Here is a 94,737-nt window from a genome sequence, read left to right on the forward strand (position 1 = left end):
GGAACCTCGTCCCAGCTGATGCTGGAGACGGGGTATCAACATATCTGGCGTTGACTTTTGGCACGCTGTTGAGTTCTCAAGGAACGGACGCTTCCTTTGGTCCCGTTTCACCGGGCCCTCCGGGCGCTTCCCTTCGGTGTTTCACACTCTATCAGGCCTTTCCGGCCTTCCGAACCGCGCTCTTTTCCGTAGCCATTGCACGCATTGCTAGGCAATGCAGGCATACAGAATTGACCGAGATTCTCGGATCAGAACTTCTGATGGGGTGCTGTCCCGGTCTCGGGCCGCAGTGACTGCGTCCTCGTTTCCGGGGCAGGTGTAAGACAGTACAGGTGGGGTTGGGGCGAGGCAAATCGGGGGAAGGGCAGCGTCCAGCGGTACCCCGTCAGACGCGTGATCGCGCCTCGCGTCTGTCGTGCGGAGTGTCCACTTCTTATGACTTACGCTCTGACCGGTGCGCCGTCCGGGACAGGTAGTGACGGCGACCTGATAGATCTCCACCCCTGGGAGGCTTCCCATGACCACCGTGACGTCCCCGCTCGCCGGACGCGCCATCGGGCTCAGTGCAGTTCCTGACCCCGTCTTCTCCGGCGCGATGGTGGGGCCCGGTACCGCGATCGACCCGGAGCGTGAGCCTTCCGTGGCGCTCGCGCCCGTGGATGGTGTCGTCGTATCTCTGCATCCGCACGCGTTCGTCGTCGTCGACGGCGACGGGCACGGAGTGCTGACGCACCTCGGTATCGACACCGTTCAGCTCAATGGCGAGGGCTTCGAGCTGCTCGTCAACAAGGGGGACACCGTGACGCGCGGCCAAGGCGTCGTCCGCTGGGACCCCGCCGCCGTCGAGGAGGCCGGCAAGTCGCCGGTCTGCCCCGTCGTCGCCCTGGAGGCCACCGCCGACGCGCTCGGTGACGTGCGCGAGGACGGCGACGTAAAAGCCGGAGACCAGCTCTTCAGCTGGCAGTGATGCGCGGCGCCGTTCCGTAGGGCACGCGCGCGTGGCGCGCGCGGACGGCAGCGTGTACCGAGCGGTCCCACCGGACCGCACGTACGACAGTTCAACGCGACGGCAATGACCGTCGCATCACACGGAGACGGGTGCAATGGAGACAACGCTGCGAGGCGTCGGCGTGAGCCACGGTGTCGCCATAGGCGAGGTGCGGCACATGGGGACGGCGGTGCTGGAACCGCCGGCCAAGCAGATCCCCGCCGAGGAAGCGGAGCGCGAGCAGGGGCGCGCCCGCCAGGCCGTGGAAGCCGTGGCCGCCGACCTGATCGCCCGCGGCAACCTCGCGGGCGGTGAGGCGCAGGCGGTCCTGGAGGCCCAGGCCATGATGGCCCAGGACCCCGAGCTGATGGCCGACGTCGACCGCCGGATCGCGGTGGGCAGCACGGCCGAGCGTGGTGTGTACGACGCGTTCGCCGCCTACCGGGCGCTGCTGGCCGGTGCCGGCGAGTACCTGGCGGGCCGGGTCGCGGACCTGGACGACGTGCGGAACCGCATCGTCGCGCGGCTGCTGGGCGTGCCGATGCCGGGTGTGCCGGACAGCGACGAGCCGTACGTGCTGATCGCGCGGGACCTCGCGCCGGCCGACACGGCGCTGCTGGACCCTTCGCTGGTGCTCGGCTTCGTGACCGAGGAGGGCGGGCCGACCAGCCACAGCGCGATTCTTGCGCGGGCACTGGGCGTGCCGGCCGTGGTCGCGCTTCCGGGTGCGCACGAGCTGGTCGAGGGCACGGTGGTGGCCGTGGACGGCTCCACCGGGGAGATCTTCGTGAACCCGAGCGACGAGAAGCGCGCCGAGATGGAGCGGGCGGCCGCGGAGCGGAAGGCCGCGCTGGCCGCCGCCACCGGTCCTGGCGCGACGTCCGACGGGCACAAGGTGCCGCTGCTGGCGAACGTCGGCGGTCCTGCGGACGTGCCGGCGGCGGTGGAGGCCGGTGCCGAGGGCGTCGGGCTGTTCCGTACGGAGTTCCTGTTCCTCGACGACAGCAAGAACGCGCCGTCGGAGGAGAAGCAGGTCGAGGCGTACCGCCAGGTGCTGGAGGCGTTCCCCGAGGGCCGGGTCGTCGTGCGCGTGCTGGACGCGGGCGCGGACAAGCCGCTGGACTTCCTGACGCCTTCGGACGAGCCGAACCCGGCGCTGGGCGTGCGGGGTCTGCGTACCCTGCTCGACCACCCCGACGTGCTGCGGACCCAGCTCACCGCGCTGGCCAAGGCCGCGGAGGGGCTGCCGGTCTACCTCGAGGTCATGGCGCCGATGGTGGCGGACCGTACGGACGCCAAGGCGTTCGCCGACGCGTGCCGTGAGGCGGGGCTGCAGGCGAAGTTCGGCGCGATGGTGGAGATTCCCTCCGCTGCTCTGCGGGCGCGTTCGATCCTGCAGGAGGTGGAGTTCCTGTCGCTGGGCACCAATGACCTGGCGCAGTACACCTTTGCCGCCGACCGTCAGGTCGGTGCGGTGTCCCGGCTGCAGGACCCGTGGCAGCCCGCGCTGCTCGACCTGGTGGCGATCTCCGCGGAGGCGGCCAAGGCCGAGGGCAAGAGCTGTGGTGTGTGCGGCGAGGCGGCTTCCGACCCGCTGCTCGCGTGTGTGCTGACGGGACTGGGCGTCACCAGCCTTTCCATGGGTGCGGCGTCGCTTCCTTACGTGCGCGCGACGCTGGCGAAGCACACGCTGGCGCAGTGCGAGCGTGCCGCGTCGGCGGCGCGTGCGGCGGACACCGCCGAGGAGGCCCGTCTGGCGGCGCAGGCGGTGCTCTCCGGGGAGTGACCGCAGGTTCTCCTCGACGGCGCAGTGCCGTGTGGTGATGCCGAGTTCCGATGGCCGTCCCGCCCTTGTGGCGGGGCGGCCATCGGCGTTTCGGGCGGGCTGCCCGCCGGCCTGTTACGTGTCCCCGCAGTGCTGGTGGGGGTATGCGGGCGGCGGCACGGCGATGCCGGGGAGGTAGTCGACGCCCGGCTCGGGTGAGACGGGGTCGCCGGTCCTGGCGTCGGTGCAGTACGCGGAGAAGACCTCGGCGGCGGTGAGGGCGCGCAGCCAGGTGCCGTGCAGGGACCAGCCGCGTACTTCGTCGCCGTGCTCGTCGTCGAGGGTGCGGGCGACGACGCCGCCCGGGCGGCGCAGGGCGATGCCGGCGGCGAGCACCGTGCAGAAGATCAGTGCTTCGGCTTCGGCCAGGTGGAGGCGGCCGTCGGGGTGCGCCGTGGCGTGCAGCGCCGCGAGCAGCGGGCTGCCGTCGCCGGCGGGGACGCTGCAGACGAGGTGGTGTCTGCCGGGTCCCAGGGCGTCGAGGAGCCGGAGCATGGCCTGGGAGGCGTTTTCGAAGGCGTCGTGGGCGGTGTCGCCGTCGCAGGTGGGACAGCGGCCTGCGGTGGCGAGGAGGGTACCGGCGCGGTCCCAGGTGTCCTGGCGGTCGGCCTCGTCGAGGAGCGCGGGCAGGGTGTCGGTGAGCCGTCGTCCGGTGTACGGGACGGTGGCGCCGGCGGCGGCCAGCTCGGTGGTGTAGCGGGCGCGGCTTTCGGGGCGGTCGGGGTGCAGTCCGTTGTCGGTGCAGTAGGCGGCGTATTCGGCGGGGTCGAAGAGGGTGAGGGTGGTGTGCCGGCCCTGCGCTGCGAGGGTGCGGAGCAGGCCGTCGAGCCGGCGGAGGTAGCCGGGGTGGTCCTGGCCGGTGAAGGGGAAGGTGCGGTAGCGGCTCATGGCCGCGAGGTCGTTCGGTGTCGGCAGGACGGCGAGGGTGCCGGGGATTTCGCGGCCGATCCGGCGCCGGGCGGCAGCGGTTCGGCGGCGGGCGTGGCCTGCGGGTCCGCGGGCGCGGCGGGTGGTGCGGTGGTGTCCGGCGGCGGGCTCGGTGGCGGGCCGGGCGCGGCGTGCGGTGCTGGTCATGGTTTCCCCCTTGGTGTTGCCGGCGAGCGGGCTCGGGCCGGCCGGCCCGAGTCCGTGAGTCGTCATCGTTGGCGACTCATTGCTCACCGAGCGTAAGCGAGGGGTCTGACAATGGCGTGCGTGAGCCGCCGGAACCGCCCATGACCAGGCATGTCCGGCGGCTCTTGATCACTTTGCGCGGTCGGCGGCGATCCGCTCGTAGAACCGGAGGAGTTCGAGGTTGTCGACGGAGCCGGGGTTGACGGCCTTTTCCAGCGGGGTGCCCTGGAGGAGGCGCTTGACCGGGACTTCGATGCGCTTGCCGGTGAGGGTGTGCGGTACGCCGGGGGCTTCGATGATGTCGTCGGGGACGTGGCGCGGCGAGAGCTGGGTGCGGATGGTCTGCTTGATGCGGCCGCGCAGGTCGTCGTCGAGGGCGGCGCCTTCGGCGAGGTGGACGAAGAGGGGCATCCAGTAGCCGCCGTCGGGGAGTTCGAGGCCGATGACGAGGGATTCGCGGATTTCGGGGAGGCGTTCGACGGCTTCGTAGATGTCGGCGGAGCCCATGCGGACGCCCTGGCGGTTGAGGGTGGAGTCGGAGCGGCCGTGGATGACGACGGTGCCGCGTGCGGTGCGGGTGATCCAGTCGCCGTGCCGCCAGACGCCGGGGTACATCTCGAAGTAGCTGTCCCGGTAGCGGCTGCCGTGGGGGTCGTTCCAGAAGCGGATCGGCATGGAGGGCAGCGGGTTGGTGACGACGAGTTCGCCGACCTCGTCGGTGAGGGGCTTGCCCTGGGGGTCCCATGCCCGGACGTCGGTGCCGAGGCAGGGGGCCTGGAGTTCGCCGATGTAGACCGGGAGGGTGGGGACGGCGCCGGCGAAGCAGCTGCAGACGTCGGTGCCGCCGCTGACGGAGGCGATCCAGAGGTCTTCGGCGACTTCGTCGTGCAGCCAGCGGAAGCCGTCGGGGGGCAGTGGGGAGCCGGTGGTGGCGACGCACTTGACGCGGGAGAGGTCGTAGTCGCGTCCGGGGTGGACGCCGGCCTTGGCGCAGGCCATGACGTAGGCGGCGGAGGTGCCGAAGAGGGTGGCGCCCGTGCGTTCGGCGATGGCCCACTGGGCGCCGGTGTCGGGGAAGCCGGGGCTGCCGTCGTACAGGACGATCGTGGAGCCCACGAGGAGGCCGGCGGCGAGGAAGTTCCACATCATCCAGCCGGTGGAGGTGTACCAGAAGAAGCGGTCCTCGGGGCCGAGGTCGCAGTGGAGGCCGGCCTGCTTGAGGTGTTCGAGGAGGATGCCGCCCTGGGACTGGACGATGGCCTTGGGGAGGCCGGTGGTGCCGGAGGAGTACAGGACCCACAGGGGGTGGTCGAACGGCACCTGTTCGAAGACGGGCTCTTCGTCCCGGGAGACGATGTCGTCCCAGTGGAGTGCGCCTTCGGGTGCTTCGGTACCGAGGAGCGGGATGTGCACGACGGCGGTGAGGCTGGGGAGTTCGGCGCGCAGCTCGGCCACTGTGGCGCGGCGGTCGTGTTCCTTGCCGCCGTAGCGGTAGCCGTCGACGGTGAACAGGACGACCGGTTCGACCTGCTGGAAGCGGTCGAGGACGCTGCGGGCGCCGAAGTCGGGGGCGCAGGAGGTCCAGACGGCGCCGACGGCGGCGGAGGCCAGGAGGGCGACGACGGCCTGCGGGATGTTGGGTACGTAGCCGCTGACGCGGTCGCCGGGACGGACGCCGAGGCGGCGGAGTTCGGCGGCCAGCGAGCCGACCTGGGCGCGGAGTTCGGCCCAGGTGACGGGGGTGGGTTCGTGGCTCTCGTCGACGTGCAGGAGGGCGGGGTCGGCGGCCCTGGCGGGGTCCTCGCCGGCGCGCAGGGCGTGCTCGGCGTAGTTGAGGGTGGCGCCGGGGAACCAGCGGGCGCCGGGCATCGTGGCGTCGGCGAGCACGGTGTCGTACGGGGTGCTGAAGCGGACGTCGAACCATTCGGCGGTGGCGCGCCAGAAGGTGCTCAGCTCGTCGACGGACCAACGGTGCAGTGCGGCGTAGCTCGCGGCGGGGTCACCGGGGGTGGCGGCGGGCGCGCCATGGTGGGCGGCGGCCCACTCCTGGAAGCGGGTGACCTGTGCTCCGGCGATACGGTCCGCGCCGGGCTGCCACAGGGGCTCCGGGTGGGGTGCGGGCTGCGGTGCGGTGGTCATCATGCGGCTCCCGGGCTGTACACGGTTGGTGTGCCGGTCCGTGCGCTGCGGTGGGCGGTGCCGCCGGCCGTCCCGGTCCGGCGGTGCCCGACGCGTCCGTAGGGGTGCGCAGGACACGACTGGTCAGGACGATGCCACGTGATCGACTCCTGCACCAGGGTGGGCACCCCACATTCGGGCGGAGGAGTGTGTGGCGCGACCACGGTGTGAAGGGCGTGTCCGGAGGCGGGCCGCTGCTCCCGGAGCGGGGTGTCTCTTTTACGGACACAGCAGGTCAACGCAGGTGAACGGAAGCTGAACGATGCCGTCATCGACGTATGTCGGTGGCAGGCTGACGGTATGGACGGGCGGGATCTGGTGCGGTCGGCACGGACGGTCAGGGCAGTGGGCGCCGCACAGGGGTGGTTGTCGGTGCGGTCGGCGCTGCGCCGGAGGCGGGCGGACGCGGCCGGGCTGCCACCACGGGGTGCGGAGCGGGCACGAGTACCGGGTACGGCGGTGGGGGCGGAGCCGCAGCCGGGTGGCGGGGTGGTGCGGTTCGCGCGGTCCTCGCTGCGCATCCGGGTGACGGCGGGCGGCGCGGTGTTCTGCGGCTGGGACGGGGCGGTGCCGGAGCCGTCGTACGCGTTGGTGGGGACGGGCCCTGAGGCGGACGGCCGGGCGGAGCTGGAGCCGGACACCGAGGGCGGCTGGCGTGTGGTCTCGGAGCGGGTGACGGTCGCGGTGTCGCGGTACGGCGCGGTGGAGATCCGTACGCCGGGCGGGGTGGTGCTGCGTCGGGAGCTGCCGCCACGGTGGTGGGACCTGGTGCCGGAGGGCGCATCGGGGCGCGATGCTGTGCCCGGGGGCGGCCCGGACGAGGCGGCTGCGCCCGAAGAAGGCGCGCGGGTCGGGATGTACGGGGAGTCGCGGTGGGTGCAGCGCTCCGAGGTGGCGGCGGACGCGCGGTTCTTCGGGCTGGGCGGCCGCGCCGGCGGGCCACGGCTCCGGGGCGGCACGTACCGGTTGTGGAACACCGACCCCGGGGGCGCGTTCGGTCCGGGCGACGATCCGCTGTCGCTGACCATGCCGGTGCAGTTGGTCGTCGCGGACGCGGGTACGCACCTGGTCTTCCACGACAACTCCTGGGACGGGCGGGTCACGCTGCACGAGGGCGAGGAGGGCCGGGGCTCGGGGCACGACCGGGCCGGTTCCTGCGAGCTGCGGATGGACGGCGGTCCGCTGCGGTACTGGGTGCTGACGGGGACGCCGGCCCGGGTGCTGCACGGGTGGGCGTCGCTCACGGGTGCGCCCGCGCTGCCGCCGCGCTGGGCTCTCGGACACCAGCACGCCCGGTTCGGTTTCGGTGATGCCGCGGAGGTGCGGCGGGTGGCCGCCGGTTACCGTGCGCGCGGTGTGCCGCTGACGGCGCTCCACCTGGACATCGACCACTTTGACGGCCACCGGGTGTTCACGGTGGACCGCACGCGCTTCCCCGACCTGCCGGGGCTCGCCTCGGAGCTGCGCCAGGAAGGGGTGCGGCTGGTGTCGATCGTCGACCCCGGGGTGAAGGCGGAGCCGGGGAACGCGGTGTACGAGAGCGGGGCGGCGGCCGACGCGTTCGTACGGGAGGCGCGCGGGCGCGAGGTACGGGGCGCGGTCTGGCCGGGCGAGGCGGTCTTCCCCGACTTCACGGACGCCCGGGTGCGCAAGTGGTGGGGCGGGCTGTACGCGGAGCGGCTGGCACAGGGGTTCGCGGGCGTGTGGCACGACATGAACGAGCCGTCGTCCTTCGCGGCGTTCGGGGACCCGACGCTCCCCCGGTCCGCGCGGCACGCCCTGGAGGGCCGGGGCGGGGACCACCGGGAGGCGCACAACGTCTACGGGCTGGCGATGGCTCGCGCCGGCTATGAGGGGCTGTGTGAACTGCGCCCCGAGGAGCGGCCGTTCCTCTTCTCGCGCTCCGGATGGGCTGGGTTGCAGCGCTACGGGGGCACGTGGTCGGGGGACGTGGCGTCCGGATGGCCGGGACTCCGGGCCTCCTTGTCGCTGGTGCTGGGCCTGGGGCTGTGCGGCATTCCGTACAGCGGCCCGGACATCGGGGGCTATGCGGGGGTGCCGTCGGGCGAGCTGTACCTGCGGTGGTTCCAGCTCGGCGCTTACCTTCCGCTGTTCCGTACGCACTGTGCGCACGACGCGGGGCGCCGGGAGCCGTGGGAGTTCGGGGAGGAGGTCTTGGAGCACGCGCGCGCGGCGGCGCTCGAACGCGAGCGGCTGCTCCCCTACGTGTACACGCTGGGGCACCTGGCCCGGCTGACCGGTGCTCCGTATGTGCGCCCGCTGTGGTGGGGCGCGCCGCGCGACCGGGGGCTGCGCGACTGCGAGGACGCGTTCCTGCTGGGTGACGCGCTGCTGGTGGCGCCGGTACTGGAGGAAGGGACGCGGCGGCGGGCCGTGCGGCTGCCGCGCGGGCGGTGGTACGACACGGCGACCGGCGAGGCGTACGACGGGCCGGGGCAGGTGGTGGTCGAGGCGCCGCTCGCGCGGATTCCGGTGCTGGCGCGGGCGGGTGCGGTGCTGCCGGTGACGGGCGCGGACGGCGGTATCGAGCTGGAGGTCTGGGCGCCGGCTCCGGGGCGCAAGGGCGGCGGAATTGTGGTGCCGGATTCCGGGGACGGTTGGGAGCGCCCATGCGTTGAACGGATGGAGTCACGGTGGGAAGCGGGACGTGTGGTGGTGAGCCGGGCGGACGGGGAGCCCGTGGAGTACGGGGTGCGGATCCGCGGAGACGGGGACGGGGCGGAGCTCTGACGAGGCGGGGCTGGAGGTGAGCAGGGTCCATCCGGCGGGGCCTCTGGCGGTGGTGGAGCTGACGGCACGCTGACGCGGTGCTCGGGCGGGACGCGACACCTTCGTCCGCGCGTGGTGGTCTTCCGCCGGTAGGGCCGGTCCTGGTAGACGATGGGCATGCCAAGACTTGCTGCCGCGCTGCGCGGCCTCGCCGTCACCGCCGCCACCCTGGTCTCCGTCGCCGCCCTGCCCTCGGGGGCCGAGGCCCAGCAGCCGCACGGAACGCTGTCCTCCGCGCCGGCCGTACCGGCGAAGGGCGCCAAGGACCCCAAGGCGCCCAAGGAGTTCGTGGCGCTGCGGGATGTGGATCCGACGATCCGGCAGGAGATCCGGTACTACACGCCGCACAACTTCATGGGCGTACCGGTCACCGGTTACGAGAAGCCGATGTGCCTCCTGACGCGGGACGCGGCGGAGGCGCTGCACCGTGCGCAGATGTCCTTCCTCAAGGAGGGCTACACGCTGAAGGTGTACGACTGCTATCGGCCGCAGCGGGCGGTGAACCACTTCGTGGAGTGGGCCAAGGACCTGGACGACCAGCGCATGAAGGGCGAGTTCTATCCACAGGTCGACAAGTCGACGCTCTTCGAGGACGGGTACATCGCGGAGAAGTCCGGGCACAGCCGGGGCAGCACGGTGGACCTGACCCTGGCGAAGCTGCCGGCGCTGCCTACCCGCCCGTACGTGCCCGGTGAGCCGCTGCTTCCCTGCTACGGCCCGCAGGACGAGCGGTTCCCCGACAACTCGCTCGACATGGGGACCGGTTTCGACTGCTTCGACACCTTGGCGCACACCCTCGACCCGCGCATCAAGGGAGAGCAGCGGAAGAACCGGCTGCTTCTGAAGGACGGGCTGGAGAAGACCGGTTTTGTGAACTACGAGAACGAATGGTGGCACTACACCTTCCAGCCGGAGACGTTCCCCGACACCTACTTCGACTTCCCCGTCGCGCGGAAGTCGCTCGCCGGACGCCACTGACAGCCGCCGCGCGCCGGCGCTACCGTGCGCCCATGACGACACGGGAATTCGCCACCTACGAGGACTTCTGGCCGTACTACGTCGCGATGCACTCCAAGGCCGCGACCCGGTGGGTGCACCTGACGGGCACGCTCACGGGGCTCGCGGTCTCGGCGTACGGGCTGATACGGCGGCGCCGGAAGCTGCTGCTCGGGCTGCCGCTGATCGGTTACGGGACGGCCTGGCCCGCGCACTTCCTCATCGAGGGCAACAACCCGGCCACCTTCGGGCACCCGGCCTGGTCGCTGCGCGGTGACGCGCAGATGATCCGCATGATGCTGGCGGGCCGGGACGCCGAGCTGGACGAGATCGCCCGCAAGTGGCTCGCGGAGAACGCCCAGTAGGCCCCCTCCCCGCCCTCCTACTGGGTTCAGAGCCGCCCGCCGGCCGAGTCCGACGACAGTCGCTGGGCCACGTACACCGGGATCACCGACAGGGCGATGAGCAGGGCGGCGACGACGTTGATGACGGGGGCCTGGTTCGGGCGGGCCAGGTTCTCGTAGATCCAGATGGGCAGCGTCTTCGTGCCCGGTCCCGCGGTGAACGTGGTGACCACGATCTCGTCGAAGGAGAGCGCGAAAGCGAGCAGGGCGCCCGCGAAGAGGGCCGAGCGCAGCGCGGGCAGCGTGACATAGCGGAAGGTCTGGGCGGGGCGGGCGCCCAGGTCGGCGGATGCCTCAGCGAGCGAGGGCGCGATACGGCGCAGCCGGGCGGCGACGTTGTTGAAGACGATGACGACGCAGAAGGTCGTGTGGCCGACGATCACGGTGAACAGGCCGAAGCCGATGCCGAGCGGGTCCAGGACGGTGCGGAAGGCCGCGTTGAGCGCGATGCCGGTGACGATGCCCGGCAGCGCGATGGGCAGCACGACCAGGAACGAGACCGTCTGCCGGCCGAAGAAGCGGTGCCGGTGAACGGCGAAGGCGGCCAGTACGCCGAGGACGAGCGCGATGGCGGTGGCGGCGAGGCCGGCCTGCAGGGAGGTCCACAGGGCGTCCCGCACGCCCTGGCTGTGTGCGGCACGCACCCACCATTCGCCGGTCAGCCCGCTGGGCGGCCAGGCGAAGGAGCGGTCGGCGTTGAAGGAGTTGAGGACGACCAGGAGCAGGGGCACGTGGACGACCGCCAACCCGGCGGCCATGAGCACGCCGAGCACGACGCGGGCGGTGCGGGTCAGATGCACCTCAAATTCCTCCTCCGAGGCGGGAACCGGGGCGTCCGGCGGCCCGTTGTCACTGTGAGTACAAGGTCACCACGCTGAGTACGGGACATGCTGAGCACGGGACCGCAGCACTGAGTACGGGGGTCACAGTGAATCCAGCGCACCCGCGCGCCGAACGGCCGCCAGGTAGCAGACGATCAGTACGACCGGTACGGCCGAGAGCGCGGCGGCCAGCGGGAGATCGAGGGTCACCTGTGACGCGATCACGTTGCCGAGCAATTGGGTGCGGCCGCCGACGATCTGGACGGTGAGGTAGTCACCGAGGCTGAGGGAGAAGGTGAAGACGGAGCCGGCGAGCAGGGCGGGACGCACGGCGGGCAGGACGACGAGGCGCAAGGTACGCCAGGCGCCGGCACCGAGGTCCGCGGATGCCTCCAGGTGCGGGGTGGGCAGCCGCTCGAGAGCGGCGAAGACGGGGAGGATCATGTACGGGAGCCAGAGGTAGGCGAGGACGAGGACGGCGGCGGGCAGGCCGTAGCCGGGGCCGGTCAGGCCGAGCGGGGCGAGTACCGCGTTGACCAGGCCGTGTTCGCCGAGCATGACGCGCCAGGCGTACGCCTTGACGAGGTAACCGGCCCACAGGGGCATGAGCACGGCCACGAGCAGGGCGCGCCGCCACCACTCCGACGCCACCCGTGCCATGAAGAAGGCCATGGGCAGGGCGAGGAGGGCGTCGATCAGGGTGACGGCGACGGCGACGCCGAGGGTGCGCAGCGTGATGGTGCCGTAGACGGGATCGGTGAAGAGGGTGCGGAAGTTGTCGGTGTTCCAGATATGGACGACGTCGGAGGTGAAGCTGTCGGTGGTCCAGAAGGCGGACAGGAGCAGCACGGCGAGCGAGCCGAGGTAGGCGAGGCCCAGCCACAGCAGGGGCGGCGTGAGCAGCGCCGCCAGCCTCAGCCGCGCTCCCGTGCGGGAGGTGCCGGAAGGCACCGAAGTCCCTGACGGCATCGAAGCAGCAGTCTCCGCAGTCGAAGCATCCGAAGTATCCGAAGGCGAAGGCACCGAGGTCACCGGCTCGCTCTCAGCCCTTGATCTCCGTCCAGGCGCGTGTCCACTGGGCGTAGTCGGTGCACTGCACGTTTGTCCTGCCGTCCAGGCACTGCTTCACTGGGGTGGTCCAGAAATGCACGCGCTTGTAGTAGCTCTCGTCATCTGCGTGGTAAGTGGCGCAGTGCTGGGGGTCGGCGGTCTCCTTGCACGCCTCGGCGTTCGCGGGGGCCTCGCCGAAGTACTCGGCGACCTGGGCGTTCACCTTCGGCGAGACGATCCAGTCGAGCCATTTGTAGGCGCAGTTAGGGTGCTGGGCCTTGGCGGCGACCATCCAGGTGTCCGACCAGCCGGTGGCGCCCTCCTTGGGCAGGACGGCCTTGACCGGGGCCTTCTCGGCCTCGGTGAGGTTGGCGATGACCTGCCAGGTGGTGCCGATGACGCTGTCGCCGCCCTTGAAGGCCGTGACTTCCTTCTGGTAGTCGCTCCAGTACTCGCCGATGCTGCCGTGCTGCTTCTTCAGAAGCGCGACGGCGGCGTCCAGTTGCTTCTGGTCCAGCGCGTAGGGGTTCTTGATGCCCAGTTGCGGCTCGGTCTTCATCAGGTACAGCGCGGCGTCGGCGATGTAGATGGGCGAGTCGTAGGCGGTGACCTTCCCGGCGTGCTTCGGGGCGTCCTCGAAGACGGCCCGCCAGGAGTCGGGGGCCGGCTTGACCTTGTCGGTGCGGTACATGAGGAGGTTGGCGCCGCGGCCGTGCGGGATGCCGTACATCTGCCCGTCGACGGAGTTGAACGGCTGCTTCTTGAGGCCCGCGAAGATGTCCTTGTAGTTCGGGACGAGCTCGGTGTTGACGGGTGCCGCGTCGCCGGAGGCGATCAGGCGGAGGGTGGCGTCGCCGGAGGCGGAGACCGTGTCGTACTGACCGGTCTTCATCAGCGAGACCATCTCGTCGGAGGTCCCTGCGATCTTGGTGTTGACCTTGCAGCCGGTCTGCTTCTCGAAGGGGTGGACCCAGTCGGTCTTGGGGTCGTTGGAGCCGTCCTCGGCGTAGCCGGCCCAGGCGATGACGTTGACCTCGCCCTCGCCCTTGCCGAGCGTCTTCTTCATGGGGACGTCCGGTGCGCGGAAGCCGCCGCCCCGGTCGTCGCCGCCTCCGCTGTTTCCCCCGGAGCCGCACCCTACGGCCAGCAGCAGGACCGTGGCCGCCGCGGCGGCCTTCCACACGTTCGTGTTGCGCATCCGGTTCTCTCCCGTCGCACACGGCGTCAGACACAGGCTCCGAGCGGAGCCAGTATCCGGATCAAGGCGGCGCTCCACCAGTGCGCGTCGGGACACGATCGGGTCAAGTCGCCACGCGGCGCTCGCACTTCAGGCCCGTGCGCCGGCCAGGATGGGCGGCGCGGGCCCTCAGCCCGGTACGGGATACGCGTCGGCGGCGTCCCAGGCGAGGCGTACGGGGGTGTCGGTGCGGGCCGGCAGGGCGGGCCCGGAGGTGTTCAGGCGGAGTACGGTCAGCCGGTCGCCGCCCTCGTCGAGGCGGACGCGGAAGCGGGTGTGCGGGCCGGCGTGGGCGATATCGGTGATCCGGCCGGTCACCGACCGCTCCCCCGGGCCCGCCGTCTCCAGGCCGTCGTCGAGTGGCGTGATCCGTATGCGTTCGGGGCGGATGCTGTACGTGCCCGGGCGGCCGGTCAGTCGCTGTGCTGCCGCGCCGCGGACCAGGTTCGTCACCCCCACGAATCCGGCGACGAAGGCGGTGGCCGGGCGGTCGTAGATCTCCAGGGGCGGGCCGGTCTGCGCGATGCGGCCGCCGTCGAGCACGGCGACCCGGTCGCTCATCGTCAGCGCCTCCTCCTGGTCGTGGGTGACCAGCAGGAAGGTGATGCCGGTGGTGCGCTGGATCTGTTTGAGCTCGGTCTGCATTTCCTGGCGGAGCTTGAGGTCCAGGGCGCCGAGCGGCTCGTCCAGGAGGAGCAGTCCGGGGCGGTCGACGAGGGCGCGGGCGAGGGCGACGCGCTGCCGCTGGCCGCCGGAGAGCTGTGCCGGGCGCCGGTCGCCGTAGTCCTCGAGCCGTACGGTGGCGAGCGCCTCGCGGGCCCGGGCCCGGCGTTCGTCCTTGCGGACGCCGGCGACGCGCAGCGCATAGCCGACGTTCTGCTCGACGGTCATGTGCGGGAAGAGGGCGTAGTCCTGGAAGACGGTATGCACGTCGCGGCGGTGCGGGGGCAGGGCGGTGACGTCGCGGCCGGCCAGTTCGACGCGGCCGGAGGTGGGGCTTTCGAAGCCGGCGATGAGCCGGAGGAGGGTCGACTTGCCCGAGCCCGAGGGGCCGAGGAGGGAGAAGAACTCGCCTTCCTGGATGACGAGTTCGGCGTGGTCGACGGCGCGTACGGTGCCGAAATCCTTGGTGAGGTCGGTCAGGCGGACCGCCGTTGCGGGCGGTGCGGGCCTCGTGTCCGGCACGTTGTCCTCGGCCATGCGGTCTCCTCCCCGGTGGGCGGCTTGATCGCGCCGGGTGACTGTACCGGGGCGGTACGGCCCGCGTCACGGGCGCGGGGCGCCCCTCGGGCGGAGCCCGCCGCCGGTACCGGCCCGCCGGCCGCACAGCCCGCCGCGACCCCGTGCCGTCGCCCGCCGGGCGGCGCATTCTCCCGATGCCGTCGAAGGGTGCGTGAACACCGCGTGAACCCTGCTGCGCAAGGGGCTGGAGGGGGGCATGCTGTCCGCGTGCCTGCCTGGACGGACCAGCTCCGATTCGCCTACCAGCCCGTCGTGAACCTCACGACCGGTTCCGTCGCCGCCCTGGAGATACTCGCCCGCCCCGAGCACGGGGACGTGCTCACCCAGGCCCGCCGCTCCCCCGGCATCGACGTCGAGCTGGCCGCGCTCGCGGTGCGGCACGCCACGCAGCGCGAGACGCTGCTGCCGCTGCAGGTGAACCTCTTCGCGACCACCGCGGCGGAGGTGCCGGAGCTGACCGCACTGCGCGCCGCGGTGCGTGCGGTGGGGCGGCGGCCGTGCGAGATCACCCTGGATCTGACCGGGCCGTACACGCATGTACCGGCCCGCGCGCTGCTGGAGGCGGTGGCGGGCCTGCGCGCCGACGGCTTCCGGATCTGCGTGGACGGGGTGGGCGACGGGGACATCCCCCTGCGGCTGTTGGGTGACCTGGCGCCGGACGTGATCAAGCTGGATGCCTCGCTCTGCACGGACCTGGACGCCCGGCCGGGGCGCGCGGCGGTGGTGCGGACGGTGCGGCAGCTCTGCGACGAGCTGGGCGGGCTGCTGGCGGTGGAGGGGGTGGAGACCGAGCGGAGTTACGCGGCGGTGCTGCGGGCCGGCGCGCAGCTCGCCCAGGGGCACCTCTTCGCGCCGCCCGCGCGCCGGCCGACGGCCGAGGTCTTCGTGCCGGCGCAGGTGCGGTCGGCGAGCCCGGTCCAGGGCCCGCCCCCGTCCGCGCCCGGGCCGAGCCCAGCCCAGAACCAGGCCCCGCCCCCCTCCTCCGCCATGCCCACCGGAGCCCAGGACGGTCCGCCCGTCCGGCAGTTTCTGCAGCCGGCCGCGTTGTTGCCGGTGACCGCTTCGGCGGAGGAGGTGCGGCGGCGGCTCACGGGGCTGCCGGACGTCTCCGGGGTGCTGTTGGTGGACGCGAACGGCGTTCCCGTACGGGCGGTGGACCGGGACCGGTTCCTGCTGTCGCTGTCCGGGCGGTACGGGCACGCGCTGTACGCGGACCGGCCGGCGCTGCGGCTGGGCGACCGGCCGCGTACGGTCGGCGCGGGCGCGGGCGCGTGGGAGGTGCTGGACGTCATCGCGGACGGCGATCGGGACCGTACGGGTGACGACGTGGCGGTGGTGGACGATCGGGGGCGGTGCATCGGGGTGGTGCATCTGGCGGACATCCTGCGGGCGCTGGCGGAGAGCCGGGTGGAGGAGGCCGCGCGGCTCAACCCACTGACCCGGCTGCCGGGTTCCGACGCCGTCAACAGCGAGGTGGACCGGCGGCTCGGGCAGGGCCGCGCCGTGGCCCTGAGCTGGCTGGACGTGGACGGGTTCAAGCAGGTCAACGACGGTGCCGGGTTCGCGGCGGGGGACGAGCTGATCCGTGCGGTGGGCGCGGCGCTGGCCCGGGCGGCGCGCGGCGACGCGGCCTGCCGGGTGGGGCACATCGGGGGCGACGACTTCCTGGTGCTGACCGATCCGGAGGGGCTGGAGGCGATCGCCGCGGCCGTACTGGACGTGCCGTGGTCGGCGGGCGGGCGTCCCGTAACGCTGTCGCTGGCGACGGTGGTGTGCCCGGCCGGCGCGGTCGCCGGGCACGCCGAAGCGGCCGCCTCGCTCGCCCCGCTCAAGAAGGCGGCGAAGGGGCTGGCCGGCGCGAGCTGGGTGCTGCGCCGGTACGGTACGCATCACCACGAGGTGCGCCGAGGCCGGATGCCCAACCCGATACCCGACCCGGCGCCCAGCCGGATGCCCAACCCGATTCCCGACCCGGCGCCCAGCCGGACACCCAGCCCGTCACCCGGCTCAGCGTCCGGCCCAACATCCAGCCCGGCGCCCGGCCCGGTGCCCAGGGCGTATGCCGGCGGCCTCGACGCCCAGGCCGTCGAGCCTCAGGCGTCCGGAGGCTCTCGCCATCGAGCCCCAGGGATCCGCCGGTGACCTCACCGGCGAGCAAAGGGGCAGGAGGGACGCGTGGTGGGTGTAGTGCGCTGAGTGGTGTCAGTCGTTGCCGTCCATGTCCTTGACGCTCCATCACGGCCGGTGAACACTTCCGGGTGTCAGTCGGCGTGCCGTACGCAGGCTTCCCCCGACCGCGTGGTGACGCCGCGCGTTCCTGTGCCCCACCGGCGCCCTGCCGTACTGACACGCTCGTCGCGGAGGCCGGGCGGGATGCGGGACAACACGGCCGTCCGCTCCGCCCTGTACGACTGCCGTGGCGCGTCCGGAAATCTGTGGCCGGGCCGTGGGAGAAGTACGCACCCTGCACGGAGGACCGGGGTCCGTTCCCCGGGCAAGGGCCCAAGGAGCCGCAGATGTATTCCAATGGGGACATATTCGTCGGTGAAGTCATCGGCACCGCGATCCTGATTCTCTTCGGCGCGGGCGTCTGCGCCGCCGTCACGCTGCACTACTCCAAAGCGAAGGCGGCCGGCTGGGTGGCCATCGCGTTCGGCTGGGGCCTCGGCGTGCTCGCCGGGGCCTACACCTCGGCGCCGCTGTCCGGCGGCCACCTCAACCCGGCCGTCACCCTCGGCTCCGCCGTCGCGGGCGGCACGCCGTGGTCGAAGGTGCCGCTGTACATCGCGGCGCAGCTCATCGGGGCGCTCATCGGCGCGGCGCTGACATGGGGCGTGTACTACGCGCAGTTCGCGGCCAACGCGCAGGAGGACAAGGCCCAGCCGACGCTGGGGATCTTCTCCACCGGGCCGGAGATCCGCAAGCCGGTGGCGAACCTCGTCACCGAGATCATCGCGACCGTCGGCCTGGTGCTGCCCATCCTGTTCTTCGGTGAGAACAAGGGCATCGGCATCGGCCCGGTCCCCGGCACCGACGGCGGGGTCTACGGTTCGGGCATCAACGTCCTGCTCGTCGCGCTGCTGGTGGTCGGCATCGGTCTCTCCCTCGGTGGCCCCACCGGGTACGCGATCAACCCGGCCCGTGACCTCGGCCCGCGGATCGCACACGCGCTGCTGCCCATCCCGAACAAGGGCACGTCCGACTGGAGTTACGCATGGGTGCCGGTCGTGGGCCCGCTGATCGGCGCGGTGCTCGCCGCCCTGGTGTACAACGCGGCCTTCTGACCCCTCACGCGGTGGTTCATGAACCCCCTCGCGCGCGTGGTTCACGACTCCCCTCGATGACTCCCCTCGCGCCCATCGTTCATGACTGCCCTTGTGCGCGGGCTTCCGACCGCGCCGTTCCGCCCGCAGCCTTGCGCTGCGGGCACCACCGCTCGCCGACTGCGGTCATCCGACTGAGGAGACGTCATGACGGACAGCACGGACAGCACGCAGAAGTACGTCGCCGCGATCGACCAGGGCACCACCTCCAGCCGCTGCATCGTCTTCGACCAGGACGGCGCGATCGTCGCCGTTGACCAGCGTGAGCACCGGCAGATCTTCCCCAAGCCCGGCTGGGTGGAGCACGACGCGACCGAGATCTGGTCCAAGGTGCAGGCCGTCGTGGCGGGCGCGCTCGCGGGCGCCGGGCTGCGCGCCGACCAGCTCAGCGCGCTCGGCATCACCAACCAGCGGGAGACCACGGTCCTGTGGGACCGCAGGACGGGCAAGCCCGTGCACAACGCGATCGTCTGGCAGGACACCAGGACGGCGGCGCTCTGCAACGAACTGGGCGGCGCGGACGGCCAGGACCGGTTCCGTGAGGCCACGGGCCTGCCGCTGGCCAGCTACTTCTCCGGGCCGAAGGCGGCCTGGCTGCTGGACAACGTGCCCGGGCTGCGGTCGCGCGCGGAGGCCGGCGAGATCGCGTTCGGCACCATCGACTCCTGGCTGATCTGGAACCTCACCGGTGGCACGGACGGCGGGGTGCACGTCACGGACGTGACCAACGCGGGCCGGACGATGCTGATGAACCTGAACACCCTCCAGTGGGACCCCGCGATCCTCTCGGCGATGGGTGTCCCCGAGGCGGTACTGCCGGAGATCAGGTCCTCGGCCGAGGTGTACGGCACGGCCGTGGGCCAGTTGGCGGGCGTGCCGGTGGCGTCGGCGCTGGGCGACCAGCAGGCAGCGGTGTTCGGCCAGACCTGCTACGGCGTCGGCGAGGCCAAGAACACCTACGGCACCGGATCGTTCCTGCTGCTCAACACCGGGAACCGGCCCGTGCCCTCCAAGAGCGGGCTGCTGACCACGATGGGGTACCAGCTCGGCGGCGAGGCGCCGGTGTACTGCCTGGAGGGCTCCATCGCGATCACCGGCGCGCTGGTGCAGTGGTTCCGCGACCAGTTGGGCATCATCAGCTCCGCCGACGAGATCGAAACGCTGGCGGCGAGCGTGGACGACAACGGCGGCGCGTACATCGTGCCGGCGTTCTCCGGACTGTACGCGCCGTACTGGCGCTCCGACGCGCGCGGTGTGGTCACCGGCCTGACCCGCTACGTCACCAAGGCGCACCTGGCGCGTGCCGTGCTGGAGGCGACGAGCTGGCAGACGCGCGAGGTCGTGGACGCGATGTACCAGGACTCCGGCGTGCAGATCACGACGCTGAAGGTGGACGGCGGGATGACCGCCAACAACCTGCTGATGCAGCACCAGGCGGACGTGCTGGGCGTGCCGGTGATCCGGCCGGTGGTCGCGGAGACCACCTGCCTGGGCGCGGCGTACGCGGCGGGCCTGGCCACCGGCGTGTGGCAGGACCTGGACGAGCTGAAGGCGCACTGGAAGCGGGACGCGGAGTGGTCGCCGCGGATGCCGGGCGAGGTCCGGGAGCGGGAGTACGCGCAGTGGCGGAAGGCGGTGGAGCGCAGCTTCGGCTGGCTGGACGAGAACGGCGAGTAGGCCAGCGAGCGGGAAGGCGCGCAGGATGTCCTGCGGGGGCCATGAACACGCGGTACAGGCCCGTGCGCAGGGTCGTCGCGGCCCGTACTCCGGACGGCGGGGTACGGGCCGCGGCGTGTCCGGAAAGCCGGCACGGCGCGCCGGGCGGGTCAGGACAGCGCCGGCTCGCGCTGCTCCTCGCTCATGCGCAGCGCGTGCTGCACGACCTCGACGAGGACGTCGCGCGCCGAGCCCTTCTCGCGGGCGTCGCAGTACACGACGCTGACGTCCGGGTCCAGGTCCAGCGCGTCGCGGACGGTCTCGGCGGGGTAGCGCTCGGCGCCCTCGAAGCAGTTGACCGCGACGGTGAAGGGGATGCCGCGGCGCTCGAAGTAGTCGATCGCGGCGAAGGAGTCCTCCAGGCGGCGGGTGTCGGCGAGTACCACCGCGCCCAGCGCGCCGGTGGACAGCTCGTCCCACAGGAACCAGAAGCGGTCCTGGCCCGGCGTGCCGAAGAGGTAGAGCACCAGGTCCTCGCGGAGGGTGATCCGCCCGAAGTCCATGGCGACGGTGGTGGTGTGCTTGCCCTCGACGCCCGCGGTGTCGTCGACGGGCCGGCCCGCCTCGCTCAACTGCTCTTCCGTGCGCAGCGGCTTGATCTCGCTCACCGCGCCGACCAGCGTCGTCTTGCCGACGCCGAAGCCGCCCGCGACCAGGATCTTGAGCGTGACCGGCTCGACGGCTTTCTTGCGGCGTCGCTCAGCGCGCCCGAAGACCATTGACCGCTTCCTCCGTTTTCGGTGCTGCCGCGTCAGCGACGGACCGGCGCACCGTGGCTGATGACGAGTGGGGGGAGTACGACAACTCCCGGGTAGGAGTGGATCGTTCCGCACCGACTGTACCGACGGCAAGACCCGGGTCCGGCACCGCCCCTGTCTGATGTGCTCATGATCACTGAACGTACGGGGCGCCGCGTACGGACGCGTCTGCCCGGCGGAATGGCCCGGCATTCCCCTCAAACCTGCTGGTCAGTCGTTTACGCAGGTCAGCGTGGGTGGCGTAACTCTGGCGTAACGGCCGACGAGTACCGTCGACGGCGCACGGGGCGGCGCGGAAGGGAGTCAGTCATGCGGGAGACGGGACCACCGGGGGCGGAGGGCGGGGACGACGGGCCCTGGGTGTCCTCCCGGCCCCGCGCCGAGCGCGCCCGGCAGCTTGCCGACGTGCTCCGGCAGCGGATCACCAGCGGCGCGTACGAGGACGGCGTGCTGCCCGGCGAACGCGAGTTGGGCGCGCACCTCGGGGCGTCGCGCAACGCCGTACGCGAGGCGCTGGCGCTGCTGCGCAACGAGGGGCTGATCTCCCGTAAGCAAGGCGTGGGCACGACGGTCGTGATGCCCAAGTACGGCCACGGGCTGGACCGGCTGGCGGGCCTGGCGGAGACGCTGACCGGGCACGGCGCGGTCACCAACGAGGTACGGGCCGCTCGCCCCGTCCCGGCTCCCCCGGCGGCCATCGCGGAACGGCTGGGCCTGGCTCCCGGCGAGGGCGCGGTGTACGTCGAGCGGCTGCGCCGGCTGGGCGGCCTCCCGCTGTCCCTGGACACCACCTACCTCACCGCCGACATCGGGACGCCGCTGCTCCGCTGCGACCTCGCGCACCGCGACCTGTTCGCGCTCATCGAGGAGACCTCCGGGCAACGCCTGGGCCGGGCCGAGGTGTCGGTGCACGCGGTCAACGCGGGGCCGGACACCGCCGCGCTGCTGGGCGTGGAGGCGGGCGCCGCGGTCTTCGCCATCGAACGGCTCACGCATCTCGCCGACGGCCGCCCCGTGGACGCCGAGTCACTGCACATCAGGGCCGACCGGCTGGCCCTGTATGCCACGCTGCACCGCGGCCCGGCCCCGAAGGAGGCGTGATGACCGGCCTGGGCCTCGACACCACGACGCCGGCCCTGCTGGCGCTGTTCGGGCTGGCGGCCGGGGTCGGCATCACGGCCGTGGGCCCGGGAGGAGTACTGGCGACCGTCGGCCTGTTCGTCCTCACGGACCTCTCCCCCGCCCAGGTCGCGGGCACCGCCATCGTCACGCACGTCGCCACGGGCCTGCTGGGCACGGCCGCGTACGTGCGCTCCGGTGAGCTGCGGGAGCCGCGCACGCGGCGCACGGCATGGGTACTGGCGGGTGCCGCGGTGCTCGGCACCCCGCTCGGCGTACTGGCCAACACCCTGTTCTCCGGGCGCGCCTTCGGGCTGCTGCTGGGCGCCTTCGTGGCGCTCGTCGGGGCACTGGTGTGGTACCGCGCGCGGCGCGCCGCGCCTACGGACGCGGTGTACCCCTCGGCCTGGGTGACGGCGCTGCTCGGGTTCGGTGTCGCGGTGGCGAGCGGGGTGTTCGGGGTCGGCGGGCCGATGCTGACCGTGCCGCTGCTGGTCGCGCTGCGGATGCCGGTACTGGCCGCGCTGGCCGTCGCGCAGGTCCAGTCGGTGGTGATCGCCACCGCGGGGACGCTCGGCTATGTGGCGCACGGCGCGGTGGACTGGCCGCTGGCGGCGCTCGTCGGCGTACCGGAGCTTGCGGGCGTGCTGATCGGCTGGCGCATCGCCCGCGCGCTCCCCTCACGCACCCTCAAGACCGGCCTCGTACTGGCCCTGTTCGCGCTGGCGCCGTACTTGGCGCTGTACGGGGGCTGAGACCGCGGGCCCTGTAGGCGCCGCGTGCCTCTACGGGGGCTGAGGGCGCGGGCTCTGTAGGAGCGGCGCCCCTTTACGGGAGCTGCGAACACTGCTCCCGTATGGCGGCGCAGGCTCTACAGAGCGCGCAGGCCGTTGATGACCTCGCGCAGGATGTCCTCGTCCGGGAGTTCGGCGGGCGGCACCGGACGGGTGACCCGGACCAGCTCCGCGTCGAGCAGGTCGCCGATGAACACCCGGACCACGCCCACCGGCAGGTCCAGTTCGGCGGCCAGTTCGGCCACGGAGAGCGGGGCCTCCCGGGTGAGGTCGACGATGTCGAGGTGTTCGGGCGACAGGGACTGATCGGTGACCGGTTCGTCGGCGCGGCTCTCCGCGATCACCTGCGCGATCAGGTCGAGCCTGGCGACGGCGGCGCTGGCGGTGCGGCCGCGGGTCATGGCGTACGGACGGACGACCGGGCCCGCCTCGTCGTCGAACCACCGGGCCGGGCCCGCTGCGGACCCGGCCTGATCTTTTCGGTTCATGCGGTCACCGTCGTCATCCTCAACTGGGCCCACCGGTCCTGGGCGCCGTACCCAGGTGCGTACCCACACGCTTGACCAGCAGCGTCATCTCGTACGCGATCAGGCCGACATCGGAGTCGGCGTCGGCGAGCACGGCCAGGCAGCTGCCGTCGCCGGCGGCGCTCACGAAGAGGAACGCCTCGTCCAGCTCGACCATGGTCTGCCGCACCTGGCCCGCGTCGAAGTGCCGGCCGACGCCCTTGGCCAGGCTGTGGAACCCGGAGGCGACCGCGGCCAGGTGCTCGGCGTCCTCCCGGGGCAGGTCGGCGGAGGCGCCGGTGGCCAGGCCGTCGCTGGAGAGGATGAGCGCCTCGCGGATGGAGCCCACCCGGCCGACCAGCTCGTCGAGCAGCCAGCCCAGTTCGCCCGAGCCCTTTCCTGCGGTCCCGGCTGCTGTTGCCTTCGGTGCGGTCATCGACCGTCCCCTCCCATGTTCTTTCTCGGTGCAGTGGCGCTGCCGTCTTCGCCGGATTCACGCCGGCCGCGCTGCCAGCCGCGCTGGAGCGATGCCATGCGGGACCGTACGTCCTCGGCGTCGCGGTCGGCCGCGGGGCCCGCGGCCTCGGTCGCCGCGCCGGACGGCCGGCCGGACGACGTCTTGAGCTGGGGGGCGAGGCTGGCCTGCCGCACCCGCCGGGGCAGACCGGGCGCGGTGCGCGCGGGCTGCGCCTCCTGGGCGGACGGGGCCTCCGCAGCGGGCGGCGCCTTCGCGGCGTGCGCCCCCTTCTCGGCGGACCGGGCCTCTTCGGAGGACGGGGCCGCTTCTCCGGGTTCCGCGCGCTCTGCGGGCCGCACGTCGCCACGTGCCGCCGGCCGTTCGGCGCCCTCCACCGGGCGGCCGTGGTCCCTGACCAGGACCGGCGACCGGCGGCGGCGCGGCAGCGGCGCGGGGCCGCCGCCCGGCGGCGGCTCGCCGGCCGGCTGGTGCTCCACGCGCTCGGCGGGCACCGGACCGGTCGGCAGCGCGGGGCGGCCTTCCTCGGTACGGCGCTGCCTACGGGGCCCGCGGAAGACGCTCTCGTCCTCCTCGTCGGCCCGCTCCGACGCGGCGTCCGGTGCGCCGCGCTCCGGCAGCGCCACCGGCACTTGGGCGAGCGCGGCCAGCGCCCCGCCGCGTGCCGACTCGGCCGCCGCGCGACGCAGCATCGAGCCGGTGTCCTCGCCGCGGCCGCCCTCCGGTCGCCCGTCGGCGCTCTCGGTCAGCAGCGTGCCGGGGATGAAGACGACCGCGGTGGTCCCGCCGAACGGAGAGGGCTGCAGCGAGACGCGTACGCCCTGCCGCTGGGCCAGCCGGCTGACCACGAACAGGCCGAGCCGGTCGGTGTCGGACAGCTCGAACTCGGGGGTCTCGGCGAGCCGGAGGTTGGCGTCCAGGAGCGCGTCGGCCGCCATACCCAGGCCGCGGTCGTGGATCTCCAGGGTGAAGCCGTTGGCGACCCGCTCGCCGACCACCTGCACGGCGGTGTGCGGCGGCGAGAAGACGGTGGCGTTCTCCAGGAGTTCGGCGATGAGGTGGGTGAGGTCGGAGACGGCCGGGCCCTCCACCGCGAGCCGCGGCAGCCGGCGCACCTCGATGCGCTCGTAGTCCTCGACCTCGGAGACGGCGGCCCGGACGACGTCCATGAGCTGGATGGGCTTGCGCCACTGCCGGGACGGCGCGGCACCGGAGAGGATGACCAGGCCCTCGGCGTGCCGCCGCATGCGGGTGGTGAGGTGGTCCAGGCGGAAGAGGTCGGCCAGCTCGTCGGTGTCCTCCGTACGGCGCTCCATGGCGTCCAGCAGGGTGAGCTGACGGTGCAGCAGAACCTGGCTGCGGCGGGCGAGGTTCACAAAGACCTCGGAGACGCCGCGGCGCATGTCGGCCTGCTTGACGGCGGCCTCGACCGCGGCCCGCTGGAGGGTGTGGAGGGCCTGGGCGACCTGGCCCATCTCGTCCTGGGTGAACTCCAGCCGCGGCGCCTCGGTCTCCACGTCGACCGGTTCGCCCGCGGCGAGGCGGCGCATGACGCTGGGCAGCCGGACGCCGGACACCTCGTGCGCGTCCTTGCGGAGCCGGCCGAGGTCCTTCACGTGCCGGCGGCCGAGCCGGAACGAGACGATGATCGAGGCGAGCAGAGCGACGAAGCCGAGGACGCCGGCGAACGCGGCCTTGGCGAGTACGGTCATCGCGGCGGGCTGGACCCGGTCCTGGAAGCGGTCGCCCGCGGCCTTGCCGATCCTGTCCAGATCGCCGAGGACCTGTCGCGCGGTGGCGTGCCAGCGTTCGGCGTTGATGGCCTCGGTGGCGCCGGACGGTCCCGCGGCGATCACCGCGTCCTCGAAGGATTCCAGTTCGCGCGGCTTAGCGTCGTTCCAGTAGTCCTCGAACACGGCACGTTCGGCGGCGGGCAGCGCGCTGAGGCTGGTCTCGTAGAGAACCTTGCGCTCGGCCACCCGGTCGGAGAAGTCCCGCAGTTCGCGCGCGGACATCGAGCCGGACACCAGCGCGGCGCTGAGCACCGCGTCCTCGCGCGAGAGCGCCTCGCGCCCGCGGGTGAGCGCCACCAGTGCGCCGCCCTGCTTGGAGATGTCCGGGTCGGGCAGGAAGTGCATGCTGCCCAGGAAGTCGTAGCAGGGGTCGACCAGGGCGTTGTACCGCTCGAACGCCTCGCGGCGGGTGAGGGTGTTGTTCTCCACCTGGTCGCGCACCTCGTCCAGGTGCGCGAACGCCTTGACGGCGGTCTGCAGTCGCAAGCCCGCGCCCCCGAGGAGGTCCTCGCGCACGTCGGAGCCCTTGGCGTTGGCGCGCAGCCGGGCCACGGCCCGGTCGGTGGCGAGGGTCTGCCGGCGCAGGTCGGTCAGCGAGCCGGCGATCCGCGGGTCGGCGAGGTAGACCAGGGTGGCGCGACGTTCCTTCTGCAGGGCCTGTACCGCGTCCTCTGCCGGGTAACCGACCTTGTCGACGACGACCGCGACCTTCAGCAACTGGCGGGCCTCGGTGCCGGTGACGTACGTGGCGAAGGCCCACATGGCGGTCAGGGACACCAGAGGTACGAGCAGCAACGCCACGATCTTCCGGCGGATGGACTTCCCGCGAAAGCGCATGGCCTCCCCTACGTCAACCCCGGCTCGCGGGGGTGGTGTTCCGTCAACAAACGGCGCGAGCCTACTACTGTCGGGGGGTCAACTCGAAGAGCTGTCCGACGGACCGGTCCGCAGGTCAGGACCGGATGGCCGCCCTTGTCCGGCGATTCCCGGACAACCCGCCCGCCCGTGTGGTCTCCACCACCTCACTCGCACCCTCTTCCGGGCCACGACTGTTGGCCGGAAAGAACCGGCCCCCGCCGTCCGCACGGCATCGGCGGTGAGCGACCATGACTCCCGGGTGACGGCGCACGGCGGCATGTACCGGAGGAAATCCGGGCAGTCACCGAACAGCCGGGCAGGCGGGGAAAGTACGGGGAGAGTGACGGCTTCATGGACCTCGGCAGAGGCGGCACGCTGTGGCAGGACGAGCCGTTGACCCGGCCCCGGATGCCCGATCCGGTGCGTACCGCCGCGGTGCGGGCCGTCATCATCGTGGCGGTGACGCTCGTCCAGGCCATGGTGGCCTTCCTCAGTACGCTCGCCGGGTCCTGGCTCGCCTTTCCCGCGGTGCTCAGCACGGTCGCCTCCACCGTGGTCGCGACCTGGGGCGTACTGGATGTCTGGGTGACCCGGCAGGTGTGGATCCAGCGGCACGGCGTGGAGTCGCGTCCGAGCAGCACGGCCAGGGCGCTGCGCCGGGAGCGGCGGCGCGCGCGCCGGCAGGAACGGCGCTCGGCCGCCGCCTGACCCGGTTCCCCGAGGTCGCGCCGATGCCTCTTCCGGAGGCCCTGACTCCGAAAAGTTGTGGCCGGCATCTGGTTCCTGTCACACCGATCGGTATGATGGCGTTGCCTATCACGCATCGCACCGCGCGATGCGCAACAACAGGACGCGCAACAGACCGAGATCCGGGAGCGGATCACGACGGGCTCCCGACGACTGGCCCCAGGGCCAACGGGCGGTGACGCACAGACCCATGCCGAAGACGACCGATACGAGCGCCAACGAGACCATCGAGGACACCGGCGACAGCACACGCGGCGGTGCCGGCTCCGTCCAGTCCGTGGACCGGGCGGTGAGCGTGCTGGAGATCCTGGCCCGGCTGGGCGAGGCCAAGGTGACCGAGCTGGCCGAGGAGCTGGGCGTCCACAAGTCCACCGCCTTCCGCATCCTCGGCGTCCTGGAGAACCGCGGACTGGTGGAACAGGAGGGCGAGCGCGGCAAGTACTTCCTGGGTGCCGGCGTACTCCGGCTGGCGGGCGCCGCCGCGATCCGGCTGGACATCTCCCAGGAGGGCGCCCCCGTATGCCGCGCGCTGGCCGAGGACACCGGCGAGACCGCCAACATCGCGGTACTGGACGGCGACGCGGCGGTCAACATCATGCAGGCGCGCGGCGGGGCCGCGGTCACCGCGTACAACTGGCTGGGCCGGCGCACCCCGCTGCACGCCACCGCGAGCGGCAAGGTGCTGCTCGCGCACCTGCCGCGGGAGCGCCGTGACGGCCTGCTGACCCGCTCGCTGCCCCGCTTCACCGAACACACCCTCACTGCCGCGCCCCTGCGCGCACAGCTCACCGAGGCACTGGAGCTCGGTTACGCCTGCACGGCCGAGGAGTTGGAGATCGGACTGAACGCCGTGGCCGCGCCGGTGCGGGCGCACGACGGGGCGGTGATCGGCGCGATCGGCGTGTCCGGCCCGGCGTACCGCATGGAGCGCGAGCTGCTGCCGGAGCTCGCCGAGCGGGCAGCGAAGGCGGCGGCCGACCTCTCCCGCGCCATGGGCTTCGCAGCCTGAGAAACGTGCCGGGAAACGGGCTGAGCAGCGGACGGAGAAACGAACGGAAAATCGGGCTGCACGCGGGCGTCGAACCCTCTTGACGGATCGCGGTCCAAATCCCAGCATGTCTCCTATGGTGCAACAGGCCGCACGATAGGCAACAAGGTCCGGCACCTGCCCTCCGCCGCCCGCAGGCGCTGTCGAGGAGTGACGACATGCCGCACGAAGCCCGCGCCGTCATCGCCGTGAAGAAGGGGGCGCCGGTCGAGGTCCTGCCGGTCCTGGTGCCCGACCCGGGCCCGGGGGAAGTGCTCGTACAGATCCAGGCGTGCGGCGTGTGCCCCACCGACCTGCGCCACCGGGACGGCGCCGCCGGGGAGGACTTCCCCTATCTGCTCGGCCACGAGGCCGCCGGCATCGTCGAGGCGACCGGCCCCGGCTGCGGCGAACTCGCCCCCGGCGACTACGTGGTGCTCGCCTGGCGGGCCCCCTGCGGCACATGCCGCTCCTGCCGCCGCGGCCGCCCCTGGTACTGCTTCGACTCCCGCACCGCGCAGGGCACGCCGACCCTGCTCGACGGCACCCCGCTCACCCCCGCCCTCGGCATCGGCGCCTTCGCCGAAAAGGCACTGGTCCACGCGCGCCAGGCGGTGAAGGTCGACCCGTCGGCCCGCCCCGAGGCCGCCGGGCTGATCGGCTGCGGAGTGATGGCCGGATACGGTGCGGCGGTGTACACCGGCCGGGTGGGCAACGGCGACACCGTGGCCGTCATCGGCTGCGGCGGGGTGGGCAACGCCGCGATCGCCGGCGCCGCGCTGGCCGGCGCCCGCCGGGTGATCGCGGTGGACGTGGACTCCCGCAAGCTGGACGCCGCCGAACGCTTCGGCGCCACCGACACCGTCAACTCCCGCTGGACCGACGCCGTCGCGGCGGTCCGCACGCTGACCGGCGGCCACGGCACGGACGTCACGATCGACGCGGTCGGCACCCCGGAGACCTTCCGCCAGGCCCTCGACATGCGCGACCTGGCCGGCGTCCTGGTCCAGGCCGGCATCCCCGACCGCGACCAGCACGTCGACCTCCCACTGCACGACCTCTTCTCCCGCGGCGGCGCCCTCAAGACCTCCTGGTACGGCGACTGCCTCCCCACCCGCGACTTCCCCGTCCTGATCGACCTCCACCTCCGCGGCAAACTCGACCTGGAAGCCTTCGTCTCGGAGACGATCCTCCTGGACGACGTGGAAGACGCCTTCGGGCGGCTGCAACGGGGGGATGTGCTGCGGTCGGTGGCGGTGTTGTGAGTCCCCGCTCCGGAGCGAGGGTCCGGTGTCAACCCTGACGATCGTCGTACTCAGCGCCGCGACCAGTACCGTCACCACGGGGCGCGTCCTGCCGGGCCGGCTCCCCGTCAGAAACGCACAGGCCGCGGCCGGCAGGGCCCACCAGAGGCTCGCGACGCCCAGGCCGGCCGCTGCCGCCGCACCCGCGAGCAGCAGATGCGCCGGCTCGGGGTCCACCGGCCACCCGCGCTCCCTGTCACTTCCGTCGTCACGGCCCCACCCCAGTGATCGCTCGGCTCGGAGCACCACCATACGAAGGGCCGCGGCGCGCTACTCCTCCGTCTCGCCCGCGTCCAGCGCCGCGGGTTCCTTCTTCGGGGCCCGGTCTGCCTGCGGCACGCGTGGGGTTTCCTGTTCCTCCGGCCGCTTGAACATCCGGGTCGCCGTGATCTCGCCGTGGATCGTCTCCGAGTCCGGGCGCTGCTGCGGGAGGCCGGGGCGCAGGTGTTCCTCGACGCTGATGTACTTCAGGCCCGCGCGCAGGTCCGCGTCGTTGCGCAGGCGGATGACCAGCGGGAACTCGGCGAGGGCCGTGGTGTCGAACAGGCCGGTGGTGTAGAGGAGCTGGACGCCGAGCGCGTCGGCGACGGCCCGCTGGAGCTCCAGCAGGTACGTGGCGTTGGCGCGGCCGATGGGGTTGTCCAGGAACAGCGTGCCGGCGTGCCGCTGCTTGTCGCGGCCGCGGTCGTTGCTGCGCAGCGCCGCCATCGTGCAGTACAGCGCGATGGCGGCCGTGAGGAGCTGGCCGCCGGAGAAGACGTCGCCCATCTGCCCGACGGGGACGCGCTCGGCGCGCAGTACCGCGTCCGGCTTGAGGATCTCCACGGCGACGCCGCGCGGCTGGAGCCCCGCCGCGACGCCGCGCAGCAGCAGGGACATGCCGTCCCGGCGCAGGTCGCTGTTGCGCTTGACGGCCGCGCGGGTCGCCTCGTCGATGACCTCGCCGAGCCGCTCGGTGAGCGTGGCCTGGTCCGGGTCGTCGAAGCGGATGCGCAGGAACTCCTGGCCCGACCACTCCCCCAGCCCCTCGGGCAGCCGGGAGAGCCGCTGTGCCGAACGCAGCGTGGCCAGCGAGGACTCGACCAGGCCGCGCAGCCGGTCGACGATGCTGTCGCGGTTGCGCTCGAGCTGCGTCAGCTCGTCGGTGAGCACCCGCAGCCGGGGGGCGAAGGCTTCCGCCCACTTCGCGGCGTGGTCGGGCAGCGCGGACGCGGGCAGCTCGCGGATCTGCTGCCGCGCCGGGGTCTTCACCGCTTCGTACTTGGTGGAGTTGGCGTGCCGTACGAGGATGTCGCTCGCCTCGCGGACGGCCGAATCGGCCGCCGACAGATCGCTCGCGCAGCCGCGCAGTGAGCGGCGGGCCTCGGCGGCGGCCTGCCGGGCCTCCTCCAGGCGGCCGCGGTACGGCTCGGGCGCCTCCTGGTCCTCCTCCGGGCCGTTGTCACGGAGGATGTCGCGCAGCATCGCGGCGGTCTCGTCGAAGCCGCCGGCCGCGTCCTCGGCGGCGCGGTGGCCGCGCAGCAGCTCGGCGTGGGTGGCGCGGGCGGTCTCCAGCGCGTCGGTGGCGGTGGCCAGTTCGGTGTTGGCGCTGCGGAGCAGCTCCTTGGCGCGCTCGGCGTCGGCCGGGACCAGCTCCTCGGGGAGCTCGGTGTGGGCCTCGACGCCTTCGGGCGGCGCCAGCCGCTCCGTCTCACCGCGCAGCCGGCCCAACTGCTCACTGGCCGCGGAGGCGCGCGACTCCAGCATCGCGACCAGTTCTTCGGCACGTGCCGCCGCGGCCTGCCGGGACGGGCCGTCGGCCGCGTCCGGGCTCTGCAGCAACTGCTCGGCACGGGAGCGCACCTTGTTGGTCAGCCGGTCCAGCTCGGCGCGGGCCGCGGACTCGTCGCCCTCGGCGCGCGCCTGCTCGGCCCGCAGGTCGGCGCCGACGCCGACCTTCTCGTAGAGCTGGGAGGCCGCACGGTACGCCTCGCGCAGGGTGGGCAGCGAGGACTCCGGCGGGGCCTCCTCCTCGCCCAGGTCGTCCGGTACGCCGGCGATCTCGGCGCGCTCGGCGCGCAGCGCGCGGGCCGTGCGGCGGGCGTCGTCGGCGGCACGCTGAGCGGCGCGACGGTCCTCGTCGGCGGCGCGGGCCCGGTCGACGCACTCCTCGGCGCGCGCCTCGTACTCCGCGCCCTCATCGGCCAGTTCACGCAGCTTGCTCTGCCAGGCGGCGCGCTCGCGGAGCCGGTAGGCGAGTCCGGCCAGCGCGTCGGCGACCCGGCGGGCGCGCTGCGCGGCCTCGCTCCGCTCCTCCCGGACGCGCGCGGCCTCGGCCGCCGCCTCGTCCGCCTCGGCCCGTACCGTACGGGACTCCGCCAGCTCCTCGGCGGCGGCGTCGGCCGTCGTCCGCGTCTCCTCGGCCGCGGCCGCCAGCTCGGCGAGCCGACCGGCCGGGCAGCCGGTACGCCAGGAGGACAGCCGGGCGGCGAGCGCGCGATCGGCGGAGACCCGGGCCGCGAGCTGCCGGATCTCCTCGTCGCGGGCCGCGGCACGGGCTCGCAGCGCCTGCCGCTCCTCGTCGGCGGCCGATTCGTCGTGCATCGCCGGGTTCGGCGGGACGAGGAAGACGCCGGTGTCCTGGGCGTCCGGCGAGGGGGTGGGCGCGAGCAGGGCCGCTGCCGTGCCGACGGCGACGGCGGAGCGCGGCAGCAGGGCTGCCTGTGCCAGCACGTCGCGGGCGCGCGCGTGGGTGTCGGGATCGGTGATGATCACGCCGTCGACCAGCTCGGGCCGGGCGGCGAGCACACGGGCGTGGTCGACGGGGTCGACGGCCTGGGCGAGGTAGCGCCAGCCGGGCAGGGCCGGGACGCCGTGCTCACCCAAGTACTCGACGGCCGCCAGGACATCGGGGCCGGGCGGCAGCAGGCCGCCGTCACCGAGCGCGCCGAGGATGCGCGAGTCGTCGGCGGCGGCGGTCCGCATCTCGAAGAGCTGCCGCTCGGAGGAGCTGACGCTGTCGTCGAGCAGTTCCTGCAGCGCGTCGGCGTTCCGGTCCACCTCTTCGGCGGAGAGGGGTCCGGAGCCCGTGGAGCGTGGGGGAAGGGCGGGTCCGCCGCGTGTGTCGGCCGGGGCGTCGGCTTCGTCTTCGTCTTCTGCTTCGTCTTCGGGGCAGGCTTCGTCTTCGGGGGCGGCGGCGTCTTCGGAGGCGGCCTCGGGGGCGGCGTCGGCTTCGGGGGCCGGCGCGGCGGCATCCGGGGTGCCGGCATCCGGCGTCCCGTCGGCCGCCTCGGCCCGCTCGCCCTCGGAGGCGTCCGCCGCGGCGTCACCGTCCGCAGCGTCGGAGTCGATCCGCGCCGAGACCTCGTCCCGGGAGCCGGAGTCCGCGGCGTAGGTGCCGCGTCCGCCCGCGGGGGCAGACCGTACGTCGGTCGCGAGGGACTCCTCCCCCGGGAACTCCTCGTCGGCCGAGTCATTGGCCAAGTCGTCGGCCGACGTCCCGAGCCCCACGACTCCCGATGCCCAGGAGCCGCCCCGTACGGCCATCGCGTCCCCCGTGCCGGCGGTGGCCTCTTCAGGGGCAGCGGGACGCGCCTCTACGGGCGCGCCGGCGCCCATGACGGGACCCGCGAAGTACCCGTCGTCCGGCTCGGCGTCGTCCGCGAGCGCCGCCTCTTCGTCGTCCAGCCGGACCGTCACCCGCAGCGGCGGCCGGGCCTCAGCGGCGAGCGGGCGGCCACCGCCGCGCTGCCCCGGCAGGCCCGCAACGGCCGCGCTCGGCGCGGACTCCATGCCCAGCAGCTCCGCGAGCCGCGGTTCCGCGCCGATGGACTCGGCGGCGCGGCGCTCCGCGTCGTACGCCCGCTCGGCGGCGAGGGCGGCGTCCTCCGCGCGCGCCGCGGCCAGTTCGGCACGGGACTGGCGGGCCGCGGCCTCCTTGGCGCGGTCGGCGGTCTGCCGGGCCGCCTCGCGGGCGGTGTCCCAGGACTCGACCGCGGCCTTCTCGGCGTCCGTAGCGGCGAGCGCGGCCCGCGCCGGGTCGGCGTCCGGCTCCGAGTCGTCCAGCCAGCCCGCCCGTACCGCCTCCGCCGTCTCCTGCTCGACCTCGGCCAGCCGCTGCTTGAGGTGCTCGGTCTCGCTGCGGGCGCGCTGGGCGGCGGTCGCGGCGGCGGTGGCGTCGCGGTGCGCCGACTCGCCCGTCTCCTGAAGCGCTGCGGACCGCTCCTCCTCCTGGTTGGCCCAGGTCTCGGCCTCCGTAGCGGCGGCGTGCAGCGCCCGTACGAGGTCGGCGGCGGCCTTGCTGCGGGCGGCGAGCGCGGGCGCGGCGTCCCGCTCGGCCTCCTGGATCGCGGCGGCGACGCGCGCCGAGCGGTCGGCGGCCGCGCGGTGCCTCAGTACGGTCTCGGCGGCCTGCCAGGCGGAGTGCAGCGTACGGGCGTCGTTCAGCTCGCGGCGCTGGGCCGCGGCGCCCTTCTCGGCGGCGGCCAGCGCGAGGGAGGCGTGCCGGTAGGCGATCTCGGCGGAGATGAGCGAACGTCGCTCGCGGGCGGACTCGGCCTCGGTGACGGCGTGGGAGGCGGCGGCGACCTGCTCGGCCAACTCGGCGGCGCGGCCGCGCTCCTCAGTGGCGCGGGCGTGCAGCCGCTCCGCGAGGTGGCGCGTGCGGCGCTCGGCACCGGCGTGCACCTCCCGTGCGCGCTCTCGGAGTTCGGCGTTCTCGGCGATCTTCGAGAGGAGGTCGAGGGAGCCGGCGGTGAAGTCGCGCTCGGCGGTCAGCTCGGCGCGGCGGCCGAGCTTGTGCGCGAAGCCGTGCACGAGGTCGGCGAGGCCGTCGGTGTCGCGGGTGTCCGTGACCGCGCGCAGCAGCAGGTCGGTGAAGTCGGAGTCGTTCTTGACCGCGAAGAGGCCGGCCGCCTCGCCCTCGTCGGCGTTCATCTCGCGCTGGTACCGGAAGAGTTCGGGGTCCAGGCCCAGCTCGCCCAGGTGTTCGTTCCAGCGCTCGTGGATCTCGACCCAGGCCACGTCGAGGTTGGGGTAGTTCTTGCCGGCCTCGGTGAGGGCGTCGCGGAAGCCCTTCATCGTGCGGCGACGGCCCTGCGCACCGGACGCGCCCTCGACGATCGGGCGGACGGCGGTGGACTCGGCCACGGGGAGCGAGTCCAGGCTCATCCCGGGACCCGGGCGGAAGCTGTACCACGCCTCGGCGAACTTCCGCGGGTCGTTGGAGACCTGGCGGCCGCGCCACTCGCTGACCTTGCCGACCACGACGGTCTCGCCGGTGAGCGTGTGCTGCCACTCCAGCGCGACATGGCCGCAGTCGTCGGCGAGCAGAAACTTGCGCAGCACACCGGAGCTGGCGCCGCCGAGGGTGTTGCGGTGGCCGGGCAGCATGACCGAGAAGATCAGCTTGAGCAGTACGGACTTACCGCCGCCGTTCTCCAGGAAGAGCACGCCGGCGGGGGCCGGGCGGCGCGGCGGGCCGACCGGCTCCTCCTCGAAGAAGTCCGCCTGCGCCGGGGCCGGCCGGGGCACCGGCTCACCGACTCCGCGCAGGTCCAGGACGGTGTCGGCGTAGCGCGCACCGGCGGGCCCGATGGAGTAGAGGCGAACCCGGGACAGCTCGTACATAGCGGCGGACTCTCGTTGTGGTGACGGTGATCGGTGGTGGCCGGCCGGCGGGCCGGCCGTGGATTCAGGTGTACGGGGGCGGGTCAGCCCGAGTGAAAGGGCAGTCCCGCGTCGGCGACCAGGTCCAGGTCGTCGGTGTCCTCGGCGGGCAGCAGCGAGGCGCTGCCGTCCGCTATCGGGACCACGCCCAGCTCCAGCAGCTCGGCCATGGCGGCCGTACCCGCCATGTCGCGCACCTGGAGCTGATACCGGGCGGTGGTGCGGTACGCGCCTCCGGAGTCGTCCCCCGTGCGCTGCAGGAAGCCGGAGTCGACGAGGAAGGAGACGGCCTTGGCGATGATGCCCGTGGTCGAACCCGCCAGCCGCCGCGCGTCCTTCGTGGCGCCCGTCGAGCTGCGCCGGGCGTAGACCCGCCAGGACGCCTCCAGGCCGGGCGCGCCGCTGGTGGGGTCGGTGTTCTCACCCGCCTCGGCGGCGCGCTCCTCCAGGCGGCGGCACGCCTGGCGGACGAAGGCGTCCACGCCGTTGACGGTGATGCGGCCGATGTAGCCGTCGTCGGCGAGGTCCTCGGGGCGCGGGAAGGCCATCGCGGCGACGGCCAGATGCGCGAGGCCGTGCAGGAAACGGTCGCCCGCGTCCGTGGAGGCGCGGCGGGCGTAGTCGCCCATGCGGACCGCGAAGACGGAGTCCTCGGCTGCGGTGACGGCCATTCCGGCGCGGGTGGAGACCTCCAGGACGACCAGGCCGAGCCCGGAGGCGACGGCGTCGGTGAGCCGCGCGAAGGCGGGCTCGTCCCGGTAGCGCCGCAGCAGCTCGCCGTACTCGACGTCGCGGGCCGGCAGCAGCTTGGGCTGGAGGCCGAAGGAGACCAGGCGGGCGGCGTCCGCCGCGTCGGCGGGGGTGACCGGCGCGGGGCCCTTGGCGGGCGGCTCCGCCTCGGGTGCGGGCACACCCCAGCCGTCGCCCGCGGCGGCCGTCGGGTCCGGCCGCGCGGCGTCGTCGGCGTCGTACTCGGTCACGAATCTGGCTCCTTGCGGCTCACGGTCTCAACTCTGGTGCGCCCCTGCGCGGGCCCCGCTGCTGCGGGCCCTTCGGGGCGGGCGGCGTCCACGGCTCCCGGCATCACGCCACCTCCGACCGCTCGGCCGCCATGCCGGCCGCGTCCAGCAGGGCGGTACCCACGATCAGGTCGGCGCCGCCGAACTCCGGGTCGACCAGCTCCGTACCGTCGTCCACGGCGAACAGCAGGTGCTCCTCGCCCTGGCGGTAGGCCGTGCCGACCGGCGGGCTGGCGGCGTGCACGGCCATCAGCGCGACCAGGTACGGCAGTTCGGGGTCCTGGCGGCGCGCTTCGGCGAGCAGTCCGGAGAGCCGGCGCGGCGCGTCCGCGGGCAGCGTGAGCAGCGCGGTCGCGGCGTCGAGCTGCTCCTCGCTGAACCGGCTGTCGTCGGGCGTGGCGATCAGGTCGGGCTCGGGCATCTCGGCGCCCAGGTGCGCGCGCTCCTGGGGCGGGGTGAGCAGCATCTCGACCAGGTCGCCGACCCGGACGGCGGTGGGCGTGCGCAGGCCGGTGCCCTTGGCGAAGAAGGCGTCGGTGACCCGGGTGGACTGCTCGACGGGGAGCGGCAGTACGGGGGCGACGAGCTGGCCGTACAGGTCGAGTCCGGCGTGCGCGGCGGGCGGCGCGAACGCCTGCCGGTCCTGCTCGGCGCGGAAGAGCGGGCCCGCTTCCAGGAGGCGGGACTGGAGCTGGGTGTGGCGGCGGATGCAGTCCTTGACGATGTCGACGAGCTCGGCGGCGCGGCGCTTGTGCTCGGGTCCCTCGGCCTCGTCGCGGGCACGGCGGATGTTGGTCAGGATGGCGTTCTCGTGGCGGTACCGGTCCGCGACGTGGTCGAGCGCCTCGGTGATCATGTCGGGGACGGCGCGCAGCCAGTCGACCGCGCGGACGTTGCGCCGGGTGGCGTCGAGGGTCTTGCGGAGCGTTTCGGCGTACTGCACCGTGCGGTACCGCGCCTGCTCGGCGGCGAGCTGGGCGTCGGCGAGGCGGCCGCGGCTGATGAGGACCTCGAGCTTGACCTCGGCGGCGATCTGGGCGCTGGTGACGTCCGTGTCCAGCGCGCCCACCAGGACGTTGACCGCTTCGTCGGTGGTACGGAGGTAGACCGTGCCTCCGGGGCCCGGGACCTCCTCGATGAGCTTGAAGTCGTAGTCCCTGCGGATGTAGTCGCCCTCGGCGGAGAACGTGCCGTAGACCGCGCGGAAGCCGCGGTCCACGCTGCCGACGTTGATCAGATTCTCCAGGACCCAGCGGGCGACGCGCTCGTGCTCCGCCGCGGGGCGGCGCGGGGCCTGGGCCGCGATGCGGGGCTGCAGCCTGGCCACTATCTGTTCGTGGTCGGCGCCCGTGTCGAAGTCCATGTGGAGCGTGACGAGATCGATGGCGGCGAGGGCGACCTCGGCCATGGCGTAGACGCCGTACTCCCCCGCGAGGTTGGCCTTGCGCGCGTCGAGGTCGTGCAGCGGGGCCGTGCACGCGAGCGCGCGCAGCCGCCGGGCCAGGCCCTCGTCGGCCGCCGGGCCCGGCGCGGGCCGCGTCACCCCGCTGAACTGGGACGCAGCGCTCTGGGGGGATGGAGAAGTCACGGTGAACAGATTAGGCCGTCGCACTGACAACGGACGAAACGGCACGGCCTCGCAGGTCAGTGTGTGGCGCCGCCCACAGCCTTGATGTCCTCGCTGCGCCCCGCCGCCGTGATCATGATCACGCGCAGCGCCTCGGCGACGGAGGTGACCGGGAGTGACGGCTTGCCCTGGTCGGTGACCTGCCCGGGAGCGTACGGCACGTGCACGAAGCCGCCGCGCACGGCGGGCCGTTCGGTGGCGACGAGGTGCATCAGCCCGTAGAAGACGTGGTTGCAGACGAAGGTGCCGGCGGTCTGCGAGACCGAGGCGGGCAGCCCGGCCTCCCGCACGGCGGCGACGCACGCCTTGACCGGGAGCGTGGCGAAGTACGCGGCGGGGCCGTCCTCGACGATCGGCACGTCAATGGGCTGCGCACCCGAATTGTCGTGAATGCGCGCGTCATCGATGTTGATGGCCACCCGCTCGACGGTGACGTCCGGGCGGCCGCCGGCCTGGCCGACGCAGAGCACGACCTCGGGGTCGGCGTCCGCGACGGCCTTACGGAGCGCGTCGCTCGCCGCACCGAAGACGCAGGGCAGTTCGGCGGTCGCGATCTCGTAGCCGGGCGGCGGGTCGGCCGCGACGGCCTGGACGGCCTGCCAGGAGGGGTTGACGCGCTCCCCGTCGAAGGGGGCGAATCCGGTCAGAAGTACCCGGGTCATGGAGTGTTACTCGGTTTCGGCAGGGTCCGCGTCGGAACGCGAGGACGGACGTTCAGAACGCGAAGGCGGACATGATGACGATGTTGCAGCCCAGCAGCGCGAACGCGGTGGGCAGCTGGGCCTTGATCGGACCGTACTGGTCCTTCAGCTCCAGCAGCGCGGCGGGCACCACGTTGAAGTTGGCGGCCATCGGCGTGACGAGCGTGCCGCAGAAGCCGCAGAGCATGCCGATCGCGAGGATCGCCGGGGCGTTGCCGTGCGCCTGCTCGATGAGGACGGGCCAGCCGACGGCGGCGGTCATGACGGGGAAGGCCGCGAAGCCGTTGCCCATGACCACCGTGAACAGGAACATCCCGACGCAGTAGACGACGACCGCGGTGACCACCGAGCCGTGCGGCAGCACCGCCTTGGTGAGGATGCCCACCTGCTTGCCGACACCGGAGACGGCGAAGATCGTGCCCAGCGTGGCGAGGAGCTGCGGCAGCAGCATCGCCCAGCCCATGGACTCCAGCATCGAGCGGCCCGCGTGCAGGGGCGCCGCGGCCTGCTTCTCGCGCAGCATGACCATGGCGAGGGCGAGCGCCACGATGGCACCGATGCCGAGCCCGAGGATGGTCTCGCTGCCCTCCTGGAGGAGCGGCGTGCCCCCGAAGGAGAGCTCGGGGACGAGGACGGCGCAGACCAGGGCGACGGCGGGGATGGTCAGGGCGGGGATGAACAGCTTGCTGCCGTGCTTACGGGCGCTCGCCCGCCGCTCCTCCGTGGTGGTCGTCCGGGGCTTGCCGCGGCCGGTGAACCCGAAGGCGGCCAGGCAGATCATCACGAGGACCGCGACACCGAGGGGCTCGGCGGGGGCCGATTTGTCGACGACCCAGGAGCTGTAGACGAAGCCGGCGCCGAGCAGGCCCCAGAAGGCTGCCGTACCGAAGCGCTTCGGGTTGCTGCGGTCGGCGGCCATCTGCGCGGCCATCACCAGGAAGAGCCCACCGACCAGCCAGTAGAACCACTCCGCCTTGATCACTTCGTGGCCTCCTGAGTGGCGAGTTCGACGCGGGCGCCGAGCAGTTCGCGCTCCAGCGTGCGGTCCATGCGCAGCAGCCGGCCGCCGTGGATGAGCAGCGCGCACAGGCCGGTCGGGATGGCCCAGAGGGCGAGCTGCAACGGTTCGAGGTGGGTCTGGTACGTCGAGTTGGCGAAGCCGGTGATCAGCAGGATCGAGCCGACGGCGAGGAAGACGTCCTCACCGAAGAAGAGCCCGACGTTGTCCGCGCTGGCGGTGAAGGACCGGATCTTCTCGCGGGTTCTGTCCGGCAGCGCTCCGTAGCGGCGTTCGGCCGCGCCCTCGGCCATCGGGGCGGCGAGCGGGCGCACCGTCTGCGCGGGCCCGAAGAGGTCCTTCAGGCCGAGCGCGGCGAAGCACTGCCGCAGCACCAGGTAGAGCGTGAGGAAGCGTCCGGTGGTCAGCTTCGCGAAGCGTGCGATGAGGTTGCGGGCCTGCTCCTGGAGGCCGTGGCGCTCCAGGAGGCCGATCACCGGCAGCGTGATGACGAAGATCGTCACTGCCCGGCTGGAGGCGAAGCCGTCACCGAAGGCCGCGAGGACCTTCTGCGGCGACAGGCCGCCGAGGAATCCGGTGGCGATGCCCGCCACCCCCACCACCAGCAAGGGATTGCGGCGCGTGGCGAATCCAATGATCACCACGAGAACGCCGAGAAGAACGATCACGGGACCGCCTTTCGCACGCAGAAACCCACGGGTGTCGTGGGGATGTGCCAGGACGGTAGAGGATCGTTCTACGATCCGACAATAGGTGGGTGATTCTCATTACCTGCCGGAAACTTGTCCGGCGACCTGCTGGGCGTACGCGCTGGAGAGCTGAGCCCGGGAATCCTCCAGGTAGGACGCCAGCAGCCGCTCCGCCTGGACCACGTCGCCGCCCTGCAGCGCTTCGAGGATCTGGCGGTTCCGCGTGAGGTACGGCTCGTGGAAGCGGCGCGGGTCGTCCATGACGTGGAACACCAGCCGCAGCTCCGCGAGGACGCCGCGCATCAGCTCGTCGGTGCGGGGGCTGCCGGCCAGCGCGACCAGCGCCTGGTGGAAGCGGATATTGGCCGTCGACAGGTCCTGCCAGGACCGTTCCAGCGCGGCCCGCTCCCCCGCCACCACGGCCGCCTCGACCTGGTCCAGCGTGTACGGCGGCTCGCCCAGGCCGCGGATCACGGCGCATTCGATCATGCCGCGCACCCGGTAGATGTCCGCGAGGTCGTCCACCGCGACCACCCGCACGAAGACGCCCCGGTTCAGCTCGTGCACCAGCAGCCGCTCGTGCGTGAGCAGCCGGAACGCCTCCCGCAACGTGTTCCGCGACACGCCCAGCGCCCCGCCGATGGAGTCCTCCGACAGCCGTGCCCCGGGCGGGAAGAAGCCCTCCGCGATGCGGTCGCGCAGTATGTCCGCGACCCGCTCGGCGGTGCTCGTCCGCCCCAGCAGCGCCCGGTCCATCGCCAGCCCGCCCGGCTCCTCGATCCGCCGGTCCATCCCCTTCGCCACCTCGCGCCTCACTTTCGTCCCCCTGGTCACCGTGACCGCGTACGGCGGCCGCGCGGCCGCCCGCAAGGGCACGCAGTCAATCCCAGAACGACGAACAAGACAACAACCCTCTTGTCCTATCGTTCAACAATCCTCTAGCTTGATGCGGTAACCGGTCGGCCCGAGCGCCCCAGGAGGACAGCCGCTACGGAAACGGGCCGACCGGCTCTGCCTTTCCCTGCCCCTGTCCGGCCCCGCCGGCCTTGTTGGAACGGATGCACATGACGGACCCGGTGATCGACCTCAACGCCGACCTCGGTGAGGGGTTCGGACGGTGGCAGCTCACCGACGACGACAGTCTGCTCTCCGTCGTCACCAGCGCCAACGTCGCGTGCGGCTTCCACGCGGGCGACCCGTCGACGATGCGCAGGGTCTGCGAGACGGCCGCCGAGCGCGGTGTCCGCATCGGCGCCCAGGTGTCCTACCGCGACCTCGCCGGCTTCGGGCGCCGCGCCATGGACGTGCCCCCGGACGAACTCGCCGACGAGATCGCCTACCAGATCGGCGCCCTGGAGGTCTTCGCGCGCGCCGCCGGCTCCCGCGTCGCCTACGTGAAGCCGCACGGCGCGCTGTACAACCGTGCCGTCCACGACACCGAGCAGGCCGGCGCGATCGTGGCCGGCATCCGGCGCGCGGCCGGTCCGCTGCCCGTACTCGGGCTCCCCGGCTCGCAGTTGCACGCCGCGGCGCAGGCCGCCGGGCTGCCCGCCGTCACCGAGGCGTTCGCCGACCGCGCCTACACGGCCGCCGGCACCCTGGTCCCCCGCCGGGAGCCCGGCGCGGTCGTCCACGACCCGGACGCCGTCGTCAAGCGCTCCCTCGGCCTCGCCCGCGACCACGCCGTCACCTCCCTCGACGGCGAGCGCGTGGAGGTCGACGTGCAGTCGCTGTGCCTGCACGGTGACACCCCGGGCGCCGCGGCCCTCGCACGGCGCGTACGCGACGAACTGACGGCGGCCGGCGTCCGCGTGGCGGCGTTCGCATGACCGCACTCCCGGCCGCCGGCCCTCGTACGCGGCCCGCCGAGTCCCCCGGCCTCCGTATGCGCACCCTGCCCGTGGGCGACCACGGCCTGCTCGTCGAGCTCGACAGCGGCGCGGCCGTCGAAGCGCTCCACGCCGAACTGCTCCGCCGCGCCGCGGCCGGCCTGCTGCCCGCCACCCGCGAGATCGTCCCCGCGGCGCGCACCGTACTGATCGACGGGCTCGCCGAACCGGAGCGGTTCGCGGCCGAGCTGACCGGCTGGGACATCCCCCCGGCCACCCGCTCCGGGGCGCAGACCCTCGAAGTGCCCGTCCGCTACGACGGTCCCGACCTCGCCGACGTCGCCGAGCTGTGGGGCGTCACCCCGGAGGAGGTCGTACGGATCCACTCCGGTACCGAATTCCGCGTCGCCTTCTGCGGTTTCGCGCCCGGCTTCGGATACCTCACGGGCCTGCCCGAGCGTTACCACGTGCCGCGCCGCGCCACCCCGAGGACCCGCCTCCCGGTCGGCTCGGTCGCCCTCGCGGGCCCGTACACGGGCGTGTACCCCCGCTCCTCCCCCGGTGGCTGGCAGCTTCTGGGCACCACGGACGCCGTGCTCTGGGACGCGTCCCGGGAGCCGGCGGCGCTGTTCGCACCGGGCACCCTCGTCCGCTTCGTCCCGCAACCGTTCGACCCGCACCCGGAGGCGGCCCAGTGACCGACCGCGCATTCGCCGTCGTACGCGCCGGAGCACTGACCACCGTCCAGGACCTCGGCCGCGCCGGCCACGCCCACCTGGGCGTCCCGCGCTCCGGCGCGCTCGACGCCGACGCCCACCGCCTGGCCAACCGCCTCGTCGGCAACGGCCCCGAGGCGGCCACCCTGGAAACCACCGTCACCGGATGCGCGGTACGGATGCGCAGCGCCGGCACCGTGGCCGTCACGGGCGCGCCCTGCCCGGTGACCGTCGACGGCCGCCCCGCCCCCTGGGGCGCCCCGGTGCACGTACCGGCCGACGCCGTCCTGGAGGTGGGCACCGCCGCCTACGGGCTGCGCAGTTACCTGGCCTTCGCGGGCGGCATCGAGGCCGAGCCGGTGCTCGGCAGCCGCGCCACCGACCTCCTCTCGGGGCTCGGCCCCGACCCGCTCAGCGACGGCGCCGTGCTGCCGCTCGGCACACCGGGCGCGCCGGTGCCCGCGGCCGACGCGGTCCCGCACGCCGGCCCGGCACGCGAACTGGTCCTGCCCGTCCGCCTCGGGCCGCGCGACGACTGGTTCACGGTGGCGGGGCTGCGTACCCTCCTGACCGGCGTCTGGCGGGTGTCGTCCGCGAGCAACCGCATCGGGCTGCGCACCGAGGGCCCGTCCCTGGAGCGCGCGCGGGACGGCGAACTCCCCAGTGAGGGCATGGCACTGGGCGCCGTCCAGGTCCCCCCGAACGGCCTCCCGGTGCTCTTCCTCGCCGATCACCCGACGACCGGCGGCTATCCGGTCATCGGCGTCGTGCGGGAGTCCGCGCTGTCCGCCGCCGCCCAGGCCGCACCCGGGACCCCTGTGCGCTTCGTACGGGCACACAGCGGCTTCTGAGGGCCTTTCTCCGGCCGGTCGCGCTACGCCTCGGCCGTGCGCGCGCTGCGGGCCAGGACGACCAGCGAGCAGACCAGCGACACCACGACGAGCGCCATCTGGTAGACCGCGACCGGCACGATGGAGCCGCCACTGGAGGTGAACAGCCACTCCCCCACCAGCGGGGCCGTGCCGCCGATCAGCGCGGAACACAGTTGGTACGACAGCGAGATGCCGGTGTACCGGACGCGGGCGGGGAACGCCTGGGCGAGCAGGCCCGCCAGGATCGCGTAATTCATCGCGCCGGTCACCCCGAGCAGCGAGATGCCGAACCCGGCGGCGACCGCGTTCTCCGTGGCGACCAGGGCGTACATGACCGGCACCAGGAGGAAGTTGAGCGTCAGCAGGGTGCCGACCGTACGAGCGGTGCCGAACCGTTCCGCCAGGATCACGCCCAGCGGCTGTGCCAGGAACTGCACGACGCTGTAGACCAGCAGCACGTTCAGCATGGTGGAGCGGTCGAAGCCGAGATCACCGGTGGCCCAGGAGAGGATGAACGTGGTGATGAAGTAGGTCGCCGCGATCCCGATGGAGCTCGCCAGCACGCCCAGTACCAGCGTGCCCGGGTGACGCCGCAGCACCTCGCCGAGCGGTACGCGGGCCACCTCCCGCTTCGTGCGCAGCCGGGTGAACTCCGGGGACTCCGCCACCCGCAGCCGGATCACCAGCCCGACGATCACCAGCAGCGCCGAGAAGACGAACGGGAGCCGCCAGCCCCACGCGTCGAACGACGCGTCCGGTAGCTGGGTGAGCAGCGCGAAGCTCAGCGTGGCCAGGATGGAGCCGGCCGGCGAGCCCTGCTGGGCGAACGCCCCGAAGGACAGCCCGCGGCCCTTGGGGGCGTGTTCGGACGCGATGAGCACCGCGCCGCCCCACTCCCCACCGACAGCCACGCCCTGCACCATGCGCAGCACGATGAGCAGTACGGGGGCCAGCATTCCGACGCTGCCGTACGTGGGCAGCAGTCCGATGAGGGTGGTGGCGACGCCCATCATGAGGAGCGTGGTCACGAGGGTCTTCTTGCGGCCGATGCGGTCCCCGAGGTGCCCGAAGACGATGCCCCCGATGGGACGCGCCAGGAAGCCCAGCCACAGCGTCCCGAAGGAGGCCAGCATCCCGGTGCCCGAGGAGGTCGCCGGGAAGAACAGCTTCCCCAGGACCAGCGCGGACGCGGTGCTGTAGATGTAGAAGTCGCACCACTCGATGGTGGTGCCGATGAACGAGGCGAGCCCCGCGCGGCGCGCGGTACGGCTGTCGCCCTCGTGGACGACGGATCTGGCGGACTGCGAAGTGGTGGCGTCCATGTCAGCGTCCCGAGATGCGGTCGGCGATCTTCGCGATCGGTGCGGTGGTGGTGCGGCGCGCGGCCTCGCTGCGGTCCGCCGCCCGGTAGGCGGCGTACATGCCGTGCACGCCGAGCCAGCGGGCCGGCTCCGGCTCCCAGCCGCGCGTCCGGTGGCCCGTCCACGGCAGCCGGGTCAGCTCGGTGTCCCGTTCCAGTACGAGGTCCCGCAGGGTGCGGCCGGCCAGGTTGGTCGCCGCGACGCCGTGCCCGACGTAGCCGCCGGCCCAGCCCAGCCCCGTACGCCGGTCGAAGGACACCGACGCGCACCAGTCGCGCGGCACGGCCAGCACGCCCGACCAGGCGTGGTCGATCCGCGCGCCGGCGGTCGCGGGCAGCAGCCGGGCCAGGGTGTCGCGCAGCGCCCGTACCGTCTTCGGGCTGGTCCGGCCGTCCCGGTCCACGCGGGACCCGAAGCGGTATGGGACGCCGCGTCCGCCGATCGCGATGCGGCCGTCGGCGGTGCGCTGCGCATACGTGTAGGCGTGCGTGAGATCGCTGAGCAGTTCGTGCCCGTCCCAGCCGATGGCCTTCCACGCCTCTTCGGGCAGCGGCTCGGTGACCACCATGGAGGAGTTCATCGGCAACCAGGTGCGGCGCTCTCCGTACAGGTCGCTGGTGAATCCCTCGGTGGCCCGGAGGACGCGGCGCGCCCGCACCGTCCCGAAGGGCGTCTCGGCGCGCCCCGGTGCGATGCGGGTGACAGGCGTGGACTCGTGGATCGTCACCCCGAGGGCCGCGACCGCCCGGGCGAGGCCCTGTACCAGCTTGGCCGGGTGGACACGGGCGCAGTGCGGGTTGTGCACGCCACTCAGTGCGCCGGCCACATCGATACGGTCGCGCACCTCGCGCCCCGAGAGCAGGACTTCGTCCGCGTTGCCCCAGTGCACGGACTTCTCGTGTGCGGCGCGCAGGCGCGGCAACTGGGCGGGCCGGTGGGCCACGGTCAGGTAGCCGCTCTTGACGATGTCGGCTTCGATGCCCTCGGCCCCGGCGACCGCGATGACCTCGTCCACCGTGGCATTCATGGCCCGCTGCAGCTCCCGTACGGACTGCGGCCCGCGCTCCCGTGCGTACACCGCGGGGGAACCGGCGATCTTGCCGCTGAGCCAGCCGGCGTTGCGCCCCGAGGCCCCGAAGCCCGCGAACTCCCGCTCCAGGACGACGATGCGCAGGCCCGGGTCGGCCTTCTTGAGGTAGTACGCGGTCCACAGTCCGGTGAAGCCGGCGCCGACGATGCACACGTCGGCGTCGGCCGGGCCGTCCAGGGGGTCACGCCGGCGGGGAACGCCGGTCTGGCGGTACCAGAAGGAGATGTTGCCGTTCAACGTCATCGCGACCTCCGTCGCTCAGTAGCTGGGCGGGCTGATCACCCACAGGACTCTGGCGCCGTTGCCTCCGGTCTCCACGAGCTTGTGGGGGACGGCACTGCTGTGCCGGATGCTGTCGCCGGGCCCGAGGGCGAAGTGCTCGCCCTCCAGGTGCAGTTCGACCTCGCCCTCCAGCACGTAGAGGAACTCCTCGGAGTCGCCGTGCGTGTAGGGCCGGTCGCCGGTCGACCCGCCGGGCTCGAACTCGCCGAGGAACGCCTCCAGGTGGTGCTGCGGGCCCGGGGTGAGCCGGAACTTGCGCCCCAGCACCCCGAAGGTCAGGCTCGGCGCCGCGGCCGCCTTCAGGACGCGCGGCCCGGTCGTGTAGTCCGCGGCGAAGAGGTCGCCCATCTTCAGGCCGAGCGCGGCGGCGATCTGCTGGAGCGTGGCGATGCTCGGGTTGGCGATGCCGCGTTCTACCTGGCTGAGGTACCCCTCGCTGATCCCGGCGGCGCCGGCGACGGCCCGCAGGGTGCGCCGCCGGGCGCGCCTCAGGGCGCGGAGCCGGTGGCCTACGGGAACGTCGTCGGGCTCGTGCCGCTCGTCGGCGGTCTCGTGTGCCATGCCCGGGAACCTAAGACCCACCGGCCCCCGGGACAAGACTTCTTGCACAGCAACTCAGAAAACTTAACTGCCGTGCTGCGCGGGCTTACGAGCGCCGCAGCGGCCCGTATCCGCCCCCGCCCGGTGTGCGGAGCACCAGCACGTCACCCGCGCCCACTTCGGCCACGTCGCAGCCCTCCAGCCGCTCCGTGCCGCCCTCCGCGCGCTCCACGCGGTTCTCGCCCGGTGCGCCCGGTCCGCCGCCCGCCATGCCGTACGGCGGCACCCTGCGGTGCCCGGTCAGCAACGCCACCGTCATCGGCTCCAGGAAGCGGATGCGGCGGATGACCCCGCAGCCGCCGTGCCACCGTCCGCGGCCGCCGCTGCCCTCCCGTACGGAGAAGTCCTCCACCCGTACCGGATAGCGCCACTCCAGCACTTCGGGGTCGGTGAGGCGGGAGTTGGTCATGTGGGTCTGCACGGCGTCGGCACCATGGAAGCCGTCGCCCGCACCCGAGCCACTGGCGACCGTCTCGTAGTACTGCACACGGTCGTTCCCGAAGGTGACGTTGTTCATCGTGCCCGAGCCCTCGGCCTGGACGCCCAGCGCCCCGTAGAGCGCGCCGGTGACCGCCTGGGAGGTCTCCACGTTCCCGGCGACCGTGGCGGCCGGGAAGACCGGCGCGAGCATCGAGCCCTCCGGGATGCGCACCTCGATGGGCTTGAGGCAGCCGCTGTTGAGCGGGATGTCCTCGGCGACCAGGGTGCGGAAGACGTACAGGACGGCGGCCATCACCACGGAGCTGGGCGCGTTGGCGTTGCCGGGCTGCTGGGGCGAGGTACCGGCGAAGTCGAGCACCGCGCTGCGCGCCTCCCGGTCCACGGTCAGCGCGACCCGGATCTCCGCGCCGCTGTCGGTCTCGTACCGGAAGGAGCCGTCGGCGAGCCCGGCGATGATCCGGCGCACCGACTCCTCGGCGTTGTCCTGCACGTGGCCCATGTAGGCACGCACCACCTCGAGGCCGAACTGCCCGATCATCTTGTGCAGTTCCCTGATGCCCTTCTCGTTGGCGGCGATCTGCGCCCGGAGGTCGGCGATGTTGGCATCCGGGGAGCGCGAGGGGTACGGCCCCTCGGTGAGCAGCCGCCGCGTCTCCTCCTCGCGCAGCCTGCCGTCCCGTACGAGCAGCCAGTTGTCGAAGAGGACGCCCTCCTCCTGGATCGTGCGGCTGAAGGCGGGCATGGAGCCCGGCGTGATGCCGCCGATCTCGGCATGGTGGCCGCGGGAGGCCACCAGGAAGAGCAGCTCTTCGTCCCGCTCGTCGAACACGGGGGTGACGACCGTGACATCGGGGAGGTGCGTTCCTCCGTGGTACGGATCGTTGATCGCGTACACGTCTCCGGGGCGCATGTCGTCCCGGCGCCGCCGCAGCACCTCCTTGATGGACTCCCCCATCGAGCCCAGGTGGACGGGGATGTGCGGTGCGTTGGCGATCAGATTGCCGGCGGCGTCGAAGAGCGCGCAGGAGAAGTCGAGCCGCTCCTTGATGTTCACGGAGTGCGCGGTGTGTTCGAGCCGGACGCCCATCTGCTCGGCGATGGCCATGAAGAGGCTGTTGAAGACCTCCAGCATGACCGGGTCGGCGGCGGTACCGACGGCCGTGCGCTCCGGACGCGCCTCGACCCGGGTGAGCAGCAGGTGCCCGTGGTCGCCCGCGGCCGCCTGCCAGCCGGGGTCCACCACAGTCGTCGCGTCGTCCTCGACGACGATCGCGGGCCCGGTCACGGCGTCACCGGGCCGCAGGTCCGCCCGGCGGTACAGCCGGGTCTCCCGGCGCCGCCCCTCGACGAACATCCGCACCGTGTCCAGCGGCCGCAGCTCGCCCTCCCGGTCCGCTGCGAGGCTGCGGTGCCCCGCGGTGCCGCCGGCCGCGCCCACGGCCTCCACGGAGGCCGCCTCGGCGATCAGCGGCTTGTCCATGGTGAAGGCGTACCGGGCCCGGTGGACGCGCGCGAACTCGGCCGCCATGTCGTCGGCGTCGGCCAGCGGCACGGGGATGCCCGCGTCGGTGCCCGCGTACCGGAGGACGACGCGGGCCCGGGTGGTGATGCTCTCCTCGGGCACGCCGTCGGCGCGGAGCTCCTCACGGGTACGCGCCGCGAGGTCGTCACAGGTGGCACGGACGCCGTCCATGGCGCCGGCCGTCAGCTCGGCCTCGATGGACTGCTCGCGCATCGCGGTGGCGTCGGCGACGCCGATCCCGTACGCGGAGAGCACGCCGGCCAACGGCGGGACGATCACCGTGCCGATGCCGAGCGCGTCGGCGACCGCGCAGGCGTGCTGGCCGCCCGCGCCGCCGAAGCTGGTGAGCGCGTACCGGGTGACGTCGTGGCCGCGCTGCACGGAGATCTTCTTGACCGCGTTGGCCATGTTCAGCACGGCGATGTCCAGGAACCCGGCGGCGACCTCCTCCGGACCGCGCCGGTCGCCCACCGCCCGCTCCGCCTCCCGCGCGAGCACTTCGAAGCGCTCGCGCACCTCCTCCGGGTCCAGCGGCTGGTCGCCGTGCGGCCCGAACACCGCGGGGAAGTGCGCGGGCTGGATACGGCCGAGCATGACGTTGGCGTCGGTGACGGTGAGCGGGCCACCGCGGCGGTAACAGGCGGGCCCGGGGACGGCGCCCGCCGAGTCGGGCCCCACCCGGTATCGACGGCCGTCGAAGTGCAGGACGGAGCCGCCGCCGGCCGCGACCGTGTGGATGTTCATCATGGGTGCGCGCATCCGGACGCCCGCGACCTCGCTGCCGAAGACCCGCTCGAACTCGCCCGCGTAGTGCGACACATCGGTGGACGTGCCGCCCATGTCGAAGCCGATCACCTTGTCGTGCCCGGCCTCGGCGGCGGACCGGACCATGCCCACGACACCGCCGGCCGGCCCGGAGAGCACCGCGTCCTTCCCCCTGAAGTGCTCCGCCTGCCGCAGCCCCCCATTGGACTGCATGAACATCAGCCGGATACCGGGGAGTTGTGCGGCGACCTCCTCCACGTAGCGCCGCAGGATGGGCGACAGATAGGCGTCCACCACGGTGGTGTCGCCGCGCGGTACGAGCTTCATCAGCGGGCTCACCTCGTGCGAGCAGCTCACCTGCGTGAACCCCGCCTCCGTGGCCAGCTCGGCGAGCTGCTTCTCATGGGCGGGGTGGCGGTAGCCGTGCAGCAGCACGACGGCGGCGCTGCGGAAGCCCGCTTCGTACGCTGCGGCCAGCGCTTCCCGGGCCGCGTCCGCGTCGAGGGGCGTGACCGTCTCCCCGTGCGCGTCCACGCGCTCCGGTACCTCGATCATCCGGTCGTAGAGCGCGTCCGGCAGCACGATGTGCCGGTCGAACAGCCGGGGCCGGTTCTGGTACGCGATGCGCAGCGCGTCCTTGAAACCGCGCGTGGTGACGAGCACGGTGGGCTCGCCCTTGCGCTCCAGGAGGGCGTTGGTGGCCACGGTGGTGCCCATCTTGACGACGGCCACCCGCTCGGCAGGCACCGGCTCCCCGGGGCCCAGCCCCAGCACCTCACGGACTCCGGCGACGGCCGCGTCGTCGTACCGCTCGGGGTGGTGCGAGAGCAGCTTCCGGGTGACCAGCGCGCCGTCCGGCCGTCGTGCCACCACATCGGTGAAGGTCCCGCCACGGTCGATCCAGAACTCCCAGCGTCCCGTCATGCGGCCATTGTGACAACGGACCGGCGCGCGCGGCGGGACCCTCGGTGCGCGCGGCTCCCGGGTGAGCCCGCCGCGCCGCAACGCCGATCAGCCGTCAGCCCAGCGCGCCCTGTGCCAGCGGAACGGCGAGCGGGGCCGCGTCGTGGGCCGTGAGGAAGGCGTTGACCGCGGTGTGCCACCCGAAGTGCTCGGCGCGGCGGCGAGCCGTGGTGCGGCGCGGCCCTTCGGGGCGGGCCAGGACGCGCCGTACGGCGGCGGCGATGCTGTCGCCGTCGTCGAGCGCGGTCTCGCCCGCGGGGCCGATCAGCCCGGCGAGGGCGGAGCCCGCGTTGGCCACGACCGGTGTGCCGCAGGCCAGTGCCTCCAGGGCGGCGAGGCCGAAGGTCTCGGCGGGGCCCGGTGCCAGGAGGACGTCGGCACTGGCCTGGAGCGCGGCGAGCGCGCCGGGGCCGGCGACGTGGCCGAGGAAGGCCACCGGCAGACGCTCGGCGCGGGCCCGGGTCTCCAGGCGGGCGCGCAGCGGGCCGTCACCGGCCACGATCAGGGCAGCGTCCACCCCGTCAGCGCGGAGCCGCGAGAGGGCCTCCAGGGCCCTTCCCGGGCGCTTCTCGACCGACAGCCGGGAGCACAGCAGGAGCACGGCGGACGCGCCGCCGCCGATCCGCCGGCGCAGCTCCTGGCTGCGGCAGCCGGGGTGGGCACGGGCCAGGTCGACGCCGAGCGGCGCGGTGACGACGTTGCGCGCGCCGGTCCGGGTGAACTCGGCGGCCGCCCACTCGGTCGTGCAAATGACGCGGCTGTAGGCGTGGGCCGTACGGGAGTTGAGCCGGTCACCGACCCAACGGGCGGCGCGGCGGGGCACGCCCCAGGTGTGCAGCACGCCGTCGACGCTCTCGTGGGAGACCATCACCGCCGGCACCCGGGCCCGCCGGGCCCACTCGCCGGTCCAGCGGAGGGTGGTGCGGTCGGAGACCTCCAGGCGGTCCGGCGCGAGGGTGTGCAGCAGGCGTTCCAGGCGCGCCCGGCCGGTGAGGACGCGGTAGCCGCCGGTGCCGGGCAGCGTCGGGCCCGGGAGGGTGATCACCCGCCCCTGTGCGGTGTGTTCGTCGCTCGCGGCCGGGCCCGGGACGACGAGGACCGGGTCGTGGCCGGCCGCCCGGTAGCCCTCGCCCAGTTCGCGCAGCGCCGTGCGCAGCCCGCCCGACGACGGGGTGACGAAGTTGGCGAGGCGGACGATCCGGAGGCCCTCGCGGCCCGTGCCCCCATGGCCCGTGTCCCCGTGGTGCCCCGTTCCCGCGTACGCCGTACCGCGCTCCGTACCGCTGTCCTCCGTACCGTCGCGCCTCGTGCTGCTCATGCCGCCACCGCCTCCCGTTGTCCCAGTACGTCCTCGTAGTGCGCCAGCAGCCGGTCGCCGACCGCCTCCCAGGTGCGGTCCGCGACCGCTGCCCGGGCCGCCGCCCCGTAGGCGGCGCGCAGCTCCGGATTGCCGGCGAGCACCTGCACCGCGTCGCGGACCGCGGTGGCGTCGCCGGGCGGTACGAGCAGCCCGGTGCGCCCGTGGGTCACCAAGTCCAGCGGGCCGCCCGCCGCGGGCGCCACCACCGGCACCCCGCTGGCCATCGCCTCCTGCACGGTCTGCCCGAAGGTCTCGTACGGCCCGGTGTGCACGAAGACGTCGAGGCTGGCGAAGAGCCGGGCCAGTTCGTCCCCGGTGCGGCGGCCGAGGAAGCGCGTCTCGGGAAGCGCCGCGCGCAGCCCCGGGGCGCTCGGCCCGTCTCCGATCACGACGGTCCGCACCCCGGGAAGCCACGCCGCCTCCCGGAGCAGCCCGACCTCCTTCTCCGGGGCGAGCCGCCCGATGTACCCGACGAGCACCTCGCGCCCGGCGGCCAGCGAACTGCGCAGCACCTCGTCGCGGCGGGCCGGGTGGAAGCGCATGGAGTCCACCCCGCGCGGCCACAGGCGCACCCGGGGCACACCGTGCTCGGCCAGCTCCCGGGCGGCGGCGGTGGAGGGGGCGAGGGTGCGGTCCGCCGCGGTGTGCACGGCGCGCAGCCGCCGCCAGGCCGCCCCGGTGCCGGCGCCGAGGTACGTGCGGGCGTAGCGCCCCAGGTCGGTCTGGTACACGGCGACGGCCGGCACGCCCAGCCGGGACGCGGCCGCCATGCCGCGCACGCCGAGCACGAAGGGGCTCGCGAGGTGGACCAGGTCGGGCCGGTGCGCAACGAGCGCGGCGGCCAGCCGGCGGCCCGGCAGCGCCACCCGTACCTGCGGGTATCCGGGCAGCGGCAGCGAGGGCACCCGGACGACCGGGCACGGCGGGGTCCGCCCGGCCGCCGGGTCCTGGGCCGCTGCCGGGGCGACGACCAGCGGTTCGTGGCCGCGCCGCACCAGGTGCCGGGCGGTTTCCAGGGTGCAGTGTGCGACGCCGTTGACGTCGGGCGGGAAGGATTCGGTGACGATGGCGACACGCATACCCGTGTTGTCGGCGGGCCGGGCGTGGACCGGGCCACGGGGATCTTTCCTACGGGGGAACGTCCCATGAGCGTTCCGTCGTCGGGCCCCTCGAGGGCCTCGGTGTCAGGCCGACGCCCCCGGTGTGCGCAGGACCCGCGCTGCTGTGGCGTGCCCGGCCGCGCACGCCGCACGGATGCCGGCGCCTGTCAGGCGGGCGGTGAGGTAGCCCGCGGCGAACGCGTCACCGGCGCCGGTGAGGTCACGGACGCCGTCGACCGGCGGCACGGCGATCCGCAAGGGCGGGTGGCCAGGGGCAAACACTGTGGTCGGGCGGGCACCGTCCTTGACGATCACGGTGGTGCGGGGCAGCCTGCCCGCCAGGGCACGCAGGTCGGCGCCGTCCGAGCCCGCCCCGCCGCCCCCGCGCGCCAGCGCCTCCGCTTCGGCGCGGTTGGCGAAGAGGACATGCGGCGCCAGAGTGCCGAGCAGTCGCAGGAACCGCCGCTCCCCGTAGGCGCGCAGCATCCCGGTCGACGACGCGTCGACGGAGACCGTCCCGCCGCGCGCGGCCGTACGGCGCAGCGCGTCGGCCGCCGCCGTCCCGGCCGGCTCACCGGTGAACGCGTACGCCGGTACGTGCAGGTGCGCGAGGCCGTCGGTCCACTCCGGGGCGACCGGCTCCAGGAGCGTGGCCGCGCCCCGGTACGGCAGCATCGTGCGTTCGCCGGCCGGGTCGATCAGTACCACGACGCTGCCGGTCCGCCCGGCGCGCTGGACGCGGACGTCGACGCCGTGCGCCGCCAGTTCCGCCACGAGCCGGTCGCCCTCGGGGTCGGCGCCCACGCAGCCGATGAACCGGGTGGGGTGCCGCTCCCCTGCGAACGCGGCCACGTTGGCCGCGCTGCCGCCGCGCACGCGGTACATGGTCACCTCGGTGTCCGAGGCCGCCCGCAACGGCTCACGCAGCCACACCACATGGTCTTCCAGCAGATCCCCGAGGACTCCGAGCACGGCCCCGCCCCCTCCGTTGCTCAGCCGGCGGCGGCCCGCGCGATCGCGGCACCGACGGTGACGTTGTTGCGGTAGACCTCGGCGTTGACGTCCAGGCTGCGGCCGCCGGTCGCGCGGCGGATGCGGTCCAGCAGGAACGGCGTCGTGGCGGCCCCTGAGACGCCCTCTCGCGCTGCCGCGTCCCACGCCTCGGATAGCACCCGCTCGTGCAGCTGCGGATCGAGCTGGCGGTCACGTGGTACCGGATTGGCGACGAGCAGCGCGGAGCGGAGGCCGAGCGCGTCCCGGGCCCGGATCATCGCGGCGATCTCCTCGGGCGACTCCGCCGAGGTGTCGATCCCGTGGCCCGAGTCGGCGACGTAGAAGCCGGGGAAGCGGCGCGTGCGGTAGCCGACGACCGGGATGCTCAGCGTCTCCAGGCGCTCCAGGGTCGCCCCGATGTCCAGCACCGACTTCACCCCCGCGCTGACCACCGTCACCGGGGTCCGGGCGAGAGTCACCAGGTCCGCCGACTCGTCGAAGCTGGTGCGCGCCCCGTGGTGCACCCCGCCGAGGCCCCCGGTCGCGAAGACCTGGACGCCCGCGAGGTGGGCGAGGTGAGAGGTGGCGGCCACCGTCGTCCCGGCGTCCCGGCCGGTGGCGATCGCGCCCGGCAGGTCGCGGACGCTCGCCTTGGCCACGCCGTCCGCGGTGCACAGCCGCTCGATGTCGGCGTCGGAGAGGCCCACGGTGGGGACGCCCGCCACCACGCCGGTCGTGGCCGGCACCACGTCGGCGGCGCGCAGGATCTCCTCGGCCTCGCGGGCGATGGCGAGGTTGCGCGGCCGGGGAAGCCCGTGGGTGAAGATCGTCGACTCCAGCGCGACCACGGGGCGCCCGGCGCCGAGCGCCCGGTGCACCTCGTCGGACACCGCGGGAAGGTGCGCTGCCTGCCGGGTCATCTCCTGCTGCCTCCTGGGACGCGACGACGCGGGGCCTCGTGCGGCCGCGGGCGAACCGCGCTCGGCACGAAGGCGGTGCGGTGGTTCCGTACTGCTGTTCTCTGCCCGTATCGGCTGCGCCCTATCCCGTAGGAGCGTCCACGGCCGCGCACTCGATACGGCGGTCGGCAGCGTCCGGTGGGGGTCGGCAGCACGTCGTACGGAGGACGACGACGCGCCATATGAAGGAGGGCGGCACACGGGCCCCGAGGGCGGCCCCCCGTTCTTCGTAGAGCGGTGTCCTAGTCCCCCGTAGGGCGGCGCTCCGCCCCCGTAGCGCGGCGCGCCCGTCAGACCTCCGCCGCGTCCGGGCCGATCCGGCCCCGTACGGCGGTCTGGACCTCGGTCTCCTCGGCGGGGTCGGCGGCGAGCCGGCGGAGCTGTTCGACGACGCGGGCGTCGCCGGTCGCGGCCGTACGGGCGGCGAGCTCGCGGGTGGTCTCCTCGCAGTCCCACAGGCACTCGACGGCGAAGCCCGCGGCGAAGCCGGGGTCGGTGGCCGCCAGCGCGGCGGCGGCCCGGCCGCGCAGGTGGGAGGAGGAGGTCTCGCGGTAGATGTGGCGCAGTACGGGCGCGGCGCACTCGACGCCGAGCCGTCCGGCGCCGTCGGCCAGCTCCCACAGGCCAGCCGCGTCCGGGCCCTCGGCCTGCACGGTCCTGCGGAGCACGGCGAGCACCGTGTCGGCGTCCCGGCTGCCGCCTCGGCGGGCCAGCAGCGCGGCGGCCACGGCGCCCAGCCGGTCCGGGCGGCGGGCCCACACACGGGCGCGTTCGACGGCCGCCACGGAGCGCATACGGCAGAACGCGCCGGTCGCTGCCTCGACGAGCTCCGGGCAGGCGAGCGGGTCGGAGGCGGCGTCCTCGATCAGGTCGAGCGCTTCGGGGTCGCCCCGCTCGGCAAGGTGACGCAGGGCAGCCGCGCGGGCGGCGTCCGGACCGCTGCGGGCGGCCGCCAGCAGCTGGGGGCGGTCCTCGGGGCCGGCCACCGCGCCCAGGCAGCGCGCCGCCGCGCCGGTCCGCCACTCGGCGGGCCGCTCGGCACGGCCGTCCTCGGCCCACTGCAGGATCTCGCGGACGCTCCAGCCGGGGCGCGGGCCGCTCGGCGTGAGCTGGCGCTGCCAGCGGTCAAAAGAGCCCTGCTCGCCCGCGGCGCGGACCCGGGCTCCGTACCGGGCGTCCTCGGCCCACAGCCGCCAGGGCCGGGGCTCGAACGCGTCCCGTACGGCAGCGGCCAGCTCGGCCTCGCCCTCGGGGGTCTCCGGGAACCGGGCCAGGACGGCGGGCGCCAAGGAGAGCAGGCCCTCGTCGTCGTCGCGCAGGGCGAGCTCGTCCAGGGCCCAGCGCCAGTTGCCGCCGACCGCGGCGTAGCTGCGCAACAGGAGCAGCGCGGCGTCGCGCCCGTAGGAGGCGAGGTGGCCCAGGACGGAGAGCGCGAGGCCGGTGCGCTCCTCGCGGGTGTCCGTGCGGTCGTCGGGGTGGAAGAGGTGCCGTTCGATCTCTTCGAGGCCGCCGTCGAGCTGCATGTAGAGGCGTGCGTAGTACAGCGAGCGGTTCTCCAGCTGCCAGTCGCGCCGGGGGTCGCGCAGCACGCTGTCGTTGAGGGCGGCCAGGGCCTCGGCCCGGGGCGCCGCCAAGGCATGCAGGGTCCCGTCGCCGCGGCCTCGCTGGAGGAGGCCGAGCAGGGTGCCACTGGGCGCTATGTCTGGATCGAACATGAGGTCAGCATCCGGTGCGGGGGACTGGCTGGCAACGGGATTTCCGCTGACCGGCATTCTTGCCGGTGTCCGCGGGCCGTATGCGTCGTTCCCCAGGGTGGATCGGCGGAACGACTGCCGTACGGCGGCCGAAGCCTAGCCCGGAGCGACCGATTCCGCAGCGCCCGGGCGGGTTACCGACGCGCAGCCGGGGGCATATGCCATGCGCACCACCGTATCGGGTCATGCCAAATCCCTTACGCGCGGTCGCAGCCTGTGCAACAGTCGTTACCGGCCCTTCCATCAGACATGGCCGACGAGGCCACAGACATGGCCGCGCGCCGCCTGATATCGGAGTACGTCATGCCGTCCCATCTCTTCGCGGACCATCATCACGCGCAGCCGCCCGAGCGCGGCGCGGTCGACGCACTCATCTCGCAGGCACGCCGGCTCCGTGGCAGTCTGGACGCCGTGCGCCGCGAGGCCGCGGCCGAGGGTCACCCGGACGAGGACGCCCGGCTGCGCTGGCAGCGGGCGCTGTGCGACCTCGCGGTCCACCACCTCGACGACCTCGGTGGCCATCTGGACCAGCTCAGAGAGGGACTGCCGACGGGGCCCCTGGACGGCCTGGACGAGCCCCTGTCGCATCCCGCGGCCCCGCCCGGCCCCGACCCCGAGGCGCACGCCCGCGGCTCGCTCCTGACCCGCGTGGGCAGCGCCGAGTGGAATCTCCTCACCGACGAGGCGAGCTGGTCCGAAGAGCTGTTCGGGATCTTCGGCCGGGAGCCCGCCGACGGGCCGCTCACCCTGGACGAGCTGCCCTCCCTGATCTTCGCCGACGACCAGCCCCTCGTGACCGCGATGGTCACGGACTGCCTGGTGGACGGCAAGCCGATCGACGGCGAATTCCGCATCGTGCGCCCCGACACGAGCGTGCGCACGGTGCACATGGTGGGCGAGCCGGTGCTCGACGCCGACGGCAGCACGGCCTGCATGTGGGCCGTACTGCGGGACGTCAGCGAGCTGCGCCGCAGCCAGAGGGCGGTGCGCGAGACCCGTGACTCGCTGCAGCGCCAACGGCACATCGCGCAGACCGAACACCGGCTTGCGGTCGAGCTGCAGGAAGCCGTGCTGCCGCCGTGGCGCGGCTCCCTGCGGTTCCCGCACGGCGGCCCGGTCGCCCTGGACCTCGCCGCGCGTTACCTCCCTTCCGGCTCCAGCGCCCTCGTCGGCGGCGACTGGTACGACGCGCTGCAGCTGCCCGACGGGCGCACGCTGCTGAGCGCCGGCGACCTCACCGGGCACGGCGTGACCGCCACGTCGGGCATGGCGATGCTGCTCGGCGCGCTGCGCGGCATGGCCGTCTCGGGCCAGGAGCCGGGCCCCCTGATGGGCTACCTCAACCAACTCCTGGACACCTCCGCGCAGCCCGCCCTGGGCAGCGCGGTGTGCTGCCGCTTCGACCCGGCCACCCGCAGGCTGGACTGGGCGCAGGCCGGGCACCCCGCGCCGCTGCTGTTCCGGGACGGGCGGGGACGGGCGCTGCAGCCGCCGGAGGGCGTACTGCTGGGCGCGACCTCCGGGGCCGTGTACACGCAGCGCAGCGTGCAGTTGGAGCCCGGCGACCTGCTCGTGCTGTACACCGACGGGCTGGTGCCCCGGCGCCGTACGCCCGACGCGGACAGCACGCATGAAGGCGCTGAGCGGCTGCTCGCCCTCGCCCCCCGGTTCGCGGCGGCGCGGAGCGCGCAGGACAGCGTCCGTATCGTCGTCGAGGAGTTCGGCAACGCCGAACGGGAGGACGACGCGTGCGTGTTGATCGCCAGGATCGGTGACTGACGGCAGACCGGTGACTGACAGCTGAGCGATGGCTGACAGCTGACCGAACGGCTGACCGGCGCCTGACACGTGTCAGCACACCTTCAGCACAGTCGTCAGCGCGGCCGACGGCACACACGGCGCACACGGCACACACAGCCAAGGGAAACCGCCCCGAGGTCTTGGGGGCAGCGTCTCCCGCGGTGGTCCGGCGGCCGTTCAGACCTGCCCGTTGCGGTCCTTCGGCTTCTTCTGCTTCGGCAGGGCGAGCCTGATCTCCTCGCGCAGGTCCTGGACCTTGGCGCAGTCGGCGTACTGCCCGGTCAGGCGGTACATCTCGCGCAGCCGGTCCCAGGTGCGGTGCGAGGAGTTCTCCCCGATCGACATCAGTGCCAGCCGGGCGTACCGGTCCGCCTGTTCGGGATCATTGGCGATGAACAGGGCGGAAGCCATCGAGAGATAGTCGAAGATCTGCGAGCGCTGGTAACCCTCCCTGCGCAGCGCCAGCGCCTGCCGCGCGTGCCCCTGGGCGACCTTGGCGGCCTTGGGGTCGTGCTCGGCGAGCGTGCGATACGCCAGTGCCTCCATGCCGTGCAAATCCGCCTCGTCGAAGTTCTGCATCCAACTGGGCGGCGGCACGTCCCGCTTGTCCGAGACGAACAGCTCCTCGGCCTCGCCGAGGGTGCGCCGCATCGCCTGCCCATGGCCCTTCGACGCCTGCGCCCACGCCTCGATCGTGTGCAGCATCGCACGCGTGCGCGGCAGGGTCTCGTCGCCGGAGCCGGACTGGGCGAGCTTCATCAGGTCCAGGGCGTCGTCCGGGCGGCCCAGGTGGACCATCTGGCGCGCCGCCCGGGACAGCGCCTCTCCGGCCCGGGGGCGGTCGCCGCCTTCACGGGCCGCGTGCGCGGCGATGACGAAGTACTTCTGTGCGGTGGGCTCCAGGCCCACGTCGTGGGACATCCAGCCGGCCAGGACGGCCAAGTTGGCCGCCACGCCCCACAGCCGCCGCTGGAGGTGCTCGGGGTGGCGGTAGGCGAGCATCCCGCCCACCTCGTTGAGCTGGCCCACCACGGCCTTGCGCTGCAGCCCGCCGCCGCGGGACGCGTCCCAGGCGCGGAAGACCTCCACCGAGCGTTCCAGTGCGTCGATCTCCTGGGAGCCCACGGGGGCCGCTTCATAGCGGTCCAGGCCGGCCTGGTCGAGGGTATGCGAGCCGAGGGGGTTGTCGATACGGGGTGCGTCGGCTGCCAGGGCCGGGTCGGCGTGCAGCCAGTCGTACATGGCGCTGCTGAGCGCGGATCCGGCGGCGAGCGCCGCGCCCGCGCCCACCAAGCCGCGTCGGTTGAGCATGAGGTCCATTCCCGTGAATTCCGTGAGGACCGCAGCCGTACGGTCGGGCGGCCACGGCAGGCCGTCGGCGCCCTGCCGCTTCCCCGCGCGCCCTGAGCGTGCGAAGCCGAGGTCCTCGGTGGTTACGACACGGCCGAGGCGCTCGGTGAACAGGGATGCCAGGACCTTCGGCACCGGATCACGCGGGGTCTCCCCCATGTCGATCCAGCGCCGGACTCGGGACGTGTCGGTCGCCAGCTGCGGGTGGCCCATGGCCGCCGCCTGCCGGTTGACCAACCTCGCCAGCTCGCCCTTCGACCAGCCGGCGAGCTGGAAAAGGTCCGCGAGACGGGTGTTCGGCTCCCTGTTCACGTCAAGCCCCCAGGTTCCTCGACTGAGTTGACAGTAACCGGCCGTCATGTGCCGGGCGAGCATTCGCCAGGGTTCGCCAGGGTGCGCCAGATGGTCTGCCACCCGTAGTCGAGTGTTCTGTAGAGACGCAGCCCCCGGCCCGGTGGCGGAAACGCATTCCCCAGGGTGTCGCAACCCTCACCGGGCCGGTGGCGCAACGCCACTCGTCGGCGCACGAAGGGACCTCATCCACCCATGTACGCAGCATCGTCCGCCGCGACCGCCCCGCCCCGGCCGTACCGCCCGCAGCCCACGGGCAGCGGTCCGTACCTCGATCCCGCTCACTCCTCGGGAATGGCCGCCGGGCCTCCGGGCGGCCGCCTCCGGCGCCCCCAGGGAGCAGCACCACAACCGCTCAGCGGGAGACTCGATTTGTCCGGCCCCCAGGGCGCGCAGTTGCGCGCGGCGGTCGCCTCGGTGCAGCGCATCTGTCCGGAGTTCAATCCCGTCCAGGTGCTGCGGCGGGGCGGGAAGTCCGTCCTTCTCGTCGGCACGACCGGGCGCACGACCGCGGTGGCGAAGTGTTTACTGGACCACTCGCCGGCGTGGGTCGAGCGGTTCCGGCACGAAATAGCTGCGTATCGCGCCTTCGTACGCCACCGTCCACCGGTGCGCGTGCCGAGGTTGGTCGCCGCGGACCCTGACGCCTGCACACTGGTCGTCGAACGCATGCCCGGCCGGGTCGCCGCCGTGCAGCGGCATCCCACGGACGGGCCGCCGCGTGCGGACGTCCGGGCCGCCCTCGGGGCGATCTGCCGGATCAACCTCTGGCGCCCGCCGGCCGGGATGTTCGACGCCCCCCTGGACTACGCGAACCGCATCGGCCGGTACCACGACCTCGGTCTGCTGACCGACCGGGACCTGGGCGACCTGCAGAAGCTGATGCACGGCATCGCGCACTCCCCCGGCCAGTTCTGCCACGGCGACGCACTGCTGAACAACGTCCTGCTCTCGCCCGCCGGCCCGGTCCTGCTGGACTGGGAGCACGCCGGCTGGTACTTGCCGGGCTACGACCTGGCGACCCTGTGGTCGGTGCTCGGGGACGCACCGGTCGCACGCCGCCAGATCAGCCAGCTCGCGCAGGCCGCGGGCCCCGCCGCCCGGGACTCCTTCCTGGTCAACCTGATGCTGGTACTGACCCGGGAGATCCGGCGCTACGAGACCGCGGTACAGCGGACCATGCGGGAGGAAGTACCGCCCGGTTCCACCGGTCAGGGACAGCCGGGGGCGCCCGCGGCGGGCGAGGAACAGCGCCTGCTGCTGCGGCGGCTGCACGACGACGCCCAGATGGCGCGGCGTGCGGTACGGGCGGCGGTCGGTACCCGCTGATCCGCCGACGGGGGAAAGACGGGGGAAACGGAGCGGCGCGCCTGTGCTGGGGCGCGCCGCTCTCGTATGCGCGCTTCGAGGCCGAGGCGCACCGCTCCCGTAGCGGCGCACCGCTCCCGTATGTGCCGCGCCGCTCTCCGGGGCGCGCTCTGCCGCGCCAGGGTGGCGTACGGTGGCGCGCTCCGGGGCATCACCCTCACGCACCCTGTGGCGGTGCGGATTCCGAGCGGTGCACGGCCCGGCGTTCCCTCCGGCATTGGTCCATTCCACTGACGCGTCCCAGGCCCGGCGCCCGGTGCGCGAAAACTTCTCAGGCCCCGCGCCGACCTGCGAAATCGGCCGGTCGCGGGGTGATTGACGGATCGTCGGTGAACCGATACCTCTTGACAGGTTCCCGCACGCCCAACGGCGCACCATCCGCCACACCGCCCGGTACGGGCCGGCCCGAGGAGGCTGCATTGCGAGGATCCGCCCCTGTCGGCGTCGCCAGACGCGACGCCCCCCGAACCCCCCGCAGCACGACGAGGAGGGCCGGTACCGCCGTCGCGGTGGCCGCCCTCCTTCTGCCACTGGTCTCGGCCGCGCCCACCGCCACCGCGGGCTCGGACGCCGGTTCGCTGCAGCGAGCCTTCGCCGACGCGTCCGCCCGGTACGGCGTGCCGCAGAGCGTGCTGCTGGGCGTCGCCTATCTGGAGTCCCGCTGGGACGGGCACCAGGGCGCGCCCAGCGTGGCCGGCGGCTACGGCCCGATGCACCTCACCGACGCGCGGACCGCGCTCGCCCGGGAGGCGCCGCACCACAGCGAGGGCACCGAGGACGCCCGCGGCGACGACGCGCGCCCCCGCAAGACCCCCGAGGCGGCGCTGCCGAAGACCTCGGCGCTGCCGGCGCGGCTGCGGACCCTGCCGAAGGCCGCGGCGCTCACCGGCCTGTCCGCGCGTGAGCTGCGCGAGAGCGCCGCGGCGAACGTCAGCGGCGGCGCGGCCCTCCTCGCCGACCAGCAGCGCAGGCTCGGCCTGAAGGCGAGCGCCGACCCCGCCGACTGGTACGCCGCGGTGGCCCGCTACTCGGGCGCGAGCGAGGCGAAGAGCGCCACCGTCTTCGCCGACCAGGTGTACGACGTGCTGCGCGACGGCGCGTCCCGGACGACCGACGCCGGCCAGCGCGTCACCCTCGCCAAGTCCCCGGGCCTGACGCCGGACCGCGCCCAGACCCGTGTACTGGGCCTGCGCGAGGCGCCGTCCGGGAACACCGAGTGCCCGTCCGAGGTGGCGTGCGAGTCGGTGCCCGCGCCGTACCAGGAGCTCGGCGACGACGACTACGGCAACCACGACCTGGCGGACCGCCCAGAGGATCAGTCCGTCGACTACATCGTCATCCACGACACGGAAGCGACGTGGGAGACGACCCTGAAGCTGGTGCAGGACCCGACGTATGTGTCCTGGCACTACAGCCTCCGGTCCGCCGACGGGCTGATCGCCCAGCACGTCCCGACCAAGGACGTCGGCTGGCACGCGGGCAACTGGTACGTCAACTCCCGCTCCATCGGCCTGGAGCACGAGGGTTTCCTGGCGGCGCCGGACGCCTGGTACACGGAGGCGATGTACCGCACCTCCGCGCGCCTGGTGCGGTACCTGGCGCGGAAGTACGACATCCCGCTGGACCGGCAGCACGTCCTCGGGCACGACAACGTGCCGGGGACCACCACCGCGTCGATCAAGGGCATGCACACCGACCCGGGGCCGTACTGGGACTGGGACCACTACTTCATCCTGCTGGGCAGGCCGCTGGTGCCGACCGCGGGGCCGCACGGCGGCCTGGTCACCATCCGCCCGGAGTACGAGGAGAACCAGCCCGCGTACACCGGCTGCGAGAAGGCGGGCCAGCCGTGCGCCGCGCACGGCTCGGGCGCGGTACGCCTGTACTCGGCGCCCAACGAGGACGCTCCGCTGATCAAGGACGAGGGGCTGCACCCGGGGGGCGGTGACTCCACCTCCGGGGTGAACGACACCGGCGCCCGCGCCAGCACCGGCCAGCAGTTCGCGGTCGCGGAGCGGAAGGGCGACTGGACGGCGATCTGGTACCTCGGCCAGAAGGCGTGGTTCCACAACCCCGGCGAGGAGCCGACGGCGGTGGACGCCAGGGGCTGGGTGGCGGTCCCGAAGGAGGGCAGGACCGAGATCCCGGTCTACGGGCGGGCCTACCCGGAGAAGGCCGCCTACCCGGCCGGCGTCCCGGTCCAGTCGGTCTCGCCGCTCCCGTACACCCTCAAGGCCGGCCAGCGTTACGCGGCCGGCGGCCGGACGCTCGGCGAGTACTTCTACGCACCGACGTTCGACACGAGCAAGCACGTGGTCGTGCGCGGCAAGGACGCGTACTACGAGATCCAGGTCGGCCACCGGGTCGGCTACGTCCGCGCGGCGGATGTCGACATCCGCAGGTCGGGCCGCTGAACGACGACATGGCGGCCGGCGGGGCCTTCCGGGCCCGCCGGCCGCCGTTCCGTTTCCGCTCCTCAGCGCCCGCCGGCCACCTTCCGGCTGCGCTGTTCCCGGCCCGGGCCGCCGTACGGGTAGTCGGCGGCGCCCGGGTCGCTCACCTTGTCCAGCCGGTCCCGTTCCTCGTCCGACAGCCGCAGGCCGGCCGCCGCGAGGTTGTCGTCCAATTGTTCAACGGTCCGTGCGCCGAGGATCACCGAGGTGACGGCCGGACGGTCGCGTACCCAGGCCAGCGCGACCTGCGCCATGGAGACGCCGCGCTCCTCGGCCACCGCGCGCACCTCGTCGACGACGGCCCAGGTGCGCGCGACGCCGCCGCGCCGGTCGTACGCCTCGACGCCGCGCTCCGGGTTCTCGCCGAGCCGGGTGGCGCCGGCGGGCCGGGCGTCGCGGCGGTACTTGCCGGTCAGCCAGCCGCCGCCGAGCGGGCTCCACGGGAGCAGCCCGAGCCCTTCGGAGGCGCAGGCCGGCGTGATCTCCCACTCGATCTCGCGGGAGAGCAGGCTGTACTGCGGCTGGAGGGTGACCGGGCGAGCCAGTCCCCGGAAGTCGGCGACGTCGACGGCCTTCTGGAGCTGCCAGCCGGTGAAGTTGGACAGCCCGATGTAATGGATCTTCCCCTGGCGTACCGCGTCGTCGAGGAAGCGGAGCGTCTCCTCGATGGGCGTGAGCGGGTCCCAGGCGTGCACCTGGTACAGGTCGACCGTCTCGACGCCGAGCCGGCGCAGCGAGGCGTCCAGCGCGCGGTGCAGGTGGCGGCGGGAGAGCCCGGCGCCGTTCGGGTCCTCGGCCATGGGGAAGCGGCCCTTGGTGGCGAGGACGACGCGGTCGGTGATGTCGGCGGGGCGGGCGGCGAGCCAGCGTCCGATGATCTCTTCGGACGCGCCCGCGGTGTAGACGTCGGCGGTGTCCACGAGGGTGCCGCCGGCTTCGACGAACCGGTCCAACTGGGCGTGCGCGCCCGCCTCGTCGGTCTCGTGGCCGAAGGTCATGGTGCCCAGGGCCAGCGCCGAGACGCTGCAGCCGCTCGGGCCCAGGGTGCGGTACTCCACGGTCAGTACTCCTTGGATGAGGAAGCGGTGGGGAGCGGGCGGGCCGTCACAGCGCGAGCCACACCGCGTGGTCCGGAGCCAGCGCGCCACCTTCGACCGTGCCGCTGGCCAGCAGCACGGAGGAGTGCGCGGGCAGTTCGTACGGCTCGGGCGAGAGGTTGACCACGCACACGAAGCCCGGCTCGCGGCGGAAGGCGAGCACGCCCTCCGGGGCCTCCAGCCAGGTCAGATCGCCCTCGCCGAGGGCCGGCAGGTCGCGGCGCAGCCGCAGCGCCCGGCGGTACAGCTCCAGCATCGAGGCCGGGTCGCCGGTCTGCGCCGCGACGCTGTGGTCCTTCCACAGCGCGGGCTGCGGCAGCCAGGGCTCACCGGTGGCACCGTCGGGGCTGAATCCGTACGGTGCCGCGTCGCCCGACCACGGGATCGGCACACGGCAGCCGTCACGACCGCGGTCGGTGTGGCCCGAGCGCTCCCAGCACGGGTCCTGCAGTACGTCCTCCGGCAGGTCCTCGACCTCCGGGAGGCCCAGCTCTTCGCCCTGGTAGACGTACGCGCCGCCGGGGAGGGAGAGCATCAGGAGGGCGGCCGCGCGGGCGCGTCGCGTACCGAGTTCAAAGTCGAGCGGGCCTTCGGGCCGGTAGACCTCGTTGGCGACCCACTTCTTCACCACCTTGCGGCCGAAGCGGCTGGGGTGGCGGGTGACGTCGTGGTTGGACAGCACCCAGGTGGCCGGCGCGCCGACGGAGCCGAGCGAGGCGAGCGAGGTGTCGATGACCTCGCGCAGGTCCTTCGCGTCCCAACTGGTCATCAGATAGTCGAAGTTGAAGGCCGTGTGCAGGCCGTCCTGCCGGACGTAGCGGGCCAGCCGCTCGGGGTTGGGCGCCCATGCCTCGGCGACGAACTTGCGGTCGCCGGGGAACTCGTCCGCCACCCGGCGCCAGGCACGGTAGATCTCGTGGACCTCGTCGCGGTCCCAGTGCGGGTGGTCGATGCTCGCGGCGGGCGCGTCCGGGTCCCGGCGCGGCGGCAGGTCGGGCAGCTCGGGGTGCTTGATCAGACCATGGGCCACATCGATGCGGAAGCCGTCGACGCCGCGGCTGAACCAGAACCGCAGGATGTCCTCGAACTCCGCCCGGACCTCCGGGTGTTCCCAGTTGAGGTCGGGCTGCTCGGGCGCGAACAGGTGCAGGTACCACTGCCCGTCGGGCAGCCGGGTCCAGGCCGGGCCGCCGAAGCAGGAGACCCAGTCGTTGGGCGGCTCGGCGCCGTCGGCACCCCGGCCCTCCCGGAAGACGTACCGTTCCCGCTCCGGGCTGCCGGGCCCGGCGGCCAGCGCGGCCTGGAACCACACGTGCTGGTCGGAGGTGTGGTTGGGCACGATGTCCGGGATGACGCGGATACCGTTCTCGTGCGCCTCCTCGATCAGCGCCTCGGCCTCGGCGACGGTGCCGAATATCGGGTCGATGTCCCGGAAGTCCGCCACGTCGTAACCGTGGTCGGCCTGCGGCGACTTGTACCACGGGTTGATCCAGATGGCGTCCACTCCGAGGGACTTGAGGTAAGGCAGCCGGGACCGGATACCGGCGATGTCACCGACGCCGTCGCCGTTCCCGTCGGCGAAGCTGCGGATGTAGACCTGGTAGATGACGGCGTCACGCCACCACGGTGCGGTGCTGGTCATAGAGCTACTGACTCCTCGTCAATGATGTGGAGAACGGGGTTACTTGGCCGCACCGGCGGTCAGGCCGGCGACGATCCGGCGCTGGAACAGCAGCACCATGATCACGAGGGGGACGGTGACGAGGACGCCGGCCGCCATCTGGCTGCCGAACGGCGTCTCGAACTGGCTCGCCCCGGAGAACTTGGAGATGGCCACCGGCGCGGTCTGCATCTCCGGCTTGTTCGTCATCGTCAGGGCGATGAGGAATTCGTTCCAGGCCGCGATGAAGGTGATGATCGCGGTGGTGAACATGCCGGGCGCGGCCAGCGGGATGATGATCCTGCGGAACGCCTGGCCGCGCGTACAGCCGTCGACCATGGCCGCCTGCTCCAGCTCCTGCGGCATCTGCCGGAAGAACGCGGTGAGGTTCCAGACCGCGAGCGGCAGGGTGAAGGACATGCTGGGCACGATCATCGCCTGGTAGGTGTTGATCCAGCCGAAGCCGACGAACATCTTCAGCAGCGGCACCACGATCGAGACCACGGGGAACATCGAGGTGGCGATGATCAGGGTGAGCACCAGCCGCTTGAGCCGGAACTCCAGCCGGGCCATCGCGTACGCGGTGAAGGTGGCCAGGATCAGCGCGAGGACGGTGGTGATGCCGGCGACGACGATGCTGTTGAGCAGCGCCCGGGTGAATGCCTGCGACGGGTCGAGGACCGCGAGGTAGTTCTCGAAGGAGAGGTGGGTCGGGAGCGGCGAGTTCTCGAAGATGTCCGAGGTACGCCGCAGGCTGGAGACCAGCATCCAGTAGAACGGTGCCAGGCAGTAGGCGACGACCGCGGCGACCCCCGCGTACAGCAGCCACTTGCGCCAGTTCAGTGAGAGGGTCATGCCGCCACCTCCGCGGGACGACGCACGGGCAGCCACCGGCGGCGGCGCTTGGGTGCCGCGTCGTCGTCGCCGACGACATTGGCGCCCAGCAGCCGGACGAAGGCCAGCGCGATGAGGAACACGTAGAGGAAGAGGATCACCGCGTAGGCGGCGGCCGGGCCGAACCGCACGTTCGCGGCCTGGTCCTGGGCGAGCATGGACAGCGTCTCCACCGACTCTTTCTGCGCGCCGATGAGGATGTACGGCAGGTCGAACATCCGCAGTGCGTCCAGCGTCCGGAAGAGCACGGCCACCATCAGGGCGGGCTTGACCAGCGGCAGGGTGATGCTCCAGAACTGGCGTACCGCGCCGGCCCCGTCGATTTTTGCCGCCTCGTAGACCTCCTTGTTGATCACTTGGAGGCCGGCGAGTACGAGCAGGCCGATGAAGGGCGCGGTCTTCCATACGTCGGCGATGATGACGGCGACCTTGGCGTGGAACCCCTCGGTGGTCCACAGGACCTGCTGCCCGATGAGGGCGTTGGCGATGCCGTTGCTGTTGAAGATCCAGCGCCACAGCAGACCGGTCACGGCGGTGGGGATGGCCCACGGGACCAGGATGGAGGCCCGTACGAGTGCGCGGCCCTGGAACGCGCGGTTCATGATCAGCGCCATGGCCACGCCGATCACCGTTTCCATGCCGACCGTGGTGACGGTCAGGAACGAGGTGTTCCAGAAGGCGTTCCAGAAGCGCTCGCCGGCCGCACCGAAGATGTCGGTGTAATTCTGCGCCCCCACGAACGGGTCGGTCTCATTGACGAAGCCGGTCTTCGGGTTGAGGCCCGGCGTGCCGAACAGCGAGTCCTTCAGTGCCACGATCGTCGGGTAGAGGACGACGATCGTCAGCACCAGCAGCGTCGGGGAGACCAGCAGGGCCGCGAGCCGGCCCGAGCCGGCGGTCGCCCTGGGCTTGCGGCGCCGGCGCGCGGCCGAGGCGGGCGGCACGGCGGAGGAGCCGCGCGCACTCCCTCGCGCAACGCCGTACACGCGGCCCGCGGTGTCGTCGTGCCGGCCCTCGGCGGATCCGGGCGGGTTGTGTGTCTTCACCATGACGGTTCTCCTTAATCCGCCGCCGGCTGCCGCTGAAGGTCCTTCTGGAGGTCCTTCAGTGCCTGGTCGGTGCTCTTGCTGCCGGTCATGGCGGCATAGGTCTCCCGCTGGATCGCCGCGGTGACATCGCCGTACTCGAAGACGCGGGGTCGCGGTACGGCGTGCAGGATCGACTGCTTGAGGATGGGGAGGTACGGATACTGCTCGACCAGTTTCGGGTCCTTGTAGAGCGCCTCGTAGGTCGGCGCGGCCGGCGCGGAGGCCAGCGTCAACCGCTGGTTCTCCGCACTGGTGAAGAACTTCATGAAGTCGATCGCAGTGGCCTTGTTCTTCGCCGAGGCCGACAGGGCCACGTTGTGGCCGCCGAGGCTGGAGGCTCCGGGGCCGCTCAGTCCCGGCAGCGGCGCGGCGGAGAACTTGCCCACGATCTTGCTGGAGCCGTCCTTCTTGCTCGCGAGCGGATACATGTACGGCCAGTTCCGTTCGAAGATCAGCTTCCCGGCCTGGAAGGCCCGGCGGCCGTCCTCCTCCTGGTAGGTGACGGCGTCCTTCGGGATCGTGCCGTCCTTGAGGGAGCCGACCAGGAAGTCCAGGCCCTTCTTCGCCTGCGGGCTGTCCACATGCGGCTTGCCCTTCGCGTCGGTGACGACACCGCCCGCGGAGTTCACGGCCTCGGCGAAGTTCACCGTCAGCCCCTCGTACTTCTGGAACTGCCCGGCGTAACAGGACATGCCCTTGGCCTCGGGCAGCTTCTTCACCTTGGCGCAGTCACTCTTCATCTGAACCCAGGTGGCCGGCGGCTTGTCGATGCCGGCCTTCTTGAGCAGATCGGTGCGGTAGTAGAGCATGCCGCCGTCCGAGGTCCACGGGAGCGCGTACAGACCGCCGCGGTACTTCCCCGTCTCCACGATCGGCTTCAGCATCTTCTGCAACGGAAACCCGTCAGCAGGCAGCCGGTCGATCCACCGATGAGCCGCGAACTCCGAGGTCCACACGGCGTCGAGGGACAGCACCGTATAGGCATCGGACTTCGTCTGCGCATTCTGGATCATCTGCTGGCGCTGCGCGTCGGGGTCCGTGGGCAACTGGATGAAGGTGACCTTCTCCTTCGGGTGGAGCTTGTTCCAGCGGTCGATCGTCGGCTGGACCACGCCGCTGGGATCCTTGCCCGCGGCATACGTGATGGGGCCTCGGCCTTCGAACGAGGCGGACTGCCCGGCGGGGGCCTCCGTGCCGCCGCCCGCGCCGCAGGCGGCGAGCGCCGCGAGCGCCACGGCAGCAGCGCCCGAGCTCTGCAGCGCCCTGGTGGTTCTGGTCTTCACTGTCTCTCCTGGTCGTACGGAACCGATGCGACTGCCGCTCACCCGACGGACAAACGCTCTCCGGTCCTGGCCGAGAAGAAGTACGCACCACCCGGCCGGATGCGCAGGGTGATCTGCTGCCCCTTGGCGGGCGGCGTGCGCGGGTTGACGCGGGCGACGACATCGGCGCCGGTCGCGGTGGCGTTCTCGCCCTGGAGGGTCCCGTACGCGTACGCCTCGGAGCCGAGCTCTTCCACCATGGTCACGGACATCCCCAGACCCGGCTCGCCGGGCGCGACACGCTCCAGCGCCTCGGGGCGGAAGCCGACCGTGACGGTGCCGCTCGCCTCGTCGGCCACCGCGGCGATGACGCTGCGGGGCAGCGGCAGATGCGTCCCGCCGAGCCGGACGCCGTCGCCCTCGATGCGGGCTTCGGTGAGATTCATGGTGGGCGAGCCGATGAAACCCGCGACGAAGACGTTGGCGGGCTCGTCGTAGAGGGCGCGCGGGGCCGCGCACTGCTGGAGGAGTCCGTCCTTGAGCACGGCGACCCGGTCGCCCATGGTCATGGCCTCGACCTGGTCGTGGGTGACGTACACGGTCGTCGTGCCGAGGCGGCGCTGCAGGGCCGCGATCTGCGTACGTGTCTGGGTGCGCAGCTTGGCGTCGAGGTTGGACAGCGGTTCGTCCATCAGGAAGACCTGCGGCTCGCGGACGATGGCGCGGCCCATGGCGACACGCTGGCGCTGGCCGCCGGAGAGCGCCTTGGGCTTGCGCTCCAGGTACGGCTCCAGATCGAGGATCTTCGCCGCCTCCTGTACGCGGCGGCGGATCTCGTCCTTCGGGGCGCCTGCGACCTTGAGGGCGAAGCCCATGTTGTCGCCGACGCTCATGTGCGGGTAGAGCGCGTAGTTCTGGAACACCATGGCGATATCCCGATCCTTGGGCGGCAGATGCGTCACGTCGCGGTCGCCGATGCGGATGACGCCGTCGTCGACGTCCTCCAGGCCGGCGAGCATCCGCAGGGACGTGGACTTGCCGCAGCCGGACGGGCCGACCAGGACCAGGAACTCGCCGTCGGCGATGTCCAGGTGGAGTGCGTCGACCGCCGGGCGGTCGTTGCCCGGGTAGCGCCGAGTGACCTTCTCAAAACTTACAGTAGTCATGCGGGATCTCATCCCTTCACCGGCGGGGACGGCCGGGAGCACGGGCGGGGAGATGGCGGCGATCTCGAAAAATCGAGCCGTGATTGCGCTGTCTCTGCCATCGCACTTAACGAATCCGCAGGTCAAAGCTCCGGAGGTTCACTCCGAGCGGCTTGCTTCAACCTCGCCGAGACAACGCTTTCAAGCAAGCTAGGAGCTCACCCAGCGGAAGTCAATGCGTTACGTCCCAGTAATCCACCGGCCAGCAAAGCTGCAGCGTGCAGCTTTTACAGCAGGAATGCGGAGGCCGGTCCATCAGGAGGACCGCGCACGACCCAGTAGCAGACGCTGTCACGGCAGCCGTGACAGCGCTGTCACGATCCTCCACGAGACCGTGCACGCTGTGCTAGCGTCCGCTCATGCCACCAGCTCAACGGCACCCCACGATGGCCGACGTCGCCGAACGGGCCGGGGTCTCCGCATCCACCGTCTCGCGCACCCTGCGCGGTATGTCGACCGTCTCGCCGGAAGTCCGCGTCCGGGTCGAACAAGCCGCCCGCGAACTGAACTTCGCGATCTCCCGGCAGGCGTCCAGCCTCGTGACCGGCAAGACCGGGGTCGTGGCGGTGCTCGCGCCCACGCTCAACTCGTGGTTCATCGGCTCGGCGCTGTCCAGCCTGGGGCCCGTACTGCGCGCCGCGGGCATGGAGTTGCTCGTCTACGTCACGCCCGACATGACCGAGCGCGCCGCCTTCTTCGAGCGGCTGCCCGCCCGGCGGAACGCCGACGCGCTGATGGTCTTCTCCTTCAACCTCACCGACGAGGAGACCGCCCGCCTGGACGACCTCCAGATGCCGGTCATCTACGTCAGCCAGCGCGCCGAGTGCCGGCCGAGCGTGTACGTCGACGACGTGGCCGGCGCGCTCAGCGGCACCCGCCATCTGCTCAACCTGGGCCACCGCCGTATCGGCTTCGTCCAGACGATCGGCGCCAGCGGGTTCACCTTCAGCTCCCACGAACGGCTGCTCGGTTACCAGCAGGCGCTCACCGAGGCGGGCATCCCCCTGGACGACGACCTGGTGGTCGCCACGCCGGTCGGCCACAAGCACCGCACCGCGGAGGCGATCGGCCGGCTGCTCAGCCTGCGCGAACCGCCCACCGCCATCTTCGCCGAACAGGACGAGGTCGCCGTCTCGGTGCTCTGGACACTGCGCAGGGCCCGTATCGACGTGCCCGAGCGGATCTCCGTACTGGGCTTCGACGACCATCAGATGGCCGAGTGGTCGGACCTGACCACGATCGCCCAGTCACCGGATGAGCTCGGACGCGCGGCGGGCGAGCTGGCCCGCGCCCTGATCAACGACCCGGAAGCGGACCGGGCTCGGCACATCGTCCTGCCGACCCGGCTGATCCCGCGTGCGACTACGGCACCGCCGCCGGCGGCCGCGCCGGACCCCGCCCGGACAGAGGAGAAACTCCGCTAGCGGTCCCGGCAGACACCCGCGTGGCTCAGCCCTGCTGGAACATCTCCGCCGGCAGGGGCTTCAGGAGCGCGTACAGGTCGTCGGTGATCGGGCGGTCCCAGCTCGCGATCGTGACCAGCACGCCGTCGCTGCGGTCGAACTGCACACAGGAGACGCGGCCCTCGGAGCACTTGATGCGCTTGACGATCAGCAGGTTGTCGTCGTGCATGACCGGGAGGTCCTCGGTCTCCACGACCGTGACCTCCTCGTCGTGCTCCAGCGCGTCCAGGAGCTGCGCCACCTCGAAGGGCACCTCGCCCTCGCCGAGCTCGCGCGCCGGGGAGCCCTCCGGGAGGTTACCGATGATCATCGCGGGGCCGCGGCCGCCGAAGAGGTCGTAGCGCAGGAAGACGCCCTGGCAGCTGCCGTCGGGGGCGGGCAGCAGACCGGCGCCGAGATTGCCCGGCCAGTCACCGGGATCCATGGCGAGCACATCGAAATCGGGCCCTGCGGGCGCGGCGCTACGGCGGCGGAGGAACGACATACAGCCATCGTACGTGGCCCGCCCGGTCACCTTCCTGCGGTACCGCGCCGCCGCCGGACCGCAATCCCCGGCCCACCGCCGTGGGGCCGGGGCAGGCACAGGCTCTTACCCCTCCGGCGCCGCGGGCGGCCGCAGGACGGCGGTCGCGCCCTCGCTCCCCAGGAGCCGCGCCAGGCCGTTACGGTCCGTGCCCATCTTGCGGTAGACGCCGGACAGCAGCCGGCTGACGTCCGGAGGCTGCGTGCCCAGCTCCACGGCGATGCGGTCCTTGGTCCAGCCCTGCACGACCCACTCGGCCACCGCCCGCTCCTGAGTGGTGAGCGTGTCCGTGCCTGCGCTGCGCAGCTGGAGGGGGCGCAGCCCGGCGGCGGACAGCTCGTCGCGAGCGCGCGCCACCAGCGACTCGGCGCCGCAGTGCAGGGCGCTGTCCAGGCCGCGGTACAGCCGGTCGGCGGCGTCCTGCGGCAGGCCGGCGCGGCGCCGTGCTCGACGAGCGCCAGGGCCAGCTCATAGGCGGACGGGGAGCGCTCGAAGTGGCGGACCGCCTCGGCGAACAGCTTCATGCCCTCCGCGCCGCCGGTCACCTCGGCCTTGCAGAACAGCGCCTGCCCGATGGCGGACTCGGTACCGAAGTCCCGGGCGCGCTGCAGCGCTTCGTCGGCGAGCGCGATCGCCCTGGGCCGGTCGGTGAGGGCGATGGCGCGGGCGAGGTGGAGCTGCCAGGGGCACCAGGCGGGGTTGCGCATGGCGCGCGGCTCCAGGCGCCTGCCGACGGCCGTGAGCTGCTGCTCCGCGTCGCGATGCAGGCCGCGGGCGAGCAGCAGCTCGCTGTGGACGGTCTGCGAGTCGGGGTAGACGACGGCGTTCGGGACGACCTCGCCGTAGCTGTACGTGTCGGCCAGCTCCTGGGCCTCGTCCACGCGGCCGCGCGCGAGCAGGATCTCGATGAGGATGCCGATGGCGAACCACTGGGCGGGCACCCGCTGGCCCACCCGGTGCGCGATCCGCAGGCCGCCGTGGACCAGGTCCTCCGCTTCGGCGAGCCGGCCGCGACGGTAACGGATGTAGCCGAGGAGGGTGTACCCGAAGGAGAGGTGGGCGCCGCGCCAGCCCTTGCGCTCGCACTCGGCGATGCCCTGGTGGAACAGCTCCTCGGCGCGGCCGGGCTGGTCGCAGTACATGAAGGTGAGCGCGACGATCACGGGGACCTCGAAGCCCCACTCCTCGTCGGTCCACGGCAGCCCGTCGCCCAGCGCCTGCTCGGCGTAGTACAGCGCCGTCTGCGCGCTCTCGCCGCGCACCATGGCGTCCCAGGCGCGCAGCCCGAGGATGTACCGCTCGGCCATGTCGCGCCCCGTGACGTGGTCGGCGAGCTTGGCGAGCAGCCGGGAGCGGGCGGGCGAGTCCTGCTCGTCGGCGCGGAACGCGTTGTACATGAACTGCTCGGCCTGCATGCGCAGCCGCGTGCGCGCGTTCGTGGCGCGCTGGACCTCGGCGGCGACGACCTGGGCGGCCTCCCCCAGGCGGTCGCTGTGGGCGAGCGCCTGCGCCAGCTTGTACGTGATCGTCTCCCGCAGGGTGGGCTCCAGCTCGTGCTCCTCCAAGGCCGCGCGGAGGTGGTTCACGGTGGTCGCGGGCTCGCTGAGCAGGGAGGAGCAGCCCAGCTCGAACAGGACCCGGGCGCGGTCCTGGAGCGAGGGCGGTTCGCGCAGCGCGCGGGCCAGGCAGCGGCGGGCGGCGTCCGGCGCCCCGGCCCGGAAGTACTCGGCCGCGGCCTCCCGCAGCCGCTGCACGACCCAGTCGTCGTGCTCGGGGTGCATCTCCAGCAGGTGGCGCGCCGCTGCCGTGGCGCCCTGGCCCGCGTCGACGACCGCGGCGGCCGCCTGGCCGTGCAGGGCGACCCGCAGCGCGCCGGGAATGGCCTGGTAGACGGCGCTGGCGACGAGGGGGTGGAAGAAGCGGAGGTTGCCGTTGTCGGACTTGCGGGCCGGGGCGAGGATGCGCGCGGTGCGCAGTTGCTCGAGGACGTCGGCGGCCTGGACGGCGCCGAGGCCCGCGACGTTGGCGGCGAGCGTCGGCGAGACCTCCGTACCGAGCACGGCGGCGGCCCAGGCGAAGCGGACGGCGGCGGTCCCGAGCCGCTCCAGACGCTCGACGAGGCCGCTGTCCTTGATGGCGGTGATCAGGTCGCGGAGCTGGGAGACGTTGGCCTGCTGGGGCTTGATGCCGCGCTCGCGGATCTTGGCGCTCAGCTCGACGACCTCGTAGGGATTGCCGCCCGTGACGGCCCAGCACTCGCGGCAGAACGCCTCGTCGGCGCCCTCTCCCACCATGTGGTTCACCACGCGCTGGACGGCGGTGGGGGTGAGCGGGGTCAGCTCGAAGGGGCGGGAGCCGCTGCGCTCGGCGATCCGGCGCAACGGACCGGCGCCGGCCGGCAGCTCATCGGGGCGGTACCCGACGACGATCAGTATGGGGAGCTCTTCGGCGCGGGCGGCGAACGCGGTGAGCCAGGCGAGGGATTCGGGGTCGGCCCAGTGCGCGTCGTCGAGGATGAGGACGACGGGCGAGAAGTGCACGGCGAAGCGGGTGACGACCCAGTCCAGGCCGTCCCGGACGCCCTGCGGGTCGGGCGAGGCGTCGCCGTCGGCGGCGACCAGCCCGACGGCGGGCGCAACGATGTCGTACCAGGAGCCGAGGATGCGGCGGTGCTCCTCGGGGGACTCGGCGGCGAACACCGGCTGCACGAGCTGGCGTACGACGTGGAAGGCCACCTCCTGCTCCTGCTCACCGCCGCGGGCGAGCAGCACCGTGCAGCCGCGCGCGATGGCGCGCCGGCGAGTCTCCGTGATCAGCGCGGTCTTGCCCATGCCCGGAGGCCCGGCAAAGGCGATCAGGCCGCCCGTACGCACGCCCTCGGCGCCGTCCCCGGAGCCGCACAGGTCGGTCAACATGCCGTCCAGCGCGCTCAGTTCCGTTTCGCGCTCGAGCATCGGCCTGCGCACCCGGCCCGACCGCCCGATCATCTCCGCCATGACCTTCCCCTCCTGCATACAGCGATGAGCCTAGCGCTGACGGGAGCTCCCGGAGCCGTCCTCAGCAACTTTTGACCATGGACCCCTGGAGCGCACCGCACGGCTCCGCGCCGTCCGCGGCGGCACACGGCGCGCGGCCCCCTGCTTGCGCGGGTGGCGCGAGCGGGCGTCGTGCACGAATTCATTGACCGATAAACCTGCTCCCTTCTTGACTCGTTATTGCAGGAGCCCCAGGCTCCCCTGGCTGCGCCACGGGGCGCAGCGCGAAGGAGGCGGACCATGAACGACCCGATCATCGCGGAGGCGGCCCCGCTGCTGCCCGTCCCCCGGCGCGCCGCGCCCCTGAGCGTCCCTTTCCCGGCCCGGCTCAACCCCGGGGTGGAGACGGCCCGCAGGCACACGCTCGGCTGGCTGCACGGGTACGGCATACTCAGCGGGGAGGCGGCGACCGCCGAGTACGACGCGCTGCGGCTGGACCGGCTCATGGCGTACTTCTACCCCGACGCCGACGCCGACGAGTTGGCCCTGGCCACGGATTTCAACGCCTGGTTCTTCCTCTTCGACGACCAGTTCGACGGCCCGCTGGGCCAGTGCCCGGAGGCGGTGGCGCACTTCGTGGACCGGGTGGTGCGCACGATGGACGACGCACCGGACCTGCTGCTGCCCGAAGAGCCCGACAGCCCCCTGGTGGCCGGTTACCGCGACATCTGGCAGCGGATCACCGAGGGCACGCCGCGCGTCTGGCAGCTTCGCTTCAAGGGGCACTGGGAGCGGTACCTCTCCGCGTACCACTGGGAAGCCCAGAACCGTACCCGAAAGGGGGTACTGCCGCTGGAGCAGTACCTCAAGGGGCGGCGCGACTCCATCGGGGTGCAGCCCTGCCTGGACTTCGCGGAGCGCTGCGGCGGTTATGTCCTGCCACGTGAGCTGCACGGCCGACCACCCCTGGCCGAGCTGCGCCGGCTCGCCGCCGAAGCGGTCATCTTCGTCAACGACATCGTGTCCGTGGACAAGGAGCTGGCGGCCGGCGACGTCAACAACAGCGTGATCATCCTGCACCGTTCGACCGGCTGCACGCTGGACCAGGCGGTGCGCCGGATCGCCCGTACGGCGAACGCGCGCGTGGAGCAGTTCCAGGAGCTCACCGGAGTCCTCCCCGCGACGCTCAGGGAGTTGGGCATGCCCGCCGACGTGCACGACCACGTGGCGCACTACGTCGCGAGCATGCGGCATCTGATCAGCGGCAATCTCGTGTGGTCGCGGGAGACCCCGCGCTACGACGACAGCGGCACCGCCGCGGTCCGCAGCCGCCCGTGGGCCGATCTCTTCGCGGCGGCGGACCCGGGAGTACCGGCCGCAGGCCAAAGAGCGCAGGCCGCAGGCCGAGGAGTACCGGTGCCCCGGCCGCCCGTCGAGTCCTGACCGCGCGCCACTGCCGGCGCGCATAAACGATTGGGCCACCCCCTGTGTCCGACGAGTACAACTACTGGAAGGCGGGGCTGGGTTCGGTGCCGGGTGAGGTGTGGGAGGCGTCGCCGGGGCCGCGGGTGCTGATTCTCGCCGACAACGCCCTCACCGAGCTCCCCGACCGCATCGGCGAGCTCACCACGCTGCACACCCTCGACCTCGGGCACAACGCGCTCACCCGGCTGCCCGCCTCGCTCGGGCGGCTGACCGGCCTGTCCCGCTGCCTGTACCTCCACGACAACCGGCTCACTGAACTGCCCGACGCGCTCGGCGGGCTCGCCCGTCTCGGCTACCTCAACGTCGGCGACAACCCGCTGCGCCGCCTCCCGGACGCGCTGGGCGGGCTGGCGGGCCTGCACGAGCTGCGGGCCCAGCGCTGCGCGCTGACCGCCCTGCCGCCCGCGCTCGGCCGGCTCGCCCGGCTGCGGGAGCTGTGGCTGCGCGGCAACAAGCTCACCGCACTGCCCGGCACCTTCGCCGGCCTCCGGGAGCTGCGCGAACTGGAACTGCGCGAGAACGCGCTGTGCGACGTCCCTGCGGCGCTGCGCGGGCTGCCGCTGCTGCGCCGGCTGGACCTGCGCGGCAACCGGCTACGCACGCTCCCCCACTGGCTGTCGGAATGGCCGGCACTGGAGAAGCTGGACCTGCGCTGGAACGCCGTCGAGGACGACGCGCCACCGCTGCGCGCGCTGCGGGCACGCGGGTGCGTGGTCCTCACCTGACCGCCGGCCGGGCACCGCATCGAGGCGTGCCCCGCCGCCGGGCCGACGCCCTCAGGTCAGATCGAACTCGCCGTCGCGGGCGCGGCGTACAAAGCCGCGCCACTCGCCGGGGCCGAAAACAACGGCCGGGCCGTTGGGGCTGCGCCGGTCCCGCATGGCGATGAAGCCGTCGACGAAGGCGATCTGGACGTCGCCCATGCCCTGTCCGCTGGGCTGCCACTGGGCGTGCGTGAGATCCAGTTCGGGCTGCTTCTCGCCGGTGATCCGCTGCTCGGCGGTGGTGCTTTCGGCCACGTTTCCCGCTCCTCACCCGGTCGGCTCCGTCGGTCCGTGCCAGCCTAGCCACCGCACCGGGCGACCGACAGGCCGCAACGGCGCCCCGTACCGCGGCCCGGGCGGGACCGGTCAGCTCGCGGGCGGCTCGGCGCCGACCAGCCACATCGAGAAGAACTGCGAGCCACCGCCGTAGGCGTGCCCCAACGCCCGGCGCGCTCCCGTCACTTGATGTTCGCCCGCCTGTCCACGCACCTGGAGTGCCGCCTCCGCGAAGCGGAGCATCCCCGAGGCGCCGATCGGGTTGGTGGAGAGCACGCCGCCCGAAGGATTCACCGGGAGGTCACCGTCCAGTTCCGTCACGCCGGACTCGGTGAGCTTCCAGCCCCCGCCCTCCTCCGCGAAGCCCAGGTTCTCCAGCCACATCGGCTCGTACCAGCTGAACGGCACATACATCTCGACCACGTCGATCTCCCGGCGCGGGTCGGTGACGCCGGCCTGCCGGTAGACGTCGGCGGCGCAGTCGCGGCCCGCGCGCGGCGAGACGGCGTCCTTGCCCGCGAAGAGCGTCGGTTCGCTGCGCATCGCGCCGCCGTGCACCCAGGCCGGCGGATGCGGCGCGCGCTCGGCACCGGCGCGCCCGGTGAGGACCATCGCGCACGCGCCGTCCGAAGAGGGGCAGGTCTCGGAGTACCGGACGGGGTCCCACAGCATCGGGGACGCCTGCACCTTCTCCAGGGTGAGGTCGTGCTCGTGGAGATGCGCGTACGGGTTCTTGAGCGCGTTGCGGCGGTCCTTGTAGGCGACGAGGGAGCCGACCGTGTCGGGCGCGCCGGTGCGCCGGATGTACGCGCGGACGTGCGGGGCGAAGAAGCCGCCGGCGCCTGCGAGCAGCGGCTGCTGGAAGGGGACGGGCAGGGACAGACCCCACATCGCGTTCGACTCGGACTGCTTCTCGAAGGCGAGGGTGAGGACGGTGCCGTGTACTCGTGCGGCGACGAGGTTGGCTGCTACAAGGGCGGTGGACCCGCCTACGGAGCCGGCGGTGTGCACCCGGAGCATGGGTTTGCCGACGGCGCCGAGCGCGTCGGCGAGGTACAGCTCCGGCATCATCACGCCCTCGAAGAAGTCCGGGGCCTTGCCGATGACGACGGCGTCGATGTCGGCCCAGGTCAGCTCGGCGTCCGCCAGGGCGCGCAGGGCGGCCTCGCGGACGAGCCCGGCGATCGAGACGTCCTTGCGCGCTGCGACGTGCCGGGTCTGGCCGATGCCGACGACGGCCACGGGCTCCTTGCTCATGACGGCCTCACTCCCCTTCCAGGACGGCTACCAGGTTCTGCTGCAGGCACGGGCCGGAGGTGGCGTGCGCGAGGGCGCGCCGGGACGCGCCGCGCTGGATACGGGCGGCCGCTTCGCCGAGCCGGATGAGGCCGGCGGCCATCATCGGGTTGGCGGCGAGCGCGCCGCCCGAGGGGTTGATCGTCACCTCGTCGCCGAGCCGCAGGGCGCGGCGGAGCACGATCTCCTGGGAGGTGAAGGGCGCGTGCAGTTCGGCGGTGTCCACGGGGCGTTCGAACGCCCCGGCGCGTTCGGCGGCGAGCCGGGTGGAGGGGGAGTCGGTGAGGTCGCGGACGCCGAGGGCGTGCGCTTCGATGCGGTGGTCGATGCCGCGTATCCAGGCGGGGCGGTCGCACAGCCTTCGGGCGGAGTCCCCGGCGGCGAGGAGTACGGCGGCGGCGCCGTCCCCGATGGGCGGGCAGTCGCCGCGCCTCAGGGGCGCCACGACGTGCTCGCCCATGGGGTGCTCGCCGCGCAACTGGGCGTGGGGGTTGGCGGCGGCGTCGGTACGGCTGCGGGCGGCGACCCCCGCCAGCGCGCGCTCATCGGTGACGCCCGCGTCGAGCAGGGCCTGCGCCTGGAGGGCGGCGAGCGCCACGGAGTCGGGCCAGAGCGGCGCCATGTAGTACGGGTCGAGCTGGCGGGTGAGGACCTCACGGAGGTCGCCGGGCGAGGACTTGCCGTAGGAGTACACGAGCGCGGTGTCGGCCTCGCCGGTCAGGAGCTTCACCCACGCCTCGTACAGCGCCCAGGCGCCGTCCATCTCCACGTGCGACTCGGCGACCGGCGGCCAGGCTCCCACGCCGTCCAGCGCCATCGTGAAGGAGAAGGCGCGCCCGGCGAGGTAGTCGCTGGAGCCGGAGCAGACGAAGTCGATCTCGCCGGCCTTCAGGGCGGCTCGGCCGAGCACGTCGTTCAGCACCGGCATCAGCATCTCCACCTCGGAGACGGCGGCGCTGTCGGGCACGTGGTCGGACTGTCCGAAGGCGACGATCGCCACCTCTCGCATCAGACCAGCTCCTTGTACGTGTCGTAGTCGGCGTCCGGCTCTCCGGCGGGGCGGTAGTGGTCGGGCCAGCGCTGCCCTTCCTTCCACACGGGCTCGACCCGCATCCCCATCCGGACCTGGTCGTACGGGATGCCGGCGAGGCGGCCGTGGAGGGCGAGCCCTGCGCCGTCGAGGGCGATGTGGGCGTAGACGTAGGGCACTTCGATGTCCAGCCCCTTGGCCTTGATGTTGACGACGCAGTAGGTGGTGACCGTGCCCTTCGGGCCCACCTCGACGCGCTCCCCGGTGGGCACACCGCACGTGGGGCAGGCGCCGCGCGGTGGCACATACACCTTGCGGCACTCGGGGCAGCGCTCGCCCACGATGCGCCGCTCGGCGAGCGCCCGTAGGTGCGCGGTCTGCGCGCGGCCGGGACTGTACGTGTAGTCGAGGCGGGCGGGGAGGGTGACGAGGGAGACGGCGTCGGCGAAGTCGCCGCTGTGCTCTTCCGGCGCGTCCCCGGGGGCGCCGTCGTACGGCTCGAAGCAGGCGATGTCGGTGATGGCCCCGGTACGTTCCGCCGCCCACCGGACGCGGACCCGCATTCCGGTGCTGACGGCCGCCGCCGAGGGCGCGTCCAGTACGTGCAGCAGGGAGCTGCCGGCGCCGTCCAGCCGGACGAGCACCCAGGCGAAGGGCCGGCCGAGAGGGTGCTTGCCGGTGGGGCGCGGGTTCCAGGCCCAGGTGGTGACCGTGCCGGTCTCCGCCACCTGGACCAGCTCGCGCAGCTCCTCAGCGGTGGCCGGGTCGTACTCGACGGGCGGCACCAACACCGTGCCGTCGGTGGTGCGCACTCCGAGGACGGTGCGTTCGCGGAGCCCGGTGAGGAAGGCGCTCTGTACGGGGCCGAGGGAGCGGGTGAAGGGGAATTCGACGACGAGCGGGGCGGAGAGGGTTCCGGTGGTCACGGGCTGCTCCTCATCAGGTGCGCCGGTGGGCGATCAGGCGCGCCGGTAGACGGGCGGGCGCTTCTCGGCGAAGGCTTTCGCGCCTTCCTTGGCGTCGTCGGTGCCGAATACGGGCCAGCCGTGGGCGAGTTCGTGGGCGAGCCCGTCGGTCTCGGTCAGCTCCGCGCTCTCGTACACCGATGCCTTGACCGCCTCTATGGCGAGCGGCCCGCAGGCGTTGATCTGCTCGGCGATCTCCAGGGCCCTGGCGCGGGCGCCGCCGTCGGGCACGACGTGGCCGATCAGCCCGATGCGCTCGGCTTCGTGCGCGCTGTACGGGCGCCCGGTGAGCAGCATCTCCAGGGCGTGGGTGCGCGGGATCTGGCGCTGCAGCCGGACGGTCGAACCGCCCAGGGGGAAGAGTCCGCGCCGCACTTCGAAGAGGCCGAAGGTGGCGCTCTCGCCCGCGACCCGGATGTCGGTGCCCTGCAGGATCTCGGTGCCGCCCGCGACGCAGGGGCCCTCGACGGCGGCGATGACGGGCTTGCGCGGCCGGTGGTGCCGCAGCAGCGCCTTCCAGTGCAGGTCGGGATCGGCCTTCATCCGATCGCGGTGCGTGTCGTCGGCCATGCCGTCGCCGGCCAGCGCTTTGAGGTCCATGCCGGCGCAGAAGACGCCGCCCGCGCCGGTGAGGACGACGGACCGGATGCCGTCGTCGTCATCGGCGGCCAGCCAGCCGTCGTAGAGGCCCACGAGCATGGCGGGCGAGAACGCGTTCTTCGCCTCGGGCCGGTTGAGCGTGAGTATCAGCGTTGCCCCTACGCGCTCGGTGAGCACGTGTTCGGTGCCGCCCATGGGCGTCCTCCCGTCTCCGGAACGAGAACAGGTTGCAGGAGCGCCATCGCGACTTCAAGGGTTTTCTGACACTCAGTCAGTTTTCTTGGCCGCGGCTCTTCCCCCTTCCTCCCCCGGACGCTCTAATGAGCGCCGGACCAGCGGCCGCGCGATCAGGAGGAGACGTGGAGTACAACCTTGCCGACCTCTTCGAGTCGATCGTCGACGCGGTGCCGGACCGCGAGGCGCTGGTGTACGCCGATCACCCGGGCACCGGTGCCGAACGCCGCCTCACCTACGCGCAGTTCGACCGGGTGGCCAACCGCCTCGCCCACCACCTCGCGGACTCCGGCGTACGCCCCGGCGACCACGTCGGCCTGCACCTCTACAACGGCGTCGAGTACCTCCAGACCCTGTACGCCTGCCTGAAGATCCGCGCCGTCCCCGTCAACGTCAACTACCGCTACGTGGAGGAGGAGCTGGTCTACCTCTACCGGGACGCGGACCTGGTGGCGCTGGTCTTCGATGCGGAGTTCACCGGGCGGGTGGCCGCGGCCGCACCCGAAGCGCCGCGTCTGCGGCACCTCGTACGGGCCGGCACGCCGCCCCCGGGGGCCCGCGAGCCGGCCCTCTCCGTGGTGCCGTTCACGGACGCGGAGGCCGCCGGCTCACCCGGCCGCGGATTCGGCCCGCGCAGCGCCGACGACCGCGTCATCATCTACACCGGCGGCACCACCGGCATGCCCAAGGGCGTGGTCTGGCGCCATGAAGACCTGTTCTTCTCCGGGACCGGCGGCGGCGCCCCCACCGGCGAGCCGGTCTCCCGCCCCGAAGAGCTGGCCGAACGGGCCGCCGCGAGCGGCGAGGGCCTGGTCTTCTTCCCCACTCCCCCGCTCATGCACGGCACATCGACGCTCACCGCGCTCATCGGCTTCCACTTCGGTCAGAAAGTGGTCCTGCACCGAAAGTACGTGCCCGAAGAAGTACTCCGGACGATCGAACGCGAACGGGTCACCAGCGTCTCCCTCGTAGGCGACGCGATGCTGCGCCCCCTGACGGACGCCCTCGCGGGCCCCCTCAAGGGCACCGACTGCTCTTCGTTGTTCGCCGTCTCCAGCTCCGGCGCGATCCTCTCCGACACCGTACGCGCGCAGTTCACCGCCCTGGTCCCGCACGCGATGCTGCTGAACAACTTCGGCTCCTCGGAGTCCGGCTTCAACGGCACCGCGACCGACGACGCGGGCCCGGACACCGGCTTCCGGCTGCACGTGAACGGCCGTACAGCGGTGGTCGACCCGGTGACGCACGCCCCGGTGCCGCACGGCGAGCCCGGCCGCCTGGCGCAGCGCGGCCACGTACCGCTGGGCTACTACAACGACCCGGCGAAGACCGCCGAGACGTTCTTCGAGGCGGACGGCGAACGGTGGGTGCTGCTGGGCGACATGGCGACGGTCGACGAGAAGGGTGTCGTCACGGTCCTGGGGCGCGGCTCGCAGTGCATCAACTCCGGTGGCGAGAAGGTGTACCCGGAGGAGGTCGAGCAGGCGCTCAAGGCCCACCCGGACGTGTACGACGCGCTGGTCGCGGGCGTGCCGGACGACCGCTGGGGCAGCCGGGTGGCGGCCGTGGTGGAGCTGCGGCCGGGCGCGGGCCCGGTGGACCTGGCCGCCGTCCAGGCCCACTGCCGCACCCGGCTGGCCAGCTACAAGATCCCCCGCACGGTTGTGGTCACCGACCGCATCCAGCGCTCCCCCGGCGGCAAGGCGGACTACCGCTGGGCGAAGCGGGTGGCGGCGGGGGGCTGACTCTCGAGGGGCGCGGTGGCCACCGGGCGCAGCCCGAAGGTCACCAGCCCGGCGGCCACCGCCAGGAAACCCGCGAGCACCGCGAATCCGGTGAGCTGCGTGCCCGTCACATCGGTCAGCCAGCCGACCAGGTACGGCCCGGCGAAGCCGCCCAGGTTGCCGAGGGCGTTGACCAGCCCCATGGCCACCGCGACCACCTCGAACCGCAGCAGCTCGCCGGGGATGGCCCAGAACGGCCCGTACGGCGCGTACACCGCCACGGCCGTGACGCACAGCAGCACCATCTGCGGGAACCCGCCGTCCACCACCTGGCCGAGCAGCAGCGCGGCGATGCCGGCCACGAGGGGCCCGGCGACCGCGGCACGCCGCCGCCCCGTACGGTCCGACCAGGCGGCGTTGCCGATCATCGCGGCGAGCGCGAGGGCGAACGGAATCGCCGTGAGCAGCCCGACCTCCGTCGACGAGCCCCCGTGCGTCAGCTCCTTGACGACCGACGGCAGCCAGAGACTGAACCCGTAGAAGCCGGTCATCCAGCAGAAGTACACCCCGATCAGCAGCAACACCTGCGGCTTCCGGACCGCCTTCAGATACGAACCGCCGCCCGCCGGCGCGGGCTTGGCGGCCTCGTCGGCGGCCAGCGCGCTCTCCAGATGGGCGGCCTCGGCCCGGGAGATCCAGCGGGCCTGCGCGGGCCGGTCGGCGACGGCGAACCACCACACCAGGGCCCACACCAGCGGCGGCACGCCCTGGAGGAAGAGCACCCACCGCCAGCTCGCGTGGTCGAGCATCAGACCGGACAGCGGAGCCATGATGATCGACGACAGCGGCAGACAGGCCATCCACAGCGCGTTGGCGCGGGCCCGCTCGCGCAGCGGGAACCAGGAGGCGAGCAGGATCAGTACGGCGGGCCACACGCCGCCCTCGAAGAAGCCGAGGGCGAAGCGCGCCGCGTAGAACTGCTCCTTGGTCTGCACGAAGGCGCAGACCATCGCCGCCAGTCCCCAGGCAACCATCAGGATCAGCACGGTCTTCCGTGCGCTCCAGCGCTGCGCCAGTACCGCCGCCGGGATCTGCAGGAAGACGTACCCGAGGAAGAAGATGCCGCTGACCAGGCCCTTGTCGGCATTGGAGAGCCGGAGGTCGCCGTGCATGTACGGCAGTACGACGGAGACGTTGTTCCGGTCCAGGTAGGCCAGCATGTACATGAACGCGGCGACGGGGATCACGTACACCCAGCGCTTGGCGGGGACGTGCACCGGGGCCGTTGCCGGCCCGGGGGCTGGTGCCGGGGCCGTCATGGGCGGGCCCCCGTCCCGTATGCGGCGCGGATCCGGTCGGTGAAGCGGCTGAAGTCCGCGGCGGCGCGGAAGGCGGCGGCCATGGTGCCGGGCGATGCCTTGCCGGTACCGGCGATGTCAAAGGCGGTGCCGTGATCGACGGAGGTGCGCAGGATCGGCAGCCCGACCGTCACGGATACCGTGCCGTCGAAGTCGACGGTCTTGGCGGGGATGTGCCCCTGGTCGTGAAAGTGCGACAGCACGCCGTCGTACCGCCCTGCCAGCCCCTGGTGGAAGACCGAGTCCGCGGGGATCGGCCCGTACACGCCGTGCCCCTCGGCGGCGGCCTTCTCCACGGCGGGCCGCAGCGCGGTGATCTCCTCGTCCCCGAAGTGTCCGCCCTCGCCGCCGTGCGGGTTGATCGCGGCGACGGCGAGCCGGGGCTCGTCGTGCCCGAAGACGCGCAGCGCGGTGAGAGCGTGCCGGATGCTGTCCGCGACCCGCTCCTCGGTGATCTGGTCCAGCGCCTTGCGGAGCGCGACGTGCCGGGTGGTGAAGAAGATCTTCAGCCCGCGCACCACGAACATGGTGTCGAAGTGGGCGGCTCCGGTCAGCTCGCCGAGCATCTCGGTATGCCCCAGGTGCTGCGAACCCGCCGCCCAGATGGCCTCCTTGTTGATCGGCGCGGTGACGATCCCGTCGACCTCGCCGTCCAGCGCCGCACGGGTCGCCGTCTCGATCGCCGCGACGGCCGACCGCCCGGCCTCGGCGCTGACCTCGCCCCACGCCAGGTCCCCGGTGACGATCCCGAGGTCGAGCACGTCGATGCTCCCCGGCTCGAAGCGGGCCTCACCGGGCGCGCCGATCGCGTTGACCCGCACACCGTCCAGCCCGCAGACGGCGAGGGCACGCCGCAGTACGGCGGCGTCCCCGACGGCGATCCCGCGCCCCACGGCCGCGGTCTCCGGATCGGCGAGCGTACGGGCAACGATCTCCGGCCCGATACCGGCGGGATCGCCGAGGGTGACGGCGAGTACGGGGAGGGAGGGGGAGGTGGCGGAGGTGGCGGAATTGGCAGATGCGCTCATGAAGGTGACCTCACAGGTAGGGACGGATGCCTGGCGGATGCCTGACGGTGCCTGCAAGCGACTGGCGACGTACTGACGAACGACAGCGTGAACACGAAGAGTTACGGTGCGGCCGCTTCCGGGTATGCCCGGGATGGGGATCTACCGCCGTGCGCAATCGGGCGCAGCGTTCCGTTCGATTCCCTCCCCCCGCCCTCCCCCTCACCCCGTTCCCGCTCCCACCCCCGCAGCGCGTCGCGCATACAGGCCACGCGGAGGTGGTCCAGGCAGTCGCGGGCCGCGTCCGGGCCGCCGATCAGGCCGCCCTTCGTCGCGAAGTGCAGGCCGTCGTGCGGCCCGCCCACGAGGTGCCCGGCCACGGCGAGCGGCAGCACCTCGGCCTCGATGGCGAACCCCTCCGCGCCAAGCGCCGCGGTCACGGCTGCCGCGACGTCGCCGCCCGACGCGTACAGCCCGCCCGGCCGCAGTTCGGTGACCGCGCGCCGGGCGGTCTCGGACAGGGCGTGGAGGATGCGTTCGGCAGCGCGCGCGTTCGGTACGGGGCGCGTGGGGCCGGTCGCGACCCGTACCCCGAGTACGGTCGCCCCTTCGTCGGCCGCGGTCCGCAACGCACGCAGTACCGCCTCGGGTTCGGGATCTTCGGGGTCGAGCTCGGTCCAGACGGCGCCCAGTTCCGACGCGGCGCGGTCGAGCTGCTCGCCGGTGCGCTCGGTGATGCTGCCGACCACGGCGAGGACGCGCGGCGGCTCGGCGCCCCGCGGCCGGATGCCGAGCGCGGCACTGTACGCGGCGCCGAACGGACCCGAGTCCAGTACGGCCCACCGCACCCCGTCCTCGGCGGCAACTCGAGCCGCGGCCGCGGCGATCGTGTGCAGATGGGCGTTCTCCGTGGCGTCGCCGATCACGATGTCGGCGGTGACCGCGCGCAGCGCCGCGACGACCTCCTCGATGCCCGCCTCCACGACGTCCAGCGGGAGTTCGGCCGTGGTCCGGCTCGTCTGCTCGCCGAGCAGCGCGGCCACGCGGGAGTGCCGTACCGGGTCGAAGGGGTCGCTGGCGACGGCGGTACGGGTGAGCGGTACGCCGTCGACGAGGTGCAGCCCGCCGACGGTGGTCCGGCCGGCGTCGGGGAAGGCGGGGACGGCGAGGACGCGGGTGGGGGCAGTTCGGGCCGTGGTGGGGGCTGGTTCCGGCCGCTCGTCGGCTGCCGCGGCCAGGGTGTCGAGTACCGCGTCCAGCTCCCGGCCCGGGTTGCCGCGCAGTGTGGTGTCCACCCGCTTGACGACGAGCGGGACCGGCCCGGCGGCCGCGACGACCGCCCGTACCGCGTCGTACGCGCGCCCCGCCGGCCAGTGCCGGGACCCGGTGTTGACGACCAGGACGTCGGCGCGGCCGGCGAAGCGGCGTACCTGCTCCAGCGTGCTGACGGTGACCGCGCGCAGCCCCAGCCTGGCGTACAGCGCGCCGGTGGCATTGCTTCCGGTGAGATCGTCTCCGACGACGAGGACCTGCGGCACGGCGCCTCCCGAAACGAGCGAATCGCGCATCCCAAGATGCGCGTTTGCGTCACTTCAGCCTTGGCCACCGGACGCGGGCGCGTCAATACGTGTGCACCGCCGAGACGTTCCACCGCTGCTCTTCGTATGCCGCGAGCGCCGCGGCGCCGGCCGTGGTCATCAGTCCGGTACCGGGAGGCATCGCCGCCCAGTAGGGGAAGGCGGGTCCCAGGAGACCGGCGTCCTCGCCCCCCGAAGGCGCGCTGCCGAGCTTGGAGTGGTCGGCGAGGACCCAGGAGGCCCGCGCGCACTCCGCCATCGCCTCCTTCAGCGCGGCCTGTTCGTGGTCGGGGCAGTTGATGCCGCGCCGCGCGTCCAGCCCGTCGACGCCGAGGAAGACCAGATCCGGCGTGATGCCGCGCAGCTCGCGCAGCGTACGGGCGCCCAGCAGCGCCTCGTTGGGCCGGCGCAGCCGCCCGCCGAGGACGACCAGCTCCACGTCCGCGTCGGCCAGTTCGAGCAGCGTGGAGAGCCCGTTCGTGACCAGCGTGACGTCGGTGCGGTCGCGCAGCTCGTGCGCGACCCCCGCGACGGTCGTCCCCGCGTCCAGCAGCACGACGTCGCCCGGCCGCACCAGCTCCGCCGCCGCCCGCGCGATCGCGGCCTTCTCGGCGCGCTGCACGCCTTCCTTGTCGCGCCAGGACCGCTCCGGGAGGCGGTGGTCGACGGCCCCGCCGTACGTACGCGTGATGCGCCCCCGGTCCGCGAGGCTGGCCAGATCCCGCCGTACGGTCGACAACGAGACGCCGAACTCGGCCGCCAGCCGGTGCACGCTGACGTCGCCCTCCCCCAGCAGCTCGACCATCCGTCGCCGCCGCTCCCGCGTCCCCGCCCGCTCCCCGTTCATCAACTGCCCTCCGTAGCCGTCACCTTGCGGTCCGCCGCCCGGTGACCTCGACTCCGTCTCAAAGTTGCGCACATCGCGCAAGTCGAGACTAGCAAGGCGGCATGACGCCCGACACCGCTCGGTTCAGATTCTGATTGACATCGATATGTCATTCCCTCACAGAGACCTGACATGGGAATCCTTGACCCCCTGCCGTGACCGGCAGAAGCTATTTCACGTGCTGTCCATGCGCGCCGTGTTCCACGGAAGGTGACAACAATAATGAGGATCGGGCTCCTCTTTGATCTGCGTAATCCGGCGCAATGGCATCGGCCGTGGGCCGACCACTATGCGCGTACGCTGGAATTCTGCGAGGAAGCCGATCGACGCGGCATCGGGGGCCTGTGGTTCACCGAGCACCATCGCTTCGAGGACGGTTATTTGCCGCAGCCACTCACCTTCGCGGCGGCCGCCGCGGCGCGCACGAAGCATGCGCGCATCGGCACCTCGGTGGTCGTACCGGCGCTGCGGGCGCCCGCTCATCTGGCCGAGGAAGCAGCACTGGTCGATCTGATCAGCGGTGGCCGGCTGGAACTCGGCATCGGCGCCGGATACCGAGTGCCGGAATTCCAGCTTTTCCATCTCCCGCACCAGCGCCGGACCACGCGCGCCGGGGAAGCCGTGGCAGAAGTACGCCGGCTGTGGAGCGAGAAAGTCGTGACCCCGCTGCCACTTCAGGATCCCGTACCGATATGGGGCGGGTTCTACGGTCCACGCGGCGCGCGGATGGCAGGCAGGCTCGGCATGGGATACCTGCATATATCCCGCACCATGTTCGAGCACTACCTGACCGGACTCGGCGAAGCCGGACACGATGTGAGCACAGCGCGGGTCGGCGACCTCGTGCCCATGGTGCTGGCGGACGATCCCGAAGCCGCCTGGGTGCGGATCGCACCACACCTGGCCCATCAGAAAAATACCTATCGGCAGGGCTGGTCGGAGGGCAGCGGCCGGCCGAAGCTGCCGTGGCTGGAGCCGGACCCCGCCTCCGGCGAGCTGCGCGAGCTGCTCGATGTCCTTACTCCGGACCAGGCCGCACAGCGGATCAGGGCGATGACGCGGGGGCTGCCCGTGGAGCACCTCATCTTCTGGGCGAGCATCGCCGGGATGCCCGACGACCTGATGCTCCGCCACATGGAACTCCTCATCGAAGAACTCGCCCCACTGCTCTCCTGACAAGCCGTCCACGTCACCGACATGCCGTGGATGCCACCGATATCCGAGAAAGCCGGAAGAGGAGATTCCCCGTGGTTACCTATTTCGATGCCGTCAATGAAGCGCTGGAGCGCCTGGACGATTTGGGATACGAGCGCGGCGACCGCAACGAACTGGTCAATCACGGCCCGATGGCGTCCGAGGTGCTGGCCACCCTCGGTCACGGTGATCAGATCGGTACGTGGGTCGAGGTCTACCGCGCCAAACCGCATCACGACAGACCCGCGCCTTTCCTTCCCCTCGACGCGTCGGACGAAGGCTCCTGGCGCTCCGCTCTGGGTGATTTCAGCCGGGCGGGCGACTGGGAGCAACTGTTCTTCCGTGAACTGACCGACGCACCCTGGCGCGACGTGCTCGTCCGATGGTGGCCGCGCCTCATCTCCGGCCTCCTGGCGGGTATTACGCACGGTGCGATCCGAACGGCGCACGCCGTGCGCAGCCTGTCCGGCACTCCGCAGCCGAGTCGGGCCCAGCTCACCGAACTCGCGCGCGGGCTCGCCTATTGGGCGGCCCGTTACCGCACCCTTCCTGGGGAGGCCGACTTCCGGGGAAAGGCCGACTTGGCTCAGGCCGTGGCGGACATTCCTCGCGAGCAACTGGCGGCGTTCCTGGCCCCGCCGAAGGCGAGGGTGATCTCACGGGACAGACTCGACCGGATCTCCGAGATCCCCGGATACACCGAAGCGCTGCACGCCGTGGCTCCGAAGGACCCGCAGTTGCTCCTGAGCGAGATGACGGCCGAGTTCGCCGGTCTCTACCTCGTCCACACCGAGATCTATCCCATTCCGCTGCTGCACGGCGTGACGCTGCCTGCCGCCGTCCGGATCGTCCTGCCCCACCTTCCGCCGGCAATGCGGCTGCCGACGGTTGCCGCCGTCTGGCAGCTCCATGTGGCGCTGCTCCTCTCCTTCACCGGCGGTCGCCGAGGCGAGGACACGGCGCGCGAGGCCGCGCTGGAAACCGAGGTCCCGCCCTTCGGCGAGCTGATCGCGCGCGCCGTGGAGCACAAGGACGAGCACGTCATCAAGTTCACCGAGGCGTGTCTGCGCGAGAACGGCCTGCGTCCCGATCCCCGCTACGCCGCCGCGGTCCAGGCCGCCCAAGCGCGCATTCCGACGCCCGAGAGCGGCCTCATTCCGTGACGTCCTCGGAAGCGCACGGGCTCCGGCGCGACGCCGTGGCGGCCACAGGCAGTACGCCATCCACTGTGTGCGGGTTCAGGTGTGCTGTCGCCAGACGAGTGCGGCGGCGGCCAGCAGCGTGACGGCCGCGATGTCGATCCGTGCCACGCGTCTCGTCGCGTTGTTGAGACGCGGTGCGGAGTGCGCGAGAAGTACGAACGATCCCATGCTGATCGCCCCTGTCGGGTTCAGGGTTCGGAGACGTGGTCGCATACGGAGCGCACGGCGCGTGCCAGGGCGATCGTGTGCAGCGGATCCAGGTGTTCGTCCCGCACGACATGTGCCGAGGTGACGGTCAGGACAGGGATGCAGGACGGGGAACGGCGTGCGGGCGCGGAGTCGGCGATGGCGCGTACGAGGCCCTCGTTGATGCGGTTGATCTCCTTGCGGACCTCGTTGAGGTCGGGGCGCGTGGTGGGGGCCTGGGCGGGATCGGCGGCCCAGCGGCGGTGCAGACCGCGCTGCACGATCTTGTTCGCCTCGATCTGGTCGCGGAAGACGGCCACCGTGCGGTCGGGGTCGGCACCCAGTTCGCGGGCGCGCTGGGCCACCGCGTCGAGCACCTGCTGCTCCCGCGCCGGGTCGTCGATGGGGCTGCCGGTGCCCCACTTCGCCGCCGCGACGAGGTCGGCGGTGGCCAGCCGCTCGGCCGACAGCGCGGCGATCGGACGCAGCGCAGCGTACTGGCCCGGATGCGAGGCGTACGGACCCGGCTGCGAGGCGTACTGGCCCGGCTGCGCGGCCGACGGAGCGGCGTGGGCCGCCGGGGCCGCGACCGCGCCGGGCGCTCCGGTGCACAGGACGGTCGCGGCAGCGGCGGTGACCAGCGCGCGGCGGATGAGGACGCGCCGCGGTGCACCACGGCGGGCGGGACTGCTGAGAGGCACGGATTGCCCTTCTCGGTCGGTTGGGCGTATCGCCTTGTTCTACTCGATCAACGACCGTTCGGGCTACCGGGGCCGGCTCTCCGACTCACCCCTCCCGCGCCAGGAACCCCCGTACCGCTTCGAGGAATTCGCGCGGCCGCTCCTCGTGGACGAGATGGCCGGCGCCGTCGATCGTGACCAGTTCGGCGTGCGGGATCAGCTCCGCCATACGGGCCAGGTGCTCCTGCGGGATGTGGCTGTCGGCGCCGCCGCCGATCACCAGCGTCGGCGCGGTGATCCGCGGGAGGCCGTCCCACCAGCCCGGGTCCGGCGCGTTCCGCTCCGCCACCACCGCCGCCTTCGCCGCCCAGTCGAACGCGGCCGGTCCGGGCGGCGCTTCCGGCACCTCCTGCGGCGGCTCGGCGGGCAGCGGCGGCGCCGCCTCCTCCAGGACCAGCCGGGCCACCAGTTCGGGCCGCTCGGCGGCCAGCAGCAGCGCCGTCACCGCGCCCAGGGAGTGGCCGATCAGCGTGACCTCGTCGAGCCGCAGCTCCCGGAGGAAGCCGATCGCATCGTCCCGCCACCGCTCGAAGCCGTACTCGCCGGGCCAGTCGCTCTGCCCGTGCCCCCGCTGGTCCAGCGCGTACACCCGGTGGGTGGTCGCCAGCTGGCCGACCACCCCGCGCCAGTCCTCACCGTCCTCGCCGAGGCAGTGCAGCAGTACGGCCGGGGGCGCGTCCGCCTCGCCCCACGCCCGGTACGCCAGCTCGACCCCGTCCACCTGCACCTTCTGTACGTCCGCCATGGGCCGAAGGTACCCGCGGCGGCACGGTTCGAGACCCTTGACGTGTTCGCCGCCCGCTGATTACTTGATTTCGACACCGGCCACCGAATGATCGGTCGGCGTCCGGGTGACCGGTACGGACACGGGCGGTGCATGCGGATGGCAGGAACACCGGACAGGCCGAAGGCTCCGGAGACGTACACCTACGAGGCCACGGCGACGAATGCCTGTGCCGCGGCGGCGTACGACGATGCCGAGCGGCTGACGCGTGAGGAGCTGCGGGCGCTCCAGCTCGAGCGGCTGCGCGCCACGCTGCGGCACGCGTACGACCAGGTGCCGTTCCACCGCGCGTCCTTCGACAAGGCCGGCGTGCGTCCCGAGGACTGCCGTACCCTCGCCGACCTCGCGCACTTCCCCTTCACCTGCAAGGACGACCTGCGCGCCGGCTACCCCTTCGGGATGTTCGCGGTGCCGGAGTCCGCCGTACGGCGCATCCACGCGTCCAGCGGGACCACGGGCCGCCCGACCGTCGTCGGGTACACCGAGCACGATCTGTCCGTCTGGGCCGATGTGGTGGCCCGGTCGCTGCGTGCCGCCGGTGCCCGTCCCGGCCACAAGGTGCACGTGGCGTACGGATACGGGCTGTTCACCGGCGGGCTCGGCGCGCACTACGGTGCCGAGCGGCTGGGCTGCACGGTCATCCCCGCCTCCGGCGGCATGACGGCCCGCCAGGTGCAGCTCATTCATGACTTCCGGCCCGAGATCATCATGGTGACGCCGTCCTACATGCTCACCCTCCTGGACGAGTTCGAACGGCAGGGCATCGATCCACGGACGACCTCCCTCCAAGTGGGCGTCTTCGGGGCCGAGCCGTGGACCGAGGAGATGCGCCGCGAGATCGAGGAGCGGATGGACATCCACGCGGTCGACATCTACGGCCTGTCCGAGGTGATGGGGCCGGGCGTGGCGCAGGAGTGCGTGGAGACCAAGGACGGGCTGCACGTCTGGGAGGACCACTTCTTCCCCGAGGTCGTCGACCCGGTCACCGGCGCGGTGCTCCCGGACGGTGCGGAGGGCGAGCTGGTGTTCACCTCCCTCACCAAGGAGGCCATGCCGGTCGTCCGCTACCGGACGCGCGACCTCACCCGGCTGCTGCCGGGCACCGCGCGCCCCGCCTTCCGCCGGATGGCCAAGGTCACCGGGCGCTGCGACGACATGATCATCCTGCGTGGGGTGAACCTCTTCCCCGCGCAGATCGAGGAGATCGTGCTGCGTACCCCGGGGATCGCGCCGCACTTCCAGCTTCGGCTGACCCGTGAGGCCCGGCTGGACGAGCTGACCGTACGGGCCGAGGCCCGCCCCGACGCGACCGCCGAGCAGCGCACGGCCGCGGTGGACCGGATCGCCCGCGCCGTGAAGGACGGTATCGGGGTCACCGTGGCGGTCGAGATCGTCGCCCCGGAGACGCTGGAGCGCTCGGTCGGCAAGATCAAGCGCATCGTCGACCTCCGGGACGCGTGACCCGGGCTTCTCCGATGCCTGGCCTGGCCTGGCCCGACGTGACCCGAGCTTCTCCTGGGGCTTCCCCTCCCCCCCCCCCCCCCCCCCCCCCCCCCCCCCCCCTCTTTT

Annotated in this window: 72 protein-coding genes and 1 pseudogene; 26 read left to right on the forward strand and 47 right to left on the reverse strand. The window is 72.6% G+C overall.

The window, feature by feature from the left end:
• Positions 1-517: 517 nt before the first annotated feature.
• Together IG84_RS0130270 and ptsP are read left to right on the forward strand one after the other, a co-directional pair.
• Positions 518-967, forward strand: a complete 450-nt coding sequence (locus IG84_RS0130270; protein WP_031064007.1) for a PTS sugar transporter subunit IIA — start codon at positions 518-520, stop codon at positions 965-967.
• Between the two features lie 136 nt (positions 968-1,103).
• A complete protein-coding gene (gene ptsP, locus IG84_RS0130275) occupies positions 1,104-2,774 on the forward strand; it encodes a phosphoenolpyruvate--protein phosphotransferase (RefSeq protein ID WP_031064011.1) in 1,671 nt (556 codons plus the stop codon).
• Between the two features lie 114 nt (positions 2,775-2,888).
• Here the strand turns inward: ptsP and IG84_RS42430 are convergent, their stop codons facing one another.
• A complete protein-coding gene (locus IG84_RS42430) occupies positions 2,889-3,887 on the reverse strand; it encodes a hypothetical protein (RefSeq protein ID WP_245659655.1) in 999 nt (332 codons plus the stop codon).
• Between the two features lie 168 nt (positions 3,888-4,055).
• Entirely contained in the window at positions 4,056-6,065 is a 2,010-nt protein-coding gene (locus tag IG84_RS0130285) for an acetoacetate--CoA ligase (RefSeq protein WP_031064017.1), read from the reverse strand.
• A 339-nt stretch (positions 6,066-6,404) separates the two neighbouring features.
• Here IG84_RS0130285 and IG84_RS0130290 point away from each other — a divergent pair, with 339 nt between their 5' ends.
• From IG84_RS0130290 to IG84_RS0130300, 3 genes are all read left to right on the forward strand, one after another.
• Positions 6,405-8,855, forward strand: a complete 2,451-nt coding sequence (locus IG84_RS0130290) for a glycoside hydrolase family 31 protein (RefSeq protein ID WP_031064019.1) — start codon at positions 6,405-6,407, stop codon at positions 8,853-8,855.
• 156 nt (positions 8,856-9,011) lie between these two features.
• Positions 9,012-9,872 carry a M15 family metallopeptidase gene (locus IG84_RS0130295; protein ID WP_031064024.1) on the forward strand — a complete coding sequence of 287 codons (861 nt, stop codon included), beginning with the start codon at positions 9,012-9,014 and terminating at the stop codon, positions 9,870-9,872.
• A gap of 32 nt (positions 9,873-9,904) precedes the next feature.
• On the forward strand, positions 9,905-10,255 hold the full coding sequence (locus IG84_RS0130300; RefSeq protein ID WP_030250566.1) for an Mpo1-like protein: 351 nt from the start codon (positions 9,905-9,907) through the stop codon (positions 10,253-10,255).
• A 26-nt stretch (positions 10,256-10,281) separates the two neighbouring features.
• On the opposite strand, the gene IG84_RS0130305 is transcribed toward IG84_RS0130300, so the two are convergent.
• The 4 genes from IG84_RS0130305 to IG84_RS0130320 all read right to left on the reverse strand — a co-directional run bounded on the left by IG84_RS0130305 (position 10,282) and on the right by IG84_RS0130320 (position 14,602).
• The gene (locus IG84_RS0130305) at positions 10,282-11,094 is read right to left on the reverse strand and encodes an ABC transporter permease (protein ID WP_031064027.1); all 813 of its coding nucleotides are present in this window, start codon (positions 11,092-11,094) and stop codon (positions 10,282-10,284) included.
• A gap of 123 nt (positions 11,095-11,217) precedes the next feature.
• Positions 11,218-12,084, reverse strand: a complete 867-nt coding sequence (locus tag IG84_RS0130310; protein WP_051862641.1) for an ABC transporter permease — start codon at positions 12,082-12,084, stop codon at positions 11,218-11,220.
• Between the two features lie 73 nt (positions 12,085-12,157).
• Entirely contained in the window at positions 12,158-13,363 is a 1,206-nt protein-coding gene (locus IG84_RS0130315; RefSeq protein WP_031064032.1) for an ABC transporter substrate-binding protein, read from the reverse strand.
• 168 nt (positions 13,364-13,531) lie between these two features.
• Entirely contained in the window at positions 13,532-14,602 is a 1,071-nt protein-coding gene (locus IG84_RS0130320; protein ID WP_051862643.1) for an ABC transporter ATP-binding protein, read from the reverse strand.
• Between the two features lie 249 nt (positions 14,603-14,851).
• On the opposite strand from IG84_RS0130320, the gene IG84_RS0130325 reads away from it, so the two are divergent.
• The 3 genes from IG84_RS0130325 (at position 14,852) to glpK (ending at position 19,644) form a co-directional block, all read left to right on the forward strand.
• Entirely contained in the window at positions 14,852-16,786 is a 1,935-nt protein-coding gene (locus IG84_RS0130325) for a GGDEF domain-containing protein (RefSeq protein ID WP_078649576.1), read from the forward strand.
• 374 nt (positions 16,787-17,160) lie between these two features.
• Positions 17,161-17,928, forward strand: a complete 768-nt coding sequence (locus IG84_RS0130330; protein WP_031064038.1) for an MIP/aquaporin family protein — start codon at positions 17,161-17,163, stop codon at positions 17,926-17,928.
• A 186-nt stretch (positions 17,929-18,114) separates the two neighbouring features.
• Positions 18,115-19,644, forward strand: a complete 1,530-nt coding sequence (glpK, locus tag IG84_RS0130335; RefSeq protein ID WP_031064041.1) for a glycerol kinase GlpK — start codon at positions 18,115-18,117, stop codon at positions 19,642-19,644.
• 149 nt (positions 19,645-19,793) lie between these two features.
• Here glpK and IG84_RS0130340 read toward each other — a convergent pair whose 3' ends face one another.
• A complete protein-coding gene (locus IG84_RS0130340) occupies positions 19,794-20,402 on the reverse strand; it encodes a GTP-binding protein (RefSeq protein WP_031064043.1) in 609 nt (202 codons plus the stop codon).
• A 348-nt stretch (positions 20,403-20,750) separates the two neighbouring features.
• On the opposite strand from IG84_RS0130340, the gene IG84_RS0130345 reads away from it, so the two are divergent.
• Positions 20,751-21,542: a GntR family transcriptional regulator gene (locus IG84_RS0130345; RefSeq protein WP_051862645.1), complete on the forward strand. Its 792-nt coding sequence runs from the start codon at positions 20,751-20,753 to the stop codon at positions 21,540-21,542.
• On the forward strand, positions 21,542-22,315 hold the full coding sequence (locus tag IG84_RS0130350; RefSeq protein ID WP_031064050.1) for a sulfite exporter TauE/SafE family protein: 774 nt from the start codon (positions 21,542-21,544) through the stop codon (positions 22,313-22,315). The genes IG84_RS0130345 and IG84_RS0130350 overlap by 1 nt, the downstream gene beginning before the upstream one ends.
• A gap of 116 nt (positions 22,316-22,431) precedes the next feature.
• Here IG84_RS0130350 and IG84_RS0130355 read toward each other — a convergent pair whose 3' ends face one another.
• From IG84_RS0130355 to IG84_RS0130365, 3 genes are read right to left on the reverse strand one after another with little or no spacing between them, the layout of a single operon-like run.
• Positions 22,432-22,842 (reverse strand): DUF742 domain-containing protein, encoded by a 411-nt coding sequence (locus tag IG84_RS0130355; RefSeq protein ID WP_031064053.1) that lies wholly within the window; start codon positions 22,840-22,842, stop codon positions 22,432-22,434.
• A 19-nt stretch (positions 22,843-22,861) separates the two neighbouring features.
• Positions 22,862-23,296: a roadblock/LC7 domain-containing protein gene (locus IG84_RS0130360; RefSeq protein WP_030250594.1), complete on the reverse strand. Its 435-nt coding sequence runs from the start codon at positions 23,294-23,296 to the stop codon at positions 22,862-22,864.
• Positions 23,293-25,965, reverse strand: coding sequence for a sensor histidine kinase (locus IG84_RS0130365; RefSeq protein ID WP_031064056.1), 2,673 nt, complete (start codon positions 25,963-25,965; stop codon positions 23,293-23,295). Before IG84_RS0130365 ends, IG84_RS0130360 begins: the two co-directional genes overlap by 4 nt.
• A gap of 312 nt (positions 25,966-26,277) precedes the next feature.
• Here IG84_RS0130365 and IG84_RS0130370 point away from each other — a divergent pair, with 312 nt between their 5' ends.
• From IG84_RS0130370 to IG84_RS0130380, 3 genes are all read left to right on the forward strand, one after another.
• On the forward strand, positions 26,278-26,694 hold the full coding sequence (locus tag IG84_RS0130370; protein WP_245659662.1) for a hypothetical protein: 417 nt from the start codon (positions 26,278-26,280) through the stop codon (positions 26,692-26,694).
• Positions 26,695-26,923: 229 nt separating this feature from the next.
• Positions 26,924-27,742, forward strand: a complete 819-nt coding sequence (locus IG84_RS0130375; protein WP_031064064.1) for an IclR family transcriptional regulator — start codon at positions 26,924-26,926, stop codon at positions 27,740-27,742.
• Between the two features lie 197 nt (positions 27,743-27,939).
• Complete coding sequence (locus IG84_RS0130380; RefSeq protein ID WP_031064066.1) at positions 27,940-29,025, forward strand: S-(hydroxymethyl)mycothiol dehydrogenase; 1,086 nt, start codon at positions 27,940-27,942, stop codon at positions 29,023-29,025.
• A 309-nt stretch (positions 29,026-29,334) separates the two neighbouring features.
• Here IG84_RS0130380 and IG84_RS0130385 read toward each other — a convergent pair whose 3' ends face one another.
• The 7 genes from IG84_RS0130385 to IG84_RS0130415 all read right to left on the reverse strand — a co-directional run bounded on the left by IG84_RS0130385 (position 29,335) and on the right by IG84_RS0130415 (position 40,556).
• Positions 29,335-34,671: a hypothetical protein gene (locus IG84_RS0130385; protein WP_245659656.1), complete on the reverse strand. Its 5,337-nt coding sequence runs from the start codon at positions 34,669-34,671 to the stop codon at positions 29,335-29,337.
• 83 nt (positions 34,672-34,754) lie between these two features.
• A complete protein-coding gene (locus tag IG84_RS0130390) occupies positions 34,755-35,690 on the reverse strand; it encodes a hypothetical protein (RefSeq protein WP_031064071.1) in 936 nt (311 codons plus the stop codon).
• A 103-nt stretch (positions 35,691-35,793) separates the two neighbouring features.
• Positions 35,794-37,317, reverse strand: coding sequence for a hypothetical protein (locus tag IG84_RS0130395; protein WP_031064074.1), 1,524 nt, complete (start codon positions 37,315-37,317; stop codon positions 35,794-35,796).
• A gap of 56 nt (positions 37,318-37,373) precedes the next feature.
• Positions 37,374-38,018 (reverse strand): pyroglutamyl-peptidase I, encoded by a 645-nt coding sequence (gene pcp, locus IG84_RS0130400; protein ID WP_031064076.1) that lies wholly within the window; start codon positions 38,016-38,018, stop codon positions 37,374-37,376.
• Between the two features lie 52 nt (positions 38,019-38,070).
• Positions 38,071-39,039, reverse strand: coding sequence for a DUF979 domain-containing protein (locus tag IG84_RS0130405; RefSeq protein ID WP_031064079.1), 969 nt, complete (start codon positions 39,037-39,039; stop codon positions 38,071-38,073).
• Positions 39,036-39,743: a DUF969 domain-containing protein gene (locus IG84_RS0130410; RefSeq protein WP_031064082.1), complete on the reverse strand. Its 708-nt coding sequence runs from the start codon at positions 39,741-39,743 to the stop codon at positions 39,036-39,038. The genes IG84_RS0130405 and IG84_RS0130410 overlap by 4 nt, the downstream gene beginning before the upstream one ends.
• 99 nt (positions 39,744-39,842) lie before the next feature.
• Positions 39,843-40,556: a GntR family transcriptional regulator gene (locus tag IG84_RS0130415; protein WP_031064085.1), complete on the reverse strand. Its 714-nt coding sequence runs from the start codon at positions 40,554-40,556 to the stop codon at positions 39,843-39,845.
• Between the two features lie 272 nt (positions 40,557-40,828).
• Here IG84_RS0130415 and IG84_RS0130420 point away from each other — a divergent pair, with 272 nt between their 5' ends.
• Genes IG84_RS0130420 through IG84_RS0130430 form a run of 3 tightly spaced genes read left to right on the forward strand, consistent with a single transcriptional unit; the run spans position 40,829 to position 43,160 of the window.
• Positions 40,829-41,593: a LamB/YcsF family protein gene (locus IG84_RS0130420; RefSeq protein WP_031064089.1), complete on the forward strand. Its 765-nt coding sequence runs from the start codon at positions 40,829-40,831 to the stop codon at positions 41,591-41,593.
• A 56-nt stretch (positions 41,594-41,649) separates the two neighbouring features.
• Entirely contained in the window at positions 41,650-42,291 is a 642-nt protein-coding gene (locus IG84_RS0130425) for a 5-oxoprolinase subunit B family protein (RefSeq protein WP_031064092.1), read from the forward strand.
• A complete protein-coding gene (locus IG84_RS0130430; protein ID WP_031064096.1) occupies positions 42,288-43,160 on the forward strand; it encodes a 5-oxoprolinase subunit C family protein in 873 nt (290 codons plus the stop codon). Before IG84_RS0130425 ends, IG84_RS0130430 begins: the two co-directional genes overlap by 4 nt.
• A gap of 23 nt (positions 43,161-43,183) precedes the next feature.
• On the opposite strand, the gene IG84_RS0130435 is transcribed toward IG84_RS0130430, so the two are convergent.
• The 9 genes from IG84_RS0130435 to IG84_RS0130475 form a co-directional block, all read right to left on the reverse strand.
• The gene (locus IG84_RS0130435) at positions 43,184-44,503 is read right to left on the reverse strand and encodes an MFS transporter (protein WP_051862647.1); all 1,320 of its coding nucleotides are present in this window, start codon (positions 44,501-44,503) and stop codon (positions 43,184-43,186) included.
• Between the two features lies 1 nt (position 44,504).
• The gene (locus tag IG84_RS0130440) at positions 44,505-45,875 is read right to left on the reverse strand and encodes an NAD(P)/FAD-dependent oxidoreductase (protein ID WP_031064102.1); all 1,371 of its coding nucleotides are present in this window, start codon (positions 45,873-45,875) and stop codon (positions 44,505-44,507) included.
• A 15-nt stretch (positions 45,876-45,890) separates the two neighbouring features.
• Positions 45,891-46,475 (reverse strand): XRE family transcriptional regulator, encoded by a 585-nt coding sequence (locus tag IG84_RS0130445; RefSeq protein WP_051862649.1) that lies wholly within the window; start codon positions 46,473-46,475, stop codon positions 45,891-45,893.
• A gap of 85 nt (positions 46,476-46,560) precedes the next feature.
• Entirely contained in the window at positions 46,561-50,166 is a 3,606-nt protein-coding gene (locus IG84_RS0130450; RefSeq protein WP_031064108.1) for a hydantoinase B/oxoprolinase family protein, read from the reverse strand.
• Between the two features lie 94 nt (positions 50,167-50,260).
• The gene (locus IG84_RS0130455; RefSeq protein WP_078649578.1) at positions 50,261-51,523 is read right to left on the reverse strand and encodes a glycosyltransferase; all 1,263 of its coding nucleotides are present in this window, start codon (positions 51,521-51,523) and stop codon (positions 50,261-50,263) included.
• A complete protein-coding gene (locus tag IG84_RS0130460; RefSeq protein WP_031064115.1) occupies positions 51,520-52,644 on the reverse strand; it encodes a glycosyltransferase family 4 protein in 1,125 nt (374 codons plus the stop codon). Before IG84_RS0130460 ends, IG84_RS0130455 begins: the two co-directional genes overlap by 4 nt.
• A gap of 105 nt (positions 52,645-52,749) precedes the next feature.
• Complete coding sequence (locus tag IG84_RS0130465) at positions 52,750-53,637, reverse strand: carbohydrate kinase family protein (protein WP_031064117.1); 888 nt, start codon at positions 53,635-53,637, stop codon at positions 52,750-52,752.
• Positions 53,638-53,657: 20 nt separating this feature from the next.
• A complete protein-coding gene (locus tag IG84_RS0130470; protein WP_031064122.1) occupies positions 53,658-54,578 on the reverse strand; it encodes a pseudouridine-5'-phosphate glycosidase in 921 nt (306 codons plus the stop codon).
• Positions 54,579-54,907: 329 nt separating this feature from the next.
• On the reverse strand, positions 54,908-56,332 hold the full coding sequence (locus IG84_RS0130475) for a hypothetical protein (protein ID WP_031064125.1): 1,425 nt from the start codon (positions 56,330-56,332) through the stop codon (positions 54,908-54,910).
• A 342-nt stretch (positions 56,333-56,674) separates the two neighbouring features.
• On the opposite strand from IG84_RS0130475, the gene IG84_RS0130480 reads away from it, so the two are divergent.
• Entirely contained in the window at positions 56,675-58,150 is a 1,476-nt protein-coding gene (locus IG84_RS0130480) for a PP2C family protein-serine/threonine phosphatase (protein WP_031064128.1), read from the forward strand.
• Between the two features lie 198 nt (positions 58,151-58,348).
• Here the strand turns inward: IG84_RS0130480 and IG84_RS0130485 are convergent, their stop codons facing one another.
• Positions 58,349-59,833 (reverse strand): DNA-binding protein NsdB, encoded by a 1,485-nt coding sequence (locus IG84_RS0130485; protein WP_031064131.1) that lies wholly within the window; start codon positions 59,831-59,833, stop codon positions 58,349-58,351.
• Between the two features lie 234 nt (positions 59,834-60,067).
• Here IG84_RS0130485 and IG84_RS0130490 point away from each other — a divergent pair, with 234 nt between their 5' ends.
• Both IG84_RS0130490 and IG84_RS0130495 read left to right on the forward strand, forming a co-directional pair.
• Positions 60,068-61,201: an aminoglycoside phosphotransferase family protein gene (locus IG84_RS0130490; RefSeq protein ID WP_031064135.1), complete on the forward strand. Its 1,134-nt coding sequence runs from the start codon at positions 60,068-60,070 to the stop codon at positions 61,199-61,201.
• Between the two features lie 458 nt (positions 61,202-61,659).
• Positions 61,660-63,654, forward strand: coding sequence for an N-acetylmuramoyl-L-alanine amidase (locus tag IG84_RS0130495; RefSeq protein WP_031064138.1), 1,995 nt, complete (start codon positions 61,660-61,662; stop codon positions 63,652-63,654).
• A 62-nt stretch (positions 63,655-63,716) separates the two neighbouring features.
• Here IG84_RS0130495 and IG84_RS0130500 read toward each other — a convergent pair whose 3' ends face one another.
• From IG84_RS0130500 to IG84_RS0130525, 6 genes are read right to left on the reverse strand one after another with little or no spacing between them, the layout of a single operon-like run.
• A complete protein-coding gene (locus IG84_RS0130500) occupies positions 63,717-64,751 on the reverse strand; it encodes an aldo/keto reductase (RefSeq protein ID WP_031064141.1) in 1,035 nt (344 codons plus the stop codon).
• A gap of 46 nt (positions 64,752-64,797) precedes the next feature.
• A complete protein-coding gene (locus IG84_RS0130505) occupies positions 64,798-66,432 on the reverse strand; it encodes a glycoside hydrolase family 13 protein (RefSeq protein WP_031064144.1) in 1,635 nt (544 codons plus the stop codon).
• Between the two features lie 39 nt (positions 66,433-66,471).
• Positions 66,472-67,305: a carbohydrate ABC transporter permease gene (locus IG84_RS0130510; protein ID WP_031064146.1), complete on the reverse strand. Its 834-nt coding sequence runs from the start codon at positions 67,303-67,305 to the stop codon at positions 66,472-66,474.
• Positions 67,302-68,393, reverse strand: coding sequence for a carbohydrate ABC transporter permease (locus IG84_RS0130515; RefSeq protein ID WP_078649580.1), 1,092 nt, complete (start codon positions 68,391-68,393; stop codon positions 67,302-67,304). Before IG84_RS0130515 ends, IG84_RS0130510 begins: the two co-directional genes overlap by 4 nt.
• Before the next feature lie 11 nt (positions 68,394-68,404).
• Positions 68,405-69,715 (reverse strand): ABC transporter substrate-binding protein, encoded by a 1,311-nt coding sequence (locus tag IG84_RS0130520; protein WP_031064152.1) that lies wholly within the window; start codon positions 69,713-69,715, stop codon positions 68,405-68,407.
• Positions 69,716-69,753: 38 nt separating this feature from the next.
• The gene (locus IG84_RS0130525; RefSeq protein ID WP_031064155.1) at positions 69,754-70,860 is read right to left on the reverse strand and encodes an ABC transporter ATP-binding protein; all 1,107 of its coding nucleotides are present in this window, start codon (positions 70,858-70,860) and stop codon (positions 69,754-69,756) included.
• Positions 70,861-71,258: 398 nt separating this feature from the next.
• On the opposite strand from IG84_RS0130525, the gene IG84_RS0130530 reads away from it, so the two are divergent.
• Complete coding sequence (locus tag IG84_RS0130530) at positions 71,259-72,323, forward strand: LacI family DNA-binding transcriptional regulator (protein WP_342668476.1); 1,065 nt, start codon at positions 71,259-71,261, stop codon at positions 72,321-72,323.
• Positions 72,324-72,348: 25 nt separating this feature from the next.
• Here the strand turns inward: IG84_RS0130530 and IG84_RS0130535 are convergent, their stop codons facing one another.
• On the reverse strand, positions 72,349-72,846 hold the full coding sequence (locus tag IG84_RS0130535) for a glycosyltransferase family protein (protein WP_030250687.1): 498 nt from the start codon (positions 72,844-72,846) through the stop codon (positions 72,349-72,351).
• A gap of 105 nt (positions 72,847-72,951) precedes the next feature.
• Positions 72,952-75,881, reverse strand: a pseudogene (locus IG84_RS38360) (helix-turn-helix transcriptional regulator).
• Between the two features lie 279 nt (positions 75,882-76,160).
• On the opposite strand from IG84_RS38360, the gene IG84_RS0130545 reads away from it, so the two are divergent.
• The gene (locus tag IG84_RS0130545) at positions 76,161-77,303 is read left to right on the forward strand and encodes an isoafricanol synthase (protein WP_063761876.1); all 1,143 of its coding nucleotides are present in this window, start codon (positions 76,161-76,163) and stop codon (positions 77,301-77,303) included.
• 44 nt (positions 77,304-77,347) lie between these two features.
• Positions 77,348-78,070, forward strand: a complete 723-nt coding sequence (locus tag IG84_RS0130550; RefSeq protein WP_031064165.1) for a leucine-rich repeat domain-containing protein — start codon at positions 77,348-77,350, stop codon at positions 78,068-78,070.
• 51 nt (positions 78,071-78,121) lie between these two features.
• Here the strand turns inward: IG84_RS0130550 and IG84_RS0130555 are convergent, their stop codons facing one another.
• From IG84_RS0130555 to IG84_RS0130575, 5 genes are all read right to left on the reverse strand, one after another.
• Positions 78,122-78,364, reverse strand: a complete 243-nt coding sequence (locus IG84_RS0130555; protein ID WP_031064166.1) for a DUF397 domain-containing protein — start codon at positions 78,362-78,364, stop codon at positions 78,122-78,124.
• 111 nt (positions 78,365-78,475) lie between these two features.
• Positions 78,476-79,642, reverse strand: a complete 1,167-nt coding sequence (locus IG84_RS0130560; protein ID WP_031064167.1) for a thiolase domain-containing protein — start codon at positions 79,640-79,642, stop codon at positions 78,476-78,478.
• 7 nt (positions 79,643-79,649) lie between these two features.
• Entirely contained in the window at positions 79,650-80,690 is a 1,041-nt protein-coding gene (locus IG84_RS0130565) for a thiolase domain-containing protein (protein ID WP_031064168.1), read from the reverse strand.
• Positions 80,690-81,637 (reverse strand): Zn-ribbon domain-containing OB-fold protein, encoded by a 948-nt coding sequence (locus IG84_RS0130570; RefSeq protein WP_031064169.1) that lies wholly within the window; start codon positions 81,635-81,637, stop codon positions 80,690-80,692. The genes IG84_RS0130565 and IG84_RS0130570 overlap by 1 nt, the downstream gene beginning before the upstream one ends.
• 33 nt (positions 81,638-81,670) lie before the next feature.
• Positions 81,671-82,471 carry a crotonase/enoyl-CoA hydratase family protein gene (locus tag IG84_RS0130575; RefSeq protein ID WP_031064170.1) on the reverse strand — a complete coding sequence of 267 codons (801 nt, stop codon included), beginning with the start codon at positions 82,469-82,471 and terminating at the stop codon, positions 81,671-81,673.
• Between the two features lie 164 nt (positions 82,472-82,635).
• Between IG84_RS0130575 and IG84_RS0130580 the strand changes: the two genes are divergently transcribed.
• On the forward strand, positions 82,636-84,255 hold the full coding sequence (locus IG84_RS0130580) for an acyl-CoA synthetase (RefSeq protein WP_031064172.1): 1,620 nt from the start codon (positions 82,636-82,638) through the stop codon (positions 84,253-84,255).
• Here IG84_RS0130580 and IG84_RS0130585 read toward each other — a convergent pair.
• From IG84_RS0130585 to IG84_RS0130600, 4 genes are all read right to left on the reverse strand, one after another.
• On the reverse strand, positions 84,219-85,553 hold the full coding sequence (locus IG84_RS0130585) for an MFS transporter (RefSeq protein WP_051862651.1): 1,335 nt from the start codon (positions 85,551-85,553) through the stop codon (positions 84,219-84,221). The genes IG84_RS0130580 and IG84_RS0130585 overlap by 37 nt on opposite strands.
• Positions 85,550-86,620, reverse strand: coding sequence for a 4-hydroxythreonine-4-phosphate dehydrogenase PdxA (gene pdxA, locus IG84_RS0130590; protein ID WP_031064177.1), 1,071 nt, complete (start codon positions 86,618-86,620; stop codon positions 85,550-85,552). Before pdxA ends, IG84_RS0130585 begins: the two co-directional genes overlap by 4 nt.
• A 101-nt stretch (positions 86,621-86,721) precedes the next feature.
• The gene (locus IG84_RS0130595) at positions 86,722-88,137 is read right to left on the reverse strand and encodes a four-carbon acid sugar kinase family protein (RefSeq protein WP_107054000.1); all 1,416 of its coding nucleotides are present in this window, start codon (positions 88,135-88,137) and stop codon (positions 86,722-86,724) included.
• A gap of 82 nt (positions 88,138-88,219) precedes the next feature.
• Positions 88,220-89,023, reverse strand: coding sequence for a DeoR/GlpR family DNA-binding transcription regulator (locus tag IG84_RS0130600; protein ID WP_245659659.1), 804 nt, complete (start codon positions 89,021-89,023; stop codon positions 88,220-88,222).
• Positions 89,024-89,284: 261 nt separating this feature from the next.
• Here IG84_RS0130600 and IG84_RS0130605 point away from each other — a divergent pair, with 261 nt between their 5' ends.
• Both IG84_RS0130605 and IG84_RS0130610 read left to right on the forward strand, forming a co-directional pair.
• Positions 89,285-90,238, forward strand: a complete 954-nt coding sequence (locus IG84_RS0130605; protein WP_031064183.1) for an LLM class flavin-dependent oxidoreductase — start codon at positions 89,285-89,287, stop codon at positions 90,236-90,238.
• Between the two features lie 26 nt (positions 90,239-90,264).
• Positions 90,265-91,419 (forward strand): questin oxidase family protein, encoded by a 1,155-nt coding sequence (locus tag IG84_RS0130610; protein ID WP_245659660.1) that lies wholly within the window; start codon positions 90,265-90,267, stop codon positions 91,417-91,419.
• A gap of 75 nt (positions 91,420-91,494) precedes the next feature.
• Here IG84_RS0130610 and IG84_RS42695 read toward each other — a convergent pair whose 3' ends face one another.
• The 3 genes from IG84_RS42695 to IG84_RS0130625 all read right to left on the reverse strand — a co-directional run bounded on the left by IG84_RS42695 (position 91,495) and on the right by IG84_RS0130625 (position 93,129).
• Positions 91,495-91,626, reverse strand: a complete 132-nt coding sequence (locus IG84_RS42695) for a hypothetical protein (RefSeq protein ID WP_281179391.1) — start codon at positions 91,624-91,626, stop codon at positions 91,495-91,497.
• Positions 91,627-91,646: 20 nt separating this feature from the next.
• Positions 91,647-92,345, reverse strand: a complete 699-nt coding sequence (locus tag IG84_RS0130620) for a chorismate mutase (RefSeq protein ID WP_245659661.1) — start codon at positions 92,343-92,345, stop codon at positions 91,647-91,649.
• Positions 92,346-92,430: 85 nt separating this feature from the next.
• Positions 92,431-93,129, reverse strand: a complete 699-nt coding sequence (locus IG84_RS0130625) for an alpha/beta fold hydrolase (protein WP_031064190.1) — start codon at positions 93,127-93,129, stop codon at positions 92,431-92,433.
• A 138-nt stretch (positions 93,130-93,267) separates the two neighbouring features.
• Between IG84_RS0130625 and paaK the strand changes: the two genes are divergently transcribed.
• Positions 93,268-94,629, forward strand: a complete 1,362-nt coding sequence (gene paaK, locus IG84_RS0130630; protein ID WP_078649585.1) for a phenylacetate--CoA ligase PaaK — start codon at positions 93,268-93,270, stop codon at positions 94,627-94,629.
• Positions 94,630-94,737 lie beyond the last annotated feature (108 nt).

This window comes from Streptomyces ochraceiscleroticus (assembly GCF_000720485.1).
GTDB classification, from domain to species: Bacteria; Actinomycetota; Actinomycetes; order Streptomycetales; family Streptomycetaceae; genus Streptomyces; species Streptomyces ochraceiscleroticus.

Excerpts from the sequence above, each read along its gene's own strand:
- IG84_RS0130270 (WP_031064007.1), top strand. The coding sequence starts at position 518 with ATGACCACCGTGACGTCCCCGCTCGCCGGACGCGCCATCGGGCTCAGT.
- ptsP (WP_031064011.1), top strand. The coding sequence starts at position 1,104 with ATGGAGACAACGCTGCGAGGCGTCGGCGTGAGCCACGGTGTCGCCATA.
- IG84_RS42430 (WP_245659655.1), bottom strand. The coding sequence starts at position 3,887 with ATGACCAGCACCGCACGCCGCGCCCGGCCCGCCACCGAGCCCGCCGCC.
- IG84_RS0130285 (WP_031064017.1), bottom strand. The coding sequence starts at position 6,065 with ATGACCACCGCACCGCAGCCCGCACCCCACCCGGAGCCCCTGTGGCAG.
- IG84_RS0130290 (WP_031064019.1), top strand. The coding sequence starts at position 6,405 with ATGGACGGGCGGGATCTGGTGCGGTCGGCACGGACGGTCAGGGCAGTG.
- IG84_RS0130295 (WP_031064024.1), top strand. The coding sequence starts at position 9,012 with ATGCCAAGACTTGCTGCCGCGCTGCGCGGCCTCGCCGTCACCGCCGCC.
- IG84_RS0130300 (WP_030250566.1), top strand. The coding sequence starts at position 9,905 with ATGACGACACGGGAATTCGCCACCTACGAGGACTTCTGGCCGTACTAC.
- IG84_RS0130310 (WP_051862641.1), bottom strand. The coding sequence starts at position 12,084 with ATGCCGTCAGGGACTTCGGTGCCTTCCGGCACCTCCCGCACGGGAGCG.
- IG84_RS0130315 (WP_031064032.1), bottom strand. The coding sequence starts at position 13,363 with ATGCGCAACACGAACGTGTGGAAGGCCGCCGCGGCGGCCACGGTCCTG.
- IG84_RS0130320 (WP_051862643.1), bottom strand. The coding sequence starts at position 14,602 with ATGGCCGAGGACAACGTGCCGGACACGAGGCCCGCACCGCCCGCAACG.
- IG84_RS0130330 (WP_031064038.1), top strand. The coding sequence starts at position 17,161 with ATGTATTCCAATGGGGACATATTCGTCGGTGAAGTCATCGGCACCGCG.
- glpK (WP_031064041.1), top strand. The coding sequence starts at position 18,115 with ATGACGGACAGCACGGACAGCACGCAGAAGTACGTCGCCGCGATCGAC.
- IG84_RS0130340 (WP_031064043.1), bottom strand. The coding sequence starts at position 20,402 with ATGGTCTTCGGGCGCGCTGAGCGACGCCGCAAGAAAGCCGTCGAGCCG.
- IG84_RS0130345 (WP_051862645.1), top strand. The coding sequence starts at position 20,751 with ATGCGGGAGACGGGACCACCGGGGGCGGAGGGCGGGGACGACGGGCCC.
- IG84_RS0130350 (WP_031064050.1), top strand. The coding sequence starts at position 21,542 with ATGACCGGCCTGGGCCTCGACACCACGACGCCGGCCCTGCTGGCGCTG.
- IG84_RS0130355 (WP_031064053.1), bottom strand. The coding sequence starts at position 22,842 with ATGAACCGAAAAGATCAGGCCGGGTCCGCAGCGGGCCCGGCCCGGTGG.
- IG84_RS0130360 (WP_030250594.1), bottom strand. The coding sequence starts at position 23,296 with ATGACCGCACCGAAGGCAACAGCAGCCGGGACCGCAGGAAAGGGCTCG.
- IG84_RS0130365 (WP_031064056.1), bottom strand. The coding sequence starts at position 25,965 with ATGCGCTTTCGCGGGAAGTCCATCCGCCGGAAGATCGTGGCGTTGCTG.
- IG84_RS0130375 (WP_031064064.1), top strand. The coding sequence starts at position 26,924 with ATGCCGAAGACGACCGATACGAGCGCCAACGAGACCATCGAGGACACC.
- IG84_RS0130380 (WP_031064066.1), top strand. The coding sequence starts at position 27,940 with ATGCCGCACGAAGCCCGCGCCGTCATCGCCGTGAAGAAGGGGGCGCCG.
- IG84_RS0130385 (WP_245659656.1), bottom strand. The coding sequence starts at position 34,671 with ATGTACGAGCTGTCCCGGGTTCGCCTCTACTCCATCGGGCCCGCCGGT.
- pcp (WP_031064076.1), bottom strand. The coding sequence starts at position 38,018 with ATGACCCGGGTACTTCTGACCGGATTCGCCCCCTTCGACGGGGAGCGC.
- IG84_RS0130415 (WP_031064085.1), bottom strand. The coding sequence starts at position 40,556 with ATGGACCGGCGGATCGAGGAGCCGGGCGGGCTGGCGATGGACCGGGCG.
- IG84_RS0130420 (WP_031064089.1), top strand. The coding sequence starts at position 40,829 with ATGACGGACCCGGTGATCGACCTCAACGCCGACCTCGGTGAGGGGTTC.
- IG84_RS0130425 (WP_031064092.1), top strand. The coding sequence starts at position 41,650 with ATGCGCACCCTGCCCGTGGGCGACCACGGCCTGCTCGTCGAGCTCGAC.
- IG84_RS0130435 (WP_051862647.1), bottom strand. The coding sequence starts at position 44,503 with ATGGACGCCACCACTTCGCAGTCCGCCAGATCCGTCGTCCACGAGGGC.
- IG84_RS0130440 (WP_031064102.1), bottom strand. The coding sequence starts at position 45,875 with ATGACGTTGAACGGCAACATCTCCTTCTGGTACCGCCAGACCGGCGTT.
- IG84_RS0130445 (WP_051862649.1), bottom strand. The coding sequence starts at position 46,475 with ATGGCACACGAGACCGCCGACGAGCGGCACGAGCCCGACGACGTTCCC.
- IG84_RS0130450 (WP_031064108.1), bottom strand. The coding sequence starts at position 50,166 with ATGACGGGACGCTGGGAGTTCTGGATCGACCGTGGCGGGACCTTCACC.
- IG84_RS0130455 (WP_078649578.1), bottom strand. The coding sequence starts at position 51,523 with ATGAGCAGCACGAGGCGCGACGGTACGGAGGACAGCGGTACGGAGCGC.
- IG84_RS0130460 (WP_031064115.1), bottom strand. The coding sequence starts at position 52,644 with ATGCGTGTCGCCATCGTCACCGAATCCTTCCCGCCCGACGTCAACGGC.
- IG84_RS0130470 (WP_031064122.1), bottom strand. The coding sequence starts at position 54,578 with ATGACCCGGCAGGCAGCGCACCTTCCCGCGGTGTCCGACGAGGTGCAC.
- IG84_RS0130475 (WP_031064125.1), bottom strand. The coding sequence starts at position 56,332 with ATGTTCGATCCAGACATAGCGCCCAGTGGCACCCTGCTCGGCCTCCTC.
- IG84_RS0130480 (WP_031064128.1), top strand. The coding sequence starts at position 56,675 with ATGCCGTCCCATCTCTTCGCGGACCATCATCACGCGCAGCCGCCCGAG.
- IG84_RS0130490 (WP_031064135.1), top strand. The coding sequence starts at position 60,068 with ATGTACGCAGCATCGTCCGCCGCGACCGCCCCGCCCCGGCCGTACCGC.
- IG84_RS0130505 (WP_031064144.1), bottom strand. The coding sequence starts at position 66,432 with ATGACCAGCACCGCACCGTGGTGGCGTGACGCCGTCATCTACCAGGTC.
- IG84_RS0130510 (WP_031064146.1), bottom strand. The coding sequence starts at position 67,305 with ATGACCCTCTCACTGAACTGGCGCAAGTGGCTGCTGTACGCGGGGGTC.
- IG84_RS0130515 (WP_078649580.1), bottom strand. The coding sequence starts at position 68,393 with ATGGTGAAGACACACAACCCGCCCGGATCCGCCGAGGGCCGGCACGAC.
- IG84_RS0130525 (WP_031064155.1), bottom strand. The coding sequence starts at position 70,860 with ATGACTACTGTAAGTTTTGAGAAGGTCACTCGGCGCTACCCGGGCAAC.
- IG84_RS0130530 (WP_342668476.1), top strand. The coding sequence starts at position 71,259 with ATGCCACCAGCTCAACGGCACCCCACGATGGCCGACGTCGCCGAACGG.
- IG84_RS0130535 (WP_030250687.1), bottom strand. The coding sequence starts at position 72,846 with ATGTCGTTCCTCCGCCGCCGTAGCGCCGCGCCCGCAGGGCCCGATTTC.
- IG84_RS0130545 (WP_063761876.1), top strand. The coding sequence starts at position 76,161 with ATGAACGACCCGATCATCGCGGAGGCGGCCCCGCTGCTGCCCGTCCCC.
- IG84_RS0130560 (WP_031064167.1), bottom strand. The coding sequence starts at position 79,642 with ATGAGCAAGGAGCCCGTGGCCGTCGTCGGCATCGGCCAGACCCGGCAC.
- IG84_RS0130565 (WP_031064168.1), bottom strand. The coding sequence starts at position 80,690 with ATGCGAGAGGTGGCGATCGTCGCCTTCGGACAGTCCGACCACGTGCCC.
- IG84_RS0130575 (WP_031064170.1), bottom strand. The coding sequence starts at position 82,471 with ATGGGCGGCACCGAACACGTGCTCACCGAGCGCGTAGGGGCAACGCTG.
- IG84_RS0130585 (WP_051862651.1), bottom strand. The coding sequence starts at position 85,553 with ATGACGGCCCCGGCACCAGCCCCCGGGCCGGCAACGGCCCCGGTGCAC.
- pdxA (WP_031064177.1), bottom strand. The coding sequence starts at position 86,620 with ATGAGCGCATCTGCCAATTCCGCCACCTCCGCCACCTCCCCCTCCCTC.
- IG84_RS0130600 (WP_245659659.1), bottom strand. The coding sequence starts at position 89,023 with ATGAACGGGGAGCGGGCGGGGACGCGGGAGCGGCGGCGACGGATGGTC.
- IG84_RS0130605 (WP_031064183.1), top strand. The coding sequence starts at position 89,285 with ATGAGGATCGGGCTCCTCTTTGATCTGCGTAATCCGGCGCAATGGCAT.
- IG84_RS42695 (WP_281179391.1), bottom strand. The coding sequence starts at position 91,626 with ATGGGATCGTTCGTACTTCTCGCGCACTCCGCACCGCGTCTCAACAAC.
- IG84_RS0130625 (WP_031064190.1), bottom strand. The coding sequence starts at position 93,129 with ATGGCGGACGTACAGAAGGTGCAGGTGGACGGGGTCGAGCTGGCGTAC.
- paaK (WP_078649585.1), top strand. The coding sequence starts at position 93,268 with ATGGCAGGAACACCGGACAGGCCGAAGGCTCCGGAGACGTACACCTAC.